This is a genomic window from Bradyrhizobium sp. UFLA06-06 (assembly GCF_054820065.1).
Genome location: NZ_JADFUD010000001.1, coordinates 230,687 through 345,506, shown reverse-complemented (window position 1 = coordinate 345,506; position 114,820 = coordinate 230,687). Strand labels below are relative to the sequence as shown.

The following is a 114,820-nucleotide window of genomic DNA, read 5'->3' as shown; positions in this document are numbered from 1 at the left end:
GCCAAGATGCAGGACGGTGACGCGCTGGGCGACCTGACGCACGAACGCCATGTCGTGCTCGACGACCAGGACGGTCATGCCCTCGGCATTGAACGACTTGATCAGCTCGCCGGTCTTGAAAGTCTCTTCCGGCGACATGCCGGCGGTCGGCTCGTCCAGCAGCAGCAGCTGCGGCTGCAGCGCCAGTGCCATCCCGATCTCCAGCCATTGCTGCTGGCCGTGCGACAGCGCACCGGCGAGCTTGCCGCTATCGTCAGCGAGATTGAGCAACGCGAGCAGCCGCTCCTCTTCATCACGGCATTCCGCGCCCGAAATGCGTTCCTGCAGCGCGATCTGGATGTTCTGTCGCACCGGCAGCTCCTTGAACACGCTCGGCGCCTGCATCTTGATACTCATGCCACGCTGCACCCGCGCGTAGGGCCGCTCGGCGGTGATGTCGATCGAGTCGAAAAAGATGCTGCCCGTGGTCGGCGGATAGAGCCCGACGATTAATTTGAACAGCGTGCTCTTCCCAGCCCCGTTGGGCCCGATCAGGCAGTGCACCTCGCCGGCATTGACCGTCAGGTCGACATCGGAGACGGCGGTCAATCCACCGAAACGTTTCGATACGCCTTTTACGTCGACCAACGCCATGATTCAGGTCTCATCCGATTGCAGGCGGGCGGTATCGGCCAGCGCGGGGGCCCCATCGCGGCGCCGACGCCGCGTCCACCAATCGACAACGAGCTTGCCGATGCCGAGCACGAAGCCTTGCGGCGCCAGCATCACGGTGGCGAGCAGCAGCACGCCCATCAGCACCAGCGCCGCTTGCTGGCTGTAGACCGTGATGGTCTGGAAACCGAACAGCAGCAGGAACGATCCGACCAGGGTCGCAGTCAGATCGTTGCGTCCGGAGAAGGCCACCCACACGATCGGCATCGCCGCCGCCGGCAGGCCGATGCTCGATGGCGTGATGAACTGCCCCCAGGACGTGTACAGCGCACCGCTGAGGCCTGCGAGCCCGCTACCGATCACGAAGGTCAGAAGCTGATATTTGCGGACGTCGTAGCCGAGCATCTCGGCGCGCTGCGGATTTTCCCGCGTCGCCACGATCACGTTGCCGACGCTCGAGTTCACCAGCATGCGCAGCGCGATGTAGACGATCACGATCAACGCGATCATGACGTAGTAGAGCGCCGAGCCCTCGATGTCGAAGTCGCCGACCGTGAGCGGGTCCATCCCCTTCATGCCGTTGAAGCCGTTCAGCCGGGCCGGACCGATATGCCATTCCGGCCCCGCCGTCTGCCCGAGGAAGAAGGCAAGCACCAGCGTCGCCGACAGCGTCACGATGCCGAAGAAGATCCCACTGATGCCGCCCCAAATCATGAAGTAGCCGAGGATCCCGGCCGCGATCATCGCTATGACCACGGCGAGAACCAGCGCCGCGATCGTGGTCGTTCCCCCGCCCATATTGATGGCCAGCACGCCATAGCCGTAGCCGGCGATGCCGAAGAAGAAGGTCTGGCCGAACGACAGCATGCCGCCGTAGCCCCACATCAGGCAGAGGCCGAGCGCCATGAAGATCCAGATCAGGAAGTAGGCGAAATTGCCGACATCATAGGAATCAGCGAACAGGGGATAGATCAGTGCCCCCGCCAGCACGGCGAGGAAGCAGGACCAGAAGATCTTCCCGCGTCCGAGCGTCTGCGGGCCCTCGAGCAGCTTGAACATCAGAAATTCCCGTCTAGCGCCCACGACGAACCAGCACGCTGGATAGCCCCTCGGGCAGCACACGTATGATCAGGATGACTGCAAACAGCATGCCGATCTGTCCGATGATCTGCCCATAGCTGGCATTCAATGCCATCCGGATCATCGCCAGGAACACGGCGGCCGGCGCAGTTCCGAGCAGGACATTGGCGCCGCCGATCACCACGGTGACAAAGCTCTCGACCACGAAGGTCGCTCCCATGGTCGGGATCAGCGTCATGGTCGGCGCGTAGAGCGCGCCGCAGAGCCCCGCAAGCGCGGTGCCGATGCCGAAGCTGATGGAATAGATCCGCCCGGTGCGCGCGCCGAGCGCCTTGGCCATCGCCGCATTCTGCATCGTGGCGCGCGCGATCACGCCAAAGCGCGTCTTCATGAAGATGATGTAGAGACCGGCGAGCACGGCCACAGCACAGCCGAACAGCACCAGCCGGTAGGTCGAGAACGTGTAGCCTCCGATCGCAAAGCTTCCTTCCGGCGTGCCGATACCGCGCACCGCGGAGCCGACGATCAGCAGCATCGACTGCGTCACGATCAGGCTGAGGCCCCAGGTGGCGAGCAGCGAGTCGAGCGGACGCTTGTAGAAGCGCCGCACGACGAGGTACTCGACGATCATGCCGATGATCCCCGCGGTCAGCGCAGCAAGGATCTGGGCAATCGGAAGCGGGACGCCGAGGTTGACGAGCCCCACGGTGACGTACGCGCCGCACATGATGAACTCGCCATGCGCCATGTTGATGACGCCCATCATGCCGAACACGATGGCAAGGCCCGCCGCCGACAGGATCAGGAACGCGAAGACATCGGCGAACTGATAGAATACCGAGAAGAGTTCAGCCGACATTCCGGTCTCCCTGATCGCGGCGCCGCATCATTGCGGCGCCGGCTCGGTTCGAAGTCGTGACGCACAACACGAGCAAGATTCGTGCCTGCGCGCATCACGATTTGCTGGGGAGATGACTCGGCGTGTACTGATCCTTGTCGTTCTTCTTGGTGAGATCGCAGCCGATCTCGCCAAGCCAGTACGGCTGGATCGTCCCGTAGTCCTTCTCCACCGTCACCTCGTGCTTGGGCCCGACCGAGATCAGGCGCATGCGGTGCGACGTATGCTGGCTCTTCGGGTCGACGCAGACCTTGCCCTCGGGAGCGTCGATGCAGGCATCGCCGGTTGCGATCACCTTGCGCATGTCCTCGAGCTTGGTCGACTTCGCCTTCTCGACCAGCGCCTTGTACATGTAGAGCGCGTTGTAGGCATTGTAGCCCATGTCGTTGATGTAAAGTTCATCGGGGAATTTTGCGTGCCAGCGCTTCTTGAAATCGTTGGCTTCGGGGGTATCGATCTCCTCGAACCAGTTCGCGGTCGCATGCATGTTGTTGAGCGCCGGCGGCTTGAACCGCTTGTGCTCGAAGCCGAGCATGATCTTGATCGAAGAGCCCATCGGCAGGTTGAGGTTGGCCGCGGCAGCCTGCTCGAAGAACGAGTCCTGCGCCGCACCGACATTGATCGTCAGCAGCCAGTCCGGCTTCGCCTTCTGGATGTTCTGGATCGTCTGCGCGAACTGCGACACGCCGAGCGGGATGAATTCCTCTCCTACGACCTCGCCGCCGAGGTCCTTCATGATCTTGCGGTTCCACTCCGCGGAGATCTGCCCGAAATTGTAGTCGGCTGCGATGACGTAGACCTTCTTGCCGAACTTCTGGACCATCCAGGGGATCAGGGTCGAGAACTGCTGCTCCGGCACCGCACCCATGCTGATCATGCTGGCGTCGCAGACACCGCCTTCATACTGGTTCGTATAGAAGTACGGCGTGGTGGTGCGATCGACGATCGGACGCAACGCCTCGCGCGAGGCCGAGGTGATGCCGCCGATCAGTACGTCGACCTTGTCGCGATTGAGCAGCCGCCGGCCGAACTCCTGATAGCGGGCATTGTCACCTTGGGGATCAAGGTGAATCAACTCGATCTGCCGGCCGAGAATGCCGCCGCTCTTGTTGATCTCCTCGACCGCGAGCTGCGAGCCGTGCAGCTTCGGCATGCCCATGAAGGCGAGATCGCCGGAGACGTCCTCCAGCAAGCCGACCTTCAGCGGCGGCTCCGCCGCCTGGGCGGCACCTATTGCCGCGGTCCCGAGCATTGCGCCAAGCAAAGCCATTCCGACTATACGCCCCGAATACATCGCGATGTCCTCTGTCGTTGAAGGATGTTTGAAGTCACGCCTTGAGGTAATTCTTCAGGATCGACGCCCCCATCGTGTATTTGGGATCGACCATGTTGCCGAGCCGCATGCGGCCGGCCTGGCTGAGCAACATATAGGCGTCGATTTCGTCGAAGCCGTAATCGGCGCTCATCCAGCGCACGAGCTCGCGATAGGCGATGCGCGCGGCGTCCTCGAGCGGACGCGCGCTGCCGATCGTCATGATGAAGTCGCGCGTCTCCAGCCGCGGCCAGGCGAAGCTCCAGTTCTTGATCAGATCGATCTGCAAAGTGACTGTCGCACGCTGCTCGAGCGCGACGCCCGAGAGCTCGCCATCGCCCTGCGTGGCGTGGCAGTCGCCGACATAGAGCAGCCCGCCTTCGGCATGCACCGGCAGATAGATAATCGCGCCCGGTGCGACGTCGGGCAGGTCCATGTTGCCGCCGTGATAATCCGGCTGCAGCGAGGAAATCGCCTCGATCTCGGGCGAGACGCCGATCGTGCCGATAAACGGCTCATAGGGCAGCGTGATCTTGTCGCTCCAGCGCACGCCGTTACGGTCGACATGCAGCTTCTTGACGCGCTCGGGCAGCGGCGGATTGAGCAATGCCGTGGACGCGGTTCCGACCAGACCGCCGAACTCCGGAATGATGCAGGTCGTTCCGGCCGGCTGCGCGCCGCGGGTCTCGACGTCGCGGATATAGACGGCGAGGCAATCGCCCTTCTTGGCGCCCTTGACCGCGATCGGCCCGCATTGCGGGTTCAGATAAGGGAAGTTCAGCTTCGCCGTAGGGCTGTCGCTTTCGCTGGTGAGCACGCCGCCGAAGGCGTCTTCGGTTTCGACAACGACAACCCCGCCCGGGTCGATCGACAGGGTCGGCTTGGCATAGGGCCCATAGACGTAATGGAAGCCGCCCTGCTGCTCGATCGTCAGGCTATGGGTCGTGCCGGTCGCGCCCTTGGCAAGGGCGCGCTTGGCCATGATGGAACTCTTCAACCAGTCTTCGGTCATGCGAACGGCTCCTCGATTCAGATCGCGGGATGGCGCTTGTGCCAGTCGGTGACGCGCTGGAAGGCATCGCCCGCGCGAACGAGGCTTGCTTCGTCGAAGTGTCGGCCGACGAACTGGAAGGCGACGGGCCCGCCGTTCGGCGCGAAGCCGCCGGGAAGCGTCACGGTCGGGCTGCCGGTCATGTCGAACGGACAGGTGAAGCGCAGCAGCCCGGTAATCAGCGACGGATCCTCACCCAGCGCTGCCATCTTGGCTAATGTCGGCGCGGCGAATGCCTGGGCCGGAACGGCAATCAGATCGACCGTCTCGAACAACAGCCGCACCGCGCCGCGGAATGCTTCGCGCCGCAGCACGATCTTCTGATAGTTCATGCCGGATTGCGCCCGGCCGAGATCGAGCAGGCCGGCGAGCGCGGGACCATATTCGTCCTTGCGCGCGGGATAGGTCTCTTCGTGCGCGACCGCCACTTCGATGCCGCACAAGGGGAACCAGTCCTCGATGACGGCCTTGGGATCGGGGAACGTGATGTCCTTGATCTTCGCGCCCAGATCGGCGGCAACTCGCAGCCCTTCGCTGAGCACCTTGCCGGCGGCCTCGTCGGTGCCCTCGCTGGTCCAGCGCCGATCGACCCCGATCGTCACGCCGCGCAAATCGCCGGACAGGCCGGCGAGATAGTTCGGCACGGGCAGCGGCACGGAGGTCGTGTCCTTGGGATCCTGACCCGCAATCACGGCGAGGATCGCGCCGCAATCGGCCGCGCTACGCGCCATCGGCCCGATGTGATCGAGCGTCGCCGCGAGTTCGAAAGCGCCATAACGGCTCACGCGTCCCCAGGTCGGCTTCAGCCCGGTGATGCCGTTGGCGGCCGATGGAAAGCGGATCGAGCCGCCCGTATCGGTGCCTAGCGAACCGAAGCAAAGCCCCGCGGCGGTGGCGACGCCGGAACCGCTCGACGATGCACCCGACCACAAATCCGCATTCCACGGATTCTTCGGCGGATCGATCTTCGGGTGGTGGTCGGCATAGGCGCCCTCGGTCTGCTGCAGCTTGCCGAGGATAACAGCGCCGGCATCCTTCAGCCGCGCGACGACTGTGGCATCCTCGCTCGGCCGGAAATCCCGGTGGATGGTCATGCCGTGCGCGGCCGGAGCGCCCTTCGCCCAGCACAAATCCTTGACGGCGATCGGCACGCCGTGGAGCGGTCCCTTGATCTTGCCGGACGCGATGTCCTTCTCGGCTGCCGCCGCTTCGGCCAGCGCCGCCTCGCCCATCACATAAGCGTAGCTCTTGAGCTTGCCGTCGAGCTGCTCGATCCGCCCGAGCATCGCCTTGGTCACCTCGACCGGCGAGAGCTTTTTGGCCTGGATTTGCTGCCCGATCTCAATGAGCCCGAGATAGTGAAGATCCGTCGTCGGCATCGTTTCTCATCCCCGCACTTGACATGACGCAAGCGCAGGCACTGCCCATCACCGCGCATGCGCCTCCGGCTTGGCGGCACGGACGTGTCGCCAATTTGTTTAGCGGCAAAAGCAAAAAGCCACCCGCCCCTCCGAAACGAAGGTGACGAATGGCCCAAATGCCGCGGCTATGAACTATCGCATGGGTCCGGGGTCGAACGGAGCACTCTGCGCGGCGATCGGGACGTCATCGGCCAAATCGACGCACGCAAGGTTCGACAGGAAGCCCTGTAGGAGAAAATTCTAAGGAGGTGTGCAGCGCGTTGTCAACGAGGCTGGCTGCACAAATTTCGCGAGGTGCATGCGCAGCAAATCGGCATGACCCCTTGCCCCGACCTCTGCCAAGATGATTTCCTTGATGCGTCGCGTCGCCGAAAGTACTCAATGACCAAGCCCTCCATTCCAGTTGGCATCATCTGCTCGCAGCACGGGCCCTATCAGGCCATGGGACGCGAGATCCTGAAGAGCGCCATGATGGCGGTCGACGAAATCAACAATCAGGACGAGTTCGACTTCGCGATATCTGCGCATGTCCGCGATCCCCGCGGAATCATCTCGGAGTACCATACGGTTTGCGACGACCTCATTCGCAACGTCGGCGTCGAGCACATCATCGGCTGCTACACCTCGGCCTCGCGCAAGCAGGTGCTGCCGATCGTCGAGCGCACCGACCGCCTGCTCTGGTATCCGGCACGCTACGAGGGGTTCGAATGCTCCGACAACGTCATCTATGTCGGCGCCTCACCCAATCACAACGTGCTGCCGCTGGTGCGTTACGTGCTCGACAATCTGTCGCGCGAAATCTTCTGTGTCGGCTCCAACTATGTCTGGACCTGGGAAACCAATCGCGTCACCCGCGAGCTGGTGACGGCGGCCAAAGGACGCATTCTCGCCGAACGCCTGCTCGAACTCGGTGAAAGCGCGGTCACGCACATCGTGGACGAGATCGTGCGGCGCCGGCCGCCGGTCGTCTTCAACACGCTGGTCGGCAGTTCGAGCTACGACTTCATCCGCGCCTTTCATGCGGCGACCGCCGCGGCCGGCCTCGACATCCCGATGCTGAGCTGCAGCCTGTGCGAGCCCGAGCTCAAGATCGCGGGTCCCGCGTCGGCCGGATGCATCACCTCGTCGGCCTATTTCGAAAGCATTCGCCTGCCCGAGAACCGGGCCTTCGTGGCGCGCTGGAAGGCGCGCCACGGCGAACACAGCAGCCCGTCGGTCGACGGGCAATCCGCCTATGTCGCGGTCTATCTGCTGGCCCGCGCGCTGCAGCGCGCCGGCACATCCGATATCGGCGAGGTGCGGCGCGCCGCGGCCGGCCATCGCTACAATTCGCCGCAAGGTCCGGTCTGGATCGACGGCAGCAACAACCACTGCGTCCTGACGCCGCGGCTGGCCGTCTCGAACGCCGAAGGACAGTTTGACATCTTCTGGGAAGCTGAAGCGCCGGTCAGACCGGATCCTTATCTGACGCAGCTCGACATCGCCGCCAGCCCGGCAAGGGATGGAACGTTGCCGAATGCGCCGCATTTGCGGGTTGTGAAATGAGCAAACCGTCTTCATTTTCACTGCGCGGGCGCAAGGCGCTCGTCGCCATCAAGGATGAACGCGATGCCTCGATCGTCAGGCGGCAGTTCGAGCGCCTCGGGATCGAGATCGTCACATGGGAGCCCGGCACCAATATCGACTGCCGTCCCGACGTGACGCTGATCGATGACGAGTTCCTGCCGCTCACCTCGCCGGCACAGCGGGCGTCGCTTGGACGAAGCCCGGTCATCGCCCTGCTCGGCACCGAGACGCCGAGCCGTCTGAAGCTGGTGCTCGACCTCGATCCGGCGTCGTTTCTGGTGAAGCCGCTGCGCTCGGCCGGAATCTATGCCGCGCTCGTCCTGGCTTTCGAACGCAGCGAGCGCACCAGCGAGCTGAAGCAGCAGGTGCTCAAGCTGGAGCAGCGGCTGCGATCCCGCCGCGTCGTGCTCGCCGCGGTCCTTCAGGTCATGCACACCCATGCGCTAGCCGAGCCGGCTGCCTTTGCGCTGATCCGCCGCGCCGCCATGGAGCAGCGCAAGACGATCGAGGAACTCTCGGCGGAGATCACCGCAAAGGGCTCCTTGCCCCGGGCAACGGGCTAGCTCCTGCGCCTATTTCTTCAGTTCCGCGTAGAGCTGCATCACCCGTTGCGGCAACACCTCGATGCGCGGCACGCGGAACGCATAGCGCTCGCCGAAAATCCGATCGAGCTGGGGAAATCTGTGCTCGCCGATGCCAAAGGCAAAGATATCGGTGCCGCGCCGCCGCAGCTGCTGGGCGGCACGGCGCGCGTCCTCAACGAGATATTGCGCATCCGGGACGTCGATGTCGGACGGCTCGCCGTCGGTCAGAACCAGCAACACCTTCCGGAACGCGCGTCGTTCGGCGAGGAAGCCCCCGGCATGGCGCAATGCCGCGCCCAGCCGGGTGGAATGGCTGCTGCCTAGGCCCGCAAGACGCGCACGAACCACGGCGTCCATCGGCTCCGCAAAGCCCTTGATGCGCAGATAGCGCACCCGCTCGCGGCCGTCGGAGCTGAAACCATGCACCGCAATCGCATCATTGGCGGCCTCGACCGCGGCCGCCATGATCGCCGCCGCCTTGCGTTCGACGTCGAGGACCGTCCGGCCGCGGCGGTCACGATCGGCGGTCGATTGCGACAGGTCCAAGAGCAGCAGGATGGCGAGATCGCGCGGTCCGGGCGCATCGCGCTGGTAGACCCTGGGCTCGCTGATATTGCCGGTGCGCCGCTCGATCGTCAGGGCGATCGCCGCATCAATGTCGAGCGCGTCGCCGTCGCGCTGGCCCTTGTGTCTGATACGGCGGCCGATCGACGCGTCGCGGGTCAACTCCGTGATCCAGCGCATCGCCTCGGCGTCCGTCGAGGGATCGAAGGGCTGCGCGGAAACGGCGGCATCGGCCTCCAGGATCGTGGTCCAGTCCGGCCGCTCGGTACGCGCCGCATAGTCCCATTCCGGGTAGGTCGCGACTGGAAACCCGTCCAGCAGCGTGACCGCGCTGGCCTTCGCGCGCAACGTCTCGTCCGGCCTGGCGTTGTCGTCGGTCGATTGAGCACCCGCATCGTCGCGCCGCTCGATCCGCACGGAATCGACGGCAAGTTCGATCGTCTCGGCCGGACTGTCCGGCTGGTCGCCGAAATCCCACAGCGCCAGATTGTCGTCGCGATAGGCGGGTTCGACGACGTAGCTCTTGGCGTTGAACTGCAGCCGCATCTGCCCGATGTCGTTACCGAGCAAACCACCGATCTCGCGGCTGATGGCGGGATCGCTCCAGCGGCCGGCGGCCGCGGCAAACAGCTGTTGTCCCTTGGTCACCCACGCATCCGGATCCTGATAATCGGGATCGATCAGCGCCCGCGCCAGCCGCATCATCAGTCCGGCTGCGGTTGCCTGGCCGGCCGGCGTCGCGCTGTGGAATGGCAACCACAGCCGGCGCAGCCCGGGCATCTCGCGGAGCGCCAGCGTCTCGACCCGGGCATCCTCGATCAGCGAGACCAGCGCGATCTGCAGCGCCTTCAGTCGCCCCACCGGAAAGCGGGCGGTGGAATGCACCAGATGCGCGCCGGCATGCGCGACCGCCGCGAGATAGACGGCGTCCGCTGCCTCGCCTTCGAAGCCGGGAAAGGTCTGCGGCAGACCGATGAGCCCGGCGGCGAGCGAGGTCCGCCGCGGCACCGGCGTCGGTGCAACGGCAAGTTTGCGGAAACGCGGCTTTCTGTTCCACAACGCAATCGTGGTTGCAGCGAGGCGCTTTTCCAGCCGCGCGAAATCATCCCCGCTTCGGCCGGCTGCGAACAGTTGCGCCGAAAGCTGATCGTCGAGCGCGAAATAGGCGCGGCGGCGCGATGCGCGACCGCCACTCGCACGCAAGCCGGCGGAAACCCACGCCGCAAACTCCTCGCCGCCGGCATGCGCCAGAAACTGCTCCAGCCGGCCGATCGCGAGGCTCGCCGATTCCGGCCCAGTGGCGGCGAGTTGGTCGAGCGCGACGAGGACCGCGGTGACTTCTCCTGCACCCGCAAGCCGCGGCAGCAGCTTGGACAATTCGGTCAGCAACGCATGGGCGACGCGGCTTCCGGCACTGCGGCCGATGTCCCGGACCGCGCGGCCGATCGCGATCAGATCATCGGCCGATCGCTGCGCCGGCCATTGCTCCGATAGACGCAGAAAGCCCTGCACCACGGCTTGACCGAGATTGGCCTCGAACAAGGCGTGCACGGCCTCGTCCCAGAGCGCCAGATCATCGAACCAACCCGTTCGCTGCAGAGCGGCGCGCGCCGCCTGCACGGCCGCAGCTACATCGTCATGGCCGCGCAAGAGGGCCGCAAGCCGACGTCCGGACCGGAAACTATCGAGCGAACTGATTTGCGCGACCGCCACCTGCAAGCTTCCGCTTACCCACAGGCCGAGATCACGTCGCGCAACGTGTTCCTGGTGTCCGCATCATCGGTCAAGGGAACGACGATCGTGGTCTCGCAGGCCTTTTCGAGGCTGATGCCGCATCCGATCAGGCGGCCGGCATTGACCAGCATCCGGGTCGAGGCGCCTTCGTCGAGCCCCTGGCCCTTCAGGTTGCGGCTGTGCTGGGCGATCTTCACCAGGAGATCGGCGAGGTTCGGCTCGATGCCGGCTTCGCGCGACACCACCTCGGTTTCGGCCGGCCGATCAGGATAGCCGAAATCCAGCGCCGCGAAGCGCTGCTTGGTGGATTCCTTGAGGTCCTTGATCGCGCTCTGGTAGCCCGGATTGTAGGAGATCACGAGCTGGAAGTCGGAATGGGCGTGGATCAATTCACCACGCTTTTCCAGCGGCAGCACACGACGATCGTCGGTCAAGGGATGGATCACGACCGTCGTGTCCTGGCGCGCCTCGACGATCTCGTCGAGGTAACAGATCGCGCCAAGACGCACGGCGGTCGTGAGCGGCCCGTCACTCCACACCGTGCCCTCTGCATCGAGCAACCAGCGCCCCACCAGATCCGCCGCCGTCATGTCCTCGTGGCAGGCTACCGTGATCAGCGGGCGGCCGAGCCGCCACGCCATATATTCGATGAAGCGGGTCTTGCCGCAGCCGGTGGGGCCTTTCAGCATCACCGGCATGCGGTTGGCATAGGCTGCACCGAACAGTTCGACCTCATCCTTGAGCGGCCGGTAATACGGCTCCTCCCGGATGCGGTACTGGTCGAGCAGCAAAGCGGGATTGGACAAGCTCACGCCTCCCATGATCGCGCAGGCCGCCGTTCGCAACCGGTCGATATCACGATGCGAGCAGCTCCTTGAGCTTGCCGTCGATGAAGGCGACATCGACCGGATTGGTCCCCGGCCCGCCGGCGAAGTGGCCCCAGATCGACGGCACCGGCACGAGCTTGGCGTTCGGCATGTGCTCGACCTCGAACGCGCTGTCCTCCGGCGGGAAATAGAGATCGGTCTGACCCGGCATGACATAGGCCTTGGCCTTGATCGCTCTCAGCGCGGCCTTGAAGTCGCCGTTGTAGATTTCGTTGTCGCTGATGTCGCCGTGCTGCCAGGTCCACAGCATGGTCAGCAGGTTGTTGGGATCCTTCGGCAGGAAGAAGCCTTCCCAGAACGCCACCAGGAAATCCTCCAGCGACGAATAGCCCAGCGTCTTGATGTCGAGCTGCTCGCGATAGAAGGCCTGCGAAAAGCCCCAGCCGGCATAGACACGCGCGGCGGCGCGCAGGCCGCGGGCCGGCTTGTCGGTGTACCAGCCCTCCTTCCACGCAGCATCCGCGGTGAGTGCCGCCTTGACGCCCTCGAGGAACACGAAGTTGTGGCGCGAGCATTTCGCCGAGCCGCAGAACGGCGCCAACAGATCAATCATATCCGGATAGAGCGCGCCCCAATGGAACGTCTGCAACGCGCCCATCGACCAGCCGACCACCAGACGGATGTGCTTGATGCCGAATTTCTCGGTCACCAGCCGGTGCTGGGCGCGGACATTGTCATAGGCCGTCACCTGCGGGAAGCGCGGTCCGTTATACGGTTCCGGCGTGTTGCTCGGCGACGACGACAGCCCGTTGCCGAGCATGTTCGGGATGATGATGAAGTACTTTGCCGGGTCGAGCGCCCTGCCCGGTCCGATCAGCCATTCATTGTCGTAGTGCTGGCCGGAGTACCAGGTCGGATAGACGATCACGTTGTCCTTGGCCGCGTTGAGCTGGCCATAGGTCTTGTAGGCGAGCTTGCAGTCGCGAATGGTCGCGCCGCGCTGCAAGGTCAAATTGCCGAGATCATGGATCTGATAGTCGACGCTCATTGATGTACCCTTCTTGCTTGATCGAGCTGATCGCTTACGCGGGACGCGCCACCTTTTCGGTCGGAGACTCCACCCGTGCGATCGCCCCATACACGATGCCTGCGACCACCGCGGCGAAGATCGCAGTGGACAGTCCCGGCATCAGGTTTTCAACCCCAAAGGCAAACAGCGACCCGATGCCCCAGGCGATGAACGGCTTCGCACGCCAGTCGACGTCCGCGCGCGCCTCGGCCCGCAGCAGATACTGATCGACCAGGATGATCGCACCGATCGGCGGCACCAGGATGCCGAGCAGCGACAGCCACTGGATGAAGAACGCCCAGACATTGCCGGCAGCGACCAGGATGCCAAGCGCACCGAGCACCACCGCCATCAGCCGCATATTGGTCCCGAGGATGCGCGACCAGCCGGTGGCCGCGTTGTACAGGCAATGCGAGCAGACAGATCCGAGATTGGCATAGAGGAAGATGAACGCGAGGATGCTGAGCCAGGTCAGCTGCTTGCCGTTCATGTAGCCGAACATGTTGTCGACACCGAACGGATTTGCGTTCGGCACGGCGAGCGCCGCCGTCATCACGCCGCCGACCAGCATCGCCACCAGATTGGCGAACGGAAACGCGCTGAACGTGGCGAACAGCGAGGCCCGCGCGCTCGGCGCCCAGCGGTTGAAGTCCGCCGTCACCGTGCCGGCGTCGATGAACAGCGCGAGCACCACCGTGAGGCCGACGCCCATCGACATGCTGGCGACGCCGTTGTTGCCGGCATAGCCGAAGATCGCCGCCGACGTCGTGGTCGAGGCGGCATCAGCCGCGACCCAGAGACCGAGCACGACAAACAGCGGCACCGACGCCAGCCCGATCCAGTGCAATCCCTTCACGCCGACGAAGGTAATCCCGATATAGAGCACGCCGGCAACGATGGTCATCGCCACATAATTGAGGCCGTAGGTCGAGGAGATCAGCGCGCCGGTGATGCCAGTCTGCACCGCATACCAGCCGAGCAGCAGGGTCGACAGCAGGCCCGACGCCAGCACGTAGCCCTTCTTTCCGAACACGATGCTGGCGATCAGCGCGAAGTTCATGCCTCGCCTGGTGCCGATCAGGCCGAGCGCGCCCACATAGGCGAACATGATCAGGTTGCCGACGATCATCGCCACCAGCGCATTCTTGAACCCCATGCCCAGCACCAGCAGCGATCCGGTCATCGCGCCGGTGATGATCATCGGAAAGCCCAGCCACACCATCGTGACCGAGAAGGCGCTGCGCCGGGCGCTCATCGGCACCGGCTCGTGCTCGAATTCATGGCCGAGAAGGTCGTCGATCTGCCCTTCGGTCTGATGAACCAGCCCGCTATTCGATTGACCGCTCATGATGTCCCCCCTGTTTCCTCCGCGAGGAAGTGTCCGCCGTTGCATCGAACCACGCCGGCGCGAAACATCGCGCCGGCGCCGATCGTCGATGTCACTCAACGATGTGCGACTTTCTGGTTCGGAATGCCCTCGATCGGGCATTCGTCGGTTCCGACGGTCGGACGGGTCATCGCCTCGACCATTTCCCGGGTCCCCTCGGGGTCGGTGATCCAGTTCTTGTAGAAGGTGTAGGGGCAGACCGCGTGACCGCGATCGCCGTCGCCGGAGTTGATCAGGCCGGTATAGCCGCGGTGCATCAGCTTGAAGAGATGGTTCTGCGACTGCATGTTGCGGCGGGCGTCACGGATCAGCGACACCGAGAGCTGCGCGTACTGGATGCCGTTCTCCTCGGTGCCGCACTCGCCGAGCGTCCTTCCGTCGAAGCCGATGAGCGCGGAATGGCCGAAGTAGGAATAGACGCCGTCGAAGCCGGAGGCGTTGGCGACCGCGACGTAGCAGTTGTTGGCCCAGGCCATCGACTTCGAGATCTGGATCTGCTGCTCCTTGGCCGGATACATGTAGCCTTGGCAGCGCACGATCAGCTCGGCGCCGCGCATTGCGCAGTCACGCCAGATCTCCGGATAGTTGCCGTCGTCGCAGATGATCAGGCTGATCTTCAGTCCCTTCGGCCCGTCCGAGACGTAGGTGCAATCGCCGGGATACCAGCCCTCGATCGGCACCCACGGCATGATCTTGCGATACTTTTGGACGATCTCGCCCTTGTCGTTCATCAGGATCAGCGTGTTGTACGGCGCCTTGTTGGGATGCTCCTCGTGGCGCTCGCCGGTCAGCGAGAACACACCCCAGACCTTGGCCTTGCGGCAGGCGTCCGCGAAGATGCGGGTTTCCTCGCCCGGTACCGACGACGCCGTCTCGTACATCTCCTTGGAGTCGTACATGATGCCGTGGGTCGAGTATTCCGGGAAGATCACGAGATCCATGCCCGGCAGGCCGAGCTTCATGCCCTCGACCATCTTGGCGATGTTGCGCGCGTTATCCAGCACCTCGGCCTTGGTGTGCAGGCGCGGCATCTTGTAATTGACCACGGCAACGCCGACCGTGTCCTTGCTGCTCGATATGTCTCCATGCAACATGTCTCGACTCCCTTTCCTGAGCGATAATTCCCGCTACACGGCCATGTGCAGCTGGATGAGATCATCGGTGAGCTCACCGATCGCGCCCTTGGCGACGACGCGTCCCTTTTCGAGCAACGCGAAGCGATGAGACGCACGCCGCGCGAACGCGACATTCTGTTCGACCAGCACGACCGTGATGCCGCGCTCGCGATTGAGGCTGACGATCACGTCCTCGATCTGCTCGACGATGTTTGGCTGGATACCCTCGGTCGGCTCGTCCAGCAGGATGACCTTGGGCTTGGCCAGCAGCGCACGCGCGATCGCAAGCTGCTGCTGCTGGCCGCCGGAGAGGTTGCCGCCATAGCGATTGAGAAAGTCCTTGAGGACCGGGAACAGCTCGAGCACCCACTCCTCGATGCCGTTGGCCGATTTCGCGGCAAAGGTCCCGAGCGTCAGGTTTTCCCGCACAGTGAACTTCGGCAAGATCCCGCGGCCCTGCGGCACATAGGCAATACCGGCCTTGGCGCGCTGATAGGTCCGCAGCGGCGAGATGTCGGCACCGTCGAGCGACAGCCGTCCGGTGCACCGGTCCATCAGGCCGAGGATGCTGCGCATCAGCGTGGTCTTGCCGACGCCGTTGCGGCCGAGCACCGAGAGGAATTCGCCATTGCCAACCGTCAGGTTGATGCCCTGCAGGGCGCGGCTGTTGCCGTAGAAGGCGTCGACGTCGGTCAGCTCAAGCATGGCTGATGCCTCCCGATCCGAGATAGGCGCGGCGCACTTCCGGATGTGCCTCCACTTCCGCCGCGGTGCCCTCGGCCAGCATCTGGCCCATATGCATCACCGAGATGATGTCGCCGATCGCCTTGACGAAGCCCATGTCGTGCTCGACAACGATCAGCGTGTGCTTGCCCTTCAGCCGCGCGAACAGTTCGGCGGTCTTGCGGGTTTCCTGTGCCGTCATGCCGGCGGTGGGCTCGTCCATCAGGATCAGCTCGGCGTCCTGGGCGACCAGCATGCCGATCTCCAGCCACTGGGTCTGACCGTGCGACAGATAGGCGGCCGGCCGCTCGAGCTGCTCGGTGAGCCCGACCAGTTCGGCCAGACGCTCGACATGCTCGCGCCCTGAGTTGCCGATATTCCAGCGCAAATTGCCAAGCACGGAGGTGCGGCGGGCTCGCGCCACTTCAAGGTTCTCGGAGACCGAGAGCTCGCGGAATACGCTCGGCACCTGGAACTTGCGGCCAACGCCGGCGCGAGCGATTTCGTATTCCTCGAGATCCTGTAGCGCAGTGCCATCGAAGCTCACCGTGCCCGCGCTCGGCTTCACCTTGCCGCAGATGATGTCCAGCGCCGTGGTCTTGCCTGCGCCGTTCGGCCCGATCAGGCAGCGCAGCTCGCCCTTGCGCACGCTCATGTTGAGAGCATTGAGCGCCTTAAAGCCGTTGAAGCTGACCGAGACGTCGCGGAGATCGAGATGGGAGCTCATGTGCTGCCCTCCGTCTGGCCGACGCCTTGCGCCACCCCGCCCGCGGCCGCATGGCGGCGCTGCACGATCCAGCGCAGCACGACCTGCGCAAGGCCGGCGAGCCCCTTCGGCAGGAACAGCACCACGAGCACGAACAGCGCGCCCATCACCAGCGTCCAGGTTTCCAGGAACGCCGCTGATTCCGACAGCGCGCCCTGCATGCCCGCCACCAGCACCGCGCCAAGGAACGCACCGACCAGGCTCTGCCGGCCGCCGACCGCGCACCACACCACCACCGAAAGAGAGAGCTGCACGCCGAGGAAGGTCGGCGAGGCAAACTCCATCACCACCGTGTAGAGCATGCCGGCAAGGCCCGCGATCGCCGCCGACAGCGCGAACACGAAGATCTGGTAGAGCGCGACGTCGTAGCCGAAGTAGCGCACCCTACTCTCATGGTCTCGGATCGCCTGCACGATCAGGCCGGCCTTGGTCCTTGTGAAGGCAAAGGCGACAAGCAGGCTGAGCAGGACACAGCTGGCGACGAGATAGTAGGTTGCGCGGCCATAGGCATCGAACGCGACGCCGAAGATCTCGAGCTGGGCGAGATCGGTGATGCCGTTGAAGCCGCCGGTGTAGCTCTGCTGGTCGATGATCACGAGATTGATCACCACCATGGTGGCGAGCGTGATGATCGAGACATAGACGCCGGTGACGCGCCCCCGGAACATGAACCAGCCGAGCGCCGCAGCGACCAGCGCCGGCACGATCAGGCCCGCGGCGATCGCGAAAGTCAGCGAGCGGAACGGCTCCCAGAACCACGGCAAATGCTGGACATTGTTCCAGACCATGAAGTCCGGCAGTCCGCTCGCCCCCGTATGCACCGGCACGGTCTTGAGCTTGAGCGCCATTGCCATGGCGTAGGAGCCGAGCCCGAAGCTCATCGCCTGGCCGAGGTTCAGGATGCCGCCGAATCCCCAAGACAGCCCGAGCGACACCGTGAGGATTCCCAGCACCAGATAACGCGCGACCTTGTTGAGCAGGAAGTCATTGTTGAGCAGCACCGGCAGCGCGAACACCACGGCGCAGACGATCAGCAGAGGCGCAAGCTGCGCGATCAGGCGCTGCAATCCGCTGGAGTTAGGAACATGCGACGGCATAGATGAGCGATCTGTCTCAGGCCCGCACGCGTGCGGTGAAAAGCCCCTCGGGGCGGAAACGGATGAGCACGACGATGGCGAGCAGCACGATCGCCTTGGCCACCGTGTCGTTCTGCAGGAACGCAATGCCGCCGGAGAGCTCGCCGAGGATGAAGGCGCTCGCCACGGTGCCGGCGAGGCTCTGCACGCCGCCGAGCACGACCACCATGAAGGCATCGACCACATAGCCGGTGCCCATATCGGGCGACACGCTCTTGAGCGGCGACACCAGCGCGCCGGCCAGTCCGGCCAGTCCCGCGCCATAGGCGAAAGTCAGCGCATAGACCCGTTTCGCGTTGATGCCGAACGAGGCGGCGACGGAACGGTCCTGGATGATCGCGCGCAACTTCATTCCGACCGTGGTGCGGTTCATCAGCAACCAGGTCGCGACGAACAGTGCGATCGACACCACGAACAGGAACACCCGATAGGACGATACCGAGATGCCGAACACGTCCATGCTGTCTGACAGCGCCGGCGGCAGCTGCACGTAGCGCAGTTCGCTGCCGACCATCAGCCGCACCGCCTGCTGCAGCATGATGCCGACGCCCCAGGTCGCAAGAATCGTGTCCAGCGGTCGGTTGTTGAGCAGGCTCAGGACATAACGCTCGATGACCCAGCCGAACGCGGCGACCACGAGGAAGATCGGCACCAGGCTCGCCAGCAGGCCGAGCCCCAGATAAGTATGGAACACCCAGGCCGCGTAGGCGCCGAGCATCACGAACTCGCCATGGGCGAGATTGATGATGCCCATCGAGCCGTAGATGATCGACAGGCCCAGCGCGACCAGCAGCAGGATAGATCCGATGCTGAGGCCGGTGACGATTTGTTCGATGAATTGGTCCACGTCGGGATCCGCTTTCGATGTTCGTTTTGTGCGCCCTGCCCCTCGCACCCGTTCGTGCGAGAGGCCGCATTCGTTCGGGACGCTGGCCGCCGGCGCCGCACGCCGACGGCCTTCGTCAGCCCCCGTCGTCAGCTCTTCTCGACCAGGCCCTTCTCGGTGCATGACTGCCCGGGATAGGCCGCGTAAGGCACCGGCTTCAGCCACTCCTTGGCCTCGACCAGAATCTCGAACTGTCCGTTCGACTTCGCCTGCGCGATCTTGGGCCACAGCCAGGTGTGCAGGTTCTCCGGCTCGATCCGGACCTTGCCCTGCGGTGCAATCACTTCCTGGCCCTTGACCGCGTCGCGGATATTCGGCGGTGTGAGGTCGCTGGTCGCGAGCTTCTCGACCGCCTGCTTGAACAGGTAGGTCTGGAAGTAGCAGGCCTCCGACACGAAATGCGTCACCTTGTCGGCGCCCCAGCGCTTCTTGTAGGCCTCGACGAACTTCTCGTTCTCCGGCGACTTGTGCACCATGAAGTAAGGCGCCGAGGTGAAGTGACCGGCGGCCGCCTCGCCGCCCATCGCAGCGACTTCGTTCTCGGAGGTCGTCAGGCTCGCCATCGGCATCTTCTCGGGATCGAGGCCGGCCGCCTTGTACTGACGATGCAGCGCGACCACGGAATCGCCGACCACGGTGGAGAAGATCACGTTCGGCTGCGTCGCGCGGATCTTGTTGATGACGGAAGAGAATTCGGAATGGCCGAGCGGCACATATTCTTCCGCCACAACCTCGCCGCCGAGTTTCTCAAGCAGCTTCTTGCAGTAGTTGTTCTCTTCCTTCGGATAGATGTAGTTGGAGCCGATCAGGTAGAACTTCTTGCCGAACTTCTTGACCAGCCAGGGCACGAACTCGTCCTGCTGCTGGTTCGGCACCGCGCCGGTGTAGATGACGTTCTTCGAGCACTCGCGGCCTTCATAGAGCGTCGGATACCAATAGAGATTGTTCTGCCGCTCGAACACCGGGAGCACCGCCTTGCGGCTCGCCGAGGTGTAGGAGCCGAACACACTGACGCATTTGTCGCCGACGACGAGCTTGCGGGCCTTCTCCGAGAAGGTCGCCGGATCGGACGCGGGGTCCTCGACGATCGGCACGATCTTGCTGCCCTTGATGCCGCCTGCGGCGTTGATCTCCTCGATGGCGAGCAGCGTCGCCTTGTTGAGCGATTCCTCGATGATCGCGGTCGTTCCGGTCAGCGAGAACAGCACGCCGACCTTGATCTCGCCGCCGGCGGCGTAAGCGAGGTCGGCGTTCTTGATCCAGATGTGCGGCAGTCCGGCGCCGGCAAACGCGCCAAGCGCCGCGGTATTCCTCAGCAAAGTCCGCCGTGAAATGCTCATCCCTAGCTCCCTTCAGGACTGAAAAAACAAAAAAGCCCTCCCGATGCGCGCTTACGCGAGCATTGGGAGGGCTTTGTTGCCGGTTGTGTCGAAAGCGGCGCTGTCGCCGCCGGCCCCGCTATTGGGGCTTACTGTTGATGATCGTAGCCAAGCAGTTCGAACGAGTCAACAATCGCCGCGGCGACTGCACTTGCCGACACGCGACGATCCATCGCCTGTCGTCTGATGAAGCCATAGGCCTCGGTTTCCGGCATCTGCCGCGTCGCCATCAGGATCGCCTTGGCGCGCTCCACCGTGCGCATCGAGCGCAGATTGTCGTCGAGCTTCTCGATCTTGCTGCGAAGCCGCCGTTCATAACCAAATTGACTGCGCGCCAGCACGAGGCTGGACAGCACTGCATTCTGCGTGAACGGCCGCGGCAGAACGGCGTTCGGCGTCGCATGACACAGCGCATCGGCGTGAACGGTTTCCGTCGCCGGCAGGATCACAACCAGCGCCGAGCGCGCATCGCCGGGAATCCACGGCAGGCGCCGCGCCAGGTCAGGAGAATATTCGCAGTACACTACGTCGGCATCGGCCGGCACGCTCTCCGGCATCGGCCAGACCTGCCGCACCCGCATCCGGAACCGCTGCAACTCGCGCAGCAACATGCCGACCTGATCGTCGACCGGCGCGACCACCACCGCCGACAGATCGGCAAGTTCCTGAACCATGGTCTTGCGTCCGCCGACGTCTCGGCTCAGCGACGGCTTACGCGACATTTCGTTCATTGGACGGTTCCTGTTTGCGTTGCACGACCATATCCGATCAGGAACGGATCCGCATGCACCGGCTCCTTCGACTGGCTGACGACATCGAACTGCCCTTGGCGGTTGGCGCGCCCGATGCGGGTCCAGAGGTCGGTATGACCCGACATCGGGTTGACGGTGACCGCACCTTGCGGTGCATCAAAGCTGGTGCCGAACACCATCGAGCGGAGCACTTCAGTGTCGAGCGAATTGACCTGCTCAAGCGCTTTGGCAAACAGATGCAGCTGGAAGTACGACGCCTCGGCGCACATGTTGGTCGAGATATCGGCGCCGAACCGCTTCTTGAAGCGCTGCACAAACGCATTGTTGGCGCTACCCTCGACGCCCTGGAAGTACGATGCCGCCGTGACATGTCCCTCGCCGACGTCGAAGCCCATGGCGGCGATTTCGGCTTCCGTCGTGGTCAGGCTGGCGATCGGCACCTGTCTTGGATCGAGCCCGACATTGGCATAGGCCTGATAGAGGAACACCGTGCCCTCGCCAACGACGGTCGAGAAGATCACGTCGGGCCTGACACGCTTGATATCCTGGATGATCGGCACAAAATCCTGCCAGCGCGCATAGACATTGACATAGCGCTCGCCAACGACCGAGCCGCCATTGCTCTTGAGCAGCTCCCGCATCACCCGGTTGGACTCGCGCGGATAGATGTAGTCCGACCCCACGAAATAGAACCGTGTTCCGAACGTATCCATCAAATAGCGGCACAGCGCGAGGCTGTTCTGGTTGGGCGAGGCGCCGGTGTAGATGACGTTGGGCGACGCCTCGAACCCTTCGTAAAGCGTCGGATACCAGAGCAGACCGTTCAGGCGTTCGACCACCGGCAGCACCGCCTTGCGGCTCGACGAGGTGTAGCAGCCGAAGATCGTGCTGACCTGATCCTCGATCATCAGCCGCTTGGCGTAATGGCCATAGGCGGCCGAGTCCGATCCGGGGTCATAGGCAACGGGAACCAGCTCGCGGCCGCAGACGCCGCCCGCTTCATTCACCTCTTCGATCGCGAGTTGCGTGCCCTGATACTGGGTCTCCTCGATGACCGACATGAAGCCGGTTCGCGAGAACAGCACTCCTATCCGCCAAGGAGCGGATGTCGTTTGGGTAAGGTTCGACATGATCAGGCCCTCGACAGAATTGGAGGGACGAGAGGGATTATTGTTCTTGTTGCTCTCGAACAGCATTGCCGGCTGCGGAAGATTGCATGCCATCTGCCGCGAGACAAGGACCCCGGCCGCTCATCCTGTCAGCGAAGCTGACGCGAAAGCAGGCAGACTAATGTGTCACCCGCGACGGATCACAGGTGCAGCGCTCCACGGGCCACCTATCTCCGGTAGCTGCACCACCGATTTCCCGTATCAAGGCATGTCCGGCCGGTCACGTCGCGTACATCAACCGGAAGGTTGAGAGCTGCGACGAGATTGCTCGTTAACCTGCGCCCGATCGGGAGATGCCGCTGAACCCGCGAACAACTCCCGATCAGGAGTCCCCTCAGCGCAGGCTGGGCAGATCGAGCCCGTTGGCGCGGGCGCACTCGATCGCCGTGTCATAGCCGGCGTCGGCGTGGCGCATGACGCCCGTCGCCGGGTCGTTCCACAGCACACGCTCGAGCCGGCGCGCCGCCTCCGGCGTGCCGTCGGCGACGATCACCATGCCGGCGTGCTGCGAATAGCCGATGCCGACGCCGCCACCGTGATGCAGCGACACCCAGGTGGCGCCGCTCGCGCAGTTGAGCAAAGCATTGAGCAGCGGCCAGTCGGACACCGCGTCGGAGCCGTCGCGCATCGCCTCGGTCTCGCGGTTCGGGCTCGCCACCGAGCCGCTGTCGAGATGATCGCGCCCAATCACGATCGGCGCCTTGAGCTCGCCGCGAGCCACCATCTCGTTGAAGGCAAGGCCAAGCCGATGGCGGTCGCCGAGCCCGACCCAGCAAATTCGCGCCGGCAGCCCCTGAAACTTGATGCGCGCCTTGGCCATGTCGAGCCAGTTGTGCAGATGGCTGTCGTTGGGCATCAGCTCCTTGACCTTGGCATCGGTCCTGAAGATGTCCTCGGGATCGCCCGACAGCGCCGCCCAGCGGAACGGTCCCACGCCGCGACAAAACAGCGGGCGGATATAGGCCGGAACGAAGCCCGGAAAGTCGAACGCCTGCTTCAGGCCCATGTCCTTGGCCATCTGCCGGATGTTGTTGCCGTAATCGAGCGTCGGGATTCCCTGCGCGTGGAAATCCAGCATGGCCTGGACGTGATCGACCATCGAGGTCTTGGCTGCCGTCTCAACGGCCTTCGGCTCGGCCGCGCGCCGCGACTCCCATTCGGCGAGCGTCCACCCCTTGGGCAAATAGCCGTTGATCGGATCATGCGCGCTGGTCTGGTCGGTGACGATGTCGGGCCGCACGCCGCGGCGCACCAGCTCGGGAAAGATCTCGGCTGCATTACCGAGCAGGCCGACCGACACCGGCCTATGGGTCTTGGCCGCTTCGGCAATGATCGTCAGCGCTTCATCGAGCGTCGTCGCCTGGCGGTCGAGATAACCCGTGCGTAGCCGCATCTCGATGCGGCTCGGCTGGCATTCGACCGCGAGCATCGAGGCACCGGCCATGGTCGCGGCCAGTGGCTGGGCGCCGCCCATGCCGCCGAGACCTGCCGTCAGGATCCATTTGCCGGCGAGACTGCCGCCATAATGCCGGCGGCCGACCTCGACGAACGTCTCATAGGTCCCCTGCACGATGCCCTGGCTGCCGATATAGATCCATGAGCCTGCCGTCATCTGGCCGAACATCATCAGGCCCTGCCGGTCGAGCTCGTTGAAATGGTCGAGCGTCGCCCAATGCGGCACCAGGTTGGAATTCGCGATCAGGACGCGCGGCGCGTCGGCATGGGTCCGGAAAATGCCGACCGGCTTGCCGGATTGCACCAGCAGCGTCTGGTCGCCTTCGAGCTTGCGCAAGGACGCGGCAATGCGGTCAAAGCTCTCCCAGTCGCGCGCCGCACGGCCGATGCCGCCATAGACCACGAGCTCGCTCGGGCGCTCGGCGACATCAGGGTCCAGATTGTTCATCAGCATGCGCAGCGGTGCTTCCGTCAGCCAGCTCTTGGCGCTGATGTCGGTGCCGCGGGGAGCACGGATGATGCGTTCGTTATCCAGTCGGCGGTTCATGACGGATGTCCCTGTCGGCTAAGCAAGTCTAAGTCAGTCTTGGAAATGGATCGGTCGGAAGCACCGTGATCGCAGCGGCGGGCAATGTGTCGGCTTCGATCAGCGATGCGGCCCGCGCGAGATCGTCGGCCATGTAGCGGTCGGCGGCGAGTGCGGGAACGTGCTGCCGCAGCGCGGCAATGACTGCCGCGAGCGGTGCGCTGGTCGCATGCGGCGCGCGTAGCGTGATGCCCTGCGCGGCGACCAGCAGCTCGATGCCGAGGATGGCGGCGAGATTGTCGGCCATGTCGGACAGCCGGCGCGCGGCATGGGCGGCCATCGAGACGTGATCTTCCTGGTTGGCGCTGGTCGGCGTGGAGTCGATCGAGCAAGGCAATGCACGCTGCTTGTTCTCGGCATAGAGCGCCGCGGCCGTTACCTCGGCGATCATGAACCCGGAATTGATGCCGGGCTCGGGCGTCAGGAACGGCGGCAGGCCGAAGTTCAAGGCGGGATCGACGAGGGTCGCGATCCGGCGCTCGCTGGTCGCGCCGATCTCCGCGAGCGCCAGCGCGATCTGGTCGGCGGCGAACGCCACCGGCTCAGCGTGGAAATTGCCGCCTGACACGATCTCGCCGGTCTCGACCAGGACCAACGGGTTGTCCGTCACGGCATTGGCTTCAATCGTCAGCCCGCGGGCGGCTTGCGCGAGCAGGTCGAGCACGGCGCCCGCGACCTGCGGCTGGCAGCGCAGACAATAGGGATCCTGCACGCGCTCGTCTCCTTCGAGATGCGATTGCCTGATGTCGCTGCCGTCGAGCAGCGCGGTCAGAGCGGCGGCTGCAGCGATCTGCCCCTCATGGCCACGTAGAGTCTGAATCTCTGGGCGAAACGGCACCGTCGACGCCATCGCCGCATCGACCGACAACGCACCGGTCACCAGCGCGGCGCACGCCAGGCGATGCGCACGCAGCAGGCCGGAGATGGCATAGGCGGTGGAAAACTGCGTGCCGTTGATCAGCGCGAGCCCCTCCTTGGGGCCGAGCGTCAACGGTGCGAGGTCGGCAGCGGCCAGCGCTTCGCGGCCCGGCACGGCTTTGCCATCAAGGATTGCCTGCCCCTCCCCGATCATGACCGCGGTCATATGAGCAAGCGGCGCCAGATCGCCGGAGGCACCGACCGAGCCCTGCTGCGGCACCAGCGGAGTGACGCCGCGCGCCAGCATGCCCTGCAACTGCTCGATCACCTCGCGGCGCACACCGGATGCGCCGCGACCGAGCGAAATCACTTTCAACGCCATCATCAGGCGCACGATCGGCTCGGGCGTGTTCGAACCGACTCCGCAGCAATGCGACAGGATGAGGTTGCGCTGAAGCAGCGCTGTCTGGTCGGGCGCGATGCCCGTCGATGCCAGCTTCCCGAAGCCGGTATTGATGCCGTACACGGGAATGTCGATGCGCGCGGCCTTCGCCACGATATTCGCGGCCGCCTCGACGCGCGGCCAGCACGATGGATCGAGCACGATGGGCGCGCCGGCGAGCACGCGCGCCAGGACGTCGAGGCCGACGGTTCCGGGCGTCACGACGACAGGTGCATCCCGATCGTTCATTGCCCCCTCCACACCCGGCTGTGTAGCGGGTTGAAGCCGATACGGTAGACCAGTTCGGCCGGACGCTCGATGTCCCAGATCGCCAGATCGCACCACTTGCCGGCCTCGAGCGTGCCGGTCTCGGCGAGCATGCCCAGCGCACGCGCGCCTTCCCGCGTCACCCCTGTGAGGCATTCGGCGACCGTCATCCGGAACAGCGTTGCACCCATGTTCATCGCCAGCAGCAGCGAGGTGAGCGGCGAGCTGCCCGGATTGCAATCGGTTGCCAGCGCCATGTTCACACCGTGGCTACGAAACAGCTCGATCGGCGGCTTGTGCGTCTCACGAATGAAATAGAACGCGCCGGGCAGCAGGACCGCCGTTGTCCCCGCCTTCGCCATCGCGGCGGCACCGGCTTCATCGGTGTGCTCCAGATGATCGGCCGACAGCGCGGAGAATTTTGCGGCCAGCGCCGCGCCGCCGAGATTGGACAGCTGATCCGCATGCAGCTTGACGGGCAGTCCCAAAGCGCGCGCCGCCTCGAACACCCGTGCCGTCTGCTCTCCGGAAAACGCGATCCCCTCCATAAAGCCGTCGACGGCATCGGCAAGGCCGGCCTTGGCCACGGCCGGCAGCATCTCGTTGCAGACCAGATCGATGTAACGGTCCTTGTCGCCATTGGACTCCAGCGGCAGCGCATGCGCTCCGAGGAACGACGTGCGGATCGCAACCTGCCGCAGGCGCGAGAGGCTGCGTGCGGCGGCCAGCTGCCGCATCTCGGTCTCGGCATTGAGGCCATAGCCGGACTTGATCTCGACGGTGGTTGCGCCTTCGCCGATCAGCGCGTCGAGCCGGGGCAGCGCGCCGGCGACAAGCTCGGCCTCGGTCGCGCTGCGCGTTGCCGCGACGGTCGAGACGATGCCGCCGCCGGCGCGCGCGATCTCCTCATAGCTTGCGCCTTTCAGGCGCAGCTCGAACTCGTGCGCGCGGTTGCCGCCGAAGACGAGATGGGTGTGGCAATCGACGAGCCCAGGCGTGATCCAGCGGCCGGCGCAATCGAACCGTTCAACGGCGTCCGCATCCACGGGAAAATCCGATTGCGTGTCGGCATAGACGATGCGGCCGTCGCGCGCCGCGATCAGCCCCCGCTCGATCTCGCCGAGATCGGTGCGGTCGCTGCGCATCGTGGCGAGCCGGGCGTTGTGCCAGATACGGTCGAAGCGCTCTGCCATGCGATCGTCCCCTCGATGTGGGATGCTTGACTTATATGTCTAGACATATAATCGTGTCCGGGTTCTGTCCAGCCGGCGTGGAAAAATGACACGACTGCATTTCGCATTCGCGCTGCTGCCTTCGGGCTGGGCCAATGACGTGCAGGTCGTCGTTGTCGATGGCGCGATCGCCTCGGTGACGGCGGGCGTCGCGCCTGCCGCCGGCGACGAACGTCACCAACTGGCGGTTCCGGGATTGGCGAGCCTGCACAGCCACGCGTTTCAGCGCGGCATGGCGGGCCTCGCCGAACTGCGCGGCGACACGACCGATACGTTCTGGACCTGGCGCGAGACGATGTATCGCTTCGCGCTGACCATGACACCGGACGACGTCGCCGCCGTTGCCACCCTGCTTTATGTCGAGATGCTCGAGCGCGGCTTTACCCGCGTCGGCGAGTTCCACTATCTGCACCATGATCGCGACGGCGCGCCCTACGCCAATCTCGCCGAGATGGCCGTGCGCATCGCAGAGGCCGCCAGCGCCTCCGGCATCGGGCTCACGCTGCTGCCAAGTTTCTATGCCCACAGCACATTCGGCGGCGCCGCACCGCATGCCGGGCAGCGCCGCTTCATTTGCTCGGTCGATCAGTTCGCCGCGCTGATGACTGCCTCGCGCGAGGCAATCCGAGATCTACCTGACGCCAACATCGGCATCGCTCCGCACAGCCTGCGGGCAGTAGCACCCGACGAGCTCGCAGCCATCATTCCGCTTGCCAAGGCGGACCCGATCCACATCCACGCAGCCGAACAGGTGCGCGAGGTCGAGGATTGCCGCGCCTGGTCGGGACAGCGGCCGGTGCAATGGCTGCTCGAACATGCCCCCGTCGATCGGCGCTGGTGCCTGATTCACGCGACCCACATGACGGAGCAGGAAGTCACAGCGCTCGCCCGCAGCGGCGCGGTTGCCGGCCTTTGCCCCGTCACCGAAGCAAGTCTCGGCGACGGCATCTTTTCCGCGCGCGAATTCCTCGCGGCGGGCGGCCGGTTCGGCATCGGAACCGATTCCAACGTGCAGGTCGGGGTTGCCGACGAACTTCGCCAACTCGAATACGGTCAGCGGCTGAAGCACCGCGAGCGCAATGTGCTCTCGGGGCGTCCTGGCGCATCCACCGGCCGCGCGCTGTTCGACCAGGCGCTCGCGGGCGGCGCGCAGGCTCTGGCACAGACCAAGGCCGGGCTGGTGCCCGGCGCGCGCGCCGACATCGTCAGCCTCGACACCGCGCATCCGTCGCTGGCGGGACGGTCGGGCGATGCGGTTCTCGATGGCTGGCTGTTTGCGACTGGCAGCGACGCGATCGATTGCGTCTGGGCCGGCGGCGACAAGGTGGTCGCGGGCGGACGGCACCGGCTGCGCGACAAGGCGCGCGAGCGGTTCAATGCAAGCGTGCGGAGGCTCGTCGCATGAGTCTCGAGCAGGCCAAGCCGAATGCAGCCGGCAAGCCGACGCTCTACAAGCGCATCCGGCTCGACATCGAGACCCGGATCCTGACCGGCGAATGGCCGCCCGGGCATCGCATCCCGTTCGAGCACCAGCTGATGGCGCGCTATCGCTGCTCGCGCATGACGGTGAACAAGGCGTTGTCGGAACTGGCGCGGGCCGATTTGATCGAGCGGCGGCGCCGTGCTGGCACCTTCGTGCGCCGTCCGCAGCATCTGTCGGCGGTGCTCAAGATCGCCGACATCCGCGCCGAGATCACCGCGCTCGGCCGCAGCTATGGCTATCAGCTGATCGATTGCCGGCGCCGTACCGCGACATCAGCCGATCGCGCCCGGCTCGGCATGGACAAGGCCGGCAAGGTGGTCGCGATCGCCTGCCGGCACAGTGCGGACAACGTGCCGTTCGCCGTCGAGGACAGGCTGATCGATCTCTCCACGGTTCCGGAGGCCGCAAACGCGGACTTTGCCCGCGAGCCGCCAGGATCGTGGCTGCTGCATCATGTGCCGTGGACCGAAGCCGAGCATACGATCAGCGCCGTCGTCGCCGACGATCGCACGGCCGAGGCGCTCGACATCGCGGTCGGCGCGCCCTGTCTCGTGATCGACCGCTACACCTGGCGCAGCGCGCGCACGGTAACTGCGGTGCGGCTGCATTATCCGGGCGAGACGCATCGCCTGGTGGCTCGCTTCAAGGGAGGCTGAGGGCAGCTTGCGCGGCATATTTCATGCAATGCATCATGGGCCATCATCCGCCGACATGCTTCATGCGGCAATCCGCCGCGACTGACGTGAAGATCACTGGCGTGACGACATCAACAGGGTTCAATCCATCGTTCAAGGGGTCGACAATCATGCGTTCGTTCAAGCTATTGCCCGCAATCGCAGCCTTGCTCGCGCCCACCGCCGCGTTCGCGGATGACGTCAAGGTGGGCGTCGGCATCTCTGGTTGGACCGGCTTCGCGCCGCTGACGCTCGCCAGGGAAGCCGGTATCTTCAAGAAGAACGGCCTCGACGTGACCTTGAAGAAGATCCCGCAGAAGGACCGGCATCTCGCGATCGCCTCGGGCGACATCCAGTGCGCGGCGACGACGGTGGAGACCTGGATCTCCTGGAACGCCAATGGCGTCGCGACCAAGCAGATCTTCCAGCTCGACAAGAGCTACGGCGCTGACGGCATGGCCGTGCGCAACGACGTCGCCGCGATCAAGGACCTGAAGGGCAAGACCGTCGCGGCTTCCGCGCCCGGCACGTCGCCCTACTTCGCGCTGGCCTGGATGCTGAAGAAGAACGGCCTCTCGGTGAAAGACGTCACCGTGGTGAATCTGGAGCCCGCCGCCGCGGCGCAGGCTTTCGTCTCCGGCCAGAACGATGCCGCGATGACCTACGAGCCTTATCTGTCGACGGTGCGCGCCGCGCCCGACAAGGGCAAGATCATCGCGACCACGCTCGACTACCCGATCGTGATGGATACCTTCGGCTGCACGCCGAAATTCCTGACCGACAATCCCAAAGCGGCGCAGGCGCTTGCCAACAGCTATTTCGAGGCGCTCGACATGATCGCCAAGGACCAGGCCAAGTCCTACGAGATCATGGGCGCCGACGTGAAGCAGAGCGGCGAGCAGTTCGGCAACTCGGCAAAGTACCTGCGCTGGCAGGACAAGGCCGCCAACCAGAAATTCTTCGCCGGCGACTTCCTGACCTTCAACAAGGACGCTGCCGAGCTCCTGCTCGAGGTCGGCATCATCAAGGCCGCGCCGAAGGTCGAGGACCTCTACGACGCAAGCTTCATCAAGTAACGCAGCAACCATTTCGGCCGGTCCCGTCTCGCGACACAGCGAGCGGGACCGGCGCATAAGATACGCCCGGATCATTTGATGCGTCCTCTCGAGCCCACGACATCGAAGCAGCGCGTGGCCTATGGCCTCGCCTTCTTCGTGCTGTTCGTCGCCCTCTGGTCCTGGGCCACGTTCGGCGGCCACGTGTCGAAGACTTTCCTCGCCAACCCGCTCACCATGGTGCAGGAAGGCTATGAGCTGCTCGCCAAGCAAGGCTTTCTGTTCGACATCGGGATGACGATCTGGCGCGTGATCGGCGGGTTTGTGCTTGCTGCCGTCATCGCGGTGCCGCTCGGCGTTCTGATGGGAGCCTACAAGCCAATCGAGGCCTTTCTCGAACCGTTCGTGTCCTTTGCGCGCTATCTGCCGGCATCCGCCTTCATCCCGCTGCTGATCCTGTGGGCCGGCATCGGCGAGTTGCAGAAGCTGCTTGTGATCTTCATCGGCGCGGTGTTTCAGATCATCCTGATGGTGGCGGTCACCGTCGGTGCCACCAGGCGCGACCTGGTCGAGGCCGCCTACACGCTCGGCGCCCGCGACCGCGGCATCATCCGCCGCGTACTGCTGCCCTCCGCCGCGCCCGAGATCGCTGAAATCCTCAGGCTGGTGCTGGGCTGGGCCTGGACCTACGTCATCGTGGCCGAATTGATCGGCTCATCATCGGGCATCGGGCACATGATCACCGACAGCCAGGCGCTGCTCAACACCGGCCAGATCATCTTCGGCATCATCGTGATCGGGCTGATCGGTCTGATCTCCGATTTCCTGTTCAAGGCCTTCAACGCCTGGCTGTTCCCGTGGAAGCTCGCATGACCGCGCTCAGGATCGATCAGGTCTCGCGAACCTTCCCCGCCCGTGCCGGCAACGCGCCGACGAGAGCGCTCGAGCCGACCACGCTCGACGTCGGCGACAACGACTTCGTCACCATTCTCGGCCCCTCCGGCTGCGGGAAATCCACCCTGCTCCGGATCATCGCCGGGCTCGATCGGCCGACCAGCGGGCGCGTCACGCTCGACGGGCGCGAGGTCACGGGCCCCGGCGCCGACCGTGGCATGGTGTTCCAGTCCTACACCCTGTTCCCCTGGCTGACGGTGCGCGAGAACATCGCCTTCGGCCTGCGCGAGCGCGGCGTTGCGCAAGGCGAGCGCCACGACATCGCCGATGCGTTCATCCGCCGGGTCGGGCTATCGGGCTTCGAGAATCACTGGCCCAAGCAGCTGTCGGGCGGCATGCAGCAGCGCACCGCGATCGCCCGCGCGCTGGCCAACGATCCAAAGATCCTGCTGCTCGACGAGCCGTTCGGCGCGCTCGACAACCAGACCCGCGCGCTGATGCAGGAGATGCTGCTCGGGATCTGGGAGCGCGACCAGAAGACGGTGCTGTTCGTCACCCACGACATCGAGGAAGCGATCTTCCTCGGCAGCCGCGTCATCGTCATGAGCGCGCGGCCCGGCCGCATCAAGGCCGAGATCGCGGTCGACCTGCCGCATCCGCGCTCCTACAAGATCAAGACCACGCCTGAATTCGTCGCCCTGAAGGAGCGGCTGGTCGAGGAGATCCGCACCGAAGCCCTGAAGGTCGCCGAACAGGCCTGAGAGCCTGTTTCTCCTTCATGCCCGGCCTTGTGCCGGGCATCCACGTCTTCGCTTCAATCGGACAAGAAAAACGTGGATGGCCGGGACAAGCCCGGCCATGACGAAGCAGCGCCAGTTGAGGAAAGCCGACGATTGGCTGCACTGTCAGTGGCTGATCATCCAGGGCCGCGCGGTCGGAAAGCCCTTGGCGCCGCTCTTGGTCTTGGTCATCAGCCGCGCCGGCTTCTTCTTTCCCGTTGTCGAGCAGCAGCCGCAGCCCGGGCCATGCGCGGCCTTGTACTGGTCGAGCGTCTTCGGCGCGTGCCGGCTCTGCTCGTTGGTGGCATGCGCCTTGCGCTTGTCCGAGGGCATGCAGAAGAACGCCGGTGCGGTCAGGATCACGCGCGGCGACGTCGTCTCGCATTGCGGGCAGTCCTGCGGCAGGTCGCATTCCGCCATCGGCCGCATGTCGGTGAAAGGACCGCAGTCGTTGCAGAGATATTCGTAGATCGGCATTTCCCTAATCCTTGCGCAGTCGTGTGACATCCGGCGATGGATGCGGGGCGGCCAATACGCGGGCCGTCCCGCACCCTTCGCGCAGGGATCACTCAAGGGATCATTTGTCGGGCGAGATCGGCATCTGCACGTCGCCCTTGATATGCTTGATCGGTCCCGCCGACGACGGCATGACGTCGAAGTCGAAGATCTCCGTCGGCAGCCACAGCGTGGCGCAGGCATTCGGCACGTCGACCACGCCGGAGATATGGCCCTGGCACGGCGCGGTGCCGAGGATCGAATAGGCCTGGGCGCCGGAGTAGCCGAACTTCTTCAGATATTCGATCGCGTTCAGGCAGGCCTGACGGTAGGCGATGTGGACGTCGAGATAATGCTGCTTGCCGGCCTCGTCGACCGAGATACCCTCGAAGATCAGATAGTCCTTGTAGTTCGGCGTGATCGGCGACGGCTTGAACACGGGGTTCTTGATGCCGTATTTCGACACGCCGTCCTTGATGACATCGACCTTAATGTGCAGCCAGCCGGCCATTTCGATGGCGCCGCAGAAGGTGATCTCGCCGTCGCCCTGGCTGAAATGCAGATCGCCCATCGAGAGCCCGCCGCCCGGCACGTAGACCGGGAAATAGATCTTCGAGCCGCGCGACAGATCCTTGATGTCGCAATTGCCGCCATGCTCGCGCGGCGGCACGGTACGGGCGCCCTCGAGGCCGATCTTGGCCTTGACGTCGCCCTTGGCCTGGCCGGCATGGGCGGTCGGCGCGAACGGCGGATTGGCGAGGCCCGGCACGCGGGTCGGGTTGGTCGCGATCAGCTCGGCTTCGCGCTTGTTCCAGGCCGCCAGCATCTTGGCATCGGGCAGACAGCCGATCAGGCCGGGATGGATCAGGCCGGCGAAGTTGACGCCGGGGACGTGACGCGACGAGGTGTAAAGGCCCTTGATGTCCCAGATCGACTTCTGCGCCAGCGGGAAATGGTCGGTGAGGAAGCCGCCGCCATTCTGCTTGGAGAAGAAGCCGTTGAAGCCCCACAGGCTCTCCTTCAACGGACCAACGTCGAGCAAGTCGACGACGAGCAGATCGCCGGGCTCGGCGCCCTTGACGCCGATCGGGCCGGACAGGAAGTGCACAATCGACAGATCGATGTCGCGCACGTCGTCGGCGGAATCGTTGTTCTTGATGAAGCCGCCGGTCCAGTCGACGGTCTCGATGATGAAGTCGTCGCCGGGGCTGACCCACTCGACGATCGGAACCTCCGGATGCCAGCGGTTGTGGATCTTGTCGTTTTCATAGGCCGACTTGCTGAGATCGACCTTGATCAGTGTATCTGGCATCGCGATGCTCCCCTTGGGTTACTGATAGTTAGACGGACAGGTACTTAGAAATCTGCGCGGCATCGACGCTGGCGCGTGGATCGTCGCGGACGATCTCGCCGTTCTCGATGACGAGCACGCGGTCGGCGATGTCGAGCGCGAAGCTCAGAACCTGCTCGGAGACGACGATCGACAACCCCCGCTCATCGCGGATCCGCTTCAGGGTACGCGCCATGTCCTTGATGATCGACGGCTGGATGCCTTCGGTCGGCTCGTCGAGCAGCAGCACCTTCGGCTTGGTCGCCAGCGCCCGGGCGATCGCGAGCTGCTGCTGTTGCCCGCCCGAGAGATTGCCGCCGCGGCGGCCCTTCATCTCGAGCAGCACCGGAAACAGCTCGTAGATATCGCCGGGCACTTCGGAGCCGCCGGACACCACGAGCCCGGTCTCGATGTTCTCCTTGACCGTCATGGTGGAGAAGATCATGCGGCCTTGAGGGACGTAGGCGAGCCCCTTCGCCACCCGCTCGTAGCTCTTCATCGCGCCGAGCTCGGTGCCGTCCATGGTCACCTTGCCGCTCTTGGCCGGCAGGATGCCCATCAGCGACTTCATCAGCGTGGTCTTGCCCATGCCGTTGCGGCCCATGATCGCGACGATCTCGTTGGGCGCGACCGAGACGTTGAGGCCGTGCAGCACCTCGCTCTGGCCATAGGCGACATGAAGATCATTGATTGCCAGCATCGACAGCTCCTAGAACCGGGCACTGTTCTTCACCTCTCCCCTTGTGGGAGAGGTCGGATCGCATCGCCCGATGCGATCCGGGTGAGGGGTTGCGCTCTCTCTTGGGACCTGAAGGCCCTCACCCGGCGCTGCGCGCCGACCTCTCCCCGACGGGGAGAGGTGAACTGAGTTCGCGGCTCGACCGATCCTGATCATCCGTTAGTGGCCCAAATACACTTCGATGACTTTCGGATCGTTCTTGACGTGCTCCATCGTCCCCTCGGACAGGATCTGTCCCTGGTGCAGCACCGTGACCTTGTGCGCGATGTCCTCGACGAACTTCATGTCGTGCTCGATCACCAGCACCGAGCGGTCCTTGATGATGCGGTTGAGCAGCTCGGCGGTCTTGGCGCGCTCGGACACGCTCATGCCGGCGACCGGCTCGTCCAGCATCAAGAGGTCCGGATCCTGGATCAGCAGCATGCCGATCTCGAGCCACTGCTTCTGGCCGTGGCTGAGCTGGTCGGCAAAGGTATTGAGCTTGTCCTTCAGGAAGATCATCTCGGCGACCTCCTCGACCCGCTGCTTGACGGTGTCGTCGCGCTGGAAGGTCAGCGAGCCGAACACGGTGCGGCCACGCGGGAAGGAAATCTCGAGGTTCTCGAACACGGTGAGATCCTCGAACACCGACGGCGTCTGGAACTTGCGCCCCACCCCGGCCTGCACGATCTCGTTCTCGCGCAACCTGGTCAGCTCCTGGCCGCGGAACTGGATCGAGCCTGACGTCGCCCTTGTCTTGCCGCAGATCAGGTCGAGCACCGTGGTCTTGCCGGCGCCGTTCGGGCCGATGATGACGCGGATTTCGTTCTCCTCGACATAGAAGGAGAGATCGTTGACGGCCTTGAAGCCGTCAAAGGACACGGTGAGACCGGAGACCGCGAGCAGGAAGTCCTTGGGCTGATGGCCGACGAGCATGATGATCCCTCCTCACTCGGCCGGTGCGCCGTCGGCGATCAAGCCGGCCGCCGATTTCGATTTGCGTGATGCCAACAGGCGATCGATGCGCGGCTGGATGTGGTCCGCCCAGATGCCGGACAGCCCGTTCGGGAAGGCGAGCACGACCGCGATGAATAGCGCGCCGAGACCGAACAGCCAGAGCTGCGGAAAGGACTCCGAGAGGCTGGTCTTGGCGAAATTGACCAACAGCGCGCCCCAGACCGCGCCGAAGATCGACATCCGGCCGCCGACCGCGGTGTAGATCACCATCTCGATCGACGGCACGATGCCGACGAAGGACGGCGACATGAAGCCGACCTCGAGCGTGAACATGGCGCCGCCGATCGCAGCGAACACCGCCGCGGCGCAGAACGCGAAGATCTTGAAGTTGGCGACGCTGTAACCGGAGAAGCGCACGCGATCCTCCTGCTCTCTCATCGCCACCAGGATGCGCCCGAGTTTTGTCAGGCGGATGAACTGCGCGGCGCAGATGCAGCCGAACAACAATACCACCTCCACGAAGTACAGGACGTACTTGGCGTGATCGGTCCGGATATCCCAGCCATGCAGCGTCCGCAGGTCGGTGATCCCGTTGATGCCGCCGGTGTAACCCTGCTGACCCACAATCAGGATGGTCATGATCGCGGCGATCGCCTGCGTGATGATCGCGAAATAGACGCCGCCGACCCGGCGCTTGAACATCGCAGCGCCGATGATGAAGGAGAAGATCGCCGGCACCAGGATGATCGCGATCAGCGCTACCGGGAAGCTGTGGAACGGCTTCCAGAAGAAAGGCAGCGAGGTGAGCTGGTTCCAATCCATGAAATCAGGGATGCCCGGCGTCGACTGGATCTTGGTGTTCGCGACCGAAGACGCCTCGAGCTTGAGGTACATCGCCATGCAGTAGCCGCCGAGGCCGAAGAACACGCCCTGCCCCAGGCTCAGGATGCCGCCATAGCCCCAGCACAGCACGAGGCCGATCCCGACGAAGGCATAGGTCAAATATTTGGCGACCAGGTTGAGGCGGAAGATATCGAGCGACAGCGGCAGGATGAGAAACAGCAGCACCGCGAGCGCAAGGAAGCCGAGCAGTTCGGAGCGATTGAAAAAGCGCGAGTTGATGATCATGACCAGCCTGCTTGTTCTTATTTGCGGACCTTGAGCGCGAAGAGCCCCTGCGGACGCACCATCAGGATCGCGACGATCGTCAGCAGCGTGATCACTTTGGCCATCGATCCCGACAGGAAGAATTCCAGCGTCGATTGGGTCTGCGAGATCGAGAAGGCGGAGGCGATGGTGCCGAACAGCGAAGCGGCGCCGCCGAACACGACGACCAGGAAGGTGTCGACGATGTAGAGCTGGCCGGCGGTCGGTCCGGTCGAGCCGATCATGGTGAAGGCAGAGCCGGCGATCCCGGCGATGCCGCAACCCAGGCCAAAAGTGTAACGATCGACCTTCTCGGTATTGATGCCGACGGCGCCTGCCATCACGCGGTTCTGCACCACGGCGCGTACCTGCTTGCCCCAGCTCGACCAGAACAGCACGTAGGCGACCGCGATCGTGATCAGGATGGTCAGCGCCATCACGAACATTCCGTTGATCGGGATCTGAATGGAGTCGGTCGCCTGCCAGGAGCCCATCATCCATTCCGGCAGTTCGACGCCGACCTCGCGCGCGCCGAAGATCGAGCGGTAAGCCTGTTGCAGGATCAGGCTAAGACCCCAGGTCGCCAGCAGCGTGTCGAGCGGACGCTTGTAGAGATGGCGTATCAGCGCCCACTCGACCAGCATGCCGAGCGCGCCGGAGGCGATGAACGCCAGGATCATCGCGATGAAGAAGTAACCGGGGAACAGCCAAGGCGCGACGTGCTGCACGGCGTTCGACGTCATCCAGGTGACGTAGGCCCCGAGAATCATGAACTCGCCGTGGGCCATGTTGATGACGCCCATCTGGCCGAAGATGATAGCAAGCCCCAGCGCCATCAGCACATAGACGGAGAACAGGATGAGCCCGGCAAATCCCTGCATCGCAAGGATGGCGCCGAGATCGCTGATCGAATAGTCGCCGAACATGATGTCCTCCAGTCCAAGGGGCACGCGCCGCCGGTCAAGCGACGCTCGTTCCGTGGCGCGGACGACGACGTCCACGCCGCGATGCGTTGTGGAGCTTCGTAGCCCGGGTGAGCGGGTGCGATACCCGGGACGGTCCCGCATATCGCTCCGCTCATGCGGGCTACTGGCTCACTGGTATCCCTTGGGGAACGGATCCGGCTCGACGAGATCGGCGGTCTCGTAGATCAGCTCGTACTGTCCATCGGCCTTGGCGCGCCCGACGCGGGTCTTCGACCACAGATGATGGTTCTCGTGGATCCGGACGTAACCTTCCGGCGCGCCCTTGAACTCGACGCCGGGCGACGCCGCCGCGATCTTGTCGATGTCGAAGGAGCCGGCCTTCTCCACTGTCAACTTCCACAGCCACGGGCCGAGATAGGCGGCCTGGGTGACGTCTCCGATCACGGTCTTCTCGCCCCACATCTTCTTGAAGGCGGGCACGAAGGCCTTGTTGTTCGGATTGTCGAGCGACTGGAAGTACTTCATGCAGGCATAGGCGCCGGCGATGTTCTCGCCGCCGATACCGTCGATCTCGTCCTCGGTGACCGAGATCGTGAGCAGCGTCTGCTTGGACAGGTCGATGCCGGCCGCCTTGAGCTGCTTGTAGAAGGCGACGTTGGAACCGCCGACGATGATCGCGTAGATCACGTCCGGCTTGGTCAGCTTGATCTTGTTGATGACCGAGTTGAACTGGGTCGAGCCGAGCGGGAAGTATTCCTCACCGACCACCTTGCAGCCTTGCAGATGGTTCTCGATGTGCTTGCGCGCGATCTTGTTCGAGGTGCGCGGCCAGATGTAGTCCGAGCCGAGCAGGTAGAAGCTCTTGGCGCCCTTGGTCTTGTTGACCCAGTCGAGACCGGCGATGATCTGCTGGGTCGCCTCCTGGCCGGTGTAGATGACGTTCTTGGACTGCTCGAGGCCTTCATAGAAGGTCGGGTAGTACAGCATGCCGTTGTACTGCTCGAACACCGGCAGCACCGCCTTGCGCGAGGCCGAGGTCCAGCAGCCCATCACGGCCGCGCATTTGTCGTTGACCAGCAGCTTCTTGGCCTTTTCCGCGAAGGTCGGCCAGTCGCTGGCGCCGTCCTCCTGGATGAACTTGATCTTGCGGCCGAGCACGCCGCCGGCGGCGTTGATCTGCTCGATCGCGAGCTTCTCGGCCTCGACCGACCCGGTCTCGGAGATCGCCATGGTGCCGGTCACCGAATGCAGGATGCCAACCGTGACCTCGCTATCGGTGACTGCAAGACCGGTGGTATTGACCGCAGAGGTTGCAGGAACGTCGGCAAATGCGGGACGGCCGAGCATCGACATGGCCGGCAAAGCGGCCATTCCCATCAAGAGCTTGCGGCGGAGCGGAGACGGCAGTCCTGGTTTTGTATCGTCTGACATGAGCACCCCATTGGTTCGAGAACGCTTATTGATGAGGCTAGGATTGCTCACTTTTGTGCAGCGCACTGATACGTGAGATCGCGTATACTGCACCGCAAAATAGCGACGTAGGTTTTTGGTACGGGATTTGCCCGCGATCAGCGCATCGTGGACCAGGAGTTGAAACGAGTGGCAGGGCGGCAGCGGATAGACCGCGTCAGGCGCCAATACAATCAATGGGTCGCCAACCAGACGCTGGAAGACTACGCGCTGCGCTTCACCGCCAAGAGCGCGCGGCGCTGGTCCGCCGCCCGGGTCGCCAACACCGCGCTCGGCGCAATCTCGTTCCTTGCGCTGGAGGCGATCGGCGGCACCATCACGCTGAACTACGGCGCAATGAACGCCTCCGCCGCGATCCTGGTGGTCAGCGTCATCATCTTCCTCTGCGGACTTCCGATCGCCTACCATGCCGCGAAAAGCGGCATCGACATCGATCTGCTGACCCGCGGCGCCGGCTTCGGCTATATCGGCTCGACCATCACCTCGCTGATCTACGCCTCCTTCACCTTCATCTTCTTCGCGATCGAGGCGGTGATCCTGGCCAGCGCGCTCGACATGTGCTTCGGCATCCCGCGGCCGATCGGCTATCTGATCAGCGCGGTCGTGATCATTCCGCTGGTGATCTACGGCATCACGCTGATCAGCCGCTTCCAGCTCTGGACCCAGCCGCTGTGGGTCATCCTCCACATCATGCCGTTCGCGGCGATCGCCTGGGCCAATCCGCATTCGTTCACCGAGTGGCGCAAATTCGCCGGCGATCACGGCGATCCCGCAGGGAGTCTCGATCTGCTGCTGTTCGGCACCGCGGCCTCCGTGGTATTCGCGCTGGTGGCGCAGATCGGTGAGCAGGTCGACTTCCTGCGCTTTCTGCCGCGCGACCGCCGCACCTCGCGCAAGGCCTGGTGGATCGCGCTGCTGAGCGCCGGTCCCGGCTGGATCGTGCTCGGCGCGCTCAAGCTGCTGGCCGGCTCGTTCCTCGCCTTCTTCGCGCTCAGCCACGGCGTCTCGGCCGAACATGCGGCCGAGCCCGCCAACATGTACCTCGAGGCGTTCCGCTACGTGCTGTCACAGCCGGATCTGGCGATGGCACTGACCGGGACGTTCGTGATCCTGTCGCAGGTCAAGATCAACGTCACCAACGCCTATGCCGGCTCGATCGCCTGGTCGAACTTCTTCTCCCGCCTCACCCACTCGCATCCCGGCCGCGTGGTGTGGCTGGTGTTCAACGTCGTCGTCGCGCTGCTGCTGATGGAGATCGGCGTCTACAAGGCGCTGGAGCAGACGCTTGCGCTTTACTCCAACGTCGCGATCGCCTGGGTCGGCGCGCTGGTGGCCGATCTCGTCATCAACAAGCCGCTGGGCTTGCGGCCGCAGCACATCGAGTTCAAGCGCGCCCATCTCTGCGATATCAATCCGGTCGGCGTCGGCGCGATGACGATCGCCACCGTGGTCTCGATCAGCGCGTTCTACGGCCTGTTCGGTCCGACCGCGAAGGCGCTGTCGGCCTTCGTTGCGCTTGCGGTCGCCTTCGTCACGGCTCCCCTCATTGCCTGGGCCACCGACGGCAAGTACTACATCGCCCGCAAGCCGAAGCGGAGCTGGCAGAACATCGAATCGATCCAGTGCTGTATCTGCGAGCATGCGTTCGAGCCCGAGGACATGGCTTCCTGCCCCGCTTATGCCGGCCCGATCTGCTCGCTGTGCTGCTCGCTCGACGCACGCTGCCACGACCTCTGCAAGCCGCATGGACGGATCGGCGCGCAGGTGTCGGATGCGCTGGGCAAGGTGATGCCGCAACCGATCTACGCCCGCATCAACTCGCAGCTCGGCCATTACCTCGGCGTGTTCGCGGTCTCGGCCGGCCGCGTGGCGCTGGTGCTCGGCCTGATCTACCTGCAGACCACCGCCGCCGTGCATGCCAACGAATTGCTGGCCGACGTGCTGTGGAAGGTATTCTTCGCGCTGACTCTGATCATCGGCGTCGTCGCCTGGCTGTTCGTGCTGGCGCAACAAAGCCGGCGCGCCGCGGAAGCGGAAACACGCCGGCAGACCACGCTGCTGATCCAGGAGATCGACGCCCACAAGCGCACCGACGCCGAACTGCAGCGCGCCAAGGAGGTCGCGGAGTCAGCCAATCTCGCCAAGAGCCGGTACGTCGTGGGCCTCAGCCATGAGCTGCGCTCGCCGCTGAATGCGATCTCCGGCTACGCGCAATTGCTGGAGCAGGACGACAGCCTGCAGGTGCGGCCGCGCGAGCAAGTGCGGGTCGTCCGCCGCAGCGCCGATCATCTCTCGGGGCTGATCGACGGCATCCTCGATATCTCCAAGATCGAGGCCGGCCGCCTCTACCTGTCGCGCGACGAGGTGCGGCTGAACGATTTCCTCGAGCAACTGGTCGGCATGTTCCGCCTGCAGGCGGCAGCCAAGGGCATCGACTTCGTGTTCAAACGGCCGGCCGTGCTGCCGGTCGTGGTCTATGCCGACGAGAAGCGGCTGCGGCAGATCCTGATCAACCTGCTGTCGAATGCGATCAAGTTCACGCAATCCGGCCAGGTGCAGTTCGTGGTGCATTACCGCAGTCCGGTCGCTGAGTTCGAGGTGATCGATACCGGACCCGGCATCCAGCCCGACGATCTCGAGCGGATCTTCGCCCCGTTCGAGCGCGGCGCGCTTGGCGTCACCCAGCCGCAGACCGGCACCGGGCTTGGCCTGACCATCAGCCGCCTGCTCGCAGGTGTGATGGGCGGCGACATCAAGGTTTTGAGCACGGTCGGCACCGGCAGCACGTTCCGCGTCAAGCTGCTGCTGTCGGAGGTCACCAATCCGCGGCGCGATGCGCCGGTCGATGCTCCCGTGTACGGCTATCACGGTCCGCGCAAGACCATCCTGATCACGGACGACGACCCGACCCACCGCGACCTCCTGCGCGAGATCCTGACGCCGCTCGGCTTCATCCTGCTCAGCGCGCCAGACGGACCAGGCTGTCTTGCCCTCGCGCAGCATTGCCGGCCGGACCTGTTCCTGCTCGATATCTCGATGGCGGGCATGGACGGCTGGACGGTCGCCGAAACCTTGCGCGCCGAAGGCCATCACCAGGCCCGCATCCTGATGATCTCGGCCAGCGCGCTGGAGGCCCATGGCGCGCCGCTGGCGCAACCATTCCATGACGGATACCTGATGAAGCCGATCGACATTCCGCGGCTGCTCGAGACCATCCGCCAGTTGCTCAAGATCGAGTGGCAGTATGAGGCCGAGCCGGCTGCGCCCCCGCAATGGAAGCCCGAGAGTGGTTCGCGGCCGCCGGTGAAATATGTCGAAGAGCTGATCAGCCTCGGCCAGCTCGGCTATGTCAGGGCGATCCAGCTCAAGCTCGACGAGATCGGCAATGAGTGTCCCGAACATGCCGACTTCGTCGGCCAGATGCGCACGCTGATCGACCGGTTCGATCTCGATCAATATATGGCGACGTTGAAGACATTGCACAGCTATGACCATTGAACAGAAGAAGCGCGATGTTGCGCTCGTCGTCGACGACTCGCCCGAGACGTTGCGGCTGCTGACCGACGCGCTCGACGGCGCCGGCATGACCGTGATGGTCGCGCTCGACGGCGCCTCGGCGATGCGCATCGTCGACCAGATCACGCCCGATATCGTGCTGCTCGATGCCGTGATGCCCGGCATGGACGGTTTCGAGACCTGCCGGCGGCTGAAGCGCGACGCAGGGCTCGACGGCGTGCCGATCATCTTCATGACGGGCCTCGCCGAAACCGAGCACATCGTGCGCGGGCTGGAGGCCGGCGGCGTCGACTATGTCACGAAGCCGATCGTGGTCGAGGAGATGCTGGCGCGCATCCGGGTCCATCTCGCCAATGCGCGGATGACGCAGAGCGCCCGCGCGGCGCTCGACGTCTCCGGCCGCTATCTGCTCGCCGTGAACAGCGCCGGCGCGCTGCTGTGGGCGACGCCGCAGGCACAGCGACTGCTGTCGGATACGCTCGCCGACGCCGCCGACAATTTCGCGCTGCCGGATCCGATGCCGCAATGGCTCGAGCAGGCGCAGAAGGGCGGCACGGGAAAGAAGACGGCGACCGTGGCGTCATTCCCCGGCAACGAACAGCTTCGGCTGCAATATATGGGCAAGCTCGGGCCCAACGAATTCCTATTGCGGCTCGCCAAGGACACCAGCGGCGACATGCCGGCCGAGTTCTCCAGCGAGCTCGGCCTGACCACCCGCGAGGGCGAGGTGCTGTCCTGGCTCTCCAAGGGCAAGACCAACCGCGACATCGCGCAGATCCTCGGCCTCAGCCCGCGCACGGTCGACAAGCACCTCGAGCAGATCTACGCCAAGCTCGGGGTCGAGAACCGCACCGCCGCCGCCGCGATCGCGGTCAACGCCAGGCATCGCAAGTCTTGATCGAGCGCACTCCGCGCCTCCCGCACCGAGACGTGAGCGAGGCACGGGGGACGCTACGCATCCACAGTCGGCGAACTGCCTTTCCGATCAGCCGGTGCAGCAGGTCCCAGCGACACCTCCTGTTCCGGCGGCTGCGATTTGCGCCACTGCGCCGGCGTCACGCCCATGTGGTTTTTGAAGGCCCGCTGAAAGGCGGCCTCCGATTGATACCCGACCATCTCTGCGACAGCGCCGGTCGAAAGCGATGATCCCTTCAACTCGTTCGCCGCAAGCGTCATCCTGACATCGGTGAGCAGATCGCTGGCCGATCGCCCGAGCTTGTCCTGGAACTGCCGCGCCAGCGTGGCGCGCGACATGTTGCAAAGCCGTGCGAGCTCCGGCAGCGACCACGCACGCGCGGGCTCCTTGAACATGGCGGCCACGGCCGGCGCGAGCCTGGGATCACCGACCAGGGCGAGAAGTCCCCGTGACGTTGCATCGGTCTCGCTCGCAAGCCGCAGCACAAGCGCGAACATTGCCGTGGACAGCGCATTCAGCATGGCGTGGCCGCCCAGATGATCGTCGGCCGTTTCGCTGCGCATCAACGACACGAGCCCGGCGAGCTGCGCAGCCGTTCCCTTTCCCGCACGCGCGCCGGCATGCACGACAAGACGCGGCGGAAGATAATTGCGCAACAGGCGGTCGTGCGGGGGTGCAATCGCGAAGTGCCCGCACAACAGGTCAAGCCGTTCGTCCGATCCGAGGTTTTCGCTGATCGTGAAATTCTCCGCCGCCCGGTTGCGCGCCGGCAGCGGTGTCGCGCCGCTTCCGTCGTGCATCACGTGTCGCGGGTTGCCGGGAAGCAGGAGGATGTCGCCGGGCTTCAGCAGCAACGGCCGTCCGCCCGCGGCGTCGTCCAGGATCGCCGAGCCGGCAAGCACCGCATGATAGGGGATCTCGTTGGTTAGGCCCGGTCCCTGCTCGATACGCCAGGGCACGCTGTAGCTGCAGCGCAAGTCGAGCCGCCCGCGCACCGGCATCATCTCGAACAGCCGGCTGAGCCAATCCATGGCCAATCCCCCTGAAGCAGCGCATGAGACGATTGAGCATATAAACGAACAATATGAACATTCAATGTCTCAAACCTCGATCCTATTGTCACTCCGCAATCGTTCACCACCCCGAACAAGGAGTGCCACCATGTCTCGTCTCTCAACTCCCAATCTCGAAACCGATACCGGCCCGTCGGGCCAGGTCTACGCCCAGATCAAGAAGGCGATCGGCGCCGTGCCGAACACCTACGCGGCGATCGCGGCCCACGGTCCGGCCGCGCTCAAGTCGATCCTTGCGGCCGATGCCGTCCTGACTGGCGGCAGCCTGCCCCGGCGCGACCTGGAGATCGTCAAGCTCGTCATCAGCGCCGCCGGCGGCTGCGATTATTGTGTCGCCGCGCACTCGCATCTCGCCAGGCTCGCCGGCGTGAATGCGGATGTGCTCAAGCAGATCCGCGAGGGCGAGCCGACCGGTGACGCCAAGGGCGATGCGCTCGTGCATTTCGTCCGCAAGCTCGCGCAGTCGAGCGGCACCGTCAGCGACGAGGATTTCGCCGCGATCAAGTCCGCCGGCTACAGCGACGCGCAGCTGGTCGAGATCAGCCTGGCGTTTGCGACCACGGTCTTCACCAACGTCTTCAACCGCATCAACGACACCGACATCGACTTCCCGGCAGTCGCGTGAAGCGACCGAGCGATGTCACGCGAAAGGATCACGACCATGACCACGCTTGCCAATACCACACAAAATCCGCTTGTCCGCGCGCTCGACAGGTCCGGCCTGCTGGCGGAGGATCTCGACTATCACGTCGTCCGGGCCGCTATGGTGATCATGTTCCTGTTCTTCGGCTACCAGAAGTGGTTTCCGTACGAATTCGAACGGCTGGTCCCGTTCATCAGCAACGGGCCGCTGATCTGGTGGCTCTATCCAGCGTTCGGCCACGCCGGCGCCAGCTACTTCCTTGGCGCCTCTGAGTGGACGTTCGGTTCTCTGCTGCTCGCGGGCTTCTGGGACAAGCGGCTCGGCGTGCTCGGCGCCCTCGGCTCGACCGGCACCTTCATCGCGACGGTCACCATCATTCCGTTCATGCCTGATGGCTGGGACGTTGCCGCCGGTGGCTTCCCCGCGATGACCGGCAACGTGCCCTTCCTGATGAAGGACGTCGTGCTGCTCGCCGTCTCGCTCTACCTGCTGAGGCAGGACGTGGTTCGTCTGATCAGGCAATAGCTGCTCGCGATTGATCGCCGGTGGGCCTCGGGCGTGCCGGCGATCGCGCATGGGACTGAGCAGACGCAGCATCTCTCGAACACAGCGACATGGCAGTCATTATTGTTGCGGGGGTCCGGCAGTCATTGCTCTTTAAGGCCGAGCCATAACCCCTTGCCGAACTTGCACAATGCGTTGAAAATCGGCCGCCCGCTCCGCGCAATCGGCTGCACTGCCGCCCGCTCGACGACGACGCACCGCCGCTTCCATGCACGAATGATCCGTCGCTCCGCGGCCATGAACATAGTTCCGCCGCGCGGTCTGCGCTAAAAAGCAGCGCCGGTGTTGTTCTGGGGTGAGTTGATGAAGAAGGACGACGTCACATGCCCGCGCTGCGGGGCCGGATTCCGACGCCTTGAGCTGGCGTCCGGATCTGGAAGCAAGGGCGAGTATCGCTGCCCGGTTTGCGAGACGACCCTCGAGCAGTTCGATGGCGACAGGCTCGTCGCCTACCGCCTGACCATCCAACCTTCGATTCGCGGATTGAAGACCTAGCAGCCGTCTGCACAGAATGCCGGAGCAAAATCCGGATCACGATTTCCGCTTCAGGACATAGCTGTCCATGATCCAGCCGTGCCGCTCACGTGCCTCGCGTCGCGCGGCAACGATGCGAGGGCCGACCTCCGCCAGTTCTCCCGCCATGATGATTTGATCGGGCATGCCGAGATAGGCGCCCCACCAGATTTGCAGCCCGGAAGGATCCAGCGTCTGGAAGGCGGCGCCGCCGTCGAGCATCACGACCACGGTGTCGACGCCGGGCGGCCAGCCGCCCTCGCGCAGCCGTCGGCCGGTCGTCACGAGGAACGGCTCGCCGATCTCATTGAGCGGCAGCGCATGCGCCGCGCACAGGGCCTGGATCGACGTGATGCCCGGGATCACCTCGATCGATGGCAACGGATCGAGCCGGCGCGCAATCCGCAGGCTCGAATCGTAGAGCGAGGGATCGCCCCAGATCAGCAGGGCGACGCGTCCCTCTCTGCCTGGGTTGCGCGCGATTTCCTGCGACCACGCCGCAGCGATCGCATCGTGCCAATCGTCCACACCCTTGCGATAATCCTCTTCGCCGGCGTCACGCACCGGCAGGTCGAACTCGGCAATGCGTGTGCGGTCATTGCTCAACGCTTCCGCGCAGATCGTTCGACGCAACTCGGCGAGATCCGACTTCGCCGTCCCCTTGCGCGGGATCAGGATCAGGTCGGAGGCATTGATCGCGGCGGTCGCAGCGAAAGTGAGCTGCCGGGGATCACCACAACCGATGCCGATCAGGGACAGCGTCAACATGGCCGCGTCACCCTCGTTCCGGCGCCAGCGCACCGAACAGAATAACGGCAGCCGCCGTGGCCGCGCCGGCATGCGTGAGCTGTTCGGCCAGCGCTGCGATCGTGGTGCGAAGCAGCCGCTCGTCCGCGTGGCCGAGCGATTCCGCCAGCAGCGCGGGGGTGTCGGGCGCGAGGCCGTGCGCGATCAGCCTTGCGGCCAATGCCGGGAAGGTCCGCCGCCCCATATAGACGACGGTGGTCGCTTCCGGATCGGCCAGCGCCGCCCAGTTCAGGTCCGCAGGCAATTCGCCCGTCACATCGGCGCCGGTCACAAACTGGACCCGGCGCGAGGTCAGCCGTCGCGTCAGCGGAATGCCGGCCTGCGCGGCGGCAACCGAGGCCGAGGTCACGCCGGGAATGATCTCGTAGCCGATGCCGGCCGCGCGCAGCGCTTCGACCTCCTCCTCGAGCCGTCCAAAAATGCCGGCGTCGCCGGATTTCAGCCGCACCACTCGCACGCCGGCGGCGGCGTAATCGACCAGCAGCCGGCTGACATGGTGCTGCTTCGCCGACAGGCGGCCGGCGCGCTTGCCGACCGCGACGAGATTGGCGCCGGAGCGCGCGAGATCGAGGATCGCGCCCGAGGCAAGATCGTCATAGAGCACCACGTCGGCCTCGCGCAGCCGCGCGGCGCCTTTCACTGTCAGGAGCTCGGGATCGCCGGGACCTGCCGAGACGAAGGAAACGAATCCGCTCACCGGTCCTCCGCAATCAGATGGAAGAATGTACCCGTCGCACAGCCGCGCCGCGATCCGGTCTCCGCAACGATCGTACCGGTCGCATCGCGCACCACCGCGAGCGGCGTGTCGGGCTGCGCGATGATTGTCGAATAATGAAACTCGTGGCCGCGCAAGCGTGCGCCCGGGCCGTGGCCGGGCATCGGTGCGGCAAGCTCGGCGAGCCGGTAGCCCAGATGCATGCGGCGCTTGGCATAGCTCGTCTCAAGGCCGAGCAATCCCGCCATCTCATGGCGCACGCCGTCGGCATCGGTCAACGCGGCGCCCAGCACCATGTAGCCCCCGCATTCACCGTGCACCGGCCGCATCTCGGCGAAGGTGCGGAGCCGCCCGAGAAATTGCCCGTTGGCTGCAAGCCGGCCGGCATGCAGTTCGGGATAGCCGCCGGGCAGCCAGCACACATCGGCGTCCGGATCGGGGCCTTCGTCGGCAAGCGGCGAGAACGTCACGATCTCTGCGCCGGCCGCGCGCCAGGCTTCCAGCATGTGAGGATAGACAAAGGAGAACGCCGCGTCGCGTGCGAGCGCGATGCGCTGACCGGGCGGCGTGATGTCCAGGCTGCGCACGGCTGATTGCGGCGACCAGACCTTGGCCGATATCAGCACGGCGTCGAGATCAACATGTTCGGCGACGAAGCGTGCGGCTTCGTCAATCAGACCGTCGATTTGAGCCTGCTCTTCGGCCTGTACCAGGCCGAGGTGACGCTTCGGCAAGGCGATCTCGGCGTGGCGCGGCAGCGATCCCAATACCGGAATGCCCGCGCCGGCCATGGCATTGCGCACCAGGGCTTCATGCCGCGCGCTCGCGACGCGATTGAGGACGACGCCGGCAAGCTGCACACCGGCGCGAAAATCACGCAATCCCGCCGCGACCGCCGCCGCGGTCTGCGCCTGACCGGAGGGATCGATCACCAGCAGCACCGGCCACCCCATCATTTCGGCGATGTCGGCAGTGGCGCCGGTCCCCGAGACGCCACGCGCGGCGACGCCGTCGAACAGTCCCATCGAGCCTTCCGCCAGCACGAGATCGGCATCCGCGCCGCGGCCTGCCAGATGCACGATCGCTTCGCGCGCCATCGCCCAGCTATCGATGTTGACCGACGCGCGTCCCGTGGCGACCGCGTGAAAGGCGGGATCGATGTAATCAGGCCCGCTCTTGAGGCATTGCACCTTGAGACCACGATTGCGATAGGCGCGCGCCAACGCCAGGGTCAGCGTCGTCTTGCCGACACCGGATGCCGGCGCAGAGATGACGAGCCCCGCGGTCATTGCGATGATTCCGGCGACGATTCCGGAAAGCGCGGCGCCGCCCCGACCGGACGGTAGCGGCGGTCGTAGTCGGCTGCATAGAGACGGCTCTCGGCGAATTCGTCCGCGCCGAGCGTCTTGCCGACCAGAATGAGCGCAGTGCGTTCGAGCTCGGGGCCCACGGCACTATCGAGCGTCGCGAGCGTGGCGCGCATGATGCGCTGGTCCGGCCAGCTCGCGCGCCAGACGATCGCAACCGGGCAATCCGCGCCATAGTGCGGCGTGAGCTCGGCCATGACCTTGTCGAGCAGATGGATCGAAAGATGGATCGCCAGCACCGCGCCGGTCGCAGCAAACGCTGCGAGTGTCTCACCATCAGGCATCGCGCTCGCCCGGCCCGGCGTGCGTGTCAGCACCACCGATTGCGCAAGGCCCGGCAGCGTGAGCTCGGCCTCCAGCGCCGCCGCGGCCGCCGAGAAGGCCGGCACCCCGGGCGTGACCGAATAGGGAATCTGCAACGCGCGCAGCCGGCGCAGCTGCTCGCCCATCGCCGACCAGATCGAGAGATCGCCGGAATGCAGCCGCGCGACATCCTTGCCCTCCGCATGCGCGGCAGCGATCTCGGCGATGATTTCGTCGAGCGAGAGCGGCGCGGTGTTGACGATGCGCGCATCCGGCGGGCAATGCGCCAGAACACCTGACGGCACCAGCGATCCGGCATAGAGACAAACCGGGCACGAGGCGATGAGATCGCGCCCGCGCAGGGTCAGCAAATCGGCAGCGCCGGGTCCTGCGCCGATGAAATGCACCGTCATTCGCCGTCTCCTTCCGCGATCGCCGCAACGGCCATCCGATCCTGTGACGCAGCCCTGACCGAGATCAGGCGCGCACCGCGCCCTGCCGCAGCGATCGCCGCAGCCTGGGCGACCGAACCTGTTCCGAATCTCGCCTTGATGATTTCGGACTGTGTCGCGGTTTGTATCTCGGCCAATATCCCGGCAGAAATGCCGCGGACTGGCAGTCCCAGTTCCTGGGCCAGCGCCTTCAATGCCGCCGCATCGGCCTTGTCACTCACCGTTGCAATTGCCGCAAGGCCGTCGGACCCGCCGGCCGCGTCGAGTGCGTCGCGCAAGGACGCGACGCTTGCATTGCGTCTGAATCCGAGACCAGCGACCTTCATCGGAGCGCGCTCCATTGCACGATCGGCCGCGCGGCTTTCCAGGCGCGATAGCGGCCCAATGGCTCGGCCTGCGCGATCTCGAGGCGCATCAACTCCCCGCCATGACGCTGGTGCAGATCGGAGAGCAGCGCCTCGGTCTCCAGGGTCACCGCATGCGCGACCAGTCGCGTTCCCGGCGCGATCCGTGACCAGATCGCATCGAACATCGTGGCGTCGAGGCCGCCACCGATGAACACGGCATCAGGCCTCGCGAGGTCCGATAAAGCGCCGGGCGCCTCGCCTTCGATGATGGTGATCCGATGCGCCAGGCCGAAGCTCGCCGCATTGCTGCGGATGTTGGCGGCGCGTTCGCTGCGGGCTTCGACGGCGATCGCCGTCCCTCCACACAGCGCCCATTCGATCGAGATCGAGCCCGAGCCCGCGCCGACATCCCACAGCCGCTCACCGGGCCGCGGCGCAAGCGCCGACAGCGCAAGCGCGCGGACCGGCCGCTTTGTCAGTTGCCCGTCATGCACAAAGAGCGCATCGGCAAGACCCGAGCTGCGTGCGATCCCTTGTCCTCCCTTCGCCTCCAACGCAACCGTGACGAGGCTGTCGCCCGAATCCTCCACATAATTGTCGGCGCGATGCTGCGTGATGGATTCACGCGGTCCGCCAAGCGCCGCAAGCGTCCATATTGCCGACGCCCCCCAACCACGCTCCGTCAGCCAGCGCGCGAGATCGGACCCCGCCTTGCCGTCGCGCAGCAGGCAGATGATCCGCGCATCGCGTACGAGATGCGGCAACAGCCGCTCGAACGGTGCGGCATGAAGACCGAGACAGACAGCGTTCTCGATACGCCAGCCCAAACGAGCCGCCGCCAGTGAGAACGTTGACGGCGCGGAGTGCGCGACCCATTCGCCGGGCTGCAGCTTCTCGACAAGGCTTCCGCCGGCGCCATGCCAGAACGGATCGCCCGACGCGAGCACCACCGTCGGACGACCCCGGCATTCAAGCACGACGTTCGCATCGAACGGAACCGGCCAGGCACGGCCGCGGTCGGTGATGCCGGCGAGCGCGAGGTGCCGCTCGCCACCGAAAACCGTTTCGGCTTCGGAAAGCGCGTTTCGGCTTGCATCGGAGATGCCGGCAAGGCCATGTTCGCCGATGCCGATGATGGTCAACCAGGGATTACCCATGATGCGCGCCCTGATCCTGGGCGGAACGACCGACGCCAATTTGCTTGCCGTCGCGACCGCGCGCGCGGGCATCGACGCAGTCTATTCCTATGGCGGCCGCACCCGCGCGCCGGCCGACCAACCGTTGCCGGTCCGCAGCGGTGGTTTCGGCGGCGTCAGCGGTCTTGCCGATTATCTGCGTCGCGAAGCCATCACGCATGTGATCGATGCGACGCATCCCTTCGCGGCCGAGATGAGCCGCAACGCGATCGCTGCGTGTGCGCAAACCACAACGCCCCTGATCGCGCTTGAGCGCGCGCCCTGGGACAAAACCTCCGGCGATCGCTGGATCGAGGTCGCGGACGTCGTATCCGCGGTCGCTACCTTGCCGGACAGCCGCGCCAACGTGTTCCTCGCGATCGGCCGCCAGCACATCGCGCCGTTCGGCACTCGGCCTCAACATGCCTATACGTTGCGTTTCGTCGACCCGCCCGAGCAAGCGCTGCCATTGCCCGATGCCGAAATCATCGTGTCGCGCGGCCCCTTCACGCTCGAGGGCGAGCTCGAGATGATGCGCGCGCGTCGCATCGAATGGATCGTCGCCCGCAACTCCGGCGGAACCGGCGCGCGCGCCAAGGTCGACGCTGCCCGCGTGCTCGGCCTTCCCGTCATCATGATCACGCGGCCACTGCTGCCCGAGAGGCCGCGGGTGGAAAGCGTGAGCGAGGTGATGCAATGGCTCGGTCATCGAACCTGCCTCGGCGCATAGACCCAGCGGCCGACCCGCCGGGTCGCCGAATTGCCGACGATCACGAGCGTCCGCATGTCGGCCATCTCTGGCCTTGCGTCGCGCAGCTCGACCGTCTCGATCCGCTGCTCGGGCGTGCTGACGGCGCGCGCGAAAATCACGATGCGCTCGTGACAGCCCGCTTCTTTCAAAATCTCGAGCGTCCGTGCAAAGCCTTCCGGCCGGCTGGCCGAGCGCGGATTGTACATCGCGATCGCGAAATCCGCTTCGGCCGCAAGCCGCAGGCGCTTCTCGATCAGCGGCCATGGCTTGAGATTGTCAGAGAGGTTGATCGCGCAGAAATCATGACCGAGCGGCGCGCCGGCGCTTGCCGCCGCCGCCAGCATCGCCGTCACGCCGGGCAGAACGCGAATCGGCAGGTCGCGCCATTGCGGCGTGTCCTCCAGCGCCTCGAACACGGCGGATGCCATCGCGAACACGCCGGGATCGCCAGAGGACACCACGACGACGTGGCCCCCTTCCGACGCAAGCCGCAACGCATCAGCGGCGCGCTGCAACTCCACGCGATTGTCCGAGGGATGCAGCGTGAGCCCGGCGCGCGGCGGCACGCGCGTCACATAGGGCGCATAGCCGACGATGTCGGTCGCAGCCGCGAGCGCAGCAGAGACCTCCGGCGTGATCAGCGCCTCATCGCCCGGTCCGAGCCCCGCGATGGTCAGCGTGCCGGTCATTGCGCGGCCTCCCTGCGCCGCCCCTGCCCGTGCACCAGCACGATCGCAAAATACGGACACTCGGCCTCGCCGACATCCGCAAGCTGGGCGACGCGCTGATCCGGCATGGTGCCGCGTTCGACGAGCCACGCATCATCGAGGCGCCCCGCGGAAGCCAACGCGCGGCGAATCTTCGGAAGATTACGACCGGTCTTCATCACGACCAGCGCGTCGGAGCTGTGCATCCGCTCGGCGAGCTCCGGCTCCGGCAGCGTCCCCATCAGAACGGTCGTCACATCGTCGGCGAGCGCAATCGGCTGACCCACCGAATTCCAGCAGCCGACCATGCCGGGAATACCGGCGATCACCTCGATCTCGACACGCCCCTGCAGCCGCGCATGCAGATGCATGAACGAGCCATAGAAATAGGGATCGCCCTCGCAGAGCACGACGATGTCGATCGCGCGCGCAAATCGCGCCAGGCGCTCGGCCCATTCGTCATAGAAGTCGGCCAGCAGCCGCGCGTAGTCCGGACTGTCGAACGCGATTTCCGTGGTGACCGGATATTCCATCGGATATTCGCTGACGTCAGCGACGAGCAAGCCTTCGACAATGCGGCGCGCCTGACCCGGTTGGCCCTTCTTGCGGAAATAAGCGACATGCTTCGCGGCACGCACCATGCGGTCGGCGCGCACGCTCATCAGGTCCGGATCGCCTGGGCCGAGGCCGCAGCAGATGATGCGTCCCATCGCTATTCGCTCCGGCTCGCCAGCGCATTGACGGCGGCAACCGTGATCGCCGAACCACCAAGCCGTCCCTCGACAGTCAGCGCCGGCACCGGGGGCTCAGCCATCAATGCCGCCTTGGATTCCGCCGCGCCGACAAAGCCGACCGGACAGCCGATGATCGCCGCCGGCCTTGGGCAATCGGGATCCTCCAGCATGTTGAGCAGATGGAACAGCGCCGTCGGCGCGTTGCCGATCGCAACGATGGCGCCGCCCAGATGCGGCCGCCACAGCTCGAGCGCCGCCGCGGAGCGCGTGTTGCGCATCGATTGCGCAAGCGCGGGAACCTTGACATCGCCCAGCGTGCAGATGACCGCATTACGGGCCGGCAGCCGCGCGCGCGTAATTCCTTCCGACACCATGCGCGCGTCGCAGAGGATCGGCGCGCCCTCCTGCAAGGCGGCTCGCGCGCACGCAGCCATGCCTGATGTGAAGCGCACATGCGCTTCCAGGCCCACCATGCCGGCGGCATGGATCATGCGCACGACCACCGGCTCTTCGTCTGGTGTGAAGCGGGCAAGGTCGGCCTCGGAGCGGATGGTGGCAAAGGACTGGCGATAGATCGTCGCGCCGTCGGTTTCGTAGACGTGCGGCATCAATGGCCTCCCGTCAGCACGGAGGGATTTGCGACGAGGTACGAACTGGTCAGCCCTCGGATGACCGGCGCATCCCGCGTCGTGCCGCGGCGGATCAGGTCAAAGCCGTCGTTTGTCGCAACGAGGGTGACATCCGCAGAACCGGAATGGGCACAGCCCTTGGCGCAGCCGGAGACGTGAAGCCGCGCATCGGGTGGGATATGCCGCGCGAGCGCCGACGCCAGCACGCGCGTATCGGCATGCGCCTCGCCGCAGCGCGGTGCGCCACTGCAGGCGACCACGCGCAGCCTGGGATCACCGGCATCAGTCACGAGGTCCGCCCCATGGGGCATCTCGCGCATCCCCTCCACCAGCATCATCCGCCACGGCGTCACGCGAAGTGCTGGTGCACTCCCGGCAAGATCGCTGAGCGTCTGGTGCGGCATCTGCCCGAAGGCGACGCCAACCATCGCGCCCGTCGGATAGAGGCCAGGCGCAGGGTCCGCCGATCGAGCCACGGGCTCGACATCACCGCGAAGTGTCTCCGGAACGCTCGCACCGCCGGCGAGATGAGCCGCCATCCGCTTTTTCTCACCCCTGACTCCGCCGGAAGCGACGAACCACTCGGCCAGCGCCAGCGCCGCCTGCACAGCCTCGCTCCGCGTGACCGAAAGCCCGCGCTGTGCGCCATCGGCCCGCACCAGCAGTCCGCCGCCGCGATCGCGCTCGATCCTGACGTCGGCGGACGCACTAGTCAGCATCCGCGCATCGCCATCATCGATTGCGAAGCCGAACTTGGTTGGAAGATCAAGCGAGGAACTGGCAAGCACCTGCTCAAGCTCGGTCGCAAGCGAGCGCGTCTCGTCGGCGGCAGTCCAGAACGGCGTCACCAGAATGTTGCGCTGCGCTTCGGTATTCGAGTCTGTGTCCAGCAACCCGAGCTCAGCGAGCCCATCGACCAGGGACGGATAAGCTTCATCGCTGACGCCGCGAATCTGGAGATTGGCGCGGCTGGTCAAGTCGATCAGTCCGTTGCCGTATCGCGCCGCCAGCTCGGCGATTCCCGCACCCTGCGCCGCGTCGAGCCGTCCGGCGCGCGGGCGAATGCGCACCACGAGGCCATCGCCTGATAGCATCGGCCGCAGCGCGCCGGGACACCAACCCTTGACCGCAACCGCGCTCATGAGGCCTCCTGCAGCGCAGCCGCAATCGAATTGCGCCGCGTTTGCCACAGCGACGCCTCATGCAACCTCGTGAAGCAGGTTTCGATCGCCGCCAGCGCCGCCGGATTCTCGCGCGCCATGAAGCCGCGAACCTCGTCATTGCCGAGCGTCGCTCCGTAGTAGAGATCGAACAGATGCGCCGGCACCGCGCCGGCGAGATGGGCGAACGCCGCCATGTGCTCCAGCGTCGCCGAGATCTCGGCGGCACCACGGAAGCCATGGCGCATCATGCCGGCGATCCATGCAGGGTTGGCCGCGCGTGCCCGCACCACGCGTGAGATTTCCTCGGTCAACGCGCGGGCATGCGGCTGATCCGGCCGCGTCGCATCGAGGTGATAGAGCGACGGAACTTTTGTGCCAAGGCGCCGGGCCGCCGCCGCGATGCCCGCCTCGTGCGCGGCATAGTCCGCCGCCAGCAACAGATCGGTCTCCGGCAAATCCTGGGTATGAACAAAACTGTCCGCAGCCGCGAGCCGCGCCTCGATGCCGGCGCGATCGGGCCGCATCTCGCCGTCGGATGCGAGAGCCCACGACGATGCCGACAGCCAGGCTTCGCCGGCCGCCTCGCGCGCCTCCTTGGTGAAGACATCCGGCATCGACGCGATGCCAACGCCATAATGTCCGGGGCGCGGACCGAACACGCGCGAGATGCGTTGCCGGTAAGGATTCTCGTCTGCCTCATCGCAGCGTTCGGACAACGCCTCCGCCGCAGCTTCGAACAACTGGGCCAACCCTGAAAAGACGTCGCGGAACAGCCCCGACACGCGCAGCGTGACGTCGATGCGCGGCCGGCCGAGCTCCGCCGGCGCGATGATGTCGTAGCCCGACACCCGGCCTGATCCATGATCCCAGCGCGGCGCGATGCCCGCGAGGTGCAGGGCCATCGCAAAATCCTCGCCGGCGGTGCGCATCGTCGACGAGCCCCAGAGGTCGACCACGAGTCCTTTCGGCCAGTCGCCGTCATCCTGCAAATGACGGCGCAGCAGCTCTTCGGCGAGCTTCACGCCCTGCGCATGCGCCGACGGCGTGGGCACCGCGCGCGGATCGACGGCAAACAGATTGCGTCCGGTCGGCAGCACGTCGCGGCGTCCGCGATAGGGCGAGCCCGACGGCCCCGGCGCCACGCGCCGTCCCGCGAGCGCATCGCGCAGCGCCGCCCTCTCCGCTTCGCCGCACGCGCCCTGCCCGAATATATGCAGGCCGTCGCCGAACTGGCTTTCCTTGAGGTCGCAGACGAAACGATCGATCTGCGGAATGGCCTCGGCTGCGGAGACCGACTCGGCGAGACCGAGATCGTCTTCCAGCCCGGCGATGCGCGCTTCGTCGCGAATCGCGGCGATCAGGCGCTGCCGCCGCGCCGGATCGAGGCCGTCGGCAGTCGAATACTCATCGAGCAAGCGCTCGAGACTGCGCAGGCCTTCCGGCACTGCGGCCTGTGCCAGTGGCGGGGGCAGATGTCCGATCGTCACGGCACCGATCCGGCGCTTGGCCTGCGCGGCCTCGCCGGGATCGTTGACGATGAAGGGATAGACAACAGGCAGATCGCCGATCAGCGCCTCCGGCCAGCATGCGGACGACAGCGCAACCGACTTCCCCGGTAGCCATTCCAGCGTTCCATGCGCGCCGATGTGGACGACGGCATCGATGCCTTGCCGCCTGAGCCACAGATAGAACGCGACATAGGCGTGACGCGGCGTGCGCGCCAGATCGTGATAGTCGGCGTCGCGCTGCCCCACCTCACCGCGCTCCGGCTGAACGGCAATGACCGATTTGCCGCAGCAGATCGCCGCGAAATGAAATGCGCCGTCACGGCAATCGGGATCATCCTCCGGCGCGCCCCATGCGCGGCTGAGATCGTCCTGCAGTTGTTGCGGAAGGCCGGAAAGCGCGGCGCGATAGTCGGCGACCTTCCACGTCAAATTCCTGCGCAAAAGAATGTCGCCCAGCGACTCCACCGGCTCAAGGTCAAATCCCGCGGCCGCGAGATCTGTCAGCAACGCCTCGACCGAGGCAAGCGCATCGAGGCCGACGGCATGCGCGATCTGATGCGGACGGCCCGGATAGTTCGAGAGCACCAGCGCAAGCCGCTTCTCCTGTTCCGGCTTGCCGGCAAGCCGATGCCAGGCGGCCACGCGTGCGGCAATTGCAGCGACGCGCTCGGCATCCGGCCGATGCGCAAGATGCGCGAATTGCAGCTCGGGATCGCGCTCACCAGGCGATTTGAAGCTCACGACGCCTGTGAACAGGCGGCCGTCGACCTCCGGCAGCACCACATGCATCGCGAGATCGCCAGGCGACAGACCGCGCAGCGATCCGGCCCAATCCTCGCGCCGCGCGGTCGACAAAGCGACCTGGAACACCGGGCACGATGCAGCGTCGAACGGCGTCGTGCCGTCGTCGCCGGCCGCGGAGAACGCGGTCGCATTGACGATGGCCGCTGGAGCGCATTGCGCAAACTGAACGCGCAGCCAATCGGACACGCCCGCCGCCTTCAACGAAGTGACGAACACGCCATGAGCATCAAAGCCCCTCTCACGCAATGCATCGATCAGTGCATCGACCGGCGCCGTGTCACCGGCCGCGAGATAAGAACGATAAAACGTCACCAGCACGCGCGCCCGGCCGTCCGGTGCCGGCAACGCCGCGATGGCACCGCGCCGGGGATCGTAGACGCCGATCTCGGGAAGATCGATCTCGCCGACCACAGGCCCGGCATAGAGTCCGGACGCCAGCGCCAGTTGCGCGATCACGGCCTGCGCGGCAACCGGGCCGCCCTTGTCGCACAGCACCTTGAGACGGCGCAGCGTCGAGACCGGCAAGGTCGAGAATTCATCCAGCCGCAGATCGTCGCGGCCATCGGCCGGCAGCACCACCAGGGCGATGCCGCGCTCCTTCGCCAGCCGATGCACCGCGGCCAGCCCGTACGACCAATAGGGCTCGCCGCCGATCAGCCGCACCAGAATGCCGCGGGCGTGCGAGAGCGTCCGCTCGATATAGGTATCCACCGACAGCGGATGGCGCAGCTCCGCGAGATTGCCGAGCCGCAGCGACGGCAACGCAGCGCGGCCGCGCCGCCAGCCGGCCGCGAAGGCAGCAAGATCGCTGTCGGAAAACGACAACACCACGAGATCGGCCGGATCCTGGCCGAGGTCCCTTGGCGTCGCGGTCTCCTCAAGGCCGCGGCTCTCGCGGAAGACGACGTGCATCAAACACCAAGCCGTGCCCTGATCGCGGCTTCGTCGATGTCGGCATGTTCGCCGATCACGACAAGCTTCGACTGCCGCGCCCGGGCGCCCCAGGGCATGTCGAACTGATGCCGCACCCGCTCGCCGACCGATTGCACCAGCAGCCGCATCGGCTTGCCTTCGACCGCGATATAGCCCTTGGCGCGCAGCACATTCTGCTCGCGCGCCAGTCCCTTGATCGAGGCGACCAGCGCGTCGACATCCGAAACTTCCGGAAGATCGATCACGACGGAATTGAAATCGTCGTGCTCGTGTTCCTCCTCGCCATCGTGATGCGACGGCCGCGACGCGAGATCGTTCTCCGCCGCCGCTTCGAGCCCGAGGATCACGCGCGCGTCGATCGTGCCGTCGACGACGGGCAGCATCGGCACCTCGCGCGGCATCTCGGCCGCGATCACCTCTTTCGCTGCCTTGATCCCCTCCGCCCCGGCGAGATCCGCCTTGGTCAGCAGCACGATATCGGCACAGGCGATCTGGTCCTCGAACACTTCCGACAGCGGCGTCTCGTGGTCGAGATTGTCGTCCGCTGCGCGCTGCGCATCCACCGCGGCCGGGTCAGGCGCAAAACGGCCGGCCGCAACGGCCTCGGCGTCGGCGAGCGCGATCACGCCGTCGACCGTGATCCGCGAGCGGATCTCCGGCCAGTCGAACGCTTTCAGCAGCGGCTTCGGCAGGGCGAGCCCTGAGGTCTCGATCACGATGTGATCGGGCTTCACGTTCCGCGCCAGCAACTGCTCCATCGCCGGGATGAAATCGTCGGCGACGGTGCAGCAAATGCAGCCATTGGCGAGCTCGACGATGTTCTCGGCCGGACAATTGGCGTCGGCGCACGACTTCAGGATGTCGCCGTCGACGCCTTCGCTGCCGAATTCGTTGACCAGCACCGCGAGCTTCTTGCCGTTGGCATTGCGGATCAGATGCTGGATCAGCGTCGTCTTGCCGGAGCCGAGAAAGCCGGTCACGACCGTGACAGGAATTTTGGCGAGCGTGGTCATTCTGCGGCCTCCGGCACGACGGGAAGAGGTGGAATGCGGGCGAGCGATTGCTTGCGGAAGATTTCCGGACGGCTGCGCCACGGCACGATGCCGTCGGGCGCCGCCGCATAGGCGGAGGCACCGGCGATCACATCCGCGGCATTATCGGCGGACAGTCGGCCGTAGACATAGGACCATCGCCCCGGCGCGCTGAGCGCGACCGAGCAACCCTGGCTGCAGGCCGACAGGCATGCGACGGGAACCAGATTGACGTCATCGGGCACGCCGGCCTCGACAAGCGCGGCATGCAGGCGCGCACCGGGCGCGAGCTCACCTTCCGCCGGCGTCTGGCCGGCGCGGCAGGTGATGCAGACATGAAGTGTAACGCTCATCGCCCTTCCTGGATTGACAGCGGGAAGCGATGAGGCACACGAACCGATTTTGGACAGGTTCGTTCCCCGTCGCGGAACACCCCGTCCGCCGGTTTCACAACATGCTGCGTTGGCAGGTCTCCCGGCTTGCGGAGCAGGTTTTACCCTTCGATGCCCACCTTCCCGACTCCGTATGGAATCAGTGGCTTGGGCATCTCTCCGGTCACGGTCGCGGGGGCGGCTGCGCTTCGGGCGAACCTTGCGGTCATCTCCCTATCGCATTCCCTGTTCGCCTGTCGTAGGACAGGAACCAACGCGGACGCACCATTCGTCCAAGCCTCGCACTTGTCAAGCCGAAGGAACGTGATGACTTCTGATGGAAACGACGCTGAAGACGCCGCCGTCGGCACCGATTCTTCGCTGGACGCGCGCCATGCGGACAAGATGGCGAAAAAGAAGGCCGCCCGCGACCGCATCATGGCGACCAAGAGCGGCGAAAAGGGCCTGATCATCGTTCATACCGGCGCCGGCAAAGGAAAATCATCCTCCGCGTTCGGTATGATCGTGCGCTGTGTGGCGCACGGCTTCCCCTGCGCCGTGGTGCAGTTCATCAAGGGCGCCTGGGATACCGGCGAGCGCCGCCTGCTCACCGGGCATTTCGGCGATCTCTGTCAATTCCACGCGATGGGCGAAGGCTTTACCTGGGAGACGCAGGATCGCACCCGCGACATCGCGGCAGCGCAAGCGGGCTGGGAAAAGGCCAAGCAGCTGATCGCAGACCCGAGCCTGCGCATGGTCGTGCTCGACGAGATCAACATCGCGCTACGCTACGATTACCTCGCGATCGCCGATGTCGTCGACTTCCTGACAACGTCGAAGCCGCCGATGACCCATGTCGTGCTCACCGGGCGCAATGCCAAGGAGGAATTGATCGAGATTGCCGATCTCGTCACCGAGATGACGCTGGTGAAGCATCCGTTCCGCTCCGGCATCAAGGCCCAGCCAGGCGTCGAGTTCTGACAGACAGCACCATGGCGCGCGCATTGATGATCCAGGGAGCCGGCTCGGACGTGGGCAAGTCGCTCATCGTCGCCGGCCTCGCACGCGCCGCCCGACGGCGCGGCCTGCGCGTGCTGCCGTTCAAGCCGCAGAACATGTCGAACAACGCCGCCGTGACCGTCGACGGCGGCGAGATCGGCCGCGCGCAGGCGTTGCAGGCGCTCGCCGCCGGCGTCGAGCCGCACACCGACATGAACCCGGTGCTACTCAAGCCCGAGACCGATGTCGGCGCCCAGATCATCGTGCACGGTAAACGGATCGCCACCGCACGCGCGCGCGAATATGCCGGCATGAAGTCGTCGCTGATGGGCGCGGTGCTGGAGAGTTTTGCGCGCCTGAAGGCGCGCGCCGATCTGGTGCTGGTCGAGGGCGCCGGCAGCCCCGCCGAGGTCAACTTACGCAAGGCCGATATCGCCAATATGGGTTTTGCTCGCAAAGCCGACGTGCCGGTGGTGCTGGTCGGCGACATCGACCGCGGCGGCGTGATCGCGCAGCTGGTCGGCATCATGACCGTGATCGATCCTGATGATGCCGCGATGATCCAGGGCTTCGTCATCAACAAATTCCGCGGCGATCCGACATTGTTCGATGACGGGTACCGGCTGATCGAAGAGCGCACGGCGTGGCGCGGCTTTGGCGTGCTGCCCTGGTTCGTCCGCGCCGGCGAGCTTCCGGCCGAAGATGCGCTCGGGCTCGGCGAGGCGCGCAAGCCCGGTCAGTGCAAGATCGCCTTCCTCGCCCTGTCGCGGATCGCCAATTTCGACGACCTCGATCCGCTGAAGCTCGAGCCCGGCGTCGATCTCGTGATGGTACGTCCGGGCGAAGCCATCCCGGGTGACGCGAAGCTCGTTATCCTGCCCGGCTCGAAATCGACCCGCGGCGACCTCGCCTTCCTGCGCGCGCAGGGCTGGGACATCGATCTCCTCGCGCATCATCGCCGCGGCGGCCATGTCCTCGGCCTGTGCGGCGGCTACCAGATGCTCGGACAGAGCGTCGCCGATCCTGAAGGGATCGAGGGGCCCGCCGGCGAAACCCGCGGCCTCGGGCTGCTCGATGTCACGACCACGATGACCGAACAGAAGACGCTGACGCGCGTCAGTGCGGTGCATGAAGCGACCCATCAACCGATCAACGCCTATGAAATCCATATCGGGCGCACCGACGGGCCGGATCGCGCGCGACCATTTGCGTTGCTTGATGGTGCAGCTGATGGTGCCGTTTCCAGCGATGGGCGCGTTCACGGCAGCTATCTGCACGGCCTGTTCGCCTCGGACGAATTTCGCAAGGCTTTCCTCACGCAACTCGACATCGCGGCGGCTGATCAGCCCTACGGCGCCAGGGTCGAGAGCGCGCTCGACGCGCTTGCCGAGCACATCGAGACCCATCTCGATGTCAAAGGCCTGCTCGCGCTGGCGCGTTAGCGCGTGATGATTCCTTTTCACCTCGCCCCGCGTGCGGGGAGAGGTCGGAACGCATCGCTAGATGCGTTCCGGGTGAGGGGGAGCCTCCGCAACCGCAGCTGTCGCCGAATATGCGGATGCGGCCCCTCACCCCAGCCCTCTCCCCGTAAGAACGGGGAGAGGGAGCGCAGCGCCGTCGCAATCAGCGCGACAACACGGAGGAAAGGCGCGACCATTCCGCCTCGCCGCCCGGCAAGCCGAGCCGCAACCATCCCGGCTTTTGCCGGAAGACCCGCGACCAGATCTGGCCGCGGGCAAGCTTCGCCTGCGCGGCCAGCGCATCGCCGACCTCATAAAGCCGGAACAGCGGCGTGCCGCCGAGCAGCGTCCAGCCCTGCGATCGCGCTGCCGCGTCGAGCCTGACGCAGTCGTCCGCGAGCCGCGCGGCTGTCGCCTCTGCCCAGTCGCGATCGAGCAACGCGCGCCGTCCGATCGCAATCGCGGCACCCGAAACCGGCCATGGGCCCGCCATCGCGGCAAGCGCGGCGATATCAGCCTCGCTGCCGACAGCGAAGCCGAGCCGCAAGCCGGCAAGTCCGTAAAACTTTCCGAAGGAGCGCAGGATCAGGAGCCCGGCGCGTCCTGCTTCCGGTGCAAGGGACAGGTCAGGAACGGCGTCCGCAAAACTCTCGTCGATGACGAGCCGGCCAACGCGCGGCAGCAGTGCCAGCAATTCCTGCCGATCATGGCGCCGTCCATCGGGATTGTTCGGATTGACGACGATCGCAATGTCCGCTCCCGCGAGCGCGGTGAGATCGGACACCTCGGCGACGTCCCAGCCGGCGGCCGACAACACCGCGGCATACTCATTGTAGGTCGGCGCCAGGATCCGCGCCCGCCCCTTGAGCGCCAGATGCGGCAGCAACTGAATGGCGGCCTGCGCACCACCCATCGCCACCATCGGCGCGTCGGTGGCATAGGCTTGCCGCGCGGCGTCGTGGAGCGATTCAAGATCGGATCGCGACGGCAACGCGCTCCAGTGCCGCGGCTCGACATCGACCAGGGGATACGGCGCCCGATTGATCCCGGTCGACAGGTCGATCCAGTCGTCCGCGGCGCCGCCGAAGCGCTGCTGGGCGACATCAAGATTCCCGCCGTGCTCACGCATGCGCCGCTCCTTCACGCCAGCGCCAGGGCGACGAACGCCGCAGCCAACAGCACCATGGCGTAGCGATAGAGCTTCAGCCCGGTGAGGACGTCAGCGGCAGCCGGATCGCGCGCCCCCTCGTTCAGCCACGGCTCATCGGCGATGTGACCGTGATAGATGCGGGGACCGCTGAGCCGGACGCCGAGCGCGCCGGCCATCGCGGCTTCCGGCCAGCCGGCATTCGGCGAGCGATGGCGATGCGCATCGCGCAACATGCATGACCACGCCTGCGAACGGTTCGGCGCGAGCAGCACGAACAGAAGCCCGGTCAGCCGTGCAGGAACGAGATTGGCGAGATCGTCGATCCGGGCGGCTGCCCAGCCAAAGGCTTCGTGCCGCTCGGTGCGGTGGCCGATCATCGAGTCCAGCGTGTTGATCGCCTTATAGCCAAGGATCCCCGGCAGGCCGAACAGCGCGCCCCACAACACTGGCGCCACGATGCCGTCGGATGCATTCTCGGCAAGGCTCTCGATGGTGGCGCGCGCGATGCCGGAATCGTCGAGCGTAGCCGGATCACGCCCGACAATCTGCGCGACCGCCAAACGTGCGGCCGTGATGTCGCCGGATGCCAAAGGATTTGCCACCGCGGCGACATGGTCATGCAGCGAGCGCACGGCAACCAGCGGCCATGCCAGGACACCAACAAGGACAACGCGAACCCATCCGGATGCGAGCACGAACTGAACGGCCCAACCGAGCGCCACCACCAGCGCGATCACCGAGATCGCGGCCGCGACGCCAGCCAAACGCCGAAACGCCGGCGGATCGGAGGCGCGGTTCCAGGCGCTATCGACAAGATGGATCAGCCGGCCGAGCCATGTCACGGGATGGCCGATGCGGGCAAACAGCCACTCCGGCCAGCCGATCAGGGCATCGACCGCCATCGCCACCGCCATCGCTCCCGCAAAACCCACGATAACCCTCTCCTCGCCGCGGTCCCCCTGATGCGCAAGACATCGGCCGAGCGCAAGCCCTCCGTGACGGATTTCGGCTTTGTCTTTCTCCGCGATTGGTGGTTAGAGCGTTTGTGAACGACGTGCGTACCGGTCGCACAGGAGATGATATGGCCGTTATTCTGATCACGGGGGGAGCCCGGTCCGGCAAAAGCCGGCGCGCCGAACTTCGTGCGCGCAACTTTGCGGGGCAACCGGTCTATATCGCGACCGCCGAAGCGCTCGACGCGGAAATGGATGAGCGGATCGCCAAACATCGCGCGCGGCGCGGCAACGACTGGATCGAGCGCGAGGTGCCGCTTGATCTCGTTGAAGTGCTGTCCGAGACCGATGGCGGCGGCGCGAGGCTGGTCGATTGCCTGACGCTCTGGTTATCCAATCTGCTGCATGCCGGGCGCGACTGGTCGCAGGAAGTGACGCGTCTGGCGGATGCGCTGTCGCGCCAGCACGGCCCGGTCATCCTGGTCACCAACGAGGTCGGTCTCGGCATCGTGCCGGACAACGCATTGGCGCGGACTTTCCGCGACGCCGCAGGAATCATGAACCAGACTATCGCCGGCATCGCGGACGAGGTCGAGTTCGTCGTTGCGGGCCTGCCGATGAAGCTTAAATGAAGTCCGTGATCGATCCTGCCAAAGGCCTCGCGATGGTCTCATTCGACGATACGTTTCGCCGCCAACTGCACGAGCTGTTCGTGTGGCGGCGGGACGTGCGGCGGTTCCGGGCCGATCCGCTGCCGGATAACACGATCGAGCGGCTGATCGAGATCGCCTGCCTGTCGCCTTCGGTCGGCCTGAGCCAGCCCTGGCGGTTCGTCATTGTCGACGACGAGGCACGACGCCGCGCTGTCATCGACGACTTCAAGGCCTGCAACGCCGATGCGCTGGGGTCCTATTCGGGCGAGCGCGCCGCAAAATATGCCGCGTTGAAATTGTCAGGCCTCGAGGAGGCGCCGGGCCATCTCGCCGTGTTCGCCGACAAGGCCGACCGGATCGGCGCCGGTCTCGGCCGCGCGACGATGCCGGAGACGTCAGAATATTCCGTGGTGGCCGCGATCTGCTCGATGTGGCTTGCCGCGCGCGCCGAAGGCATCGGGATCGGCTGGGTGTCGATCCTCAATCCGGAACGCATTCATGGCGTTCTGGAAATCCCGGACTCCTGGAAATTTATCGGCTATCTCTGCATCGGTTACCCCCAGACCGAATGCGACCGTCCGGAGCTCGAACAGGCCAAGTGGGAATCGCGGCGAGGTCCGGATGAATTCACCATCCGACGCTGACCCAGCCCCTGCCGGCGATGGCACCTCGAGCTATGACGCGCACTGGCGCGCCGACATCGCCTCGCTGGTCTTTCCCGTGCCGGAGCACAACGCGATCTGCGCGGTGCATCGGGGCGCCTTTCGCACGCTGCTCGGCACCGATCCGACGGCGGACGCATGTCTCGCCCTTTTCAGGCGGTTTGAACAAGCCTTCAAGGCAGCCGCGCGCGCCAAGATCGAGCGCAAGCGCATCCCCCTTGGAACAAATTTGCATCTTACCAGTCGCGACATCACCCGAAAGCTGCTAGAAGCCGATCAAATCGAATGTGGAGAACGACCATGAGCCAGTCCCAGACCGCGCAAACCCAGGTTACTCAAGCTCAGGTCACGCTGCCGATCGCTACCCGACAGGTCGGACGGCTTGCGCAATCGTTGATGGCCATGACGCTCGGCCTGTTCATCGTCGGCGTCGTCGGCTTCTCGCACATCGACGTGATCCACAACGCCGCGCATGACGTGCGCCATTCCAACGCCTTCCCCTGCCACTGATCCCCTTTGCATGAGCACGTTTCGCTCGATCGTCTTCTCGTCGGTCATTGCCGGATTCATCGTCGGCCTGATCGTCACCGCGGTCCAGCAGTTCGGCACCGTTCCCCTGATCCTCAGGGCCGAGGTCTATGAGAAGGCGGCCGCGCACAAGCACGAGGCCTCGGCGACACCGCAGGCGATCCTCGTGCATGATCATGCGGATCATGATCATGGCGCGGAGGCCTGGGAGCCGCGCGACGGTTTGGAGCGCAACGTCTATACCGCGGGGGCAAACATCCTGACCGCGATCGGCTTTGCGCTTCTGCTCTGCGGCTTCCTCGCGGTGCGCAGCGGCGCGACCGGCGAGCCGATCTCGTGGCATGAAGGCTTGATGTGGGGCCTTGCGGGCTTTGCCGTCTTCACCATCGCTCCGGGCCTCGGACTGCCGCCTGAATTGCCAGGCGTTCCCACCGCTCCATTGCTCTCACGCCAGATCTGGTGGGTGACGGCGGTGCTGGCGACCGCAGCCGGCCTCGGGCTGATCGTGTTCCGGCGCTCGATGCCGGCCGCCATCGCCGGCGTGGTCCTGATCATGCTGCCGCATCTGATCGGCGCGCCCGAACTGGAGCATGTCGAGACCAACGTGCCTTCGTCCCTGTCGCATCAGTTCGTGGTCGCAGTCACGCTGACCAGTCTGGTGTTCTGGTCCCTGCTGGGCAGCCTGACGAGCGCCGCATTCGGCTATTTCGATCGGCCGGGCTCATCCGCTCACGGGTGACAGCCGCTGCCTGAAAAACGCCAGGATCTCATCGCGAGCCGCGATGGTCGGCTGACCCGCCTCGTCGATCAGATGCACCGTCACGACGCTGTGCGGTGTCGTGACGAAATTCCGGAAGAACGGCGGCACATCGCGGTTCGCCGCGCTGTCGGGAAGCACCCGCCCGATGAATCGGTCGCCGAGCGCCTCGCGATAGGCCGCAAAGCGCTGCGCCATGCAGAACTTGTCACCCTCAAAGCGATAGGCCAGCACGGTCAGGTCTTCGCGCTCCAGCCGCTCGCGCACCGCCTTGACTTGCTCCGGCGCGATCTCGATGCCCGCCGGATCATTCAATGGCAATGACGGCTGCGAAAGCACCGGCGCCAGCATCGACGGTTCCAGCATCATGGCGAGCGCGAAATTGCCGGTAAAGCACATCCCGATGGCCCCGACACCGGGACCGCCGCATTCGCCATGGGCAAATCGCGCCAGCGCGCGCAGCCATTGCGTCACGGGACTGGACTGGTTTGCGGCCATCGCACGAAACTCCGCGCTGACGCAGGCGCGCTGAAACACCGCGGCGCCCTCCTCCGCGCTCGCGACGGCGCCGTCACGGCCGAACAGCGACGGCATATAGACGGTGAATCCGGCATCGCGAACCCAGCGGGCGAAGCGCGCCACATGCGGACTGATGCCCGGCATCTCCGCCATCACGATCACCGCAGGACCTTCGCCGCCAACATGGACGGTCTTGCCGGCCCCATCGAGGGTAATCTGGCGGCGCTCGAAATCCTCGAGCGGGTCGTCCTGGGTCATCGGCCGGTTCGGCATCGGCGGTCCTCCTGATCGAGATCGGCAGCGTCTGGGCGTCAGAGTTGCGATTTTCCGGCCGAGCAGCTAGTGTCAAAAATGACATTGATCGCGGATTTTATGACATGACCAAGGTCGCGGTTGTCGAGATCGACGGCTGCCTCGCGTCGGCGGCCGCCATCACCCACGACGTGCTGGCCATTGCCAACCGGATCAGCACGACGAAGCGCGCGCGCTTCGAGGTGACGACGCTGCGTTATGGGCCGAGGCGGCACGCCGGCCGATTGCGCGGCGCCGACCTCGTCATCGTTCCCGGGCTCGGCTCGGCATCGGCCGGCGAACTGGAGCGGAAGCTGGCGACACCGGCATGTCGGCACGCCCGCGACATGCTGGTCACGGCGTTCGCGAACGGCGCGATGCTCGCCGCGTCCTGCGCCAGCAGTTTCCTGCTGGCGGAGACCGGCCTGCTCGACGGCAAGCGCGCGACCACGACATGGTGGTTCGCGCCGCTGTTTCGGCAACGCTATCCGAATGTCAAGCTGATGACCGAGCGGATGGTGGTCGCCGACTGGCCGATCGCAACCGCCGGCGCGGCGATGGCGCAGATGGACCTGATGCTTGCGGTGGTCACGCGTTTCGGCAGCCCGGCGCTCGCCAAGGGCTGCGCCAATTACCTGCTGCTTGGCGAGCGGCATTCGCAGGCGCCCTTCATGGCGATCAATTATCTTGCCAGCCAGGACCCCAAGGTCGCCAGGGCCGAGAAATGGGTGCGCAGCAACATCGCGCGCGACTTCACGATCGGGGACGTCGCCGCCGCGGTGGCGCTGGCGCCGCGGACGTTTGCCAGACGGCTCGAGTCGATCTGCGGCGTGTCGCCCATTCAATTCGTGCAACGCATCAGGATCGAGACGGCGCGGTCGCTGCTCGAGACCACGCGCCTGTCGGTCGAAGAGATCGCGGGCAAGGTTGGATATTCCGAGCCATCGACCCTCCGCCGGCTGATCCGGCGCGAAACGCGGCATTCGCCGCGGCATTTCCGCTCAGGCTGACGATCCGCAACGACGCCGCATCCGCGATGAAATCATCACGCCGAGAGCCACGCGAAGGCGCGGCGCAGAAATGCCGGCGCATCCTTTTCGACTGGCGTTCCGTGGGCCATCAGCACCTTTTCGGCGGGCCACGCCAGAATCCTTTGCAGGGCCGCACGCGCGGCGCGGCGGCCCGTGAAGGCTACGCGGAACTTGCGCGGCACTGACGGCTCCGGCCCGACCATCAGGTCGAGTTTCGCGATCGTCGCCCGCCAGCCGGAGACCAGGTCGGGAGGGATCTGCTGCAGCAAGTCGGTGAACAGCACGGTGCCGCTTTCGACATGGAAGAACACCACCTCCGTGGTGATCAGGTTGCCGCGCATCACCACCTGATCGATCTGGCCGGCCCAGTCGAGGCTCGGCGCGTCCGCGAGATCGGCATCGAAGCCGAGGTCACGGCGCCGCTTGCGCAGGCCCGGCGGGGCGTGGAGCACAGCGGCCGGACAGGCCTGCTTCCACTCGGCGAGGAACAGATGGTGCAGCGAGTTGGGGGCCACGATGTGCCTGACCTGACCGAGCGCCGCCACGCCGGCCTGCAATTCCTCCGTCCACCGGACCGGCGACCAGATGAAAAGGCTGCCGTCGGATAGCCTGACGACCGCCATCCGGGTCGGATAGTGAAACCCGGCGACCGCAAGGTTCGGTCCCCCGGCAATCCAGATGTCGTGGCCGAACTGCTGCAATACCGCCATTCGCGATAAACCTTGACCGTCGGGCGCCGCATCCAACGCCGCACGCTCCGCCGGCGTTGCGGGTTCATTTACCATGCCCGGCGTGACAGGCCGCGGACAAGCGGCAATGTCGATTATCGGTTCCGATTGCGCCGCGGCCAATTGCAACGATCGGGTTTACGCAACCTTAGACGATTTGATCCAAATGTTGCGCGTGCACGACGCGATTGGGATGAAGCGGCCGATGTCGCAGAAGTCGGACCTCGAGGGACACAGGCTGGCCTTCGCTGATGACGCCGCGCGCCACCTCGCGGCGAATGACGCGGATCGTGGCACTGTGATGCCGCGCGCAACCGCAGACCGAACCTCGAGTGCGCCCGTAGGCCAGCCGCAGGCGACAATTGCGCATTCACCGCGGTTCGGCGCCGGCGCGCTGGTCTCCGCGCTGCGTGAGGCCGACTGGCTCACGGCTGACCGTGTCACCGCCTTCACCCGCGTATTTCTCGTCTTGTTCATCGGCTGCATCGCGATCATCCCATGGGCTGCACCGACGATGGATGTCGGCCATGATTTCGCGGCGTTCTGGACGGCGGCAAAGCTCGCGCTCGAAGGCCGCGCCGGCGACGCCTATGGCGACGCGGGCCGCGCCGCTGTAGCCGCCGTGCTCGGTCAGAACACCTACGCACCGTTCTTCTACCCGCCGACGTCGCTGCTGTTCTGGCTGCCCTTCGCACTGGTTCCCTTTGCGACGGCCGCCGTCATCTGGATCGTCGCGACCGGTGCCGCCTATGCGGCCGCGGTGAGAGCCATGATCGAGCGGGGCTCCGTCGTTCCCGCGCTCGCCTTTCCCGCCGTATGGGTCTGCGCGCTGTTCGGACAGAATTCGCTGTTCTCGGCGGCCCTGCTCGGCGGATCGGCCGTCACGCTCGACCGCTATCCGGTGATCGCCGGCGCGCTGATCGGGTGCTTCAGCTACAAGCCGCAGATCGCCCTGCTTGCACCGCTGGTGCTGATCCTGGCGCGGCGCTGGCGCGCGCTCGCCGCGGCGGCCGCAACGACGCTCGTGCTTGTGCTGGCCGCCACCGCCATCTTCGGGATCGACCCGTGGATCAAATTTGTTGCCGTTCTGCCGGAGGCAAGCGCCTGGAGCCTCGGCGGCGGACCCGGTTTCGAGAAGTTCGCCAGTCCCTACGCCGCGGTCAGGCTGGCCGGCGCATCCAGCAGCACGGCCTGGCTCGTCCAGGTGACCGCGGCCGTGATCGCGATCGCCGTCCTGATCCTGGTGCTGCGAAAACGGCCCGGCGGCGCTGCCGAGATCGCGCTGATGGTGGCGATGACCGGCCTGTGCGTGCCGTCCCTCGGCAACTACGAGGTCGTGATCCTGGCGATCCCGGGCGCGTGGCTGATTGGGCAGGCGCTCGCGCAGGGCTGGCTGCCCTATGAACGCATCGCCCTTGCTGCGCTTTATTTGACGCCATTCGTCATGGTGCCCGCGGGCGCCAACGGCCTGCAACTGGCACCGATCGCCGCTGCGGCCGTTGCCATCCTTGTCGTGCGCCGCATCAGGCATCTGGCACTGCTGGATGCTCCGGCCGAAATCGCCAAGCACTGATTTGCCTGACGGCGCAAGTCCCACAGCAAAAATATGGCCGCTGACAGCGCAACACACTCAGTGTCGTCGTCCCTGCGAACGCAGGGACCCATAACCACAAATGCCGGTTGTCACGGCGATGTTGGGACGACGAGTCCCACTCACAACACCTGCCGCGGGGGTTCGCAGGGACGACACCGAACAAGCTGTTTGGCAGTTGAATCCGAAAACCAATGTGGCTCATAACCGCCGCAACGCGACGAACCGGCGTCCGCTTCTATCCAGCCGTCATCATGATCGCCTGCTGCGCCGCGTGCCAGCTCGCCTCGTCGGGTGCGCAGAGCAAGCCGCCGGTCAGATTGACCGGCCGGTAGGGTGATCCGTCGAAATGCGCGCTATAGCCGCCGGCCTCGCGATGCAGCAGCCAGCCCGCGGCATGATCCCACGGCATCAGCTTGTTGTAGAACAGCACGTGGCAATGTCCGGACGCCGCCATACGATACTCGTGCGCGGCGCATCTGAGCCAGGCGCTGCCGCCGAGCCTGGAAAGATTGCCGGCGACAATCGTGCGCAGCGGCTCGGGCAGGAAGTTGACGCCGACGATCGCATCCATCTGCTTGACCGGCACGGCGGGAGCCACCTTCAGGTCATGCCGCCGGCCGTCCGGCATCGCGAGCCACGCGCCCTCGCCGCGCAGCGCGAATGCGGTGTCGTTGCTGACCGGATCATGGATCGCGCCGAACACGATCTCGCCGCGCATGGTGGCGGCCACAATGGTGCCGAACAGCGGCAGGCTCGAGGTGAAGTTCCGCGTGCCGTCGATCGGATCGATGATGAAGGCAAGCTCCGCGGTTCCGACCTGATCGAGCGCGGCCGGATCACGCGCGGTGCCCTCCTCGCCGATTACAACCGCATTCGGAAACGCCCGCAGCAGCGCCGCCGATATCGCCTGCTCGGCAAGCTCATCGGCTTCGGTGACGACGTCGAATGCCGATGTCTTGGTGCGGACCTCGATCTCCCGCACGCGGCGGAACCGCGGCATGATCTCGCTGCGGCCGACTTCGGCAAGGATGGATCCGATAGTCAGCGCGTCGGCATGGGACAGTTTCACGCGGCATTCTCCTGCGTTGCGCCGCCATCCTATCGTGGGATTGTGACTGCGTGGCGGTCAGCGACGCTGGTTGTAGACGTCGATGCAGACGGCGCCAAGCAGGACGAGACCCTTGATCACTTGCTGATAATCGATGCCGATGCCGAGGATCGACATGCCGTTGTTCATCACGCCCATGATCATGGCACCGACCACCGCGCCGCCGACCCGGCCGACCCCGCCATAGGCCGACGCACCGCCGATGAAGCAGGCGGCGATCACATCGAGCTCGAAGCCGAGGCCGGCCTTCGGTGTCGCGGTGTTGAGCCGGGCTGCGAACACCAGCCCGGCGAGCGCGGCCAGCACGCCCATGTTGACGAAGGTGAAGAAGGTCAGCCGTTCGGTCTTGACGCCCGACAGTTTCGCCGCCTTGGCATTGCCGCCCACCGCGTAGATCTGCCGCCCGATCACCGTCCGCCGCGTGACGAAGCCATAGAGCGCGATCAGGACGGTCATGATCACGAGCACATTGGGCAGGCCGCGATGCGAGGCGATCAGATAGGTGAAATAGAGCACCGCGCCCGCCAGCGCGATGCTCTTGACGATGAAGAACGCGTAGGGCTCGACGGCGATGCCGTGCGCCTGCTCGCGCGCCCGACTCCTGGCGGTTGCCAGCACCAGGACAAACGCCAGGACGATGCCGATCGCGAGCGACGTCGGATAGAGCGTGCCGGCGCTCGGGAACAGCTCGGGGATGAAGCCCGACGACAGCTTCTGGAAGGTCGGCGGGAACGGCCCGACCGACTGGCCCTGCAGGACAGCGAGCGCGAGGCCCTTGAACACCAGCATGCCCGCCAGCGTCACGATGAAGGACGGAATGCCGAAATAGGCCACCCAATAGCCCTGGGCCGCACCGATCGCGGCGCCGACCAGGAGGCAGGCGACGAAGGCAACCGGGTAGCTGACATGGTAGCGCACCATCAGCACCGCCGCGACGGCGCCGACGAAGCCCGCGACCGAGCCGACCGAAAGATCGATGTGCCCGGTGACGATCACCAGCAGCATGCCGAGCGCCATGATGACGATGTAGCTGTTCTGCAGCACGAGATTGGTGAGGTTGAGCGGCTGCAACAGCGTGCCGTCGGTCACGATCTCGAAGAACAGCATGATCGCGAGCAGCGACAGCAGCATGCCGTAGTTGCGCAGATTGTTCTTGATGAAGCCGGAATGCCTGGGGGTTTCGGGAAGTGATACCGTCTTGTCGGTCATGGTGCCCCTCCTCCGGCGCGTGCCGCCCCTTCGTCGGCGCCGCGTCCGGACATTCTGACATTGCGCATGATGGCGCGCATGATCTTCTCCTGCGTCGCGTCGTGCCCTGCGAACTCGCCGACGAAGGCGCCGTCATTCATCACGCAGATCCGGTCGCAGATGCCGAGCAGCTCGGGCATCTCCGAGGAGATCACCACGACGCCCCTGCCGGCCTCGGCCAGCTCGTTGATGATGGAGTAGATCTCGTATTTCGCTCCGACGTCGATCCCGCGCGTCGGCTCGTCCAGCAACAGCACCCTCGGATCGGTCATCAGCCATTTCGACAGCACGACCTTCTGCTGGTTGCCGCCCGAGAGGTCGCCGGTCGCCTGGTAGACGTCGGAACAGCGGATCCGCATCCGGGTGCGGTAGTCGCTCGCGGCTTTCAGCTCGGCGACATCGTCGATCACGCCGCGCTCCGACACCTGGCGCAGGCTCGCCACCGTCACGTTCTTGCGGACGTCGGCGGCAAGGATCAGCCCAAGCTGCTTGCGGTCTTCCGTGACATAGGCGATGCCGGCATCGATCGCGGCCGGCACGCTGGACAGATCGGCCTCGCGTCCATCGAGGCGGACCTTGCCGGAGACATTGGTGCCCCAGGCGCGGCCGAACAGGCTCATGGCGAACTCGGTACGGCCGGCGCCCATCAGGCCGGCGATGCCGACCACCTCGCCGCGCCGCAGCGTGAAGTCGACGTTCTTGATCACCTGCCGCTCGGGATGCAGCGGGTGATACACCGACCAGTTCTCCACCGTCATCACGGGTTCGCCGATCTCCGCCTTTCGCTCGGGAAAACGATGCGCCAGATCGCGGTCGACCATGCTGCGGATGATGCGGTCCTCCTCGATGCGCTCGGTGCGGCAGTCGATGCTGTCGACGGTGCGGCCGTCGCGCAGCACCGTGATGCGGTCGGCGACGCGCGCAACTTCGTTCAGCTTGTGCGAGATCAGGATCGAGGCGATGCCCTGCTCGCGGAAGGCCAGGAGACGTTCGAGCAAGGCAGCGCTGTCGGCCTCGTTGAGACTTGCGGTCGGCTCGTCGAGGATCAGGAGGCGCACGCGCTTGGACAGTGCCTTGGCGATCTCGACGAGCTGCTGCTTGCCGACGCCGAGGTCGGTGATCAGCGTGTCCGGCGGCTCCCGCAGGCCGACCTGCGCCAACAGTTCGGCGGTCCGCCGTTGCACCGCGTTGCGGTCGATGACGCCGAACCGCGACGGCGGATGCGACAGAAAGATGTTCTCGGCAATCGACATCAGCGGGATCAGCGCCAGCTCCTGATGGATGATGATGATCCCGAGCGCCTCGCTGTCGTTGATGTCGCGGAAGCGCCGCTCCTCGCCGTCGAACACGATCGACCCATCGTAGCTGCCGGCCGGATAGACCCCGCTCAGCACCTTCATCAAGGTCGACTTGCCGGCGCCGTTTTCGCCGACCAGCGCATGGATCTGCCCGGCCTCGACGGTGAAGCTGACGTCGCGCAGCGCCTGCACGCCGGCAAAGCTCTTGCTGACGCCGCGCATCTCAAGCATTGCCGTCATCGGATCAGGTCCCGCAGCGTCGATCGTCCCCGGCGCGGCTCGCCGCCGCTTGCCCGGCGATCCGCCCTAGAGCCTATTCCGTTCCGATTAAATCGGAACGGGGCTCTGGATTCTAGTTTTGACGCGTTTTCCTCACGCGAACCGGTAGCCACTTCGCTCGAAAACGCTCTAGTCGAATTGCGAGCGCTTGTAATAGCCGCTGTCAATCAGGACTTTCTCCCAATTGGTCTTATCCACCACGACCGGCTTGAGGAGATAGGCCGGAACCACCTTGACCCCGTTGTTGTAGGTCTTGTTATCGTTGACGCTGACCTCCTTCTTGCTCAGCACGGCGTCGACCATGTCGGCCGTCACCTTGGCGAGGTCGCGGGTGTCCTTGAAGATGGTCGAATATTGCTCGCCGCGCAGCATCGCCTTGATCGAAGGGACCTCGGCATCCTGCCCGCTGATGTACGGCATCGGCTGGTCCTTGCTGCCGTAGCCGACGCTTTTCAGCGAGGAGATGATGCCGATCGAAAGGCCGTCATAGGGCGACAGCACCGCGTCGACGCGCTTCTTGCCGTAGAACGCACTGAGCAGGTTGTCCATCCGCGCCTGCGCGGTCGCACCGTCCCAGCGCAGCGTCGCAACCTTGTTCATGCCCGTCTGGCCGCTGCCGACCACGAGCTTGCCGCTGTCGATATAGGGCTTCAACACCGACATCGCGCCGTCGTAGAAGAAATACGCATTGTTGTCGTCGGGCGAGCCGCCGAACAGCTCGATGTTGAAGGGGCCCTTGCCCTCCTTGAGCCCGAGCGCGTTCTCGATCGACTGGGCCTGCAGCACACCGACCTGGAAATTGTCGAAGGTCGCGTAATAGTCGACATTGGGGGTGCCGCGGATCAGGCGGTCATAGGCGATCACCGTGATGCCCTGGGCCTTGGCCTGCTTCAGGACATCGGACAAGGTGGTGCCGTCGATGGCGGCAATGACCAGCACCTTGGCACCCTTGGTCACCATGTTCTCGACCTGGGAGAGCTGGTTCGGAATGTCGTCTTCGGCGTATTGCAGGTCGGTGCCGTAGCCGCGCTCCTTCAGCACCTTGACCATGTTGTTGCCGTCGTCGATCCAGCGTGCCGAGGATTTTGTCGGCATCGCGATGCCGATGGTCGGCTTGCTCTGGGCCATGGCGTCGCGATCCGACACCGCCGCGGCAAGGCCGGCCAGCACGAGCGCAAACAAGCTGGTCTTCAATTTGGACATGCTTCACTCCCTCGTTTTTTTGAGTTGGGGTACCGTTGCCGTGGACAGCGTCAATCGACGGCTATCATTCGTGGGCGGACCGCAGGTCTACGGCGGTGTCGGACCGGCGCCGGGACCGTCACGAACCGAAATTGCGGAATGTCGATCGAACCCGTCAACAGCGACAATGCTCACTCCACACGATCGGCCATGTCGATCCTGCAATGCCGGGTTCATCCGCGAGTCACATCGTGGGACGAACAAGGCGCAGGAACGACGTGGAGGATCATGGGGCGCCGGTCTCCCGGAATTGGTTGGCGAGCGCCCGCATCCGCCAGAACTTCTGACGGTGTGGCATTGCTTTTTGCGCCCTTTGATTGATGTTGCTCCCACTGTACGGATGCAAGCACCGACTGGCCATTTATTTAATTGCCAGAAGAAATTGATCGGAGACAGGGAGGATCGTGAGGCGCCATCCGGAATTATCGACAAGCCCCATAGCCCTCCAGGTGGCGCAGCATCACTTTTGGCAACCTTCGGTGGGATTGTGCCCCTACCCTGCTATGGACGCAAGCGTCATTTATTTCACAACCAGAATTAATTTTCCGGAACTGCCAGCCGGCGGCAGCGGCCTTCAGGCATCGATGTCAGAGAGATCGTCGACGACCAGCAGCGCCTCGGCAAAATCGTCGTCGCTGAAATAGGTGCTGCGGGTGATGACGACGGGAATGCCGGCGCCTGCCGCGGCGGCAAGGCCGTTGCCGGAATCCTCGACGGCGACGCAATCTCCCGGCCCGAGCCCGAGCCGCGCCAGAACCTCGACATAGACGTCCGGCGCCGGCTTCTTCCGCGGCACGTCGTCACCGGCAACGATCGCCTCGAACTGATCGGCCCAGTCCAGCCCGAGCGAAACCGAGAGCAGCGCATCGATATTGCCATGCGAGGTGGTCGTTGCGATCGCCAGGCGCTGGCCGCGGCTGCGCGCGCCGGCGAGCCAGGCCCTGACGCCCGGACGCAACGGGCAGCCGCCCGCGGCGATCAGCGCGGCGTAGCGCGCGGTCTTGATCCTGTGCAGGTCGGCGATCCCGGCGAACGTCAGCATTGGGACCGCGTTGCGCTGGTCGAAGGCGCGGATGCGCTCCTTGCCGCCGGCCACCCGAAGCAGCCGCGCGTAAGTGACCTGGTCCCAGAACCAATCGAGGCCGGCTTCGGCAAAGGCTTCATTGAAGGCGCGGCGGTGCACCTCCTCGGTTTCGGCGAGCGTGCCGTCGACATCGAAGATCAAGGCGCGAGCGCTCGCGATGATGTCGCGCATCCCGGCGGACCGGATCACGGCGAGCGCCTCGTTCATTGTCCCTCGCCCGGCGCACCGGCGCCTTTGACGAACACCCGGCTGGCAAGCACGTCGCCGGCCTCGATCGACATCACGTCGTCGGCGGTGAGCGTGCGGTCGAGCTTCGCCACGATCCGGTTGGCCTGGCGCAGCCGGATGCGATCGAGCGCATTGCGGATCGAGCGCGCATTGGAGAACAGCGGCTGTTCCTTGCGGATGCCGATGTACCGGGTGAAGGCCTCGCGTGCTTCCGGGGAGAAACGATAATTCTGCTGCTGCAACATCAGCTCGGCGATCCAGAGCAACTCGCCGTTCGAATAGTCGGGGAAGTCGATGTGATGCGCGATGCGGGAGCGGAAGCCCGGATTGCTCTGGAAGAATTTCTCCATGCGGTCGCCATAGCCGGCCAGGATCACCACCAGATCCTCGCGCTGCTGCTCCATCACCTGCAGCAGGATCTCGATCGCCTCCTGCCCGTAGTCGCGCTCGTTTTCGGGGCGATAGAGGTAATAGGCCTCGTCGATGAACAGCACGCCGCCCATCGCCTTCTTCAATATTTCCTTCGTCTTCGGCGCGGTGTGGCCGATATATTGGCCGACGAGGTCGTCGCGCGTGACGCTGATGACGTGGCCGCGGCGCACGAAGCCGAGCTTGTGCAGGATGCCGGCCATCCGCAGCGCAACCGTGGTCTTGCCGGTGCCGGGATTGCCGGTGAACGACATGTGCAGGGTCGGAAACGTCGTCGCCAGCGCCATCTTCTGCCTGATGCGTTCGACCAGCAGCAGCGATGCGATCTCGCGGATGCGGGTCTTCACCGGCTTCAGGCCGATCAATTCGGAATCGAGCTGGTCGAGCACGTCGCCGATGCCGAGGTCGGCGAATTCATGACGAAGGTCGATGGTCTCGAGCGGGGTCTCGCGGATTTGTTCGCTGATCTGTTCTTGCGCCTGGGTCATGATCCTCTCGCCTGGAAAAGCTCCGTCGCCGCGGCGGCGACGACGGAGAAGTGCATCCGGACCAAGACGGTCGAGGGAGCAACCCGCCTGGTTTGCAAGCCGGACGCGGTCAATGATCGGTGTAGCGTTCGCCTTCAGGGCGGCCCGCTGCATAGGAATGGGTCGCGTAACGCAGATTGCGTCCGGCGGCCTCCTGGCGGTCGAGCCGGAAGCCCGGCTCCTCCTGCGGCCGGTTGACGATGAAGGAGATGCGAACCGACTCCCAACCCGGGCTGGAATCAAAGCCGGAGACCCGGATGTAGCGGTCGCCATAGACCCGCCGGCAGTCGGCGAGTTCCTTCATGATGCCGGCCGCATCGCGCAGGTCGAACATCGGCAGGCCCCACATATCCCAATAGGTGTTGCGGGGATGCGGATCGTCGGTGAACTCGATGTTCACCGCCCAGCCCTTGTCGAGACAATATTGCACCTGTGCGGCGATCTGCTCGTCGGTGAGATCGGGCAGGAACGAGAAGCAGCCTTGGGTAACGCGCATGAGAACCTCCTCTCAGACCGCCATGCTCGGCGTGGGAACGAAATCGGGGGCGTCCGTCGACTCGTAGTTGAAGGTGACGTCCTTCCAGACATCGAGCGCCTCGCGCAGCGGCGTGCAGGTCTGCGCCGCCTTGGCCAGGATCTCCGGCCCTTCGTGGACGTAGTCGCGTCCCTCGTTGCGGGCGAGGATCATGGCCTCCAGCGCGACGCGGTTGGCGGTGGCGCCGGCCTGGATGCCGCGGGGATGGCCGATGGTGCCGCCGCCGAACTGCAGCACGACGTCCTCGCCGAGCAGGTCGAGCAGCTGGTGCATCTGGCCGGCATGAATGCCGCCGGAGGCCACCGGCATCAGCTTGTTGAGGCTCGCCCAGTTCTGGTCGAAGAACACGCCGTGCTCCAGGTGCAGCGGATTGAAGTCCTCGCGGCAGATGTCGTAGTAGCCGCGGGTGGTGTTCGGATCGCCCTCGAGCTTGCCGACCACCGTGCCGGCATGGATGTGATCGACGCCGGCGAGCCGCATCCATTTCGCGATCACGCGGAACGAGACGCCGTGGCTGCGCTGCCGCGTGTAGGTCGAGTGGCCGGCGCGATGCAGATGCAGGATCATGTTGTTCTTGCGCGCCCACTTCGCCATCGACTGGATCGCGGTGTAGCCGATCACAAGATCGATCATGACGATGTTGGAGCCGAGCTCATGGGCGAACTCGGCGCGCTCGTACATGTCCTCCATGGTCGCCGCGGTGACGTTGAGATAGGTGCCCTTGATCTCGCCGGTCGCGGCCTGTGCGCGGTTCACCGCCTCCATGCAGTAGAGGAACCGCTCGCGCCAGTGCATGAAGGGCTGCGAGTTGATGTTCTCGTCGTCCTTGGTGAAGTCGAGCCCGCCTTTCAAGGCTTCATAGACAACGCGGCCATAGTTGCGGCCGGACAGGCCGAGCTTCGGCTTCACAGTGGCGCCGAGCAACGGACGGCCGAACTTGTCGAGCCGCTCGCGCTCCACCACGATGCCGGTCGCCGGGCCCTGGAATGTCTTCACATAGGCGGTCGGCAGCCGCATGTCCTCGAGCCGCAACGCCTTCAGCGGCTTGAAGCCGAACACATTGCCGATGATCGAGGCCGTCAGGTTCGAGATCGAGCCCGGCTCGAACAGGTCGAGGTCGTAGGCGATATAGGCGAAGTAGCTGCCCGGCGAATTCGGCACCGGATCGACGCGATAGCATTTCGCCCGGTATTTCTCCGCGGCCGTCAGCCGATCGGTCCACACCACGGTCCAGGTCGCGGTCGAGGATTCGCCCGCCACCGCCGCGCAGGCTTCGGTCGGATCGACGCCGTCCTGCGGCGTGACGCGGAACAGGGCGATGACGTCGGTGTCCTTGGGCTCGTAGTTCGGCTCCCAATAGCCCATCCGCTTGTATTCCATCACGCCGGACTTGTAGCGATCCTTGCCGCGCACCGTCATCGACTGCTGCATGTTCATCGAAATCTCCTGTGGTTCGTCGCCATTTGCTCAGGCGGCCTGGGTCATCTTTCCAATTTGCGGATCGAGCGCGCCGGCGCGATAGCGACGGGCCATCTCCGGCAGTGCAACCACCTTGATCCTGGCGGCATTGCCGGCCGTGCCGAACTGCTCGAAGCGGTCACGGCAGAGTTCGCGCAGCGCATCCATCGCCGGCTTCAGGAATTTGCGCGGATCGAACTCACTCTTCGACTGGACGGCGACCTTGCGGAAGGCCGCCGCCATCGCCAGGCGGCAATCGGTGTCGATATTGACCTTGCGCACCCCGTGCTTGATGCCGCGGACGATCTCCTCGACCGGGACGCCCCAGGTCTGCGGCATCTCGCCGCCGAACTGGTTGAACATGTCCTGCAGCGGCTGCGGCACCGAGGACGAGCCGTGCATCACCAGATGCGTGTTCGGCAGGCGGCTGTGGATCTCCTCGACCACGCGCATCGCCAGGATCTCGCCGTCGGGCCGCCGCGTGAACTTGTAGGCGCCATGCGAGGTACCCATCGCGATCGCGAGCGCATCGACCTTGGTGGCGCGAACGAAATCGACCGCCTGGTCCGGATCGGTGAGCAGTTGGTCGTGGCTCAGCTTGCCTTCGACGCCGTGACCGTCCTCCTGCTCGCCGCCGCCATGCTCGAGCGAGCCGAGCACGCCGAGCTCGCCTTCGACTGACGCGCCGACCCAGTGCGCCATGTCGACGACCCTGCGGGTGATATCGACGTTGTAGTCGTAGTCGGCTGCCGTCTTGGCGTCGGCCTTGAGCGAGCCGTCCATCATGACGGAGGTGAAGCCGTAGCGGATCGCGGTGGCGCAGGTCGCCTCTTCGTTGCCGTGATCGAGATGCAGGCAGAGCGGAATCTGCGGATGCATCTCCTCGAGCGCGTCGATCATCTTCGCCAGCATGATGTCGTTGGCATAGGACCGCGCGCCGCGCGAGGCCTGGATGATGACAGGCGCATCGCAGGCCGCGGCCGCCTCCATGATGGCGAGGCCCTGCTCCATATTGTTGATGTTGAAGGCCGGCACGCCGTAGCCGCGTTCGGCGGCGTGATCCAGCAACTGTCTCAGGGTTATCCGCGCCATGGTGGCGTCCTCCTTTCAATTCGCTCGTTGAATGAGCTGTTTTGCTGCAGCAGCGATTGCCGCGGGCGTGATGCCGAATTCGCGGTAGAGCACGTCGGCAGGCGCGGAAGCGCCGAAGCCGGTCATGCCGACGAAGGCACCGTCCTCGCCGACCCAGCGCGCCCAGTCGCCCTCGACCGCAGCCTCCACGCCGACGCGCGGGGCGCTGCCCAGCACCTGGGCGCGATAGTCGCTCGGCTGCTGGCGGAACAGGTCGAAGCACGGGGCCGAGACGACCGCGGCCTGTACCCCGTCTTCCGCCAGCAGCTTTGCGGCTTCGAGCGCGATCGCCACCTCCGAACCCGTTGCAATCAGGGTGACGTCACGCGCGAAGGCCGGCTCGACGAGAACGTAGGCGCCGAGCGCGACCTGGTTGTCCTTGCTGCCGTCGCGAACCGTCGGCAGTGCCTGCCGCGACAGGCAGAGGATCGACGGCGAGGTCTCTGCCCTCAGCGCGCAGTCCCACGCTTCCGCGGTTTCGACGGCATCGGCCGGGCGGAACACCAGGACGTTCGGGATCGCGCGCAGCGCCGCCAGATGCTCGACCGGCTGATGCGTCGGCCCGTCCTCGCCGAGCCCGATGGAATCGTGGGTCATCACATGGATGACGCGGATACCCATCAGCGCCGCGAGGCGGATCGCCGGCCGGCTGTAATCGGCGAAGCTGAGGAAGGTGCCGCCATAGGGAATGAACCCGCCGTGCAGGGCGATGCCGTTCATCGCCGCGGCCATGCCATGCTCGCGGATGCCGTAATGGATATAGCTGCCGTCGAGCGTTTCCGGCCGCACCGAAACCTGCGACTTCGCCAGCGTCAGATTGGAGTGCGTGAGGTCGGCCGAGCCGCCGAGGAGATTGGGCAACGCCTCCGCGATCACGTCGATGACCTGCTGCGAGGCCTGCCGCGTGGCAAGCTTCGGCCGCTCGGTCGCAAACTGCGCCACCAACTTCGCCATCGCCTCGGCATAGGCGCAGGGCAATCTCCGGTTCAGCGCGTCGTGGAACGGAGACCGCTCGGCCTTGTCGCCCTTGCAGGCGCCGCGCGAACGCTCGATCCAGGCCCGCCGCGCGTCGCGGCCGCGGCCGCCAAGTTCGCGCCACTCCGCCAGCACCGCGTCGGGAATTTCGAATGCCGGATACGGCCAGCGCAGCGCGGCACGGGTCTTCGCCACCTCATCGGCACCGAGCGGCGCGCCATGCACCTTCTCGCTGCCCTGCCGGTTCGGCGCACCGAACCCGATCACCGTCCGGCAGGCGATCAACGACGGACGATCGCTCGATCGCGCCTGCCTGATCGCCGCGGTGATCGCCTGCGGATCATGGCCGTCGATGCGGTTGACGTTCCAGCCGCTGGCCTTGAACCGCGCCGTCTGGTCGTCCGAGCAGGATAGCGAGGTGGCGCCGTCGATCGAGATATGGTTGTCGTCGAACAGCACGACCAGACGATTCAGCCGCAAATGGCCGGCCAGCGAGATCGCCTCATGGCTGATGCCTTCCATCAGGCAGCCATCGCCGGCGATCACATAGGTGTAGTGGTCGACGAGGTCGTCGCCGAAGCGCGCGTTCATCAGCCGCTCGGCGAGCGCCATGCCGACCGCGGTCGCAATCCCCTGCCCGAGCGGCCCGGTCGTGGTCTCGACGCCCGGGGTGTGGCCATACTCGGGATGTCCCGGGGTTTTCGATCCCCACTGCCGGAACGCCTTGAGCTGGTCGAGCGTCATGCTCTCGTAGCCGGTCAGATAAAGCAGCGCGTAGAGCAACATCGAGCCGTGGCCGGCCGACAGCACGAAGCGATCGCGGTCGGGCCAGGCCGGATCGGCCGGGTCGAACTTCAGGAAGTCCGTGAACAGCACGGTCGCGACATCGGCCATGCCCATCGGCATGCCGGGATGACCGGATTTCGACTGCTCCACCGCGTCGATGGCGAGAAAGCGGATGGCGTTCGCCATCTCGTCGTGGCTGATTTCGGGGCGGCTGGCAACGGACGCAAGTGCGGTCATATCGTTCGCCTCTTTCGTTCGATCAGTTGCAGGATCAGCGGGGTCAGGATGAGCTGCATCGCGAGGTCGAGCTTGGCGCCGTGCACCACGATCGAATTGGCGCGCGACATGAAGCTGTTCGGGATCATCGAGAGCAGATAGGGAAAATCGATGCCGCGCGGGTTCTTCAGCCGGATCACGACCATCGATTCATCCGGCGTCGGGATCCAGCGCGCGATGAACGGGTTCGACGTATCGACCGTCGGCACGCGCTGGAAGTTGATGTCGGTCTCGGTGAACTGCGGGCAGATGTAATTCACATAGTCCGGCATGCGGCGCAGGATGGTGTCGGTCACCGCCTCGGTGGAGTAGCCGCGGTGGCTGCGGTCGCGATGCAGCTTCTGGATCCATTCGAGGTTGATGACCGGCACGACGCCGATCTTGAGGTCGGCATGCTGCGCGACATTCACCTTGTCGGTGACCACGGCACCATGCAGGCCCTCGTAGAACAACAGGTCGGAATTCTCCGGCAGCGCCTCCCAAGCGGTGAAGGTGCCGGGCTTGGCGCCGTAGAGCCGCGCCTCCTCCTCGTCGTGCACATAGTGTCGCGTGGTTCCGGTGCCGGTCTCGGCGTAGTCGCTGAACAGCTTCTCCAGCTCCTCGAACAAATTGGTCTCGGGGCTGAAATGGCTGAAGTGCTTGTTGCCGCGCTCGGCCCGCTCCGCCATCAGGCTGCGCATCTCGGCGCGGTCGTAGCGGTGGAACGCGTCGCCCTCGATATAGGCGGCGACCACGTTCTCGCGGCGGAAGATGTTCTCGAACGTCTTCTTCACCGAAGTGGTGCCGGCCCCGGAGGAGCCGGTGATCGAGATGATGGGATGCCGACGTGACATGCGGTCCTCCTCAGCGGAACAGGCCGCGCCGCGCGAACAGCGGGGCATCGCTGCTTTCGAACAACGGCTCGACGGTCAGGTGGATCGCATCGACGTCGCGCACAGCGCGCGTCGATCCCATGATCAGCGGCACGCGCTGATGCGGCGTACGTGCCGACAGTTCGAGAATGCGCGACCGGCCGTTCGAGGCGGCGCCGCCCGCCCATTCCATGATCAGTGCGATGGGATGCGCCTCGTACAGCAGACGCAACCGGCCTTCGCGGTAGCCCTGGCGCGCATCCGCCGGATACAGGAACACGCCGCCGCGCATCAGGATGCGGTAGGCCTCCGCCACCAGCGAGCCGATCCAGCGCATGTTGAAGTCCTGCCCGCGCTCGCCGTTCACCCCGGCGAGGCAGTCGTCGATGTAGCTGCGCACCGGGCCGCTCCAGTGCCGCCGGTTCGAGGCGTTGATGGCGAATTCCGACGCATCCTGCCGCACGCGCAGGTCACGCGCGGTCAGGACGAACTCGCCGGTTCGCGGGTCCAGCGTAAAGCAGTCGACGCGCTGGTCGAGCGCCAGCACCAGCACGGTCTGCGGACCGTAGATGAAGCAGCCGGCGGCACATTGTGCCGTGCCGGGCTCGAAGAAAGTCGAGATGACGTCGTTTCCTTTCGGTCGGATCGAGAAGATCGTGCCGATCGAGATGTTGTTTTCGAGATTGGCGGATCCATCGAGCGGATCGATCGCGACGCAGAGCGGCGCGTCGGGATCGAGCGTCTCGGGCAGTTCGACCTCCTCCGACAGCACTGCGGCGACCGGCGCGGTGCGCAGAGCGTTCCGCATCAGATCGTCGGCGACGATGTCGATGGTCTTCTGCCGGTCGCCGTCGGGATTGACCCCGCCGCTCTCGCCGCCGATGCCGGCGAGCGGCCCGGCGGCAATGATGCGCGAGAGCTCGATCGCAGCGCCCGCAAGGGCCTCGATCACCACAACGGTCGCGGCGCGCAACGGGTTGTGCTGCGTCGGCCACTCCAGATGGGCATGCAATGCAGGACGAATCTCCACCGGCCTCTCCCTATGATCGCGCCCTCTGTCCCGAGGCTTCGAGAGGCGACCTCAGGGGAGTCGCCTTCGTCCTATCAACGCGCGAATTGCCCAATTAGGGAAATTTTATTATCTTTGGTCCGGGCAAAGTATTTCTTATGGAGCTTGTCATGGCCGGCAACTTCTCGCGGGATCTCACCATCCGCCAGCTGCGCGCACTGTCGACCTTGCACGAGGCTGGTTCGATCACGTCCGCCGCCAACCGGTTGAACCTGACCCAGCCCGCGGTGACGCTGCAGCTCCGCAACCTGCAGGCGCTCGCGGGGTTGCCGCTGATCCAGCGCACCGGCGACGGCATGGCGCTGACGGATGCCGGCGCGCATGTGCTGACGCTGGTCGAGCGGATCGAGGCGGCGCTGAAGGACTGCGAGCAGTCGCTCGACATGATCGCCGGCCGCAGCGGCGGCCGCGTCGCGATGGGCGCGGTCTCGACCGCCAAATACTTCGTGCCGTTTGCGATCGCGGCGTTCTCGCGCCGCTTTCCCAAGATCGAGGTCACGCTCAGGATCGGCAACCGCGAGGAGATTCGCGACGCGCTGCGCGGCTATGATCTCGACATCGCGGTGATGGGCCGGCCGCCGGCCGATGTCGAGGTGGAGATGAAGCCGCTCGGCCGGCATCCGCACTTCATCATCGCCGCGCCCGACCATCGGCTGGCGCGGCGGCGGCACGTCGCCCCATCGGAGCTCGCCAACGAAACCTTCATCACCCGCGAGCAAGGATCGGGCACGCGGATGCTGATGCAGCAATATTTCGAGCGGGTCGGGCTGGAGCCGAAGCTCGGCATGGCGATGGACAGCAACGAGACCATCAAGCAGGCTGTGATGGCCGGGCTCGGCATCGCCTTCATCTCCCAGCACACGGTGTTCCATGAGCTGGAGGACGGCCGGCTGGTGGTGCTGAAGGTGAAGGGCCTGCCGATCGTCCGGCAGTGGCACGCGATCAGGCGCACCGACAAGATCCTGCTGCCGCCCGCGCAGGCCATGCTGGATTTCCTCGGCAAGGAGGGCTGGCGCTATCTGCCGAATTCGCACTAGCGGCCCGGAGCCGCCACGACGCCCGATCGGTCGAGAAAATCGAGCCAGTGCCGTATGTTAGGCATTGAAGTTCCACGAAACGCATGTCACATCTTGACTGCGGTCACCCGGCGGACCGCACCCTGCGAGGGAGGTTGAACTGCAGAACCAGTCCCCGCCGACGCCCGACTTCAAGGCGTTATTCGAGGCGGCGCCCGGCCTTTATCTGGTGCTGACTCAGCCCGACTTTCGCATCGCGGCAGTGAGCGACGCCTATCTGCGTGCCACCAAGACCGAGCGCGCCGCGATCCTCGGGCGTGGGCTGTTCGAGGTGTTTCCCGACAATCCGGACGATCCGGCCGCCGACGGCGTGCGGAACCTGCGCGCCTCGCTCGAGCGCGTGGTCCAGTTCCGCCGCCCCGACACCATGACGGTGCAGAAATACGATATCCGCAAGCCCGAGTCCGAGGGCGGCGGCTTCGAGGAACGCTACTGGAGCCCGCGCAATTCGCCGGTGTTGGGGCCGAACGGGCAGTTCACCTACATCATCCATCGGGTCGAAGACGTCACCAGCTTCATCCAGCTGAAGCAGCGCGGTGCCGAGCAGGACCAGCTGACCGACCGGTTGCGCGAGCGCACCGAGCAGATGGAAGCGGAAATCTTCATGCGCGCCCGCGAAGTCGAGGCCGCCCGCGAACAGCTCGAAGCCGAGCAAAAGCTCCGCCAGGTGCAGAAAATGGAGGCCGTCGGGCACCTCTCCGGCGGCATCGCGCATGATTTCAACAACATCCTGACCGTCATCACCGGCCTGATCGACATCCTCGCCGAAGCCGTTGAACATGATCCCGCGCTGTCGTCTGTCGCCAAGATGATCACCGACGCCGCATTTCGCGGCGCCGAAGTGACCAAGCACCTGCTGGCCTTCTCGCGGCTGCAGCCGCTGCAACCGCGTGAAGCCAATCTCAACACCCTGGTGCAGGACACCGCGCGGCTGCTGCGCCCCTCGCTCGGCGAGCAGATCGAGATCGATACCGCGCTCGAACCCGACGCCTGGACGGCCTTCATCGATCCGAACCACATGGCGACCGCGCTGCTCAATCTCGCCGTCAATGCCCGCGATGCGATGCCCGATGGCGGCAAGCTGATGCTGGAGACCAGCAACGTCATCCTCGACGAGGTTTATGCCGTCGCCAACCCCGACGTGCGGGCGGGTGAATACGTGATGGTCGCGGTCAGCGACACCGGCGGTGGCATCCCGGCGGGGATCCGCGACAAGGTGTTCGAGCCGTTCTTCACGACCAAGGACACCGGCAAGGGCACCGGCCTCGGGCTCAGCATGGTGTACGGCTTCATCAAGCAGTCCAACGGACACCTCAAGATCTATTCCGAAGAGGGCCACGGCACCTCGATCAAGCTCTATCTGCCGCGCAGCAGCGGCGACATGATCGACGTCGAGCCGCCTCCTCCGGTCGACACGCGCGGCGGCAATGAATCCATCCTGGTCGTCGAGGACGATCCGCTGGTGCGCAATTACGTCAGCGCCCAGCTCGAGCAGCTCGGCTATCGCACCATGGTCACCGCCAACGGCCCGGAAGCATTGGCTGCGGTCGACAACGGATTCGTCTGCGACGTGCTGTTCACCGACGTCATCATGTCCGGCGGCATGAACGGCCGGCAGGTCGCCGACGCCGTGATCGCCAAACTGCCCTCGGTGCGCGTGCTCTTCACCTCCGGCTACACCGAGGACGCGATCATCCACCACGGCCGCCTCGACCCGGATGTGACGCTGCTGCCGAAGCCTTACCGCAAATCCGATCTCGCGCGGATGATCCGGCAGGTGCTGGCCCAGCCGCCGGCGGCGGCAATGGGCAAGTAACGCTGCAGCGGCATCACGCCTCTCCGCCCTGCTTCTTGGTCTGGTCGGCCGGTGCGGCGCATCCGGACAGGAACAGCGCCGCGCAGGCCATGGCGCGGGCCTCGATCTGCGCCCGCGACGGCGGCGGCCTGTGGCCGTACATCACGTCGCGTTGCGGCTGGAACACGAGCATGCCGAGCAGCATGCCCGCAGCGGCCTGCGCGTCGTCCACCGCGATCCGTCCCCGCCGCTGCTGCACACCGAGCCACGCAGCCAGCGCGCCAAGGGTCCGCTGCATCGCCTTCTCGTAGAACATCTCGGCAATGTCGGGGAATTTGTCGCTGTCGGCCAGGATGATGCGCTGGAGCGCGATGACCTCGGCATCGAGGATCAGCTCGCCACAGCTCGAGAGCGCCGCCTCCAATGCCGCCGCGATATCGCGGCCGTCGCAGGCGCCGAGATTCACGGCGGATATGAATCGGTCCATCCGGTCCGTCACCGTGCCCTCGAACAGCGCCAGCTTGGTCGGGATCAGCCGATAGAGTGTCTTGGTGGAGACGCCGGCGCGGCAGGCCACGTCGGCGATGTTGGCCGCAGCGAAGCCGCGCTCGGAGAACTCGCGCCGTGCGGCGTCATAGATCAGCGCACGCGTCTCGTCGTCGGAACGTAGCTGCGGCCGCCCGCGGCCGCGCCGCGCCGGTGCGCCTTGCTCAGTCTGATCCTTGTCATTCCGGTTCATCCGCGAGCCATGCTTTTAAATGATGCCTGTCATTCTATTGACACTCCCAATATGGACTCTATTTTGGAAAACATCAAGTTTCCTAATTAGTCCCGCAGGCATCGGCCGAAATCGGTGAGGTTTTCCAGCGGGATAGAACGGATCAGGAGCACCGCCATGAGCCAGCATGAGACATCATTCAAGGCCGAGAGCCAGGTTCCGGCCGAGACCGCCAGGCAATTGATCGCAAATCCGGAGGCCGCCAGGCCGCCCGCCGCCAAGGGCAGGCTTCGCCGCCTGCTGCTGGCCGGCGCGGCGCTCGCCGTCCTCGCGGGCGGAGCCTGGTACGGCTGGGATTACTGGACGGTCGGCCGTTTTCAGGTCTCGACCGACGACGCCTATGTGAAGGCCGACAACACGACGATCGCGCCAAAAGTCTCCGGCTATCTCAGCGCGGTGCTGGTGGGCGACAATGAGCACGTGCGCGCCGGCCAGATGCTGGCGCGGATCGACGATCGCGATTTCCGGGTCGCGCTGGATCAGGCCAAGGCCGACGTCGCCGCCGCCGAGGCCGCGATCGCCAGCAAGCATGCGCAACTCGATGTGCAGCAGTCCGTGATCGAAGCGGCACGCGCGACCCTCGCCGTGGACACCGCGACGCAGACCTTCGCCGAGCAGGAGAACAAGCGCTACACCGACCTCGCCGGCACCGGCTTCGGCAGCGTGCAGAACGCGCAGCAGGCGCAGTCGCGCTATGCCAGCGCACAGGCCGCCGTGGCCCGCGATACCGCGAACCTCGCCTCCGCACTCCGCCAGGTGGAGCTGCTCAAGGCCGACATTGCCCAGGCCGTCGCGTCACAGGCGCGCGCAACCGCGCTCCAGCATCAGGCCGAGCTGAACCTCGGCTACACCACCATATCAGCCCCGATCGACGGCGTGGTCGGCAACCGCACCCTGCGCACCGGCCAGTTCGTCCAGGCCGGCACGCAGCTGATGTCGCTGGTGCCCGCCACCGGCGCCTATGTGATCGCGAACTACAAGGAGACGCAGCTCACCAATGTCCGCAAGGGTCAGCCGGTCGAGATCGCGGTCGACATGTTCCCGGGACAGGTGGTGCGCGGCCATGTCGACAGTCTCGCGCCCGCCAGCGGCCAGGAATTCGCGCTGCTGCCGCCTGACAATGCGACCGGCAACTTCACCAAGGTGGTGCAGCGCATTCCGGTGAAGATCAAGCTCGACGCGACGGCGGTCGAATTGCGGCCCGGCATGTCGGTCATCCCCACCATCGCAACCTTGTCGCAACCCGGCGAGGCGCCGCGCTCCGGCGCCGCTCCCAAGCTCGCTGTCGCCTCCTTCAAATAGGTGATGTCATGTCCGATCTCGCGCTCTCCTCCCCTTCTGCTGCGCCTCGCGCGGCAGCGGTGGCAGTCGATCCCAACCGCGCCAGCATGGCCGTCTGGATCTCCATCGTTGCCGCCATGATCGGCGCCTTCATGGCGATCCTCAACATCCAGATCACCAACGCCTCGCTGCTCAACATCGAGGGCGGCATCGGAACCGGCGTCGACAACGGCTCCTGGATCTCGACCTCCTATCTGATCGGCGAGATCGTGGTGATCCCGCTGACCGACTATCTCAGCCGGGTGTTTTCCTTCCGCAAGATCATCATCGGCTTCGCCACCCTGTTTGCGATCTTCTCGGTCGCCTGTGCCTTCACCCACGACCTGCCTTCGATGATCGCAATGCGCGGCTTGCAGGGCTTCTTCGGCGGCGTGCTGATTCCGATGGCCTTCACGCTGGTTTTCACCAAGCTGCCGAAGGCCCAGCAGCCGGTCGGCCTTGCCATGTTCGCGCTCGCCGTGACCTTTGCCCCCGCGATCGGACCGACCATCGGCGGCTACCTCACCGAGAATTACGGCTGGCAGACCATCTTCTTCGTCAATGTGATCCCGACCGCGGTGATGGTCATCACCCTCTATTTCACGCTGGAACGCCAGCCGATGCAGCTGCATTTGCTCCGTGAGGGCGATTGGCTCGGCATCGTCACGATGGCGATCGGTCTGTCGTCGCTGCAGGCCGTGCTTGAGGAAGGCAACAAGAACGACTGGTTCGGCTCGCCCTTCATCGTCAAGCTCGCGGTGATCGCTGCCGTCAGCCTCTCTTTGTTCATCTGGATCGAACTCGTCGTCGAGAAGCCGCTGATCCGGCTGCGCCTCCTGACCCAGCGCAGCTTCGGTTTCGGCACCATCTCGGCGGTGTTCGTCGGCTTCGCGCTGTTCGGCTCGGTCTACCTGCTGCCGGCCTATCTCGGCCAGGTGCAGCGCTACAACGCCGAGCAGATCGGCCAGGTGCTGGCCTGGACCGGCCTGCCGCAGCTGATCCTGATCCCGCTGGTGCCGAAGCTGATGCAGCGCTTCGATCCGCGCTTCATCGCCTTCACCGGCATGATCCTGTTCGCGGTCTCCTCCTTCATGAACATCGCGATGTCGCTCGATTACTCCGGCGACCAGTTCTTCGTCCCGAACATCGTCCGTGCGATCGGCCAGGCGATCATGCTGGCGCCGCTATCGGCGGTCAGCCTCGGCAGCGTCGCCCCGCAGGATGCCGCGGCGGCCTCCGGCATCTCCAACATGATGCGCAATCTCGGCGGCGCGATCGGCACGGCCCTGCTCGCCACCATCGTCACCAAGCGCGAGCAGTTCCACTCCAACATCATCGGCCAGTCGGTCGACCTCGGCCGCGAGGAGGTGCGCACGCGGATCGCCGAGGTCACCAATTACTTCCTCAGCCACGGCATCTCCGATCCGGCGACCGCGCACCACCAGGCGATCGTGGCGCTCGGCAATATCGTGAAGCGCCAGGCCCTGGTGCTTGGTTTCAGCGACACCTTTGCCGTGATCGGCATCGTGCTGGTATTCGCCGCGATCGCGATCCTCTTGACCGGCAAGCCGAAGAACGCGGCCGGCGGCGGCGCGGCACATTGATTTGTCGGGCGGCGGCCGCGGGCCGTCGCCCTCCCTTTTTGCTTGTCAGCTTGCCTCGCGCAGCTTGAAGCGCTGGATCTTCCCGGTCTGGGTCTTCGGCAGCGCCTCGACGAAGGCGATCGCGCGCGGATATTTATATGGCGCGATCGTCGCCTTGACGTGATCCTGCAGCAGCTTGATCTCGACATCGTCGCAGCGCGTGCCCTGCTTCAGCACGATGAACGCCGAGACGATCTGTCCCCGTTCCTCGTCGGGTGCGCCGATCACCGCGCACTCCGCGACATCGGGATGGCCGAGCAGCGCGGCCTCGACCTCGGGACCGGCGATGTTGTAGCCCGCCGAGATGATCATGTCGTCGGCCCGCGCCACGAAGGACAGCCGGCCGTTCTCGTCGCTGACGAAGGCATCGCCGGTGATGTTCCAGCCGTCGCGGACATATTTGGTCTGTCGGGAGTCCGCGAGATAACGACAGCCGGTCGGACCGCGCACCGCCAGCTTGCCGACCTGGCCCGCCGGTAGCTCGTTCATGTCTTCGTCGACGATTTTGGCCTCGTATCCCGAGACTGGCGTGCCCGTGGTGCCGCCGACGGCGCTGCCGGTGCGGTTGGTGATGAAGATGTGCAGCAGCTCGGTGCTGCCGATGCCGTCGAGGATCGGCTTGCCGGTCCTCTTCGTCCAGCTCTCGAACACCGGCGCCGGCAGCGTCTCGCCGGCCGAGACCGCGAGCCGCAGCGACGACAAATCGGCGCCCTTGTCCATCGCGGCCATCATCGCCCGATAGGCGGTCGGCGCGGTGAAACAGATCGTCGCCTTGTAGGTCTCGATGATCCGGACCATCTCGCTCGGCGCCGCGTTCTCCAGCAGCGTCGCGGTGGCACCGAAGCGCAGCGGGAAGATCGCGAGCCCGCCAAGGCCAAACGTAAACGCGAGCGGCGGTGAGCCGACGAACACATCGTCCGGCGTCACCTTGAGCACTTCCTTGGCATAACCATCGGCGACGATCAGGAGATCGCGGTGGAAGTGCATGGTTGCCTTGGGCTCGCCCGTCGTGCCCGACGTGAAACCGAGCAACGCGACGTCGTCGCGGCCGGTCTTCACCGCATCGAACTTGACCGGCTTGTTCAGCGCGATCCGGTCGAGCTCGGCATCGTGGTTCTGCGTGCCGTCGAAATTGACTACCTGCTTGAGGAATTTGCTGGTCTTGGCGCAGGCCACCAGCTCGTCCGCGATGCGGCTGTCGGTCAGCGCCAGCGAGATCTCGGCCTTGTCGACGATCTTGGCCAGTTCGCCGGCGCGCAGCATCGGCATGGTGTTGACGACGACGGCACCGGCCTTGGTCGCCGCGAGCCAGGCCGCGACCAGCGCAGGGTTGTTGCCCGAGCGGATCAGCACGCGATTGCCGGGCTTGACGCCGTAATTCTCTACCAGCGCGTGCGCCAGGCGGTTCGACCAGTCGGCCAGTTCCTTGTAGGTGCGCTGGCGGCCGTTGCCGATCAGCGCGATGCGATCGCCCATCCCCTGCTCGACGATGCGGTCGGTCAGTTCGACCGCGGCGTTGAGATAATCCGGATATTGAAATTCCGGCCGGTCGAGCAGCAGCTGCGGCCATTGCGCTGATGGCGGCAGGTTGCGCCGTGCGAAGTCGTCGACATGCCCGGATGGGCCGAGCCCGGGAAATTCACCTGACATTCGATCGCCCCTCGCTTTCCGTCCAGAAAGGCCAAGACCAATATCGAGAAGACCAAAATCAATATCGAGGACGCCCGGCAGCGTTCCAATTGCCAATCATTTTATACTTAAAATAATTTGGCGCAAGGGCGGAAATCGCGTGGAAATCGCGTGGCAATCGCTCGCCGGCCCGTCAGAACCTCAGATTTGCGTAAGCTGCTTCAGCCGCGCGACCATCGCCGACTCGGGGTCGGCGAGCGGCGCGATCGCGGTGAAATGATTGGCGTCGGGCACAACGCCGAACCGCGTTGCAACGCCCGCCTTGCCCCAGACATCGACGATGGTCCGGCTCTGCCGGTGATATTCCGCGCTCTCGGCGCCGCCGACGACGGCATCGAGCGTTGCGCCCGCAGGTGGCGTCCAGAACAGCGGGCTCGCCGCCCGTGCTGCGGCGCGGTCGAGGCCAAGCGCCTTGTTGACGGAGGTACCGACCAATGGCTCAAGCTCGAACAGGCCGGAGATCGCGTAAGCAGCCCTGACCAGGTCCTTCGGCAGCGACGCATCATGGGCCGGCCAATCGGTCGCGAGCATGCATGCGGCAAGATGTCCGCCTGCGGAGTGTCCCGACACGACCAGCGGCCGGCCGAGCTTGGCCAGTTCGCGGCACGCCGTACGCATCTCGCCGATGACGTCGCCGACCGTGACATTGGGGCAGAGATCGTAGCTCGGCACCGCGACGCTGATGCCGTGGCCATTGAGCCCTCGCGCGCAGTGGCTCGATGACGAGCCGTCGAGCGCCTGCCAGTAGCCGCCATGGATAAAAACCACGAGCGGCCCGTCACGATCGCCTTCGAACAGGTCGATGACGTTGCGGCTGCCCGGACCATAGGTCAGCCGCCGCGGCGGGTGCTGCTCGCGATAGGCAGCGGAGTCCCTCGCCCAGCCGGCCATCAGCGCCGGATTTTCCGGCACCCGCGCCCGGTTGTTGTATTCGACCTCGTAATCGACCTCGGTCACAGCGCTATGCGTTCCTCGCCTTGGCGGAGCGCTGCGCCGAGCCCTTGGCCTTGGCGAGCAGCCGCATCAGTTCGCGGATATCCTTCGGCGAGAGATCGCCGAAGATATCGGCGATCCACTTCTCGTGCTCGGCGGCCATCTTGCGGAATTCGGCGCGGCCGAGTTTTGTGAGCCGGATGAACTGCACGCGGCGGTCCGTCTCCGAGGTGCGGCGATCGAGATGGCCTGATTCAACCAGGCGCTCGACCAGCCCGGTGACGTTGCCGTTGGATACCATCATCCGCTTCGACAGGTCCGACAGCGTCATGCCGTCGGACACCTTGTCGAGCTGGGCCATCAGGTCGAAGCGCGGCAGCGTGACGTCGAACTTCTCGCGCAGCCGGCTGCGCACCTCGCCTTCGATCAGCGTGGTGCAGGTCAAGAGGCGCAGCCACAGCCGCAGCTCGGTGCCGTGATCGTCGGGCAGTTCGACGGCTTTGGTTTCGGAATCGAGGATCATGCGGCGATCGTGCCTCCGCGGCGGGTTCCGGTCGGACCAATTGTTTTGAGCTTCAAGCAATTCGCGGCGTCCCGCAAGGACAATTGCGAATCGCGCCTGATACGCCCGGGCAATCCTGCAATTTCTTTAAACTTCAAGCAATTGGCGCGGCGCTTGCATGTGCGACGCCCGCATGGTCCGCGGCGATCATCCTGACGCAATGCCACATCGCTTGCAGCGGTCGCGCGCGTCAGACTAAGCTGAAGCCAAATCGGCCGCCGAAGCATCAGGCCAATGGTTGGGGGAGTGAGATGAAGCAATTGACGAAGCTCGCGGGATTGGCGGCGCTGCTCGGTGTCGCGGTCACCCCGGCGACCGCGCAGGAGAAGATCAAGATCGGCGTGCTGGTCACGACCTCCGGCCCGGCCGCGGCGCTCGGCCAGCAGGTCCGCGACGGCTTTGCGCTCGCGATCAAGGACCTCGGCGGCAAGATGGCCGGCCGCGATGTCGAGATCGTCAACGCCGACGACGAACTGAAGCCCGACGGCGCGGTGGTCAAGGTGCGCGGCCTGCTCGAGCGCGACAAGGTCGATTTCGTGGTCGGCCCGATCTTCTCCAACATCCTGCAGGCGATCCACCGCCCGGTCACCGACAGCAAGACCTTCCTGATCAGCCCGAACGCAGGTCCCTCCAGCTATGCCGGCAAGGAGTGCAACCCGTTCTTCTATGTGACGTCGTACCAGAACGACCAGGTGCACGAGATCCTCGGCAAGGTGGCCCAGGACCGCGGCTACAAGCGCGTCTACCTGCTGGTGCCGAACTATCAGGCCGGCCGCGACTCCGTCGCCGGATTCAAGCTCGACTACAAGGGCGAGATCGTCGAGGAATCCTACACGCCGCTGAACACGCTGGATTTCCAGCCCGAGTTGTCCAAGATCGCCGCGCTGAAGCCGGACGCGCTGTTCACCTTCATGCCGGGCGGCATGGGCGTGAACCTCGTGAAGCAATACAAGCAGGCCGGCGCCACCGTGCCGGTGCTCTCCGCCTTCACCGTCGACGAATCCACCCTGCCCGCGCAGCAGGACGCAGCGGTCGGCATGTTCGGCGGGGCGAACTGGGCGCCCAACCTCGAAAATCCCCAAAGCAAGAAGTTCGTCGCCGCCTATGAGGCGGCCTACAACGGCGTGCCTGGCACCTACGCCATGCAGGCCTATGACGCCGCGCTGTTGATCGACAGCGCGGTCAAGGCCGTGAAGGGCGACCTCTCCAACAAGGACGCGGTCGCCGCCGCGTTGAAAAAGGCCGACTTCACCTCGCTGCGCGGTAACTTCAAGTTCAGCAACAACGGCTATCCGATCCAGGATTTCTACCTCACCAAGGTCGCGAAGCGGCCGGACGGCAAATTCCAGACCGAGATCGTCGAAAAGGTGTTCTCGAATTATGGCGACCGCTACGCCAAGGACTGCGCGGCAAAGTAAGGCGTTCAAAGCGTTTTCGAGCGAAGTGGATACCGGTTCGCGTGAAGAAAACGCGTCAAATGGAAACATGGAGCAAGCATGAGCATAAAAGACGAGATCGCCGGCATCACCCGCGCCAATGAAGGCATCCAGGGCATTTCCTGGAGCATCCTCGGCCAGACCTACGTGCCGAAGAGCCGCACCGAGCATTCATTCTCCTGGCACGCCACCTTCCCGCCGGGCACCTTCGTTCCTCCGCATATCCACCCCGACCAGGACGAGTACCTCTACATCCTCGAGGGCAAGCTCGACTTCATGCTCGACGGTGCCGACGAATCCGCAACTCCAGGCGATCTGGTGCGCCTGCCGATGGGCAAGCCGCACGGCATCTTCAACAAGTCGCAGCAGCCGGCCAAGACGCTGTTCTGGGTGTCGCCGACGCGGAGGCTCTACGACCTGTTCTGGGCGATCCACAACATGAAGGAGCAGAACCCGGATGACGTGGTGCGGCTCGCCGCCGAGCACAACATCCACTTCCTGCCGCCGCCTCCGGCGTAACAGCATCACCAGCTCTGTCCCCTCATCCCGAGGAGCGCGAACGCGCGTCTCGAGGGATGAGGCCGCAGGCCGGGCCTCATGGTTCGAGACGGCGCATGCGCGCCTCCTCACCATGAGGGGGTAATGAAGCGAACCGACTTTGCGAAACGTCCGCTCCTTTCCAGGCTACTGCCGCGCCACCACGCGCGCGGCAAAGCCGGCCTTGGCGGCATAGCCGCGTACGATCGCCTCGCGCGCTTCGTAATTGAGAATAGTGTCGACGTCGGTAAAGCCCTGCGGCGCGAGTTGCTCGACGGCGTCGATCACGCCTTCCGGCCCGCCGCGGCGGTTGGAGGCGACGATGTCGGCGGTCATCGGCAGCCGCTGCCGCTCATAGGCCGCCAGCGCCTGGCGCGGATGCTCCGATCGCGCCAGCATGTCGGCCAGGCAGCGCGCATCGAGAATGGCTTGAGAAGCGCCGTTCGAGCCGACCGGATACATCGGATGGGCGGCATCGCCGAGCAGCGTGACGCGGCCGCTCGACCAATACGGCAAGGGATCGCGGTCGCAGCACGGATACTCCCAGAACTCCGGCGTCGCGTTGATCAGGCCGGTAAAGTCGACCTGCGGGATCGTGAAGCTCGTGACATAGGGCATCATCTCGTCGCGCCGGCCGAGATTGGACCAGCCCTCACGGCGCGGCGGCGGCGAGGTGCCGTCGCCGATCCGGACCAGCACCGCCCAGTTGGTGAGGCGGCTTGCCGGGCTCGAGCCCGGCGCGATCGGATAGATCACGGCCTTGGCGTTCAGGCCGCCGGCGATGATCATCGAGCGCCCGGTCAGGAACGCCGGCCAATCGGTGGCGCCGCGCCACAGCATCAGGCCGTTCCAGCACGGCCCGCCCTCGTCCGGAAACAGCGTCTGCCGCACTTTCGAATGGATACCGTCGGCGCCGATCAGGATGTCGCCTCGCGCGGTGTGCACGTGGGCGCCGCTGCGATCGAAGAAATAGGCCGAGACGCCGCCCTCGTCCTGGGTGAAGGAGCCGAGCCGGCAGCCGGTGTGGATCGCATCCGCGCCAAGCCGATCGATCACGGCCTGATGGATCACACTTTGCAGACGGCCGCGATGAATCGAGAATTGCGGCACGTCGTGGCCGGCATCGAGCCCGCGCTTCTCGTGCCAGACCTGCTGGCCATGCCGCGTCAGATAGAACAGCTCATAGGTGCGGATCGCCACCTCGTCGAGCTTGTCGAGCAAACCAAGCCCCGCCAGCTCACGGATCGCATGCGGCAGCGTGTTGATGCCGACGCCGAGCTCGCGGATCGTCTCGGACTGCTCGTACAGCTCGCAACTGATGCCGCGCGAGCGCAGCATCAGCGCAGTGGTGAGGCCTCCGATTCCGCCTCCGACGATAATCGCCTTCATCGTCCTCACCTCCACTCATACCAGGACGCTTTTACGCTTTGGCCTAGGGTCGCATGCCCGCTCGCCCGGCCGCAAGCGGGTTTGCGGCCCGAGACGAGGACTGGCCCACGACGATTGGGCTTAGCCTTAACATTGCTTCAGCGTACTCCGATCTATCCCCGTCATCCCCGCGCAAAGGCTTCGCCTTTGTCGCTGAAGGAGCCGCGTAGCGGCGTCTCGAAGGGTCGACGGCCACTACCCGGGCCGTGCATCCTTCGAGGCTCGCTCCGCTCGCACCTCAGGATGACGGGTCTACCAATGGCGTCACCCTCAATCCGGCACGACCGCAATGGCCTGGATTTCCACCTTGGCGCGGTCCTCGATCAGGCCGGCAACCTGAATCGCGGTCATCGCCGGAAAGCGCCGGCCAATGATGTCGCGATAGACCGTGCCGATCTCCTTCAGCCGCGCGGAATATTCCTTGCGGTCGAGCAAGTACCAGGTCATCGACACGATGTGCTCGGGCCCGGCGCCGCCGGCGGCGCCGACTGCGACGATGTTGCGCAGGGTCTGGCCGATCTGCCCCACGAGATCGTCGGTCTCGAACACGCACTGCCCGTTCCAGCCGATCTGGCCGGCGATGAACAGCTGTTTGCCGCGCGCGGCCATGCCGTTGGCGTAGCCGATCGGCTTGGCCCATCCCTGGGGTTGCAGGATCTCGATCATCTCAATTGCCCTCGAAGGCCGGTTTCTGCTTGGCGGCGAACGCCTCGAAGGCGCGGCGGAAATCGCCGGTGACCATGCAGATCGCCTGCGCCTGCGCTTCCGACTCGATCATCTCGTCGACGCCCATCGCCCATTCCTGGTTGAACATCGTTTTCGTCACGCCATGCGCGAACCACGGCCCATCCGCGAGCGAACGCGCCAGCTCCTGCGCGGCACCGGCGAGCTCCGCCGGCGGCACCAGGCGGTTGTGGAAGCCCCACGCAAAACCTTCCTCGGCGCTCATCGCACGCCCCGTGTAGAGCAGATCGGCCGCATGGCCCTGCCCGATCACGCGCGGCAACAGCCCGCACGCGCCCATATCGGCACCGGCAAGGCCGACGCGGGTGAACAGGAACGCGGTCTTGGCCTGCGGCGTCGCCAGCCGCAGGTCGGACGCCAGCGCCAGCATCGCACCGGCCCCGGCGCAAATGCCGTCGATCGCTGCGACGATGATCTGCGGGCATTTGCGCATCGCCCGCACCACCTCGCCGGTCATCCGTGTGAAGGCGAGCAGGTCCGGCATCGCCATCCGCGTCAACGGCTCGATGATCTCGAACACGTCGCCGCCGGAGCAAAAATTGCCCTCGGCGCCGGTCAGCACGATCGCGCGGACATCGGAGGCGTATTTGAGATTGGTGAAGAGATCGCGCAGCTCCTCATAGGACTCGAAAGTCAGCGGGTTCTTCTTGTCCGGCCGGTTCAGCGTGATGGTCGCGACACGGCCGCTCGCATCGACCTGCCAGCGGAAGTGCTTTGCGGGATAATCCTTGAACGGCCGGAGCTTTGCTTTCATCTCGGACATGACGTGTTCCTTCACCCGGTAAAGACTTCGCCGCCGGCGACCGCGACGGCTTGTCCGTTGATTGACGATGCAGTCTCGGAGGCAAGCCAGAGGACGGCGTCGGCGACCTCCTCGGGCGTGACCAGCCGCTGCATCGGATTGACTTTTGCCAACGCGGCGCGCGCTTCCTGTTCGCTGCGGCCGGTCTTGGCGACGATGTTCGCGGCGGCATCCGCCACCAGCGGCGTATCGGTGTAGCCGGGGCAGACCGCATTCACGGTGACGCCGCGCCGTGCATATTCCAGCGCCAGCGAGCGCGTGAGGCCGATGACGCCGTGCTTGGCCGCGACATAGGCCGAGACGTAGGCGTAACCGGTGAGACCCGCGGTCGAGGCGACATTGATCACGCGGCCGCGGCCGCGCTGCGCCATGCCGGGCAACACGGCATGCGTCACCAGGAACACGCTGGAGAGGTTGCTCGCCAGCATGTCGGCCCACAGCGCCGCGTCGGTCTTGTCGAACGGCGCGCTCGCGGCCCTGCCGGCATTGTTGACGAGAATATCGATCGGCCCCGCCTCAGCCTCGATCTGCGCGACACCCTTGCTCACCGCAGCTTCATCCGTCACGTCGATCGAAACAATGGCGCCGGCCTGCTTGTCGAGCGATGCCGCCGTCGCTTTCAGCGCGTCGATCCGCCGCCCGGCGATGCTGACGCGCACGCCGGCTTTTGCCAGCGCGATTGCCGTCGCGGCGCCGATGCCGGAACCGGCACCGGTCACCAGCGCATGTGCGTTGGGCCAGAACCTCATCATGCCTTCACTCCCGCAGCGGCGCGTTCGAGATTGGCCTCGTATTGCGACTTGCCCGACAGATACTGCTTCGGCCAGGCGATCTGCTTGACGCCGATCTTCGCGGCCTCATGCAGCGTCCAGGCCGGGTCGGCGAGATGCGGCCGCGCGATGGCGCAGAGATCGGCGCGGCCGGCGGCGATGATCGAGTTGGCGTGATCCGCCTCCGAGATCGCGCCGACCGCGATGGTGGCGATGCCGACCTCGTTGCGGATCTTGTCGGCGAACGGCGTCTGGTAGAGCCGGCCATAGACCGGATGGTCGTCGGCCCAGACCTGCCCCGAGGAGCAATCGATCAGGTCGGCGCCCGCCGCCTTGAACAGTTTTGCGAAGGCCAGCGCATCCTCGGGCGTGTTGCCGCCCTCGGCCCAGTCGTGACACGACAGGCGGACCGACATCGGCTTGTCCTCCGGCCACACCGCGCGGACGGCGCGGAACACCTCCAGCGGATAACGCGCGCGGTTCTCGATCGATCCGCCGTAGTCGTCGGTGCGACGGTTGGTCAGCGGCGAGAGGAAGCTCGACAGCAGATAGCCGTGCGCGCAATGCAGCTCCAGAATATCGAAGCCCGCGGCCGCAGCGCGCCGTGCCGCCGCGACGAACTGGTCGCGTACCTCGTCCATCTCGGCGCGGTTCATCGGCTCCGGGATCTGGCCGTCGGCCAGATAAGGCACTGACGAAGCCGACACCAGCGGCCAGTTATGGTCCGGCAGCGCTTCGTCCATGCCTTCCCAGGCGACGCGCGTTGAACCCTTGCGGCCGGCATGGCCGAGCTGGATGCCGATCCTGGCTTGCGAATTCCGATGCACGAAGTCGACGATGCGCTTGTAGGCCGCCGCCTGCGCGTCATTCCAGAGGCCGCAGCAGCCGGGCGTGATCCGCGCCTCCGGCGAGACGCAGGTCATCTCGGTAAAGAGAAGGCCGGCGCCGCCGAGCGCGCGGGAGCCGAAATGCACCAAATGGAAGTCGGTCGGCACGCCCTCCTCCGCCGAATACATCGCCATCGGCGAGACGATGATCCGGTTATGAAGCGACAGGCCCCGGATCCGGAACGGCGTCAGCATCGGCGGCGTGACGCGGTCGTTGGTCGCGGCCACGCCGCTGCGCTCCGCGAACCAGCGCTCATAGCCCTCGAGCCAGGTCTTGTCGCGCAGCCGCAGGTTCTCGTGGCTGATGCGCTGCGAACGGGTCAGCAGCGAATACATGAACTGCTCCGGCTCGAGCGTATCGGCATAGCGCGAGCCGACCACCTCGAACCATTCCATCGCGTTGCGCGCGGCGTTCTGGATCCGCGCCACGTCGACCCGGCGCAGCTCCTCGTAAGCCTTGAGCACCGCGGGAATACTGTCCCGCGCTGCGCCGTGGATCTTGAACTGGTTGGTCAGCTCGATCGCATCCTCCAGCGCGAGCTTGGTTCCCGAGCCGATCGCGAAATGCGCGGTATGGGCGGCATCGCCCATCAGCACGACTTGGCTGTTGCCGTTGAACGTGGTCCATTTGCCGCAGATCAGCCTGGGGAATGACAGCCAGGCCGAGCCGCGCAGATGTCGCGCGTTCGAGACCAGATGATGCCCCTCGAGGATTTCCGCGAACACGTTCTCGCAGAATGCGATGGAGTCGCCCTGCTCCATCTTGTCGAGGCCGTGGGCGAGATAGGCCTCCTCGGTGGTCTCGACGATGAAGGTCGCCGCGCCCTCCTCGAACTTGTAGATGTGCGCCTGGAACCAGCCGTGCTCGGTCTTGCGGAAGTCGAAGGTGAAGGCGTCGAACGGGCGGTTGGTGCCGAGCCAGATATAACGGTTCGGCCGCATCAGCATGTCGGGCTGGAAGGCCTCGGTGTATTTGGTGCGGATCTTCGAGTTGACGCCGTCGCACGCCACGATCAGGTCGGCGTCGGGGAATTCGAGATCGGAATTCACCTCGCGCTCGAAGATCAATTCGACGCCGAGCTCCTCGGCGCGCGCCTGCAGGATGTTGAGCAGTCGCTTGCGGCCGATGCCGACGAAGCCGTGGCCGGTGGTGCGCATGCGGCGGCCCTTGATCAGGACCTCGATGTCGTCCCAATGGTTGAAGGCCTGCTCGATCGTATCAGCGGTGACCGGATCCCATTTGCGCATGTTGTCCATGGTCGCATCCGAGAACACCACGCCGAAGCCGAAGGTGTCGTAAGGCCGGTTGCGCTCGACCACCGAAATGACGTGCGCAGGATCCAGCATCTTCATCAGGATACCGAAATAAAGCCCGGCCGGCCCGCCTCCAATGCAAACGATACGCATGGCGTTCTCGCCTTTCCGTTTGAGCATGATCGCCTCGGAAAACCGGGTGCCACTTTTCCGGATCATGCTCTGGCTTCGGCGACCGGGGGCATTTCCCCATCGGAGCCGATGGGGGATATTATTTTATACTTAAAATAATTGTCAAGGGCGGTTCGGCCCCACCCGCAGCGTCGTCCCGGCGCAGGCCGGGACCCATACGCCGCAGCAGAAATTGTCGACGGGACTCGTCGTTCCAACGACGTGCAACAATGACAATCTGTGGTTATGGGTCCCGGCCTGCGCCGGGACGACACTGAACTTGTTGCTGCTGATTTGCCCGTCGACGTGGCAAGACGGCGGATTGCGCTGCGCTGATCCGCCCTACGCCGAGGACGTGCCCACTGCACGCGCCCTCAATGCACCGCGGCGTACAGGATCTTGTCCTGCGTCGCATCCGCCGCGTCGAACTCGGCGACGATGCGGCCGGTGCGGGCGACCAGGATGCGGTCGGACACCGCGAGGATCTCCGGCAGGTAGGACGAGATCACCACCACCGCCTTGCCCTCGTCGGCGAGACGGCGGATTTCGCCGTGGATGTGCGGGATGGTGCCGACGTCGACGCCGCGCGTCGGCTCGTCGAAGATGATGATCGAGGGGTCCTGCACCAGCGTCTTGGCCAGCACCACCTTCTGCTGGTTGCCGCCGGACAGCTCGATGATCCTGGCCTTGCGCTGCAACGCGCTGATCTTGAGCCGATCGACCCAGTAGCTGGCGAGCTTGCTGCGCCGCGCGCGCGACAGCAGGAAGCTCCAGCCCTTCCCGGTGGCGAGGCTGCCGATATAGACGTTGTCGTCGACCACCATGGTCTCGAAGAAACCGTTGGCCTTGCGGTCCTCGGTGATGTAGGCGATGCCGTCATTGATCGCCTGTCGCGGCACGCGGTAGCGGATCGGCTTGCCGCGCAGCCGGATGGTGCCGCCATTGACCAGGTTGCGCTTCAGTGCGCCGTAGATGATCTTGGCGATCTCGGTGCGGCCTGAGCCGATCAGGCCGGCGATGCCGACCACCTCGCCGGCATAGACCGAGAACGACATGTTCTTGACCGCCATGCCCATGGTGACGTTCTCGACCGTCAGCACCTTCTCGCGGCGCTGATGGGTCTTCTCTCTTCCGCCATAGACCGCCTGCGCCACCTCGCGGCCGACCATGTGCTGCACCAGCGCGTCACGGGTCAGCTGCCTGGCGGGCGCCGTGATCACCAGCTTGCCGTCGCGCAGCACCGTGATGCGGTCGGCGATCTGCAGCGATTCCTCCAGCGCATGCGAGATGTAGATGATCGAGACGCCGCGGGCGCGCAGGTCGCGCACCAGATGGAAGAAGTGGACGATCTCTTCCGGCGTCAGCGACGCGGTCGGTTCGTCGAAGATGATGATGCGCGCCTTGTTGTAGATCGCGCGCGCGATCTCCACCATCTGCTTCTTGGCGGTGCCGAGCAGCGCCACCGGCGTCGCCGGATCGACGTGAAAGTTGAGCGACTGCAACAGCTGCTGGGCCTGGATGTTCAGGGTGCGGAAGCGCGTCAGCAGCTTTTCGTTGCCGAGCTCGATGTTCTGCGCGGCAGTCAGGGTCGGCACCAGGCTGGTCTCCTGATAGACCATGCAGATGCCGGCATTGAGCGCGTCGCGCGGCTGCTCGAAACCGGTCGGCTTGCCGTCGAGCAGATAGTCGCCGGAGGTGAGCTGGATCGCGCCCGCGATCGCCTTGCACAGCGTCGATTTGCCGGCGCCGTTCTCGCCGACCAGCGCATGCACCTCGCCGGGATAGAGGTCGAAATTGACGCCCTCGATGGCGTGGACGCCGCCGTAGATTTTCGAACCGTTGGTGATCCGCAACACCGGCTCGCGGGTTGCGGAGGTCTCTGCCGTCTTGGCGCCGGGGGCCGCCTGCATCACACCGTCATTCATCGCAGCTCTCCCGTAGTGCGCAGCAGGCGTCCGGCGCCGCGCGCCGCGATCACGACGCCCGATGGCGTGGCGCAGGCGGCGGTGATGCCGTGGAAGCGGCCGCCGGCGCGGCTGTGCAGGCTGTCGGTCGCATCGCCCTCGGCATCGAGATGCACCAGCAGACCGTAGGAGCGCGGCGGCGCCCATGGCTTCTGGATGCCGAGCGCCTTGACGCTGCCGATCTGCATCGGCTCGAGGCAATCGCTGCCGCCGGCGAGCGCCGGCGCGACCCAGTAATCCGGCGGCATCGTCGCCATCATCTCCTCGCGGAAATCGTCTTCCTTGAGCACGAACTCGATCAGATGGGTGCGGCGGGCGAAGATGCCGAGCAACATGCCGCCGTGGCCGTCCGGATGCAGCCGCGCCGGATAGCCCGGCATGTTGGCGGCGACGGTCTCGCGCGGACCCAGCCCGTTGCCGCCGAGCGCGAACCGGCTGAGACGATGAGCCCAGCTTTCGGTGAGCCACAGGCTGTTGCCGTCGGTCGAGACGCTCACGCCATAGGGATAGGGCAGATCGCGCAGCAGCACCTGCGGATTGTCGAGGCCGGCGCCGCAGCTGACGAGGCGGCCATTGGCGCGCTTTTCCATCAGGTCGTGCCGCCATTCGCCCGGGCGTCGGCCGGCGCTGCCTTCAGCGGCATAGATGCGGCCATCGGGCGCCGCCGTCACCGACAACAGCCCCGTGAGCGCGCTGCCGCCGACGGACTCCAGCCAGCGCGGATCGGGTTTTGCGGGATCGATCGCGGCAAGGCCCCTGCCCGCGACGCAGACCAGGAGGCGGCCGTCCGGATGCAGCGCGAGCCCGCCGGCATCATCCTCGAACTCGGCGACGACTGTACGCGTCGACAAGTCATTGCCGCCGAGCTTCAGCACCCGGCGTCCTGCGGAAACATAGACCGCGCCGTCGCCGGCGGCGATCACGTCGTCGATGCCGGGCAGTGGCTCGCCGATCGGCACAGCAGTGTCGAGCCGGTCGTTCGGGCTCAGCGCGCCGTCGAGCGGCGGGATCGCGTTCTGGCCGCCGTCGCGGTCGATGACGCTGCGGATGTCGCGCAGCAGATGATCGAAGAATCCCATTACGTCGTCACCCTGCTCTTTGCGCCCCAATAGGCGTCGTAGCCGGTCCAGCTGTCGTCGACGCCGTCGAGCTTGATGCGGCCGATCCGGTTGTTCTCGAGCCCACCGAGATAGAGATAGCCCTGGTGCTCGCGCATCGAGGTCAGGGTCGAATGCGAGATGCCGGTCGGGTCCCACCAGGATTCCAGCGCCTCACCCTTCTCGTTGAATTTCAGCACGCAGCCATGGTTGAGCGCCGGCGCCAGCCATTCGTCGGTCGGCACCTGCTTCACCATGCGCAGGCGGAAGCCGGGTTTTCGCGCGGCAAGGTCGAACGTTGGGGTGCGGATGCCGACCAGCGCCAGCCAGTAGGTGCCGTCGGAGGCGCGGTTGATGTTGTCGGGGTTGCCCGGCAGCTCGTCCATCAGCACTTCGGTCTTGCCCTTGTTCGGCCCGTCGATCCAGTGCCGGAACACCTTGCACAGCGAGGTCGACGCGATCAGGATCGACTTGCCGTCGTGCGAGACGCAGATCCCGTTCGGGAAATAGAAGTGGTTGATCACCGTGCGCGTGGTCTTGGTCGCCGGGTCGTAGCAGACCACGCGGCCGTTCGGCCGGCCCTCGAGGATGTCGAGGGTGTTGGTGGTCATCTCGTAGCGCGTGGTGCAGTCGCTGAAATAGATCTTGCCGTCGGGTGCGATGTCGAGGTCGTCGGCCATGCGCAGGCGTGAATCGTCGTTCAGCTTGTACCAGGTGCGGTTGGTCTCGTCGGTGACCTTGAAGATGCGGCCATCGGGCGCGACGCCGTAGACACCCATGCCGGCGACCGCGACGATCAGGTTCTCGTCGCGATCGAACTGCATGCCGAGCGGCCGGCCGCCGATATGTGCGAACACCTCGCGCGTCTCGAAATTCGGCCCCGAGAAGCGGATCACATTGCCGTCGCGGGTCGAGCCGTAGAGCCGGCCCTGGCGGTCGAGGATGACGTCCTCGGGCCCCTCGACCTGATCGACGCCGATCGCCTGCGCGTTGATCAGCCGGTCGTTCTGCGCGTAGGGCGAGGCCGCGCCGGGCTGCACCGCGGGCGCCGAGGCGAGCGGCACGAAGGCCGGATTGACATAGATCTTCTGGATCGCCTTGCCGCGGTTCTTCGACCATTTGACGTCGATGCCGACGGCGGCGAGCAGGATCATGCCCGTCACCGCCGAGGTGACGTAGCCCGGGATGCCCATCCGCACGAGGCCGTTGATCAACAGGAAGATGATCAGCGCGCCGATCATCGCCCGCCATACCGTACCCTTGCCGCCGGCGAGCGACACGCCGCCGAGCACGACGGCGGTCAGCGCCTGGAATTCCCAACCCACGCCGGTGGTGGAATCCGTCGAGGCCTGCCGCGCGGCGTAGAAGATGCCGCTCGCCGCGCACAGCGTTCCTGACAGCACATAGGTCATGAACAGCATCACGCGGACGCGGATGCCGGCGTGGCGCGCCGCCTTGCGGCTGGCGCCGATCGCGGTGAGATGCCAGCCGTAACGCGAGCGCGACAGGAAGATGTGGCAGATCAACAGCACCACGAACAGCGTCGCCGCATTGACGGGAATGCCGAGCACGCTGCCGCCGCCGATGAAATCCCAGGCGTCGCTCTCGACCGAGTTGGTCGCGAACACCTGGGCGTAGCTGGTGTTGAGCAGATTGACCGAGGCGCGCAGGATGATCAGCGTCACCAGCGTGGTCAGGAACGGCCGCGTCTTCAGGAAGCCGATCAAGAAGCCGTTGATGCTGCCGAGCAGCGCGCCGACCAGAAGCGTTGCCGGCACCGCGAGGCCGACCGGCCATTCGCGCACCAGGAGGAAATACAGCGCCGCGAAATTACACAGCGCGAAGATCGCGCCGACCGAGAGGTCGATGCCGCCGGTGACCAGGCAGAAGCCCATCGCGAGCGCGACGAAACCGAATTCGGCGAACAGCCGCAGCAGCGACACCGAGTTCTGCACCGAGGCGTAGTCGGGAATGGTGAGCGCGAAATAGGTCCACAGCCCGATCATCACGGTGAAGGGAACCACCGGCTCGAACCACTGTTTCAGCAGCAGCTCCGACAGCAGGAGCCGGGGTGAAAATCGCCGCACCGATGCGGCAAAGGAATCAACGGCCATCGACATCGCCAAAGCACCCTCTTGATTGAGCACGATCTTGCGGAAAACCGGCTTCCACTTTTCCGGATCGTGCTCGTGATCGCGCACGATCTTGCGGAGAGCCGACTTGCACGTCCCGGATCATGCTCCTGGTCATGATGCGATCGGCCATCGCATCGCGACCTCGTCCCTTGATGAACACGCTCTCCGCGAACGCTGCGCGTCGGTCGGAGAAAAACCGGCTCCGCCTTGCCGGATCGTGCTCTTTGATACAGCCGGCGCGGGAATGCCCCCCGCGCCGGCTGTCCGCGCCTTGTTAATTTTTCTTGGGTAGCGCGAAGCAGTTGGCGCCCGAGGCGTTCGACTTATCGAGCCAGATCGGCCGCGTGTAATAGACGAGATTGCGGCTGCCCGGCTTCTCGCCCGATACCAGCAGGGTCTCGGCCGCGAACATCAGGTCGTGGCCCTGCTCGGTCGCCTTGTAGCTCAGGAACTTGTAGAAGTTGCCCGAATTGACCTGGTCGCAATCGAGCTGCGAGCCTTCACCGGAGGCGAACACCTTCACATCGTCGATCTTGCCGGCATTGCGGATCGCCTGCGCCGCGCCCGACTCCATGATGCCCCAGAACCCGATCGAGGCGCAGAGGTCGGGATGCTGCTGGATCACCGTCGCGGTGACGTTGAGCGCGGTGTTGGCGTCCCAATTCGCGGCCTGGTTCGAGACCACCTTGATGTTCGGATCCTTGTTCAACACCTCCATGATGCCGCCGACCTGATCGACGCTGGCGGCCGCGGTCAGTTCGCCCTGCACGATCTGGACCTTGCCCGACTTGCCGGAGCCGGTGCCGCAGGCCTTGACGGCCTCGTTCGCCAGCATCTTGCCGATCTCGCGCCAGTCGGCGCCGACAAAGGCGCCGGACTTGTAGTTCGAGGACATGTTGATCTGGATCACGTGCGTGCCCTGGCTTTCGGCGCGCTTCAGATCCTTCATCAACAGCGTGACGCTCGGATTCTGCACGATCAGCACGTCGGGCTTCTGGTCGACCAGCGCGGTCAAAGCCTGCTGCATCGCCGAGGGGTTGTTGTTGGGATCGCGCACGACATATTTCATGCCGCGCCACTCGGCTTCCTCCTGCACCACCCGGCCCCATTCGTCTGACAGCGGCACGCCGAGCGCGATCGGCAGATAGGCGATCGTCTTGCCCTGCAGCGCCTTGTCGTAGACGGCACGCAGCTCGCGCGCGGTCTTGGTGCCTTCCTCCTGCGCCGATGCCGCAAATGGCATCGCGGCCAGCGTCACGCCGGCCAGCAGGATCGTCCAGAATTTTGTCGTCGTCTTCATCGTCTCCCTCCACAAAGCATTTTCTTTTGATTGATTCATTTGGCGCGGCGGCCGGCTCGGTCGCCCTGTTTCAGTCGCCTTGCCGCGCGGTCTCCTCGTCGCGGGGGTGCAGCCAGTTGTCGAGCACGATGGCGGCCAGCAGCACCACGCCCTTGATGATGTTCTGCACCTCGCTGTTGACGTCCATGATGGTGAAGGCGTTGAGCAGCGTGCCGATCAGGATGCAGCCGACCACGACGCTGAACACGCTGCCGCGGCCGCCGATCAGGCTGATGCCGCCGATCACAACGACGAGCACGACATCGAAGATCATGGTGCCCTGGGTGATCGCCATCTGCATGCTGCCCGTGGTGCCGACCCAGACCAGGCCCGCAATCCAGGCGAGCAGTGCAACCAGCACGTGCTCGAGCACGATCAGCGGCCGCAGCGCGACGCCGGTCAGCCGCGCGGCCTCCGGATTGTCGCCCTGCGAATAGATGAAGCGGCCGATCGAGGTGCGCGACAGGAACAAATGCATCGCGATTGCACAGGCCGCGAACACCAGGATCGGAACCGGGATGCCGAACAGCCGTCCGGCGCCGAGATACATCAGGCCCGGCGCATCTTTCGGCGCATAGACCACCCAGGCCGGCGCGATCCAGAAGGCGAGGCCATAGATCACGAAGCCGGCAGCCAGCGTCACGAACAGCGCCGGCGCCTCGACGAAAGCGACCATCACGCCGTTGACGACGCCGATCAGCACCGCGACCGCCAGCGCCAGCAGCACTGCCGTGAAAACAGGCATGCCGTTCTGCATGTAGATCAGCGCGATCGCCCAGGAACCCGCCATGATCGCGACCTCGGAGAGGTCGATGCCGCGGCTGATCACGATCAGCCCCATGCCGAGGCCGAGCACGCCGAGGATGGAAATACTCCGCAACAGATTCAGGAGATTGGAGACGGTGGCAAAGCCGTTCAGCGTCAGGCCGAACACGATCAGGAGCGCGATGGTGATCAGGAGCACGATCTGCTCCTGGCTCGGCTTTGCAAACATTGCGCCCAGGCGAGATGATGCCGCAGGGACAGCAACGCCGCGCGATGGCGATTGCACGCTCATCGTTTCCTCCAGGTATTATTTTGCTTGAGACTTTAAGAGTGCCGATTAGTATTCGTCAAATGCATTCGGCGGATACGGATTGATCATTTCCATGCATGTACGCGACGTCGATCTGAACCTGTTCGTCGTGTTCGACGCGATCTATTCCGAGGGCGGCGTCAGCCGCGCCTGCTTTCGCCTCAACCTGACCCAGCCCGCGGTAAGCCATGCGCTGAGCCGGCTGCGTGCGATGTTCAACGATCCGCTGTTCGTGCGGCGCAACCACGTGATGACGCCGACCCCGCTGGCCCGCCAGATCATCACCACGGTGCGCCAGGCGCTCAACGGCCTCGAGACGACGCTGACCCACACCCATCGGTTCGATCCGGCGAAGACGCCGAAGCGGTTCGTGATCGGGCTGCGCAACAATCTGGAGGCGCCGATGCTGAGCGCGCTGGTCAATAGGATCAGCACGGTGGCGCCGCTGGTCGAGATCGCCACCGTGCGCAGCGAGCGCAACAATCTCGAGCGCGAGCTGGCCGCCGGCACCCTCGACGTCGCGATCGATACGCTGTTGCCGCTCTCGGCGGAGGTGCGGCGCGAGCAGATCCTGACCGAGCATATCGCGGTGTTCGCGCGGCGCGGCCATCCCGAGCTCGGCACCCGGCTCGACAAGAAGGCTTATTTGCGCATGGAGCATGTCTGCGTGACGTCGCGGCGCAGCGGCCTGTCGTTCGAGGATTTTCAGCTCCAGCGCCTCGGCCTGACCCGCACTGTTCGCCTGACCTGTCAGAATTTCGCAACCGCCTGCCACGTCGTGAGCCGCAGCAACATGCTGCTGACCGCGTCGGAGAGCGCCGCCTCCGTGCTGGAAGACCCCGGGCTGCTGCAGTGCTTCCCCTGCCCGTTCCCGATCAGCCCGCACGTCAATTATCTCTACTGGCACGCCACCGCCGAGGACGACACCACCAATCAATGGCTGCGCGAGCAGCTGCGCGCGGCCGCGGCGCTGCTGGCCGGCAGCCAGTTCGGCAAGAAGAATCGGCGCGCGGCCAAAGCGCGCCCCAAGGTCGGCATCCCGCTTCCGACCAGCCTCGCCGCGGAATAGCGGCGCGCTATCGAGCCGCAAAGGCGGTGGGCTCCCTCTCCCGCTTGCGGGGGAGGGCTGGGGTGGGGGCTCTCTCCGCGAGTCATATCGTGGAGAGAGCCCCCACCCGCCGCGCTACGGACGACGCTTCGCGTCGCTCTTCGCGCGTCGGCCTCCCCCGCAAGCGCAGGGCAATCGCATATGACCCTTCGGCGGCTGTGGAAGTAACTCGGCCTCGTGGTTCGAGACGCGCCGCAAGCGGCGCTCCTCACCATGAGGGTCTACTATTGCGCCGCAAACAATATCCTCATCCTGAGGAGCCCGCCGAGGGCGGGCGTCTCGAAGGATGGCCGCGAGGACGCTGCCCGACAGATTTCTTTCCATATGCGATTGCCCTGCCCGCAAGCGGGAGAGGCAAAGCGAATCTGCGGACACACCGATGGAACCAAGCTTCAGCACACCGCTAAAGCCCGCTCAGCCCACTATCCACCGCGAGCGTCTGCGCAGTGACATAGACGCTTTCATCCGACATGAAGAACAGCACGGCATAGGCGATCTCCCAGGCCGTCGCCTGACGGCCGAACGGGATATGCCCCTTGCCGCGCGACGGCCGGCCCGCGCCGGCTTCGCGGCCGTTCGGGGTGTCGACCAGCCCGGGATAGACCAGGTTGGCGCGGATGCCGCGCCGCGCGCCCGCATGTGCGATGTTGCGCATCAGGCCGCCGAGCGCGGCCTTGGAGGAATCATAGACCGCCATCTGCGATCCCGCCTTCAGCGCCGCGATCGAGGAGATGAAGACGATCGAGCCGCCATCTTCGAATTTCGGCACCGCCGCGCGGCAGCACAGCATCGGGCCGCGGACATTGACGTCGTAGATCCTGTTCCACTCCTCCGCGCTGACATTGTCGAGCCCGGTCTTGCCGAAGGTGCCGATGTTCAGCACCATGCCGTCGAGCCCGCCCATCGTGCGATGCGCTTCATCAACCATCTTGATGACGTCGGCTTCCTTGGTGACATCGGCGGCGATCGCGAAAGCGCGGCCGCCGTCAGCTGCAATACGCGCAACCGTGTCCACGGCCGAGGTGCGGTTGAGATCGGCGACCGCGACATGCGCGCCCTCGCGCGCGAACAGCAGGCTCATGGCGCGGCCGTTGCCGATCGGATCGGTCGCGGCATCGAACACCCGCTGGCCGCCGCCGACCACCAGGATGCGGCGGCCGTTGAGGCGTCCCCTGCCGGGCGCGGTGCCGGACGATTCCGCGCTCAGCGGACGAACATAGCGCTCCGGTTTAGAGTCTTGCGAGGTCGCTTGCGAAATCTCCGACATCCGATTCAACCCCGCTTCTTGCCACCCTCATAGACCGCCATGCCGGCGGCCGGATCGAGATCGGTCTCGGTTGCCTCCGTCAGCCGCGCCATCATCATGTAGAAGCCGAGCGCGACGATCGCCTCGACGATCTCCTGATCGCTGAAATGCTCGCGCATGCCGGCGAAGGCGGTATCGCCGACGCGCACCTTCTCGACCACCTCGCGGCCGAAGCCGAGCAGCGCGCGTTCCGCCGCGTTCAGCGCCGTATCGTCGTAGTTGCCGCGCTCGACGGCATCGATCTGCGCCTGGGTGACGCCGACGCCGAGCGCAATCGGCACGTGCTGCCGCCATTCATAGGCGCCGCCCTCGAGCTGCGCGGCCTGCAGGATCAGGAGCTCGCGGTTGACCGCCGACAGCTTCTGCTTGTGCAGGATCGAATTGCCGAGCCGCATCAGCGGAATCGCATTGGCCTCGGCATGGGCCATCATGCGGAAGATGTTGAGCCTGACCGGCATGCGGTCGAACGCGGCGCGGATGTCGCCGCCCGTCGTGTCCGGATCAATCAGGGGCAGCCTTGCCACGCGTCTCTCCCTTTTTGCGCTTGTTCGTTGTTCTTGCCGTCGATGCGCCCAGCTAATGCACCGGGCCGGCCGAGATCAAGCCGGCCGCTCGACATTGCCCGAATTGCGGGGTTCAGCCATGCGGTTCCGCGCTTGAATCCGCATCCACGGGCAGGCATAAGGAGCGCCAACTCCCCTAAAAAATGCCCTTAGCCCAAGGATTTGAGAAGGATTTACGATGCCCGCCTATCGCTCCCGCACCACCACCCACGGCCGCAACATGGCGGGTGCACGCGGCCTCTGGCGCGCCACCGGCATGAAGAACGAGGATTTCGGCAAGCCGATCATCGCGGTGGTCAATTCCTTCACCCAGTTCGTGCCCGGGCATGTTCATCTGCAGAATCTCGGCCAGCTCGTGGCTCGCGAGATCGAGAAGGCGGGCGGTGTCGCCAAGGAGTTCAACACCATTGCGGTCGATGACGGCATCGCGATGGGTCATGACGGCATGCTGTACAGCCTGCCCTCGCGCGAGCTGATCGCCGACAGTGTCGAATACATGGTCAACGCGCATTGCGCCGACGCGATGGTCTGCATCTCCAACTGCGACAAGATCACGCCCGGCATGCTGATGGCGACGCTGCGGCTCAACATCCCGACCGTGTTCGTCTCGGGCGGACCGATGGAGTCTGGCAAGATCCTGCTCAAGGGCAAGAAGCGCGCGGTCGACCTGATCGACGCGATGGTCGCGGCCGCCGACTCC

The 114,820-nt window shown here is 65.2% G+C and carries 104 protein-coding genes and 1 riboswitch (2 of these 105 cut by a window edge); of the genes, 30 read left to right on the top strand and 74 right to left on the bottom strand.

Annotated features, from left to right (window positions below):
- The 6 genes from IF803_RS01515 to IF803_RS01490 all read right to left on the bottom strand — a co-directional run.
- Positions 1-633: the 5' portion of an ATP-binding cassette domain-containing protein gene (locus tag IF803_RS01515; protein WP_225647398.1), read on the bottom strand. Its footprint begins 87 nt before the window's first position; 633 of the gene's 720 nt are visible here — the first part of the coding sequence; the start codon lies at positions 631-633; the stop codon falls past the left edge of the window.
- A 3-nt stretch (positions 634-636) separates the two neighbouring features.
- Positions 637-1,710 carry a branched-chain amino acid ABC transporter permease gene (locus IF803_RS01510; protein ID WP_461191014.1) on the bottom strand — a complete coding sequence of 358 codons (1,074 nt, stop codon included), beginning with the start codon at positions 1,708-1,710 and terminating at the stop codon, positions 637-639.
- Between the two features lie 13 nt (positions 1,711-1,723).
- Positions 1,724-2,590 carry an ABC transporter permease subunit gene (locus tag IF803_RS01505; protein WP_018270848.1) on the bottom strand — a complete coding sequence of 289 codons (867 nt, stop codon included), beginning with the start codon at positions 2,588-2,590 and terminating at the stop codon, positions 1,724-1,726.
- Positions 2,591-2,684: 94 nt separating this feature from the next.
- A complete protein-coding gene (locus IF803_RS01500) occupies positions 2,685-3,899 on the bottom strand; it encodes an urea ABC transporter substrate-binding protein (RefSeq protein ID WP_461191013.1) in 1,215 nt (404 codons plus the stop codon).
- Between the two features lie 58 nt (positions 3,900-3,957).
- Complete coding sequence (locus IF803_RS01495) at positions 3,958-4,953, bottom strand: acetamidase/formamidase family protein (protein WP_461191012.1); 996 nt, start codon at positions 4,951-4,953, stop codon at positions 3,958-3,960.
- Positions 4,954-4,970: 17 nt separating this feature from the next.
- Entirely contained in the window at positions 4,971-6,371 is a 1,401-nt protein-coding gene (locus tag IF803_RS01490; RefSeq protein ID WP_461191011.1) for an amidase, read from the bottom strand.
- Positions 6,372-6,794: 423 nt separating this feature from the next.
- Between IF803_RS01490 and IF803_RS01485 the strand changes: the two genes are divergently transcribed.
- Together IF803_RS01485 and IF803_RS01480 are read left to right on the top strand one after the other, a co-directional pair.
- Positions 6,795-7,958, top strand: a complete 1,164-nt coding sequence (locus IF803_RS01485) for a transporter substrate-binding domain-containing protein (protein WP_028345130.1) — start codon at positions 6,795-6,797, stop codon at positions 7,956-7,958.
- Positions 7,955-8,542, top strand: coding sequence for an ANTAR domain-containing response regulator (locus IF803_RS01480; RefSeq protein WP_304499571.1), 588 nt, complete (start codon positions 7,955-7,957; stop codon positions 8,540-8,542). The genes IF803_RS01485 and IF803_RS01480 overlap by 4 nt, the downstream gene beginning before the upstream one ends.
- A 9-nt stretch (positions 8,543-8,551) precedes the next feature.
- Here IF803_RS01480 and IF803_RS01475 read toward each other — a convergent pair whose 3' ends face one another.
- The 15 genes from IF803_RS01475 to hutI form a co-directional block, all read right to left on the bottom strand.
- Complete coding sequence (locus tag IF803_RS01475; protein ID WP_461191010.1) at positions 8,552-10,840, bottom strand: nitric oxide reductase activation protein NorD; 2,289 nt, start codon at positions 10,838-10,840, stop codon at positions 8,552-8,554.
- A 14-nt stretch (positions 10,841-10,854) separates the two neighbouring features.
- Positions 10,855-11,682, bottom strand: a complete 828-nt coding sequence (locus tag IF803_RS01470) for a CbbQ/NirQ/NorQ/GpvN family protein (RefSeq protein ID WP_051002629.1) — start codon at positions 11,680-11,682, stop codon at positions 10,855-10,857.
- A gap of 34 nt (positions 11,683-11,716) precedes the next feature.
- Positions 11,717-12,736, bottom strand: coding sequence for an alpha/beta fold hydrolase (locus IF803_RS01465; protein WP_461191009.1), 1,020 nt, complete (start codon positions 12,734-12,736; stop codon positions 11,717-11,719).
- Positions 12,737-12,770: 34 nt separating this feature from the next.
- Positions 12,771-14,105, bottom strand: coding sequence for a purine-cytosine permease family protein (locus IF803_RS01460; protein WP_461191008.1), 1,335 nt, complete (start codon positions 14,103-14,105; stop codon positions 12,771-12,773).
- Between the two features lie 95 nt (positions 14,106-14,200).
- Positions 14,201-15,238 (bottom strand): aliphatic amidase, encoded by a 1,038-nt coding sequence (locus tag IF803_RS01455; protein ID WP_028331418.1) that lies wholly within the window; start codon positions 15,236-15,238, stop codon positions 14,201-14,203.
- A gap of 33 nt (positions 15,239-15,271) precedes the next feature.
- Positions 15,272-15,964 carry an urea ABC transporter ATP-binding subunit UrtE gene (gene urtE / locus IF803_RS01450; RefSeq protein ID WP_028345134.1) on the bottom strand — a complete coding sequence of 231 codons (693 nt, stop codon included), beginning with the start codon at positions 15,962-15,964 and terminating at the stop codon, positions 15,272-15,274.
- Positions 15,957-16,709 (bottom strand): urea ABC transporter ATP-binding protein UrtD, encoded by a 753-nt coding sequence (urtD, locus tag IF803_RS01445; protein ID WP_304499566.1) that lies wholly within the window; start codon positions 16,707-16,709, stop codon positions 15,957-15,959. The genes urtE (IF803_RS01450) and urtD (IF803_RS01445) overlap by 8 nt, the downstream gene beginning before the upstream one ends.
- A complete protein-coding gene (urtC, locus tag IF803_RS01440) occupies positions 16,706-17,845 on the bottom strand; it encodes an urea ABC transporter permease subunit UrtC (RefSeq protein ID WP_304499565.1) in 1,140 nt (379 codons plus the stop codon). The genes urtD (IF803_RS01445) and urtC (IF803_RS01440) overlap by 4 nt, the downstream gene beginning before the upstream one ends.
- 16 nt (positions 17,846-17,861) lie before the next feature.
- Positions 17,862-18,731, bottom strand: coding sequence for an urea ABC transporter permease subunit UrtB (urtB, locus tag IF803_RS01435; protein ID WP_028345137.1), 870 nt, complete (start codon positions 18,729-18,731; stop codon positions 17,862-17,864).
- A gap of 128 nt (positions 18,732-18,859) precedes the next feature.
- Positions 18,860-20,110 (bottom strand): transporter substrate-binding domain-containing protein, encoded by a 1,251-nt coding sequence (locus IF803_RS01430; protein ID WP_035634274.1) that lies wholly within the window; start codon positions 20,108-20,110, stop codon positions 18,860-18,862.
- 128 nt (positions 20,111-20,238) lie between these two features.
- A complete protein-coding gene (locus IF803_RS01425) occupies positions 20,239-20,793 on the bottom strand; it encodes an ANTAR domain-containing response regulator (protein WP_229157895.1) in 555 nt (184 codons plus the stop codon).
- 83 nt (positions 20,794-20,876) lie between these two features.
- On the bottom strand, positions 20,877-22,031 hold the full coding sequence (locus IF803_RS01420) for a transporter substrate-binding domain-containing protein (protein ID WP_035634392.1): 1,155 nt from the start codon (positions 22,029-22,031) through the stop codon (positions 20,877-20,879).
- A 373-nt stretch (positions 22,032-22,404) separates the two neighbouring features.
- Positions 22,405-24,072 carry a urocanate hydratase gene (hutU, locus tag IF803_RS01415; protein ID WP_461191007.1) on the bottom strand — a complete coding sequence of 556 codons (1,668 nt, stop codon included), beginning with the start codon at positions 24,070-24,072 and terminating at the stop codon, positions 22,405-22,407.
- A gap of 28 nt (positions 24,073-24,100) precedes the next feature.
- Positions 24,101-25,660, bottom strand: a complete 1,560-nt coding sequence (gene hutH, locus IF803_RS01410; protein ID WP_461191006.1) for a histidine ammonia-lyase — start codon at positions 25,658-25,660, stop codon at positions 24,101-24,103.
- Positions 25,657-26,871 (bottom strand): imidazolonepropionase, encoded by a 1,215-nt coding sequence (gene hutI / locus IF803_RS01405; protein WP_461191005.1) that lies wholly within the window; start codon positions 26,869-26,871, stop codon positions 25,657-25,659. Before hutI ends, hutH begins: the two co-directional genes overlap by 4 nt.
- Before the next feature lie 85 nt (positions 26,872-26,956).
- Here hutI and IF803_RS01400 point away from each other — a divergent pair, with 85 nt between their 5' ends.
- From IF803_RS01400 to IF803_RS01380, 5 genes are all read left to right on the top strand, one after another.
- A complete protein-coding gene (locus tag IF803_RS01400; protein ID WP_461191004.1) occupies positions 26,957-28,315 on the top strand; it encodes a formimidoylglutamate deiminase in 1,359 nt (452 codons plus the stop codon).
- Entirely contained in the window at positions 28,312-29,049 is a 738-nt protein-coding gene (gene hutC, locus IF803_RS01395; RefSeq protein WP_461191003.1) for a histidine utilization repressor, read from the top strand. Before IF803_RS01400 ends, hutC begins: the two co-directional genes overlap by 4 nt.
- 149 nt (positions 29,050-29,198) lie before the next feature.
- Positions 29,199-30,143, top strand: coding sequence for an ABC transporter substrate-binding protein (locus IF803_RS01390; protein ID WP_461191002.1), 945 nt, complete (start codon positions 29,199-29,201; stop codon positions 30,141-30,143).
- A gap of 78 nt (positions 30,144-30,221) precedes the next feature.
- Positions 30,222-30,995: an ABC transporter permease gene (locus tag IF803_RS01385; RefSeq protein ID WP_018270830.1), complete on the top strand. Its 774-nt coding sequence runs from the start codon at positions 30,222-30,224 to the stop codon at positions 30,993-30,995.
- Positions 30,992-31,777 carry an ABC transporter ATP-binding protein gene (locus tag IF803_RS01380; protein ID WP_212054985.1) on the top strand — a complete coding sequence of 262 codons (786 nt, stop codon included), beginning with the start codon at positions 30,992-30,994 and terminating at the stop codon, positions 31,775-31,777. Before IF803_RS01385 ends, IF803_RS01380 begins: the two co-directional genes overlap by 4 nt.
- A gap of 144 nt (positions 31,778-31,921) precedes the next feature.
- Here IF803_RS01380 and IF803_RS01375 read toward each other — a convergent pair whose 3' ends face one another.
- The 7 genes from IF803_RS01375 to urtA all read right to left on the bottom strand — a co-directional run bounded on the left by IF803_RS01375 (position 31,922) and on the right by urtA (position 38,798).
- Entirely contained in the window at positions 31,922-32,272 is a 351-nt protein-coding gene (locus tag IF803_RS01375; protein WP_166203954.1) for an FmdB family zinc ribbon protein, read from the bottom strand.
- 100 nt (positions 32,273-32,372) lie between these two features.
- The gene (gene fmdA / locus IF803_RS01370; RefSeq protein WP_050386953.1) at positions 32,373-33,602 is read right to left on the bottom strand and encodes a formamidase; all 1,230 of its coding nucleotides are present in this window, start codon (positions 33,600-33,602) and stop codon (positions 32,373-32,375) included.
- A 28-nt stretch (positions 33,603-33,630) separates the two neighbouring features.
- Positions 33,631-34,320, bottom strand: coding sequence for an urea ABC transporter ATP-binding subunit UrtE (gene urtE / locus IF803_RS01365; protein WP_050400072.1), 690 nt, complete (start codon positions 34,318-34,320; stop codon positions 33,631-33,633).
- Between the two features lie 198 nt (positions 34,321-34,518).
- Entirely contained in the window at positions 34,519-35,274 is a 756-nt protein-coding gene (gene urtD, locus IF803_RS01360; RefSeq protein WP_028345151.1) for an urea ABC transporter ATP-binding protein UrtD, read from the bottom strand.
- Between the two features lie 12 nt (positions 35,275-35,286).
- On the bottom strand, positions 35,287-36,423 hold the full coding sequence (gene urtC, locus IF803_RS01355; RefSeq protein ID WP_461191001.1) for an urea ABC transporter permease subunit UrtC: 1,137 nt from the start codon (positions 36,421-36,423) through the stop codon (positions 35,287-35,289).
- A 17-nt stretch (positions 36,424-36,440) separates the two neighbouring features.
- Positions 36,441-37,367, bottom strand: a complete 927-nt coding sequence (gene urtB / locus IF803_RS01350) for an urea ABC transporter permease subunit UrtB (protein WP_050387161.1) — start codon at positions 37,365-37,367, stop codon at positions 36,441-36,443.
- A gap of 168 nt (positions 37,368-37,535) precedes the next feature.
- Positions 37,536-38,798, bottom strand: a complete 1,263-nt coding sequence (gene urtA, locus IF803_RS01345; protein WP_028345154.1) for an urea ABC transporter substrate-binding protein — start codon at positions 38,796-38,798, stop codon at positions 37,536-37,538.
- Between the two features lie 168 nt (positions 38,799-38,966).
- Between urtA and IF803_RS01340 the strand changes: the two genes are divergently transcribed.
- Both IF803_RS01340 and IF803_RS01335 read left to right on the top strand, forming a co-directional pair.
- Positions 38,967-42,335 (top strand): hybrid sensor histidine kinase/response regulator, encoded by a 3,369-nt coding sequence (locus IF803_RS01340; RefSeq protein WP_461191000.1) that lies wholly within the window; start codon positions 38,967-38,969, stop codon positions 42,333-42,335.
- Positions 42,325-43,251: a response regulator transcription factor gene (locus tag IF803_RS01335; protein WP_212054995.1), complete on the top strand. Its 927-nt coding sequence runs from the start codon at positions 42,325-42,327 to the stop codon at positions 43,249-43,251. Before IF803_RS01340 ends, IF803_RS01335 begins: the two co-directional genes overlap by 11 nt.
- Before the next feature lie 53 nt (positions 43,252-43,304).
- Here the strand turns inward: IF803_RS01335 and IF803_RS01330 are convergent, their stop codons facing one another.
- Positions 43,305-44,300, bottom strand: a complete 996-nt coding sequence (locus IF803_RS01330) for an AraC family transcriptional regulator (protein ID WP_411780807.1) — start codon at positions 44,298-44,300, stop codon at positions 43,305-43,307.
- 130 nt (positions 44,301-44,430) lie between these two features.
- On the opposite strand from IF803_RS01330, the gene IF803_RS01325 reads away from it, so the two are divergent.
- From IF803_RS01325 to IF803_RS01315, 3 genes are all read left to right on the top strand, one after another.
- Positions 44,431-44,967, top strand: coding sequence for a carboxymuconolactone decarboxylase family protein (locus IF803_RS01325; protein WP_411780806.1), 537 nt, complete (start codon positions 44,431-44,433; stop codon positions 44,965-44,967).
- 36 nt (positions 44,968-45,003) lie between these two features.
- Positions 45,004-45,510: a YkgB family protein gene (locus tag IF803_RS01320; RefSeq protein ID WP_050387162.1), complete on the top strand. Its 507-nt coding sequence runs from the start codon at positions 45,004-45,006 to the stop codon at positions 45,508-45,510.
- A gap of 342 nt (positions 45,511-45,852) precedes the next feature.
- Positions 45,853-46,044 (top strand): hypothetical protein, encoded by a 192-nt coding sequence (locus tag IF803_RS01315; protein ID WP_038382082.1) that lies wholly within the window; start codon positions 45,853-45,855, stop codon positions 46,042-46,044.
- A 36-nt stretch (positions 46,045-46,080) separates the two neighbouring features.
- On the opposite strand, the gene cobF is transcribed toward IF803_RS01315, so the two are convergent.
- The 6 genes from cobF to cbiE are packed head-to-tail and all read right to left on the bottom strand — an operon-like array spanning position 46,081 to position 51,210.
- Entirely contained in the window at positions 46,081-46,830 is a 750-nt protein-coding gene (gene cobF / locus IF803_RS01310) for a precorrin-6A synthase (deacetylating) (protein WP_411780805.1), read from the bottom strand.
- Between the two features lie 7 nt (positions 46,831-46,837).
- The gene (cobA, locus tag IF803_RS01305) at positions 46,838-47,566 is read right to left on the bottom strand and encodes a uroporphyrinogen-III C-methyltransferase (protein ID WP_411780804.1); all 729 of its coding nucleotides are present in this window, start codon (positions 47,564-47,566) and stop codon (positions 46,838-46,840) included.
- Positions 47,563-48,873 (bottom strand): cobyrinate a,c-diamide synthase, encoded by a 1,311-nt coding sequence (locus IF803_RS01300; protein WP_411780803.1) that lies wholly within the window; start codon positions 48,871-48,873, stop codon positions 47,563-47,565. The genes cobA and IF803_RS01300 overlap by 4 nt, the downstream gene beginning before the upstream one ends.
- Positions 48,870-49,667 (bottom strand): precorrin-4 C(11)-methyltransferase, encoded by a 798-nt coding sequence (gene cobM, locus IF803_RS01295; RefSeq protein ID WP_304499545.1) that lies wholly within the window; start codon positions 49,665-49,667, stop codon positions 48,870-48,872. Before cobM ends, IF803_RS01300 begins: the two co-directional genes overlap by 4 nt.
- Positions 49,664-50,032, bottom strand: coding sequence for a cobalamin biosynthesis protein (locus IF803_RS01290; protein ID WP_411780802.1), 369 nt, complete (start codon positions 50,030-50,032; stop codon positions 49,664-49,666). Before IF803_RS01290 ends, cobM begins: the two co-directional genes overlap by 4 nt.
- A complete protein-coding gene (cbiE, locus tag IF803_RS01285) occupies positions 50,029-51,210 on the bottom strand; it encodes a precorrin-6y C5,15-methyltransferase (decarboxylating) subunit CbiE (RefSeq protein WP_461190999.1) in 1,182 nt (393 codons plus the stop codon). Before cbiE ends, IF803_RS01290 begins: the two co-directional genes overlap by 4 nt.
- Between cbiE and IF803_RS01280 the strand changes: the two genes are divergently transcribed.
- Entirely contained in the window at positions 51,209-51,958 is a 750-nt protein-coding gene (locus tag IF803_RS01280; RefSeq protein ID WP_411780800.1) for a cobalt-precorrin-6A reductase, read from the top strand. The genes cbiE and IF803_RS01280 overlap by 2 nt on opposite strands.
- Here IF803_RS01280 and cobJ read toward each other — a convergent pair.
- From cobJ to IF803_RS01245, 7 genes are read right to left on the bottom strand one after another with little or no spacing between them, the layout of a single operon-like run.
- Positions 51,934-52,668 carry a precorrin-3B C(17)-methyltransferase gene (gene cobJ / locus IF803_RS01275; RefSeq protein WP_411780799.1) on the bottom strand — a complete coding sequence of 245 codons (735 nt, stop codon included), beginning with the start codon at positions 52,666-52,668 and terminating at the stop codon, positions 51,934-51,936. The genes IF803_RS01280 and cobJ overlap by 25 nt on opposite strands.
- Positions 52,665-53,396: a precorrin-2 C(20)-methyltransferase gene (locus IF803_RS01270; protein WP_411780798.1), complete on the bottom strand. Its 732-nt coding sequence runs from the start codon at positions 53,394-53,396 to the stop codon at positions 52,665-52,667. Before IF803_RS01270 ends, cobJ begins: the two co-directional genes overlap by 4 nt.
- A gap of 2 nt (positions 53,397-53,398) precedes the next feature.
- The gene (locus IF803_RS01265; protein ID WP_411780797.1) at positions 53,399-54,028 is read right to left on the bottom strand and encodes a precorrin-8X methylmutase; all 630 of its coding nucleotides are present in this window, start codon (positions 54,026-54,028) and stop codon (positions 53,399-53,401) included.
- Positions 54,028-55,191, bottom strand: coding sequence for a precorrin-3B synthase (gene cobG, locus IF803_RS01260; RefSeq protein ID WP_411780796.1), 1,164 nt, complete (start codon positions 55,189-55,191; stop codon positions 54,028-54,030). The genes IF803_RS01265 and cobG overlap by 1 nt, the downstream gene beginning before the upstream one ends.
- Positions 55,188-58,436 (bottom strand): cobaltochelatase subunit CobN, encoded by a 3,249-nt coding sequence (gene cobN, locus IF803_RS01255; protein WP_411780795.1) that lies wholly within the window; start codon positions 58,434-58,436, stop codon positions 55,188-55,190. The genes cobG and cobN overlap by 4 nt, the downstream gene beginning before the upstream one ends.
- The gene (gene cobW / locus IF803_RS01250) at positions 58,436-59,470 is read right to left on the bottom strand and encodes a cobalamin biosynthesis protein CobW (protein ID WP_461190998.1); all 1,035 of its coding nucleotides are present in this window, start codon (positions 59,468-59,470) and stop codon (positions 58,436-58,438) included. Before cobW ends, cobN begins: the two co-directional genes overlap by 1 nt.
- On the bottom strand, positions 59,467-59,841 hold the full coding sequence (locus IF803_RS01245; protein ID WP_028331460.1) for a DUF1636 family protein: 375 nt from the start codon (positions 59,839-59,841) through the stop codon (positions 59,467-59,469). The genes cobW and IF803_RS01245 overlap by 4 nt, the downstream gene beginning before the upstream one ends.
- Before the next feature lie 94 nt (positions 59,842-59,935).
- Positions 59,936-60,150: riboswitch (cobalamin riboswitch) on the bottom strand.
- A gap of 36 nt (positions 60,151-60,186) precedes the next feature.
- Between IF803_RS01245 and cobO the strand changes: the two genes are divergently transcribed.
- On the top strand, positions 60,187-60,840 hold the full coding sequence (gene cobO, locus IF803_RS01240; RefSeq protein ID WP_461190997.1) for a cob(I)yrinic acid a,c-diamide adenosyltransferase: 654 nt from the start codon (positions 60,187-60,189) through the stop codon (positions 60,838-60,840).
- Positions 60,841-60,851: 11 nt separating this feature from the next.
- Complete coding sequence (locus tag IF803_RS01235) at positions 60,852-62,300, top strand: cobyric acid synthase (RefSeq protein ID WP_461190996.1); 1,449 nt, start codon at positions 60,852-60,854, stop codon at positions 62,298-62,300.
- 181 nt (positions 62,301-62,481) lie between these two features.
- On the opposite strand, the gene cobD is transcribed toward IF803_RS01235, so the two are convergent.
- Positions 62,482-63,447: a threonine-phosphate decarboxylase CobD gene (gene cobD, locus IF803_RS01230; RefSeq protein ID WP_461190995.1), complete on the bottom strand. Its 966-nt coding sequence runs from the start codon at positions 63,445-63,447 to the stop codon at positions 62,482-62,484.
- Between the two features lie 11 nt (positions 63,448-63,458).
- Positions 63,459-64,400: an adenosylcobinamide-phosphate synthase CbiB gene (gene cbiB / locus IF803_RS01225; protein ID WP_028345176.1), complete on the bottom strand. Its 942-nt coding sequence runs from the start codon at positions 64,398-64,400 to the stop codon at positions 63,459-63,461.
- Between the two features lie 149 nt (positions 64,401-64,549).
- Here cbiB and cobU point away from each other — a divergent pair, with 149 nt between their 5' ends.
- From cobU to IF803_RS01200, 5 genes are read left to right on the top strand one after another with little or no spacing between them, the layout of a single operon-like run.
- On the top strand, positions 64,550-65,053 hold the full coding sequence (gene cobU / locus IF803_RS01220) for a bifunctional adenosylcobinamide kinase/adenosylcobinamide-phosphate guanylyltransferase (protein ID WP_028345177.1): 504 nt from the start codon (positions 64,550-64,552) through the stop codon (positions 65,051-65,053).
- Between the two features lie 32 nt (positions 65,054-65,085).
- On the top strand, positions 65,086-65,718 hold the full coding sequence (bluB, locus tag IF803_RS01215) for a 5,6-dimethylbenzimidazole synthase (RefSeq protein WP_461191062.1): 633 nt from the start codon (positions 65,086-65,088) through the stop codon (positions 65,716-65,718).
- On the top strand, positions 65,696-66,040 hold the full coding sequence (locus IF803_RS01210; RefSeq protein ID WP_461190994.1) for a hypothetical protein: 345 nt from the start codon (positions 65,696-65,698) through the stop codon (positions 66,038-66,040). The genes bluB and IF803_RS01210 overlap by 23 nt, the downstream gene beginning before the upstream one ends.
- Positions 66,037-66,246, top strand: a complete 210-nt coding sequence (locus IF803_RS01205; RefSeq protein ID WP_038376083.1) for a CbtB domain-containing protein — start codon at positions 66,037-66,039, stop codon at positions 66,244-66,246. The genes IF803_RS01210 and IF803_RS01205 overlap by 4 nt, the downstream gene beginning before the upstream one ends.
- 10 nt (positions 66,247-66,256) lie before the next feature.
- Positions 66,257-67,003 (top strand): CbtA family protein, encoded by a 747-nt coding sequence (locus tag IF803_RS01200; protein WP_461190993.1) that lies wholly within the window; start codon positions 66,257-66,259, stop codon positions 67,001-67,003.
- On the opposite strand, the gene IF803_RS01195 is transcribed toward IF803_RS01200, so the two are convergent.
- On the bottom strand, positions 66,986-67,813 hold the full coding sequence (locus IF803_RS01195) for a dienelactone hydrolase family protein (RefSeq protein WP_461190992.1): 828 nt from the start codon (positions 67,811-67,813) through the stop codon (positions 66,986-66,988). The genes IF803_RS01200 and IF803_RS01195 overlap by 18 nt on opposite strands.
- A gap of 104 nt (positions 67,814-67,917) precedes the next feature.
- Here IF803_RS01195 and IF803_RS01190 point away from each other — a divergent pair, with 104 nt between their 5' ends.
- Positions 67,918-68,841: a GlxA family transcriptional regulator gene (locus IF803_RS01190; protein WP_461190991.1), complete on the top strand. Its 924-nt coding sequence runs from the start codon at positions 67,918-67,920 to the stop codon at positions 68,839-68,841.
- Positions 68,842-68,876: 35 nt separating this feature from the next.
- Here the strand turns inward: IF803_RS01190 and IF803_RS01185 are convergent, their stop codons facing one another.
- Positions 68,877-69,572 carry a DUF4336 domain-containing protein gene (locus tag IF803_RS01185; RefSeq protein WP_461191061.1) on the bottom strand — a complete coding sequence of 232 codons (696 nt, stop codon included), beginning with the start codon at positions 69,570-69,572 and terminating at the stop codon, positions 68,877-68,879.
- A gap of 223 nt (positions 69,573-69,795) precedes the next feature.
- Here IF803_RS01185 and IF803_RS01180 point away from each other — a divergent pair, with 223 nt between their 5' ends.
- Positions 69,796-71,163, top strand: a complete 1,368-nt coding sequence (locus IF803_RS01180) for a glycosyltransferase family 87 protein (RefSeq protein WP_461190990.1) — start codon at positions 69,796-69,798, stop codon at positions 71,161-71,163.
- A 256-nt stretch (positions 71,164-71,419) separates the two neighbouring features.
- Here IF803_RS01180 and IF803_RS01175 read toward each other — a convergent pair whose 3' ends face one another.
- The 12 genes from IF803_RS01175 to IF803_RS01120 form a co-directional block, all read right to left on the bottom strand.
- On the bottom strand, positions 71,420-72,253 hold the full coding sequence (locus IF803_RS01175; protein WP_461190989.1) for an inositol monophosphatase family protein: 834 nt from the start codon (positions 72,251-72,253) through the stop codon (positions 71,420-71,422).
- Positions 72,254-72,310: 57 nt separating this feature from the next.
- Entirely contained in the window at positions 72,311-73,501 is a 1,191-nt protein-coding gene (gene mmsB, locus IF803_RS01170) for a multiple monosaccharide ABC transporter permease (protein ID WP_461190988.1), read from the bottom strand.
- Positions 73,498-75,078 (bottom strand): multiple monosaccharide ABC transporter ATP-binding protein, encoded by a 1,581-nt coding sequence (gene mmsA / locus IF803_RS01165; RefSeq protein ID WP_461190987.1) that lies wholly within the window; start codon positions 75,076-75,078, stop codon positions 73,498-73,500. The genes mmsB and mmsA overlap by 4 nt, the downstream gene beginning before the upstream one ends.
- A gap of 168 nt (positions 75,079-75,246) precedes the next feature.
- The gene (gene chvE, locus IF803_RS01160; RefSeq protein ID WP_304499524.1) at positions 75,247-76,320 is read right to left on the bottom strand and encodes a multiple monosaccharide ABC transporter substrate-binding protein; all 1,074 of its coding nucleotides are present in this window, start codon (positions 76,318-76,320) and stop codon (positions 75,247-75,249) included.
- A gap of 613 nt (positions 76,321-76,933) precedes the next feature.
- Positions 76,934-77,650, bottom strand: coding sequence for an HAD-IA family hydrolase (locus tag IF803_RS01155; RefSeq protein ID WP_461190986.1), 717 nt, complete (start codon positions 77,648-77,650; stop codon positions 76,934-76,936).
- On the bottom strand, positions 77,647-78,588 hold the full coding sequence (gene cbbX / locus IF803_RS01150) for a CbbX protein (protein ID WP_461190985.1): 942 nt from the start codon (positions 78,586-78,588) through the stop codon (positions 77,647-77,649). The genes IF803_RS01155 and cbbX overlap by 4 nt, the downstream gene beginning before the upstream one ends.
- Positions 78,589-78,697: 109 nt before the next feature.
- The gene (locus tag IF803_RS01145) at positions 78,698-79,123 is read right to left on the bottom strand and encodes a ribulose bisphosphate carboxylase small subunit (protein ID WP_028345191.1); all 426 of its coding nucleotides are present in this window, start codon (positions 79,121-79,123) and stop codon (positions 78,698-78,700) included.
- Between the two features lie 12 nt (positions 79,124-79,135).
- Positions 79,136-80,593 (bottom strand): form I ribulose bisphosphate carboxylase large subunit, encoded by a 1,458-nt coding sequence (locus IF803_RS01140; protein ID WP_035634399.1) that lies wholly within the window; start codon positions 80,591-80,593, stop codon positions 79,136-79,138.
- Between the two features lie 36 nt (positions 80,594-80,629).
- Entirely contained in the window at positions 80,630-81,712 is a 1,083-nt protein-coding gene (gene fba / locus IF803_RS01135) for a class II fructose-bisphosphate aldolase (RefSeq protein WP_016845644.1), read from the bottom strand.
- A 15-nt stretch (positions 81,713-81,727) separates the two neighbouring features.
- Entirely contained in the window at positions 81,728-83,749 is a 2,022-nt protein-coding gene (gene tkt, locus IF803_RS01130; protein WP_461190984.1) for a transketolase, read from the bottom strand.
- Positions 83,746-84,621: a phosphoribulokinase gene (locus tag IF803_RS01125; protein ID WP_028331481.1), complete on the bottom strand. Its 876-nt coding sequence runs from the start codon at positions 84,619-84,621 to the stop codon at positions 83,746-83,748. Before IF803_RS01125 ends, tkt begins: the two co-directional genes overlap by 4 nt.
- A gap of 10 nt (positions 84,622-84,631) precedes the next feature.
- Positions 84,632-85,651: a class 1 fructose-bisphosphatase gene (locus IF803_RS01120; protein WP_461191060.1), complete on the bottom strand. Its 1,020-nt coding sequence runs from the start codon at positions 85,649-85,651 to the stop codon at positions 84,632-84,634.
- Positions 85,652-85,818: 167 nt separating this feature from the next.
- On the opposite strand from IF803_RS01120, the gene IF803_RS01115 reads away from it, so the two are divergent.
- Together IF803_RS01115 and IF803_RS01110 are read left to right on the top strand one after the other, a co-directional pair.
- The gene (locus IF803_RS01115; RefSeq protein ID WP_028345195.1) at positions 85,819-86,745 is read left to right on the top strand and encodes a LysR family transcriptional regulator; all 927 of its coding nucleotides are present in this window, start codon (positions 85,819-85,821) and stop codon (positions 86,743-86,745) included.
- Between the two features lie 97 nt (positions 86,746-86,842).
- Positions 86,843-88,600 (top strand): ATP-binding protein, encoded by a 1,758-nt coding sequence (locus IF803_RS01110; RefSeq protein WP_461191059.1) that lies wholly within the window; start codon positions 86,843-86,845, stop codon positions 88,598-88,600.
- Positions 88,601-88,613: 13 nt separating this feature from the next.
- On the opposite strand, the gene IF803_RS01105 is transcribed toward IF803_RS01110, so the two are convergent.
- Positions 88,614-89,318, bottom strand: a complete 705-nt coding sequence (locus tag IF803_RS01105) for a TetR/AcrR family transcriptional regulator (protein WP_461190983.1) — start codon at positions 89,316-89,318, stop codon at positions 88,614-88,616.
- Positions 89,319-89,474: 156 nt separating this feature from the next.
- Between IF803_RS01105 and IF803_RS01100 the strand changes: the two genes are divergently transcribed.
- Both IF803_RS01100 and IF803_RS01095 read left to right on the top strand, forming a co-directional pair.
- On the top strand, positions 89,475-90,659 hold the full coding sequence (locus IF803_RS01100; protein WP_461190982.1) for an HlyD family secretion protein: 1,185 nt from the start codon (positions 89,475-89,477) through the stop codon (positions 90,657-90,659).
- A gap of 8 nt (positions 90,660-90,667) precedes the next feature.
- Positions 90,668-92,281 (top strand): DHA2 family efflux MFS transporter permease subunit, encoded by a 1,614-nt coding sequence (locus IF803_RS01095; protein WP_461190981.1) that lies wholly within the window; start codon positions 90,668-90,670, stop codon positions 92,279-92,281.
- A gap of 45 nt (positions 92,282-92,326) precedes the next feature.
- On the opposite strand, the gene IF803_RS01090 is transcribed toward IF803_RS01095, so the two are convergent.
- The 3 genes from IF803_RS01090 to IF803_RS01080 form a co-directional block, all read right to left on the bottom strand.
- Positions 92,327-93,970: a benzoate-CoA ligase family protein gene (locus IF803_RS01090; RefSeq protein WP_461190980.1), complete on the bottom strand. Its 1,644-nt coding sequence runs from the start codon at positions 93,968-93,970 to the stop codon at positions 92,327-92,329.
- 180 nt (positions 93,971-94,150) lie between these two features.
- Complete coding sequence (locus IF803_RS01085) at positions 94,151-94,966, bottom strand: alpha/beta hydrolase (protein ID WP_461190979.1); 816 nt, start codon at positions 94,964-94,966, stop codon at positions 94,151-94,153.
- A 4-nt stretch (positions 94,967-94,970) separates the two neighbouring features.
- Entirely contained in the window at positions 94,971-95,465 is a 495-nt protein-coding gene (locus IF803_RS01080; RefSeq protein WP_050386993.1) for a MarR family winged helix-turn-helix transcriptional regulator, read from the bottom strand.
- A 290-nt stretch (positions 95,466-95,755) separates the two neighbouring features.
- Between IF803_RS01080 and IF803_RS01075 the strand changes: the two genes are divergently transcribed.
- Positions 95,756-96,922, top strand: a complete 1,167-nt coding sequence (locus IF803_RS01075) for an ABC transporter substrate-binding protein (RefSeq protein WP_461190978.1) — start codon at positions 95,756-95,758, stop codon at positions 96,920-96,922.
- A gap of 78 nt (positions 96,923-97,000) precedes the next feature.
- A complete protein-coding gene (locus IF803_RS01070) occupies positions 97,001-97,459 on the top strand; it encodes a cupin domain-containing protein (RefSeq protein WP_304499512.1) in 459 nt (152 codons plus the stop codon).
- Positions 97,460-97,624: 165 nt separating this feature from the next.
- Here IF803_RS01070 and IF803_RS01065 read toward each other — a convergent pair whose 3' ends face one another.
- The 10 genes from IF803_RS01065 to IF803_RS01020 form a co-directional block, all read right to left on the bottom strand.
- Positions 97,625-98,866, bottom strand: a complete 1,242-nt coding sequence (locus tag IF803_RS01065) for a flavin-dependent oxidoreductase (protein WP_283062463.1) — start codon at positions 98,864-98,866, stop codon at positions 97,625-97,627.
- 309 nt (positions 98,867-99,175) lie between these two features.
- On the bottom strand, positions 99,176-99,571 hold the full coding sequence (locus IF803_RS01060; RefSeq protein ID WP_461190977.1) for a RidA family protein: 396 nt from the start codon (positions 99,569-99,571) through the stop codon (positions 99,176-99,178).
- Position 99,572: 1 nt separating this feature from the next.
- Entirely contained in the window at positions 99,573-100,412 is an 840-nt protein-coding gene (locus IF803_RS01055) for an enoyl-CoA hydratase family protein (protein WP_193375388.1), read from the bottom strand.
- 11 nt (positions 100,413-100,423) lie between these two features.
- Positions 100,424-101,203 (bottom strand): SDR family NAD(P)-dependent oxidoreductase, encoded by a 780-nt coding sequence (locus IF803_RS01050; RefSeq protein ID WP_461190976.1) that lies wholly within the window; start codon positions 101,201-101,203, stop codon positions 100,424-100,426.
- Positions 101,200-103,515 carry a bifunctional salicylyl-CoA 5-hydroxylase/oxidoreductase gene (locus IF803_RS01045; protein ID WP_461190975.1) on the bottom strand — a complete coding sequence of 772 codons (2,316 nt, stop codon included), beginning with the start codon at positions 103,513-103,515 and terminating at the stop codon, positions 101,200-101,202. Before IF803_RS01045 ends, IF803_RS01050 begins: the two co-directional genes overlap by 4 nt.
- Before the next feature lie 392 nt (positions 103,516-103,907).
- The gene (locus IF803_RS01040; protein ID WP_461191058.1) at positions 103,908-105,443 is read right to left on the bottom strand and encodes a sugar ABC transporter ATP-binding protein; all 1,536 of its coding nucleotides are present in this window, start codon (positions 105,441-105,443) and stop codon (positions 103,908-103,910) included.
- 11 nt (positions 105,444-105,454) lie between these two features.
- Complete coding sequence (locus tag IF803_RS01035) at positions 105,455-106,576, bottom strand: SMP-30/gluconolactonase/LRE family protein (RefSeq protein WP_461190974.1); 1,122 nt, start codon at positions 106,574-106,576, stop codon at positions 105,455-105,457.
- Positions 106,576-108,708 carry an ABC transporter permease gene (locus IF803_RS01030; RefSeq protein WP_461190973.1) on the bottom strand — a complete coding sequence of 711 codons (2,133 nt, stop codon included), beginning with the start codon at positions 108,706-108,708 and terminating at the stop codon, positions 106,576-106,578. The genes IF803_RS01035 and IF803_RS01030 overlap by 1 nt, the downstream gene beginning before the upstream one ends.
- A gap of 295 nt (positions 108,709-109,003) precedes the next feature.
- Positions 109,004-110,029, bottom strand: a complete 1,026-nt coding sequence (locus tag IF803_RS01025) for a sugar ABC transporter substrate-binding protein (protein WP_038382137.1) — start codon at positions 110,027-110,029, stop codon at positions 109,004-109,006.
- 70 nt (positions 110,030-110,099) lie between these two features.
- Positions 110,100-111,032, bottom strand: coding sequence for an ABC transporter permease (locus IF803_RS01020; RefSeq protein ID WP_229191388.1), 933 nt, complete (start codon positions 111,030-111,032; stop codon positions 110,100-110,102).
- A 184-nt stretch (positions 111,033-111,216) separates the two neighbouring features.
- Between IF803_RS01020 and IF803_RS01015 the strand changes: the two genes are divergently transcribed.
- The gene (locus tag IF803_RS01015; RefSeq protein ID WP_461190972.1) at positions 111,217-112,212 is read left to right on the top strand and encodes a LysR family transcriptional regulator; all 996 of its coding nucleotides are present in this window, start codon (positions 111,217-111,219) and stop codon (positions 112,210-112,212) included.
- A gap of 442 nt (positions 112,213-112,654) precedes the next feature.
- Here the strand turns inward: IF803_RS01015 and IF803_RS01010 are convergent, their stop codons facing one another.
- Complete coding sequence (locus IF803_RS01010) at positions 112,655-113,518, bottom strand: SDR family NAD(P)-dependent oxidoreductase (RefSeq protein ID WP_461190971.1); 864 nt, start codon at positions 113,516-113,518, stop codon at positions 112,655-112,657.
- Between the two features lie 5 nt (positions 113,519-113,523).
- Positions 113,524-114,081, bottom strand: a complete 558-nt coding sequence (locus IF803_RS01005; RefSeq protein WP_461190970.1) for a carboxymuconolactone decarboxylase family protein — start codon at positions 114,079-114,081, stop codon at positions 113,524-113,526.
- 217 nt (positions 114,082-114,298) lie between these two features.
- Here IF803_RS01005 and ilvD point away from each other — a divergent pair, with 217 nt between their 5' ends.
- Positions 114,299-114,820, top strand: the start of a protein-coding gene (gene ilvD, locus IF803_RS01000; RefSeq protein ID WP_461190969.1) for a dihydroxy-acid dehydratase. 1,323 nt of this gene lie beyond the right edge of the window; only the first 522 of its 1,845 coding nucleotides appear in the window; its start codon is at positions 114,299-114,301; the stop codon falls past the right edge of the window.

Bases quoted from the DNA above. Each gene is read 5' to 3' on its own strand.
- IF803_RS01510 (WP_461191014.1), bottom strand. From the start codon at position 1,710: ATGTTCAAGCTGCTCGAGGGCCCGCAGACGCTCGGACGCGGGAAGATC.
- IF803_RS01505 (WP_018270848.1), bottom strand. From the start codon at position 2,590: ATGTCGGCTGAACTCTTCTCGGTATTCTATCAGTTCGCCGATGTCTTC.
- IF803_RS01500 (WP_461191013.1), bottom strand. From the start codon at position 3,899: ATGGCTTTGCTTGGCGCAATGCTCGGGACCGCGGCAATAGGTGCCGCC.
- IF803_RS01495 (WP_461191012.1), bottom strand. From the start codon at position 4,953: ATGACCGAAGACTGGTTGAAGAGTTCCATCATGGCCAAGCGCGCCCTT.
- IF803_RS01490 (WP_461191011.1), bottom strand. From the start codon at position 6,371: ATGCCGACGACGGATCTTCACTATCTCGGGCTCATTGAGATCGGGCAG.
- IF803_RS01485 (WP_028345130.1), top strand. From the start codon at position 6,795: ATGACCAAGCCCTCCATTCCAGTTGGCATCATCTGCTCGCAGCACGGG.
- IF803_RS01480 (WP_304499571.1), top strand. From the start codon at position 7,955: ATGAGCAAACCGTCTTCATTTTCACTGCGCGGGCGCAAGGCGCTCGTC.
- IF803_RS01470 (WP_051002629.1), bottom strand. From the start codon at position 11,682: ATGGGAGGCGTGAGCTTGTCCAATCCCGCTTTGCTGCTCGACCAGTAC.
- IF803_RS01465 (WP_461191009.1), bottom strand. From the start codon at position 12,736: ATGAGCGTCGACTATCAGATCCATGATCTCGGCAATTTGACCTTGCAG.
- IF803_RS01460 (WP_461191008.1), bottom strand. From the start codon at position 14,105: ATGAGCGGTCAATCGAATAGCGGGCTGGTTCATCAGACCGAAGGGCAG.
- IF803_RS01455 (WP_028331418.1), bottom strand. From the start codon at position 15,238: ATGTTGCATGGAGACATATCGAGCAGCAAGGACACGGTCGGCGTTGCC.
- urtE (WP_028345134.1), bottom strand. From the start codon at position 15,964: ATGCTTGAGCTGACCGACGTCGACGCCTTCTACGGCAACAGCCGCGCC.
- urtD (WP_304499566.1), bottom strand. From the start codon at position 16,709: ATGAGCTCCCATCTCGATCTCCGCGACGTCTCGGTCAGCTTCAACGGC.
- urtC (WP_304499565.1), bottom strand. From the start codon at position 17,845: ATGCCGTCGCATGTTCCTAACTCCAGCGGATTGCAGCGCCTGATCGCG.
- IF803_RS01430 (WP_035634274.1), bottom strand. From the start codon at position 20,110: ATGAGCATTTCACGGCGGACTTTGCTGAGGAATACCGCGGCGCTTGGC.
- IF803_RS01420 (WP_035634392.1), bottom strand. From the start codon at position 22,031: ATGTCGAACCTTACCCAAACGACATCCGCTCCTTGGCGGATAGGAGTG.
- hutU (WP_461191007.1), bottom strand. From the start codon at position 24,072: ATGAACCGCCGACTGGATAACGAACGCATCATCCGTGCTCCCCGCGGC.
- hutH (WP_461191006.1), bottom strand. From the start codon at position 25,660: ATGAACGATCGGGATGCACCTGTCGTCGTGACGCCCGGAACCGTCGGC.
- hutI (WP_461191005.1), bottom strand. From the start codon at position 26,871: ATGGCAGAGCGCTTCGACCGTATCTGGCACAACGCCCGGCTCGCCACG.
- IF803_RS01400 (WP_461191004.1), top strand. From the start codon at position 26,957: ATGACACGACTGCATTTCGCATTCGCGCTGCTGCCTTCGGGCTGGGCC.
- hutC (WP_461191003.1), top strand. From the start codon at position 28,312: ATGAGTCTCGAGCAGGCCAAGCCGAATGCAGCCGGCAAGCCGACGCTC.
- IF803_RS01390 (WP_461191002.1), top strand. From the start codon at position 29,199: ATGCGTTCGTTCAAGCTATTGCCCGCAATCGCAGCCTTGCTCGCGCCC.
- IF803_RS01385 (WP_018270830.1), top strand. From the start codon at position 30,222: ATGCGTCCTCTCGAGCCCACGACATCGAAGCAGCGCGTGGCCTATGGC.
- IF803_RS01380 (WP_212054985.1), top strand. From the start codon at position 30,992: ATGACCGCGCTCAGGATCGATCAGGTCTCGCGAACCTTCCCCGCCCGT.
- IF803_RS01375 (WP_166203954.1), bottom strand. From the start codon at position 32,272: ATGCCGATCTACGAATATCTCTGCAACGACTGCGGTCCTTTCACCGAC.
- fmdA (WP_050386953.1), bottom strand. From the start codon at position 33,602: ATGCCAGATACACTGATCAAGGTCGATCTCAGCAAGTCGGCCTATGAA.
- urtE (WP_050400072.1), bottom strand. From the start codon at position 34,320: ATGCTGGCAATCAATGATCTTCATGTCGCCTATGGCCAGAGCGAGGTG.
- urtD (WP_028345151.1), bottom strand. From the start codon at position 35,274: ATGCTCGTCGGCCATCAGCCCAAGGACTTCCTGCTCGCGGTCTCCGGT.
- urtC (WP_461191001.1), bottom strand. From the start codon at position 36,423: ATGATCATCAACTCGCGCTTTTTCAATCGCTCCGAACTGCTCGGCTTC.
- urtB (WP_050387161.1), bottom strand. From the start codon at position 37,367: ATGTTCGGCGACTATTCGATCAGCGATCTCGGCGCCATCCTTGCGATG.
- urtA (WP_028345154.1), bottom strand. From the start codon at position 38,798: ATGTCAGACGATACAAAACCAGGACTGCCGTCTCCGCTCCGCCGCAAG.
- IF803_RS01335 (WP_212054995.1), top strand. From the start codon at position 42,325: ATGACCATTGAACAGAAGAAGCGCGATGTTGCGCTCGTCGTCGACGAC.
- IF803_RS01330 (WP_411780807.1), bottom strand. From the start codon at position 44,300: ATGGATTGGCTCAGCCGGCTGTTCGAGATGATGCCGGTGCGCGGGCGG.
- IF803_RS01325 (WP_411780806.1), top strand. From the start codon at position 44,431: ATGTCTCGTCTCTCAACTCCCAATCTCGAAACCGATACCGGCCCGTCG.
- IF803_RS01320 (WP_050387162.1), top strand. From the start codon at position 45,004: ATGACCACGCTTGCCAATACCACACAAAATCCGCTTGTCCGCGCGCTC.
- IF803_RS01315 (WP_038382082.1), top strand. From the start codon at position 45,853: ATGAAGAAGGACGACGTCACATGCCCGCGCTGCGGGGCCGGATTCCGA.
- cobF (WP_411780805.1), bottom strand. From the start codon at position 46,830: ATGTTGACGCTGTCCCTGATCGGCATCGGTTGTGGTGATCCCCGGCAG.
- IF803_RS01300 (WP_411780803.1), bottom strand. From the start codon at position 48,873: ATGACCGCGGGGCTCGTCATCTCTGCGCCGGCATCCGGTGTCGGCAAG.
- cobM (WP_304499545.1), bottom strand. From the start codon at position 49,667: ATGACGGTGCATTTCATCGGCGCAGGACCCGGCGCTGCCGATTTGCTG.
- IF803_RS01290 (WP_411780802.1), bottom strand. From the start codon at position 50,032: ATGAAGGTCGCTGGTCTCGGATTCAGACGCAATGCAAGCGTCGCGTCC.
- IF803_RS01280 (WP_411780800.1), top strand. From the start codon at position 51,209: ATGATGCGCGCCCTGATCCTGGGCGGAACGACCGACGCCAATTTGCTT.
- cbiE (WP_461190999.1), bottom strand. From the start codon at position 51,210: ATGGGTAATCCCTGGTTGACCATCATCGGCATCGGCGAACATGGCCTT.
- cobJ (WP_411780799.1), bottom strand. From the start codon at position 52,668: ATGACCGGCACGCTGACCATCGCGGGGCTCGGACCGGGCGATGAGGCG.
- IF803_RS01270 (WP_411780798.1), bottom strand. From the start codon at position 53,396: ATGGGACGCATCATCTGCTGCGGCCTCGGCCCAGGCGATCCGGACCTG.
- IF803_RS01265 (WP_411780797.1), bottom strand. From the start codon at position 54,028: ATGCCGCACGTCTACGAAACCGACGGCGCGACGATCTATCGCCAGTCC.
- cobG (WP_411780796.1), bottom strand. From the start codon at position 55,191: ATGAGCGCGGTTGCGGTCAAGGGTTGGTGTCCCGGCGCGCTGCGGCCG.
- cobN (WP_411780795.1), bottom strand. From the start codon at position 58,436: ATGCACGTCGTCTTCCGCGAGAGCCGCGGCCTTGAGGAGACCGCGACG.
- cobW (WP_461190998.1), bottom strand. From the start codon at position 59,470: ATGACCACGCTCGCCAAAATTCCTGTCACGGTCGTGACCGGCTTTCTC.
- IF803_RS01245 (WP_028331460.1), bottom strand. From the start codon at position 59,841: ATGAGCGTTACACTTCATGTCTGCATCACCTGCCGCGCCGGCCAGACG.
- cobO (WP_461190997.1), top strand. From the start codon at position 60,187: ATGACTTCTGATGGAAACGACGCTGAAGACGCCGCCGTCGGCACCGAT.
- IF803_RS01235 (WP_461190996.1), top strand. From the start codon at position 60,852: ATGGCGCGCGCATTGATGATCCAGGGAGCCGGCTCGGACGTGGGCAAG.
- cobD (WP_461190995.1), bottom strand. From the start codon at position 63,447: ATGCGTGAGCACGGCGGGAATCTTGATGTCGCCCAGCAGCGCTTCGGC.
- cobU (WP_028345177.1), top strand. From the start codon at position 64,550: ATGGCCGTTATTCTGATCACGGGGGGAGCCCGGTCCGGCAAAAGCCGG.
- bluB (WP_461191062.1), top strand. From the start codon at position 65,086: ATGGTCTCATTCGACGATACGTTTCGCCGCCAACTGCACGAGCTGTTC.
- IF803_RS01210 (WP_461190994.1), top strand. From the start codon at position 65,696: ATGAATTCACCATCCGACGCTGACCCAGCCCCTGCCGGCGATGGCACC.
- IF803_RS01205 (WP_038376083.1), top strand. From the start codon at position 66,037: ATGAGCCAGTCCCAGACCGCGCAAACCCAGGTTACTCAAGCTCAGGTC.
- IF803_RS01200 (WP_461190993.1), top strand. From the start codon at position 66,257: ATGAGCACGTTTCGCTCGATCGTCTTCTCGTCGGTCATTGCCGGATTC.
- IF803_RS01195 (WP_461190992.1), bottom strand. From the start codon at position 67,813: ATGCCGAACCGGCCGATGACCCAGGACGACCCGCTCGAGGATTTCGAG.
- IF803_RS01190 (WP_461190991.1), top strand. From the start codon at position 67,918: ATGACCAAGGTCGCGGTTGTCGAGATCGACGGCTGCCTCGCGTCGGCG.
- IF803_RS01185 (WP_461191061.1), bottom strand. From the start codon at position 69,572: ATGGCGGTATTGCAGCAGTTCGGCCACGACATCTGGATTGCCGGGGGA.
- IF803_RS01180 (WP_461190990.1), top strand. From the start codon at position 69,796: ATGTCGCAGAAGTCGGACCTCGAGGGACACAGGCTGGCCTTCGCTGAT.
- mmsB (WP_461190988.1), bottom strand. From the start codon at position 73,501: ATGACCGACAAGACGGTATCACTTCCCGAAACCCCCAGGCATTCCGGC.
- mmsA (WP_461190987.1), bottom strand. From the start codon at position 75,078: ATGACGGCAATGCTTGAGATGCGCGGCGTCAGCAAGAGCTTTGCCGGC.
- chvE (WP_304499524.1), bottom strand. From the start codon at position 76,320: ATGTCCAAATTGAAGACCAGCTTGTTTGCGCTCGTGCTGGCCGGCCTT.
- IF803_RS01155 (WP_461190986.1), bottom strand. From the start codon at position 77,650: ATGAACGAGGCGCTCGCCGTGATCCGGTCCGCCGGGATGCGCGACATC.
- cbbX (WP_461190985.1), bottom strand. From the start codon at position 78,588: ATGACCCAGGCGCAAGAACAGATCAGCGAACAAATCCGCGAGACCCCG.
- IF803_RS01145 (WP_028345191.1), bottom strand. From the start codon at position 79,123: ATGCGCGTTACCCAAGGCTGCTTCTCGTTCCTGCCCGATCTCACCGAC.
- IF803_RS01140 (WP_035634399.1), bottom strand. From the start codon at position 80,593: ATGCAGCAGTCGATGACGGTGCGCGGCAAGGATCGCTACAAGTCCGGC.
- fba (WP_016845644.1), bottom strand. From the start codon at position 81,712: ATGGCGCGGATAACCCTGAGACAGTTGCTGGATCACGCCGCCGAACGC.
- tkt (WP_461190984.1), bottom strand. From the start codon at position 83,749: ATGACCGCACTTGCGTCCGTTGCCAGCCGCCCCGAAATCAGCCACGAC.
- IF803_RS01125 (WP_028331481.1), bottom strand. From the start codon at position 84,621: ATGTCACGTCGGCATCCCATCATCTCGATCACCGGCTCCTCCGGGGCC.
- IF803_RS01115 (WP_028345195.1), top strand. From the start codon at position 85,819: ATGGCCGGCAACTTCTCGCGGGATCTCACCATCCGCCAGCTGCGCGCA.
- IF803_RS01105 (WP_461190983.1), bottom strand. From the start codon at position 89,318: ATGAACCGGAATGACAAGGATCAGACTGAGCAAGGCGCACCGGCGCGG.
- IF803_RS01100 (WP_461190982.1), top strand. From the start codon at position 89,475: ATGAGCCAGCATGAGACATCATTCAAGGCCGAGAGCCAGGTTCCGGCC.
- IF803_RS01095 (WP_461190981.1), top strand. From the start codon at position 90,668: ATGTCCGATCTCGCGCTCTCCTCCCCTTCTGCTGCGCCTCGCGCGGCA.
- IF803_RS01090 (WP_461190980.1), bottom strand. From the start codon at position 93,970: ATGTCAGGTGAATTTCCCGGGCTCGGCCCATCCGGGCATGTCGACGAC.
- IF803_RS01080 (WP_050386993.1), bottom strand. From the start codon at position 95,465: ATGATCCTCGATTCCGAAACCAAAGCCGTCGAACTGCCCGACGATCAC.
- IF803_RS01075 (WP_461190978.1), top strand. From the start codon at position 95,756: ATGAAGCAATTGACGAAGCTCGCGGGATTGGCGGCGCTGCTCGGTGTC.
- IF803_RS01070 (WP_304499512.1), top strand. From the start codon at position 97,001: ATGAGCATAAAAGACGAGATCGCCGGCATCACCCGCGCCAATGAAGGC.
- IF803_RS01065 (WP_283062463.1), bottom strand. From the start codon at position 98,866: ATGAAGGCGATTATCGTCGGAGGCGGAATCGGAGGCCTCACCACTGCG.
- IF803_RS01060 (WP_461190977.1), bottom strand. From the start codon at position 99,571: ATGATCGAGATCCTGCAACCCCAGGGATGGGCCAAGCCGATCGGCTAC.
- IF803_RS01055 (WP_193375388.1), bottom strand. From the start codon at position 100,412: ATGTCCGAGATGAAAGCAAAGCTCCGGCCGTTCAAGGATTATCCCGCA.
- IF803_RS01050 (WP_461190976.1), bottom strand. From the start codon at position 101,203: ATGATGAGGTTCTGGCCCAACGCACATGCGCTGGTGACCGGTGCCGGT.
- IF803_RS01045 (WP_461190975.1), bottom strand. From the start codon at position 103,515: ATGCGTATCGTTTGCATTGGAGGCGGGCCGGCCGGGCTTTATTTCGGT.
- IF803_RS01040 (WP_461191058.1), bottom strand. From the start codon at position 105,443: ATGCAGGCGGCCCCCGGCGCCAAGACGGCAGAGACCTCCGCAACCCGC.
- IF803_RS01035 (WP_461190974.1), bottom strand. From the start codon at position 106,576: ATGGGATTCTTCGATCATCTGCTGCGCGACATCCGCAGCGTCATCGAC.
- IF803_RS01030 (WP_461190973.1), bottom strand. From the start codon at position 108,708: ATGGCCGTTGATTCCTTTGCCGCATCGGTGCGGCGATTTTCACCCCGG.
- IF803_RS01025 (WP_038382137.1), bottom strand. From the start codon at position 110,029: ATGAAGACGACGACAAAATTCTGGACGATCCTGCTGGCCGGCGTGACG.
- IF803_RS01015 (WP_461190972.1), top strand. From the start codon at position 111,217: ATGCATGTACGCGACGTCGATCTGAACCTGTTCGTCGTGTTCGACGCG.
- IF803_RS01010 (WP_461190971.1), bottom strand. From the start codon at position 113,518: ATGTCGGAGATTTCGCAAGCGACCTCGCAAGACTCTAAACCGGAGCGC.